This is a genomic window from Vitiosangium sp. GDMCC 1.1324, assembly GCF_003044305.1.
GTDB lineage: Bacteria > Myxococcota > Myxococcia > Myxococcales > Myxococcaceae > Archangium.
Window position 1 is genome coordinate 57,672 of the sequence record NZ_PZOX01000005.1, and the last position, 112,503, is coordinate 170,174.

Here is a 112,503-nt window from a genome sequence, read left to right on the forward strand (position 1 = left end):
CAGCCGCTCGATGGCCTCCCCCACCCGCTTCAGGCACTTGTGCGCCGCGCGGCGGATCTCCAGCGCCTTGCCCTCGAAGGCCCCGTCGTGCGTGGCCCCGGCCACCCCGTGGTGCTGGACGGCCAGCGTCCACACCCGCTTCAGGAAGCGGAACGCGCCCTCCACCTGGTCGTCGGACCAGTCGAAGTCACGCTCGGGCGGGCCGGCGAACAGCACGTACGTGCGCGCGGTGTCCGCGCCGTATTTGGACACGATGGAGGACGGCGCCACCACGTTGCCCCAGCGCTTGGACATCTTCCGCCCGTCCGGGCCGTTGACGATGCCCTGCGTCACCAGACGCGTGACGGGCTCGTCCACCGGGCTCAGGCCCAGCAGCTTCATCACCCGCGTCCAGAACCGGAAGTACAGCAGGTGCATCACCGCGTGCTCGGGACCGCCCACGTACACGTCCACCGGCAACCAGCGCTGCGCCTCCTTCGCATCGAAGGGCGCCAGGTCGTAGTGCGGCGACAGGTAGCGCGCGAAGTACCAGCAGGAGTCGACGAAGGTGTCCATCGTCTCCGTCTCGCGCCGCGCGGGGCCACCGCACTTGGGACACGTGGTGTTGACCCACTCGGGCACCTTGGCCAGCGGCGGCTCGCCCTTGCCCGTCAGCACCGCCTGGGTGTCGATCTCCGGCAGGCGCACCGGCAGCTGCGCCAATGGCACCGGCTGACCCTTGCGCTCGGGATCGCACTTCTCGCAGTACACGATGGGGATGGGCGTGCCCCAGTAGCGCTGGCGGCTGAAGCCCCAGTCCTTCTGGCGGTACGTCACCTTGGGCTCACCGCGGCCCTCGGCCTTCAGCTTCTCGCCCATCTTCTTGCGCGCCTCGGCCGAGGGCAGGCCGGAGTACTCGCCCGAGTCCACCAGCACGCCATCCTCGGTGTGCGCCAACTCCAGCGTGTCACCCGCGGGCAGCTTGTCGCCCGAGGCCGGCTGCACCACCACCTTGATGGGCAGGGCGTACTTGCGCGCGAACTCGAAGTCGCGCTCGTCGTGCGCCGGCACGCTCATCACCGCGCCCGTGCCGTAGTCGGACAGCACGAAGTTGGCGACCCAGATGGGGACCGGCTGGCCGCTGAACGGGTTGATGGCGTAGGCGCCCGTGAAGACACCCTCCTTCGTCGCGCCCTCGGCCGTGCGATCCGTCTTCGAGATGGCCGCCATCTTCTTCGCGAAGGCCTCCACCTCGGCGCGCTGCGCGGGCGTGGTGATCTGCGACACCAGCTTGTGGTCCGGCGCCAGCACCACGTAGGTGCAGCCGTAGATCGTGTCGATGCGCGTGGTGAAGACGCGCAGGCGCGCGTCACTGCCCTGGATGTTGAAGTCCGCCTCCACGCCCTCGGAGCGGCCGATCCAGTTGCGCTGCATCGAGGTGATGCGCTCGGGCCACTCCTTCAGTTCGTCCAGGCCGTCCAGCAGCGCCTGCGAATACTTCGTGATGCGGAACGCCCACTCGGGCATCTCCTTGTCCACCACCGGCGACTCGCACCGCTCGCACACGCCATCCTTCACCTGCTCGTTGGCGATGACCGTCAGACAGCCCGTACACCAGTTCACCTTGCTGAAGCGGCGATAGACCAGCCCACGCTCCAGCATCTGGATGAAGAACCACTGGTTCCAGCGGTAGTACTCGGGCTCGCTGGTGTTCACCTCGCGGGTCCAGTCGTAGCTGTAGCCCAGCGAGCGGATCTCCTTCTTGAAGGAGTCGATGTTCTCCCGGGTGCGCACCGCCGGGTGCACGCCGTCCTTGATGGCCGCGTTCTCCGCCGGCAGGCCGAAGGCGTCCCACCCCATGGGGTGGAGCACGTCGTAGCCCCTCATCTGGAAGAAGCGCGCGTAGACATCACCGATGAGGTAGTTGCGCACGTGCCCCATGTGCATCTTCCCGCTGGGGTACGGCAACATCTCGAGGATGTACTTCTTGGGTGCCCCCGGGCGCTTGCCTGCCCGGAACACCTGCGCCTCTTCCCAACGGGTCTGCCACTTCTTCTCGATTGCCTGCGGCTCGTAACGCTCGTTCATGGCCATGACGGGGTGCGTCTTAGTGGGACGCAAGTCCCCAAGCAACAACTGACCCTCCGGTCCCTGTCCCTCTGACGCCTGGAGCCCAGGAGAGGGGGTGCGGAGGTCGGCTCGAAGACAGGCGCCCGCCCGGCCGACAGCCCTACTCGAGCCGCAGCAGGCTCTTCACCGTGTCCTGCACCACCTTGGACTGGACGGGCTTGACCAGGTAGGCGCTCGCCCCGAGCGCCATGGCGCGCTCGCGATCCTCGACGGCGGACTCGGTGGTGATGACCACGATGGGGACGGTGCGGTACGCGTCCGTCTGCCGGACGTGACGGATGAGCTTCAGTCCGTCCATCAACGGCATGTTGATGTCGGTGAGGATGAGATCGTAGCGGCCGAGGGTGAGCTTCTTGAGGCCCTCGGCACCGTCGTGCGCCTCGTCGGTGTGGAGCCACGAGCCCAACCGCTGCAGCGCGTACATGAGACTGCGCCGCATGGCCTGCGAGTCATCCACCACCAGCGCCCGGATCTGCTGCGTCATGGCGTCGACAATAGCACCCCCCGACATGGGACCGGGGAGTGGACTTCAGGCCTCCCTCCCCCCGCCGCGCCCCTGGCGCCCCCCGGCCGGGCAGGCGTGCTCAGAGGATCCGGTCCTCGCAACCCGAGGCGGAGGCATCGCCACAGCCATACGCGTGGCCCTCCACACGCTGGAACCGGCTCGCGAGCGACGCCTCTCCCCCCTCGAGCAGGGTGCACTCGGGATCGGACTTCTGGAGCCTCCACCGCGGCCAGGTGGCCACCAGGCCGAACGAGGGCACGTCGGCCACGGGCCGGTACACGTAGCGGACCGCCACCGGCATGGGCGTGGACCCCGACGAGCAGTTGCGCCCCTTGCACGGGGCCAGGTAGTTCATGGGCGACTGGCTTTCGGGCACCGACGCCATCACCGCGCGCGACATCCGCCGTTCGAGCGTCAAGACGGGCTGGACGTGGGTCCGGCACTCCAGCAACTGTCCGTCCTTCCTCGCCGCGAACACGATGTTCACGTCACTCACATACCGCGCTCCGGCGGCCTCGGCCCGCTCCAGGAATCTCAGCACCGATTCGTCCAGCGGCCCGCCGAGCGGCATCGCGAGCGCCCACTCCGGCAACCCGGTCTTCATGGCCTCGTCCGTCTTGACGACGCGCAAGTCCCCCGACTTCCCCGGTGACCGGTAGCCGTCAGGCCCGTGGGCACAGGCCATCAGGGCCGAGACAGCCGCCGATACCGCAAGCAGACAACCCTTCCTCAATGTCATGAGCGTCTCCCTGTCACTGCAACTGACAGTCAAACGCTCCTCGGGCTTTCAACATATCGGCCGGACAGCCTGGCCTTCCGCGTGACGAGACAGGTCGCCCCCCTCCGCGTTACCTCCGAGGAATACCTGAAGGGAGCAGATCGCTGGCCGGGGGTTGTTCTTCCGCGCGAGCTGAGCCTCACCCCGGATGGGAGAGCTGGCGGAACAGCTCCGCGTGCTCGGGATGGCGGGCCGCCAGCTCCCCGCCTCGAGGCATCTCCCAGTCCGCGAAGTCGAAGCCGGGAGCCATGGTGCAGCCACACAGCGTGTAGTCACCTCTCGGCAGCGCCGCCTGCAGCACCCCGGCCGGCACGAGCACCTGTGGCCGCTCGCCCCTCGTGACATCGCGGCCCAGCGTCACCGTCTCCAGCCGGCCCTGGCGCTCGTCCAGCAGGTACATCGTCAGCGCGTGCCCGTCGTAGAAGTGCCACAGCTCGTCCGAGAGCACCCGGTGCCAGGCCGAGAACGTGCCTCGCGGCAGCAGGTAGTAGATGGCCGTCCCCGCCGAGCGCGTTCCTCGCGGCGTCTCCACCGCCACCGCCGAGCGCCATGTCTCCCGGTAGAAGCCCCCCTCCGGGTGGGGCAGCAGTCCCAATGTCCTCACCAGCTCGTCAACCATGCGGCCAGTGTAGGACGCCCATGGCATCCAGGTGCATGGGTTCTCAGCGGACTCGTGCACTTGAGCAGGTGCTCACCATGACAGTCCCCCAGACACGGCATTGTCCCCGGTGGACGGACAGGCGATCCTTCCGTGGCACCGCGTCCTCCCCCTCCCTCCCGCGTGCCCACGAAGGAGCCGCCACCGATGTCCCTGCGAACGTTCGCGATGAAGGCCCTGCCCTGGCTCGCGTTCGCCCTGGCGCTCACCTCCCTCGCCTATACGTGGAACTGGGCCCTCGCGAAGGCGTCCGAACGCCACCGGCTCCACCAGGCGTTCACCACCGGCACCACGAAGTACATCTTCGGTCTCTGCCCGGATACCCCGCTCGTGAACGCTGTGCCTCAATGGGCCAACGACATGCGCGGGTTCTGCCGGGCGCTCCACCCCTCCTGGGGCAACGGGGAGCAGGGCTCGACCCGCTCCGAGCTCGACATCGAGAACGGCTCGACGTGGCAAGCGCTCCAGCTCCTCTCCAGGCTCGTGCTGGAGGTCTCCCCGGCCAAGGTGCTGTCGCTCCTGCCCCTGGTGGTCATCTCGCTCGCGGGTCTGCTGGGCCTGCAGCACCGAGGATGGCTCAGCCGCCAGGGCATCAACCCCCGCCTGCGAGTCACTCGCGGCGCCGCACTGACCATGCTCGTCGTCGTCACGCTCGCGCTGAGCGCCTCGCTCGTGCTGCTCAACGAGCAGGAGACGGCGACGATGTGCCAGGTGACGGGCAGCACCTACGCCAACCTACTCTCCATCGACGCGCGCTGCTCGCAGCAGACGATGCTGTTGCGCGATACCCAAGCACTGCTCGAGCAGAAGAAGGGCGAGCTGGACGCCCGCGCCCGGGAGCTGGAGGACCTCAAGCATGAGATCGCCTCGCTGGGCGCGATGCGGGACGCGCTGGGCACGTTCAAAACCGAGCTGAAGAGTCAGAGCGAAAGCACCCAGCAGCTCATCATGGCCGTCACCGGCGCCACACTCGACGGCATCAACAAGGCGATGGATCCGCTCCACAAGGATGTGAAGGGGCTGGATCAATCGCTCAAGACGGACTTCAAGAACGACCTGCGCGGCGAGTTGCAGGGGGACATGAAGGCCCTGGTACGGAACGAGCTGAAGGCGGCGCTCCAGAGCGAGGAGCTCAAGGACGTGGTCCGTCAGGAGGTGCGGGCTGCCGTGCAGGAGGACGTCCGCGCCGTGGTGCGCGGGGAGCTGCGGGAGTCGATGAAGACGGTCCTGGAGGCGAGCCACGTGCCCGCCTCGGCACCTGCGCTCGCGGAGTCCTCGCCCACGCTCGCGAAGGCGTCAGCCCCTTCCGCTGCGCCGGTCCCAGCGAAGGGGTCCGCTCCAGCCCCGGCGAAGGGCGTGCCGTCTGCGCCCCCAGCCACCCGGAAGCCCACGCCCGCGAATCCGCAGGGAAAGCCCGCGACTCCCAGCAAGCAGCCCACCGCGCAGACTCAGGGCAAGCACTGAATCAGGTGGGGGACGGGCCGGGGGGAACCACCGTCGCTGGCGGCTCGATGGCCGTGCCCCGGCGGCGCTCCCTGGGCGCGTCCAGGAACGTGCCCAACAGCACCCAGCGCCGCGCGTCCTCCTCCGCACCCGGCTTCGCCATCAGCGGCGTCGTGTAGTGCCAGAAGGGCAACCGGTACACCGTGATGCCTCCCACGGTGTTCACGCTCTGCATCTCCGTGAAGTGCCCGCCCTTCGCGTACACCAGCCACTGGTGCGCCACCGCTGGCGTCGCGAACGTGAGGTGCATGTCCACGTAGCCATCGAAGGCCTCGGCGTCCTCGGGGTGGTGATCGTTGTGCGGACCCGTGTAGTCCCCCGGCCCGTAGCACAGCGCTTGAATCCCCCACTTGCGCCTCAGCGCCCTCCCGCTCACCGCCGCCGCGAACGCCGCGAAGCTCTCCGAATGGAGCATCTCCACCAGCCCCACCGCCTCGGCCGCCTTCCACGAGCGCGAGCGCCGGCTCTCTAGCAGCGCCGTCCTCACCCTCACCGTCTTGGGCAGCTGCTCCGCGTAGTTCTCCGTCATCCCCCAGATGCTCTCCGGCGGAATCGGGTCCTCCATCACCGTCAGCGTGTCCCGCAGCGCCTTCTCCAGCGAATCCCGGCACTCCGCCGCCTTGCGCGCGTCCAGCACTCCGCCGAGCGCCACGAAGCGCACTCCCGGCCGCAGCAGCGCGCCGCACGCGTCCCGGTCGCGGCCCTCCAGGATGCGCCGGCCCTTCGGCGTGAGCAGTTCCGCGAACTCGGAGGGGAAGGTCTTCATGTCACTTTCTCTTGCGCGCCATCTCCACCAGCGATGGGCCGATCTCTCCCAACGGCAATACCCGGGTCACCGCCCCCGTGGCCACTGCTTCCTGCGGCATTCCGTAGATGACCGCCGTCTCCTCCGACTCCGCCCAGACCTCGCCGCCCGCCTTCTGGATGGCCTTCGCCCCCAGCGCCCCGTCCGAGCCCATTCCCGTCAGCACCACGCCGATCGCCTTCGAGCCGAACACCTCGGCCAGGCTCATGAAGAGCCGGTCCACCGAGGGCGCGTGCTTGTCCTGCATCGTCGGCGGCGGCGTGCCCAGCAGGTACTGCCCGTTCTGCCTGTACACCACCAGCTGCCGCCCGCCGGGCGCGATGAAGACATGGCCCGGTGCCAGGAGATCTCCCTCCTGCGCCTCGCGCACGGAGAAGGGGCCCAGCCTGTCCAACCGCTCCGCGAAGGCCCGGGTGAACTGCTTGGGCATGTGCTGGCACACCAGCAGGCTCATGGACGGCTCGGGCGAGAGCGCCTCCAACAGCCGCTGCACCGCCGGCGGTCCTCCCGTGGACGCTCCGACTCCCACCACGAACGAGGGATCCAGCTGCAGCATCTTCGGCCGGCGCACCGGCTTCGTCTCCGGACGCACCAGCCGCGCCGCGAGCACCTTCTCCTGCAGCTCCCTGCGCAGCTTCTCCAGCACCTCCGTCGTGGGCTTCGCCGGCTTGGCGATGAAGTCGAAGGCCCCCAGCTCCAGCGCCTTGAAGACGTCCGTCTTGTGCGCGTAGCTGGAGATGACGATGACCGGCGTGGGCGCCGTGCTCTTGAGCAGCCGCAGGAAGGAATAGCCACCCAGCCGCGGCATCTCCAGGTCCAGCGTCACCACGTCCGGATGCAGCGCCATCACCTGACGCAGCCCCTCGTTGCCGTCGGCCGCCGTGCCCACCACCTTCACGTCCGGCAGGGACTCCAACAGCTCCGTCAGCAGCCGCCGGTTGTGCGCCGAGTCATCCACCACCAGCACCTTCACGGGCTCCCGGGACGTGTTCACGGGCCACCCTCCGGCTTGCGGTAGACGAGGTCGCTGCGCAGGTGCACCAGCTCGAAGTCCGCGCTCAGGTTGATGAGGTTCTCCGAGTGCCCCAACAGCAGGTAACCGCCGGGCACCAGCTTGTCGTAGATGAGGCGGAGCACCCGCTGCCGCGCGGGTGTGTCGAAGTAGATCATCACGTTGCGGCAGAAGACGACGTCCAGCCGGGACACGAGCAGCGTCGACTCCGGCTCCTGCAGGTTGTGGTGCCCGAAGGTCACCCAGGCGCGGATGTCGTCGCGCACACGCACCCGGTTGGGCCCCACGTGGACGAAGTAGCGGGCGATCTTGTCCGGCGGCGTGGCCCGGAGCGCGGACGGCCCGTACTCGCCCTGCCGGGCCGCGGCCAGCACCCGGCGCGAGATGTCCGTGCCGTGCACCTCCACGTCCCAGCCCTCGAAGCGCCCGCTGTCCTTCAGGAGCATGGCCACCGTGTAGGCCTCCTCCCCGGACGAGCACCCCGCCGACCAGATGCGCAGCCGCTTCGTGCGCGCGTTGCGGCGCTCCAACTGCGGCAGCACGTCCTCGGTGAAGGCCCGCAGCTGGCGCGGCTCGCGGAAGAAGTACGTCTCGTGCGTGGTGAGCGCCTCGATGGCCGTCTCGAGCTCGGCACGACGCTGGGCGTCGAAGCGCAGGTAGCGGTAGTAGGCGCTGAAGTCCGTCAGCCCCAGCGCCTCCAGCCGTGGCCACAGCCGCCGCTGCATGACGTACTTCATGTCGTCACGCACCAGGATGCCGCAATGGCCGTACACGAAGTCCCGCAGCAGGCGGAACTCCTCAGCGGTCATTTCCGGCTTGCCCGTATCGAAAGGCATCACCCCCGAAGCCTCCGCGACTCAGCGTCCCGACAATCGCTCCACTGCATCCACCAACGCGCGGCGGGCCAGTGCATCCGTCTCGGCCGCCAGCGCGGCCCGTGTCGCCGGCAGGCACTCGCGCCCACCGGAGTCTCCCAGCACCCGAGCCGCCGCCGCCCTCACGTCCCAACTCGCATGGCCGAGCAACCCCACCGCCAGCGACACGCACACGGCCGAGGCAGCGCCCGCCAGCAGCGCAGCCTTCACCACCTCGTGGTCTTCATGGGCCACCGCGCTCCGGAGCGCCTCGTCCCCCAGGGCCCCCAGCCGCGCCAGGGACTGCACCGCCCGGAAGGCGACGGCCCCGTCCGGGTGCCGCACCAGCGCCTCCAGGTCCGCCACCCGCTCCACGGCCCCACTCTCCCCCACCGCCTCCAGGGCGGCCAGCCGCACCTCCAGGGCCTCATCCGCCAGGGCGCGTTGCAGCAGCCCCGTCAGTGGCGCGTCCCCCAACTGCCCCATCACCCGCACCGCCGCGGCGCGCACCCGCGGGGACTCGTCCTTCAGCGCCACGAGCGCCAGCTCCAGGCCTCCCACAGGGTCCACCGCGGCCAGCACCTCCACGGCGGTGGCGCGCAGCGGCACGGAGCCCTCGCGTGCGATCCGCCGCACCCGGGGCAACATCACCATCCCGCCCACCCGCATCAGCGCGTTCAGCACCACCGGCTCCGCCCCGCGATCCAGCGCCGACTCCAGCACCTGGGCCACCTGTTGAGGGAAGCTGCCCGCCAGCGTCACCAGCGCGCGCACCGCCGGCCCCGCCAGCTCCGGGTGGGACAGCAGCTGCGCCAGTGGCTCCACCGCCTCCAGCGAGCGCGTGCGCCCGAGCGCCTGCACCGCCACCGACTTCAAGTCCACCTCGCCCCAGTCGAGCATCTGGACGAGCTCGGGCACGTACGTGGCGTCCACCCGCTCCACCAGCACGTGCCCCGCCGCCTCGCGCGCCGGGAAGGACAGCCTGTCCATGCTCGCCAGCAGCTCGCGCCCCGTCTCCGGGCCGAAGTGCGACAGCGTGCGCATCACCTCCGGCACCAGCCGCTCCTCTTGCGCCACCTCCGCCACCAGCGGGGCCAGCTGTGGCTCGCGCAGGGCCGCCGCCGCGACGAGCGCTCCGGCGCGCAGCTCGAGATCATCGGACTCCAGCGCGCTGGCCACCCACCCCACCGCCTCCGGCAACCGCTTCAGCGCCAGGCGCACCGCCGCCACCATCTCCGGCCGCAGGGAGGGCTCGGCGAGGCCCGCCTGGGTGCCCAGCGCGATGAGCGCCGCCTCCCGGGTGGAGCGCGACTCCGCGCCCAGTCCGCGGCACACCAGCTCCGTGGCCGCCACCTGGGGAATGAGGCCCAGCACCCGGTACGCACTGCGCTTGAGCGTCGGGTTGCTCAACAACCGCACCAGCTCCGGCAGCGGCGGCGGGTGGCGCAGCGCCGCGAGCGACTCCAGCGCGCTCAACTGCAGCAGCGGCTCGGGGTCGTGCAGGGTGCGCTCCAGCGCACGGGCCGCGATCTTGGCTCCCACCTTCCCCAGCGCCTCCGCCGAGGCCACCCGGACGTTGAGATCCGTGTCCTCCAGCATCGCCTTCACCAGGGCGTCCTCGGCCTCGCGCTGCCCGAGCTGGCCCAGGATGTCCGCGGCGAACTTGCGCTGATCCGGATCCACGTGCCCGAGCAGCCGCACCAGGGGCGCCACCGCCGCCGGACCCATGCCCGCCAGCGCCTCCGCCGCCGCGTTGCGCGCGCCCGTCTCGTCCCGCTCGCCCAGCACGGCGATGAGCCGCTCCACCACCGCCTCGCGCTCCGGAAACCGGGAGAAGCCGTCCGCCGCCGCGCGGCGCACCCGCCAGCTCTCGTCGTGGAGCCCAGCCACGAGCGCCTCACACGCTCCCACCGAGGACACATCCAGCTCCAGGAGGGCCCGGTAACGCGCCTCCTCTGCGTTCCGCCCCTCCTCGCTCATCCGTTCATCCTCCGGCCGGTGTCGCGCACCAGCTCCGCCATCAGCAGTGCCTTCACGTCCAGCAGCAGCTTGAGCCGCTCCGGCTCCAGACTCTCCGCGCGCTTCTCCTGCTCGCGCTTCTCCGACCCGCGCCGCTCCAGCTCGCGCCGCTCCGGCTCGCCGTACACCCCCACCACGAAGGGGGCTGGCCCCACCGCGCCAATGGCCGGCGCGGGCTTGATCTCACTGCGCCGCAGCCGCACCACCTCGGAGACGCGGTCCACGGTGAAGGCCACGCGCTTGCGGCCCAGCCAGCACACCAGCAGCCGCGTCTTGGGAGTGTCCACCGGGGACTCGATGCCGATCAGCCGCTTGCGCAGGTCCACCACGGGGATGATGGAGCCGCGCAGGCGGATGACGCCCTCGATGAAGGACGGTGCCCCCCGGATGGGCGTGAGGCGCTGGGGCAGGAGGATCTCCTCCACCCGCATGATGTCCACCGCATATTCCTCGGGGCCCACGAAGAAGGCGCACAGCTGGACGAGCGGATCCCTCTCCGCGGCGGCGGACTCGTCGTCCCGGGACTGAGAGAGCTGCGTCAGGACATTGAAACGCTGTCTCATGCGAGGGCCTGCCAGATGTCGAGCAGGATGAAGAGCTGCTGTTTGCGCCGCCCGAGCCCCACCACACAGTCCCGCTCGCCGCCGCCCACGCCCGGAGGAGCCAGCTCCAACATCGAGGGCCGCAGCCGGACCACCTCGGAGACCACGTCCACCCAGATGCCCGCCAGCCCGTCCGCCGTCTGCACCACGATGATGCGCGAGCTCCGGGGAGGCTCGGGCGCGTCCGGCCCCGCCACCACCTGCGCCTTGTCCGCCAGCCGCAGCTTCACCTTGATGTCGTAGACGGGCAAGACCTCGCCCCGCAGATACATGATGCCGAGCAGGTTGGTCGCGGCACGAGGCACTTCCGTGAGCGGCGGAACCTTGACGATCTCCCTCACCCCGTGGATGGGCACCGCGTAGTGCTCGCCTTCCAGTTGGAAGGCCAGGTACTCCTCGGGGATCTCCTCGGGAACGGGCTCGACGGACTCATCGGTCCCGGCCACCACCTCCTGGATGAGGCCGACGTCCTCATCCGGACGGTAGAAGAAGCTGTCGAGCAGCACGGACAGGGAAGGCACGGGATGAAGGATAGCAGCCCCACGGCCGGAGGCATCACGCGCGGCGCCGTTCCAGGCTCATCCCCTCCTCAAGCAAGGCACCCACGTCCAGCACCAGCACGGTGCGCCGGTTGGCCAGGTCCGCGGCCCCCGAGATTCCTCGCACGCCCTGCAGGCGGCCACCCAGCGACTTGACGACGATGTCCTGCTGGCCCTGGAGCTCGTCCACGGCGATGCCCAGCCGCTCCTGTGCCAGCCCCGCCACCACCACGAAGTGGCGGTCATTGTTGCGCTCGGGGTGGTTGAACACCCGCGCCAGGCGCATGAGCGGCAGCGTGGTGCCGCGCACGTCCAGCACCTCGCGCCGCTCCACCGTGCGGATCTCCGAGGGCTTCACGGACAGGATTTCCAGCACGCTGTTGAGCGGCACCGCGTAGGTGCGCCCACTCACGCCCACCACCAGGGCGCGGATGATGGCCAGGGTGACGGGCAGCGTGATGTGGAAGGCGGTGCCCTGGCCGCGCTCGCTCCACACGTCGATGATGCCGGACAGGTTGCCGATGTTGTTCTTCACCACGTCCAGGCCCACACCCCGGCCGGACAGCTCGGACACGCTGCGAGCCGTGGAGAAGCCCGGCAGGAAGATGAGGTTGAGCAGCTCGCGCCGGCTCATCTCCCGCGCCTGGGTCTCGGAGATGAGCCCCTTGCGCAGCGCCGCCTCGCGCACGCCCAGCTCGTCGATGCCCGCTCCGTCGTCGCTCACTTCGATGACGACGTGGTTGCCCTTCTGCTCCGCGCGCAGCGACACCCTCGCGCGCCGGGACTTGCCCACCGCCTGCCGCGCCTCCGGCGACTCCGCGCCGTGGTCGATGGCGTTGCGGATGATGTGCATCAGCGGATCACTCAGCTCCTCGACGATGAGCTTGTCCAGCTCCACGTCGCCGCCGCCGATGACGAAGTCGATCTCCTTGCCCGCCTCGCGCGCGATGCGCCGCACCAGCCGGGCGAGCCTGTCGAACACCTGGCCCACCGGCACCATGCGCGCCTCGAGCAGGCCCTGCTGGAGCGCGTCCAGCTTGCGCTCCAACTGCCGCGTCTCGCGCGACAGCTCCTGCCCCCACAGCTTGGAGTGCGCCACCACGCCCTCCTGCTGACGCGCGGACTCCGCCATGCGCTGCAGGTTGGCCTTGATGAGCAGCAGCTCGCCCACGGTGTTCATCAGCGCGTCCAGCCGGCTGATGTCCACCCGCACCGTCTGGGTGAGCGAGCGCGCCGACTCGTCCGTCCGGGGGCCCCGCGAGGCCACCGGATCCTCCGTCAGCGTGCGCACCGGAGGCCCGGACACCTCGGAGGACCGCGCGGGCTCGCCCTGAAGCGACAGCAGTTCCTGCGTGGGCTCCGGAGCGCTGACCGGCTCCACCGCGCGCAACCCCGGGGCCTTGCTGGGAGGAGCAACGTCCCGCTCCAGCTCGCTCGTGGGAGGAGTCTCCGCGCCCGCCTTGGGCGTCCGGGGCTTCCTTTTCCTCTTCGGGGCGGCAGGAGGCGCCTCGGCCTCGGTGGGAGTGGAGGCCCGGATGGCCTGCGCCACGGACTGGGCAGCGGCGGCGGGCGCCGGAGCGGACTGGGCCGCGGATGCCCCGGGTCGCACCTTCAGGGAGAAGAGCTGCGCGGGGGTGCCCTGGAGCTTCGCCGCGAGCTCCGACTCCGGCACCTTGGCGCCGAAGATGAGATCGAACGCGATGCCCGAGGCCCCACCCGGCTCCGATGAGGGCAGCGTGCTGACGACCTCGCCCAGCGGCTTGAGGCGCGAGTTCAGCTCGGCGAGCCCCGTGTCGAAGTCGGACAGGTCGAACGCGGCGCGGACGCGGTAGAGAGCCACGCCCCGGCGCACGTTCTCGCGCAGGCGGTGCTCCTCGTACTCGGTGAAGACGGCGCGCACCTGCGCATCCAGCTCCAACCGGTCGAGCGGATCCTCATCCACCGCGGCCGACGCGACGCCCAGGTTCGCCAGCCTCGAGCCCAGTTGCAGCACGCGCTCGCTCAGGCCCACCGAGGACTCCTCCCGGGAGGCCTCCGCCAACAACGCCTGGAGCGCGTCCAACGACTCGATGAGGGCATCCAGGACCTGATCGTCCAGCGACAACTTGCCCAGCCGCAGCCTGTCGAGCAGGTCCTCGGACTGGTGGGCCAGCTTCGCGATGCGCTCCTGTCCGAAGAGCGCCGACAGGCCCTTGAGCGAGTGTGCCGCCCGGAAGATGCCGTTGATGAGATCCGGGTCCGGATCCGCCCCGCGCTGTTGATCCAGCACGAGCAGATCCCTGCCCAGGGCCTCGAGGATCTCCGTCCCCTCGGCAACGAACTCCGCCAGTGCTTTTCCCGCCTGGTTCACGCGAGCTTGAGGTAGCGCCGCACGAGCCCTTCCAGGCTCTCCGGCGAGAAGGGCTTGACGAGGTACTCGGCCGCGCCTAGCGCCAGCCCGCGGTCGCGATCCTTCTCACGGCCCTCGGTGGTGACGATGAACAGCGGCGTGTCGCGGTAGTTCGGGTTCTTCTTGACGAAGTTGATGAGCTCCAGCCCGTTGATGTCGGGCATGTTGATGTCGGTGATGATGAGATCGAACCGGTGGCGAGGCAGGAGCTTGAGGGCCTCGAAGCCGCTGCTGGTAGCAAAGGCCTCCAGACCGGAGATGGACTCCACCGTCGCGGCAATCAACTCCCGCGAGGCCTTGGAATCCTCCACGATCAGGATCTTGAACTTCATTCGTTCGAACCGGACCCCATCGTAGCAGAACGACGGGCCCCGGCGAGCTTCAGCTCTTTTTCCCCGGCAAGCGGCGGGCCAGTTCCTTGTCCGCCAGGACGGCGACCGCCCTACCCTTGAAGTTGGGAAGGAACTTCTCCGTCAGAGCGGAAGCCCGGACGCCCTCGTCCAGGGAGCCCACCCCGGGGATCTCCAGGGCGACGGCCTCGACCCGGGCCTTGGCGAGCACCCGGCCGGCGTTGGCCAGCGCCTCCCCCAGCGAGGAGGCATCCAGGCCCCGGCGCTGCCCGAGCCCGATGATGAAGACGCGGGGCACGGAGAAGCGGCCGTCGGTGGGCATCAGGAGGGAGTCCTCGAGGGCGCCCACAAAGAAACCGGACTGGAGGATGCGCGACAGGGAGCCGCACATCCGCCAATCCACATAGCCGGCCGAGCCCGGCAGGGGACGGTCATCCTCGCCCACGAACAGACAGAGGGCGTCCACCCCCTGCAACGCGTCCAGGCCCTCGAGGCCGATATCGTAGGCGGTGACGTTCACTGCTTCCCCAGGGCCGCGGCCACGCGGTCCAACAGTCCGTTGACGAAGGCGCTGGACTCCTCGGTGCCGAAGTTCTTGCCCAGCTCCACGGCCTCGTTGATGGACACCTTCTTGGGGATGTCCGGGCGGTACTTCAGCTCGAAGACACCCAGGCGCAGCACGTTGCGGTCGATGCGCGACATCCGGTCCAGCCGCCAGTTGTGGCTGTGCTGCTCGATGAGCCGGTCGATCTCCGCGCGGTGGGACTGGACGCCCTCGACGAGTTCCCGGGCGAACTTCACCGCCTCGGGCTCCTTGTGGGCCTCCTCGGTGGCGGCCCACGCGGCCTCCAGGGCGTCGGGGATGGAGCCCGGCGTCATCTCCAACTGGTAGAGCGCCTGCAAGGCGCGCTCTCGAGCCGTTCTGCGTGCACCCATGGCTAGCCCTTCTTTCCGTCCGTCAGGGTGGCCAGTCTGGCGTGGAGATTGACCATCTCGATGCAGGCGACGGCGGCCTCCGCGCCCTTGTTGCCGGCCTTCACACCGGCCCGGTCGATGGCCTGCTCCACCGTGTCGCACGTCAGTACGCCAAAGGTGACGGCCGCCTGGGAGGTGAAGGCCACCTGGCCAATTCCCTTGGCGCACTCGCCCGCCACGTAGTCGAAGTGCGGGGTGCCCCCGCGGATGACGGCACCCAGGGTGATGATGCCCGCATAGGAGCGCGTCTCCGACACGCGCCGAGTCAGCGCCGGCAGCTCATAGGTGCCGGGGCAGCGGAAGACGTCGATGTCGCCGTCGGCCACTCCGTGGCGTACCAGCGTGTCCACCGCGCCCTTCACCAGCTCCTCGGTGATGAATGCGTTGAAGCGGGCCACGCAGATGGCAAAGCGGCCCTTGGGGGGAAGAAAGTCACCTTCGATGTAGCGAGGCATGTGCGGCCCCTCTCTACACCAGCCATGGGGCTGGCGTCCCTACGGAGTTTTCCAGGCTGCTACCTTCAGGACGCCTTCCGGCGCCGGGGAGGGCGGCGCGCGGCCAGCCGCCGTGCCGGCTCCGCGGACAGGGTGAGCGGAATCTGCTCCACCACTTCCAGCGAGTAGCTCTCCAACCCCACGATCTTCTTGGGATTATTGGTGAGCAGACGCAGCCGGGACAGCCCCAGGTCCTTGAGGATCTGGGCTCCCACGCCGAACTCGCGCAGGCGTGTCTGGTCGTTGTTGCCCGGGATGGACTCCTCGTTGGAGACGTGGGTGCAGCGCAGCCGGTTCTTCGCGGGCACGTCGCGCTGGAGGAAGACGACCACGCCGCGGCCCTCCTCCTGGATGCGCTGGAGGGCCTGCTCGAGCTGGCTGCCGCAGTCGCACCCGGCGCTCCCCAGCAGGTCCCCCACCAGGCAGGCCCGGTGGACGCGGGTGAGCACGGGCTCGCGGCCGGAGATGTCCCCCTTCACCAGGGCCACGTGCACCGCGCTGTCCACGTCGCTGCCGTAGGTGTAGGCATGGAAGGTGCCCTGCCCCCGGCGCTCCAGCTTCGCCTCGCCGATGCGCTTGACCAGCCGCTCGCGATCCAGGCGGTAGCGGATGATGTCGGCCACGGACAGCAGCACCATCTTGTGCTTCCGGGCGAACTTCACCAGGTCCGGCCGGCGGGCCATGGTCCCGTCGGGGTTCATGATCTCGCAGATGACGCCGGCGGGCTCCAGGCCGGCCAGGCGCGCCAGGTCCACGCTGCCCTCGGTCTGACCGGTGCGCACCAGCACCCCGCCATCGCGAGCGCGCAGGGGGAAGACGTGGCCGGGACGCGCCAGGTCGCTCGGCTTCGCGTTGGAGGCCACCGCGACCTTGATGGTGTGGGCCCGGTCCGCGGCGGAGATGCCGGTGGAGACGCCGTGGGACGCCTCGATGGAGACGGTGAAGGCCGTCTGGAAGGACGAGGTGTTGTCCTGCACCATCAGCGGCAGGTTGAGCCGGCGGAGGCGCTGGTCGGTAAGTGACAGGCAGATGAGCCCGCGGCCGTGGGTGGCCATGAAGTTGATGGCGTCCGGGGTCACCTTCTCCGCCGCCATGACGAGGTCTCCCTCGTTCTCACGGTCTTCGTCGTCGGTGAGGATGACCATCCGGCCCTTGCGGATCTCCGCGAGCGCCCGCTCCACCAGGGTGATGCTGTCCGTCTCGTGCTGCCTGCCGCGCGCCATCGCCATAGGTGCTCCTGGCCTTTCCTTCACAATCAACCGCCGAAACCAGCCGCCTTGATGACTGCCTCGGTGAGCCCACCGCCCGGGCCCTGGCGCAGTGACACCAGCCGCGCCACGTATTTGCCAATCATGTCCCCTTCCAGGTTCACCCGCGCGCCTACCGCCTTGGCCTGCAGCGTGGTGCGCTCCTGCGTCTCGGGGATGAGCTGCACGCTGAAGCGGTCCACCCCCACCGAGTTCACGGTGAGGCTGATGCCGTCGATGGCCACCGAGCCCTTCTCGATGAAGAACGGGGCCAGCTCCTCGGGAAGCCGGAAGACCATCACCCACGAGCCACCCTCGGGCCGGGTCTCCAGCACCTCGCTGACGGCGTCCACGTGGCCGCTCACGAGGTGGCCGCCCAACCGGTCGCCCAGGGCCAGTGCCCGCTCGAGGTTGACGCGCGAGCCGGGCTGCAAGCCCCCCAGGGTGGTGCGCCGGAGCGTCTCCGGAGCCGCCTGGACGCGGAACGAGTCCCCTGCGCGCTCCACCACGGTGAGGCAGGCGCCATCCACCGCGATGGACTCGCCGAGCGCGAAGTCCTTGGCGCCCAGCGCCGTGCGAATCCATACGTCCATCATCCCGCCGGGGATGAGACGCTCGACCACGCCGATGTCCTGGATGAGTCCCGTGAACATTTCGGGCTGGCTTATAACGGATTCAGGCCCGGCGATCCGCTGCCAAGCCCTCCGCCCTCCCCTACCCGGCAGGCGGGCTCACGGGAGCCATCATGGCCCCCTATCGCCCAAGTCCGCGAAAACGCGGCCCGAAACGGGGCCGGAGACGAGGAAACCTCATGTGTTCTTCTTCGGGTTCGCCGTCACCTCCCGGGCGGTATCCATGAAGGCCCGGAAGGCGGGCGAGACCTGGGCCCGGCTCGGAAAATAGAGGAAGAACCCGGGCACCAACGCCGCATAGGGCTCGAGCACCAGGCGCAAGCTGCCGTGCTTCAGCTGAGGGAGCACACTCGGCTCGAAGGCATAGGTGAGCCCGAGGCCCGCCTCGGCCATCGCGACCATGATCGTCTCGGTGTTGGCCGCGATGCTCCCACTCACCGGGACGCGCCAGCTCTTCTTTCCCCGCTCGAACTCCCAGGGATACAGGGCCCCCGTCGTGGGCGAGCGGTAGCAGATGCAGTCATGCGCGAGCAGATCCTTGGGCTTCTCGGGCGTGCCCCTGCGTTCGAGGTAGGACGGCGCGCCCACCACGACGAACCGGAACGCCTCCGTCAGCCGCACGTGCACCATGTCCCGCTCGAGAAACTCCTCGAGACGGATGCCCGCATCGAAGCCCTCCGCCACGATGTCCGCCCGACGGTTCTCGACCTGGATGTCCACCTCCACTCTCGGGTAGCGCGCGTGGAATCGGGGCAGTACGGGCGTGATGACGAGCGGCACGGCGATCTCCGGCACGGTGAGACGGACCTTGCCCGTCACCTCTCCCGTCCGGGCCGCCGCGGCCTTCATCGCCTCGAGGGCCTGGTTGACCGCCGGGCCCGCCTGCTCGAACAGGAGCCGGCCCGCCTCGGTGAGCGCCACGCTCCTCGTGGTGCGCGAGAGCAGGGGCACGCCGAGCCGCGCCTCAAGCTGGCGAACGGACTGGCTCAGGGCCGACGGGGAGATGCGCAACTCCGACGCGGCGGCGGCGAAGCTGCGGCGCCGGGCCACCGCGAGGAAGGCGTTCAGGGCGTTGAGCGGGGTGAAGGCCATTCTGAAGATTTACTACATGGCGCGTTCGCATTCTGCCTGTTTCACACGCCGGACTCCGGATGCATAAAGACGTTCGAGGTCGGCGCGAGAAGCATCTCAAGCCCACGAAGGCGGAGCACTCGCACCACCGGGCTGGACCCGATTTCACGCAACCCCCGAACGGAGTACCCGATGCTGAAGACTTCCGCCTATGCCGCTCCTTCCGCGACGAAGCAGCTGGCGCCCATCTCCATCGAGCGGCGCGAGCCCGGCCCGCATGACGTGCTCATCGACATCCTTTATTGCGGTGTCTGCCACTCCGACATCCACCAGGTCCGCGACGAGTGGGGCGGCGCGATCTTTCCCATGGTGCCGGGTCACGAGATCGTCGGCCGTGTGAAGCAGGTCGGCCAGCACGTCACCAAACTCAAGGTCGGTGACATCGCGGGCGTCGGATGCATGGTCGACTCCTGCCGCGACTGCGCTTCGTGCAAGGGCCACATCGAGCAGTTCTGCGAGAAGGGCGTCGCCTTCTCCTACAACAGCACGGAGATGGACCGGAAGACGCCGACCTACGGCGGCTACTCGTCGCAGATCGTCGTCGACGAGCACTTCACGCTGAAGGTCCCGGCCGGGCTCGATCCCGCCGCCGCGGCCCCGCTCCTGTGCGCGGGCATCACGACGTACTCGCCGCTGCGCCAGTGGAACTGCAAGAAGGGCGACCGCGTGGGCGTGGTGGGCCTGGGCGGGCTCGGCCACATGGCCGTCAAGTTCGCCGTGTCGATGGGCGCCGAGGTGACGATGCTCAGCACCTCGCGCTCCAAGGAGGCCGACGCGCGCCGACTGGGGGCACACGCCTTCGAGAGCACGAAGGACGAGGCCACCTTCCAGAAGCTGGCCGGCCGCTTCGACCTCATCATCAACACCATCTCGGCCCCGCACGACTACAACAAGTACCTGGGCATGCTGCGCCCCCAGGGCGCGATGGTCATCGTCGGCGTCCCTCCGGAGCCGACGCCCGTCGCCGCGTTCTCCCTCATCGGGGGGAACAAGCGGCTCGCCGGCTCGATGATCGGAGGCATCGCCGAGACGCAGGAGATGCTCGACTACTGCGCCAAACACAACATCGTGTCGGACATCGAGATCATCCCCATCCAGAAGATCAACGAGGCCTATGAGCGGATGATGCGGGGCGATGTGCGCTACCGCTTCGTCATCGACATCGCCTCGCTGAAGGAGCCCGCTCGCACCTGAGCCGGCTGCGGGGCTCACTTGTTCACCCGGGCGCGGCTCAGGCCCGCTCGCGGGCTACCGGCGGGACTTCTTCGCGCGCACGCCACGCTCCCACTCGGGCGGCGTCCCGAAGCGCTCGGCGAGGAAGTCGACGAAGCTGCGGACCTTGGCCGAGAGATGGCGGCCTTGTGGATAGACGGCGTAGATCGCGGCCTCCGCCGGCACATGACCGGGCAGGAGGGGCACCAGACGGCGCGCGGCGAGGTCCTCCCCCACGATGAAGGTCGGCGCGAGGGTGATTCCCAGCCCGCGAAGCGCGGCCACCCGCAGCAGCTCGCCGTTGCTCGCCGTCAGACGTCCGCTGACGCTCACCGACTCCTCGTCGCCCCCAGGCCCGATGAACCGCCACTCTCCCGGCGTGGCTCGGTAGGTGTATTCGAGGCACTGGTGGTGCACGAGGTCCGCCGGGGCCGACGGTGCTCCGAAGCGCTTGACATAGGACGGTGCGGCACAGAGTACGGAACGGCTCGGCGCGAGGCGCCGCGCGACAAGGCTCGAGTCCGCGAGCGTCCCGATGCGGATGGCGACATCGAAGCCCTCCTCGATGAGGTCGACCTTGCGGTCATTGAGCGTGATGTCGATGGCCATCTCCGGATAGGCCACGAGATAGTCGGAGATCGCGGGTGACAGATGCCGGATGCCGAAGGTGATCGGCGCGTTGACCCGGAGGCGTCCTCGCGGTGTCACCTGCAGGGCGGCGGCAGCGGACCTCGCCTCCTCCACCTCCTCGAGGATCCGGACACAGCGCGCGTGGAAGCCCGCGCCCACCTCCGTCAATCCGAGCCGCCGCGTCGTGCGCTCGAGCAACCGGGAGCCCAGCCAGTCCTCCAGCGCTCGGATGTGATGGCTGACACCCGCCGGAGACATCCCGAGCTCACGCCCCGCCTTCGACAGGCTGCCGCTGGCGACCACCCTGACGAACACCGCCATGCTCTGGAACCGGTCCATTCACTCCCCATCTTTCAACAGGACTTAAAGGTCCTTCGAAATCCGGGGTGATTATCAAGCGCTTCGAGACAGTGCATCTGTTGCTCATCAACCGGGGGGCACGTCGGAGCCGACGGCCCCTCTTCCTGATGGAGCAGGAGATGAGCCGACTTTCAGGACGTGTGGCATTGGTGACGGGCGCATCGCGTGGCATCGGCCGGGCGATCGCGGAACGGCTGGCGCGTGACGGCGCGTCCGTCGCGGTCAATTACGTGAAGAACCAGGACAAGGCCGAGGCGCTCGTCGCGGCCATCACGAAGGCGGGAGGCAAGGCCATCGCCATCCAGGCCGACGTCACCCGCCACGAGGACGTGAAGCGGCTCTTCGACGAGACCGAGCGCCGTCTGGATCGCCCGAGCATCATCGTGGCCAACGCTGGCGCCCTTTTCGTACGACCGTTCGCCGAAATGACCGATGCCGATTTCGACACCGGCTTCGCGGTCAACGTCCGCGGAACCTTCCTCACCTTCATCGAGGCCGCGCGGCGGGTTCCAGAGGGCGGACGCGTCATCGGCTTCTCGACCAACCTGACGCTCCGGGGACGGCCGGAGCTGGGCCTGTACCAGGCGGGAAAAGCCGCGATCGAACAGTTCGTGAAGACCATGGCCAAGGAGCTCGGGCCCCGGAGGATCACCGTGAACGCGGTGGCGCCGGGCCCCACGGATACCGAGATGTTGCTGCCCAAGGCCCGCGAGGAGCCGCCCCGGGTGACCCCGCTCGGCCGGATCGGACAGCCGGAGGAGATCGCGGATGTGGTCGCGTTTCTCGCCTCGGACGACGCGCGCTGGGTCACCGGACAGGTCATCGGCGCCAACGGCGGCATCGTCTGAGCGAAAGCGCCAGCCGCGAGGGACACCCACTCCGCAGGTGACCTTCACCCCACCTACCCGACCCACCGAAACTTGACGCGAGGCGTCGTAAATTCTCCGAATCCGTGATATTCTCGACACTGGAGGTAGCCACGCGATGCGGAGACTCCTCGTTCCTGGACTTTTCGAGGGTTATGGGACCCCACCCGGAACCTTCGATGAGCTGATCGGCCCCGGTGGAATACCCCGGCCGGATTTCCTCCGCCTGATGGAGCAGCTGGGCGGGCGGACCGCTGAGGACTTCGCCCGCCTGCAGGGGCTCGCCGAACGGGCCCTGCTCAACCAGGGCGTCACTTTCTCCGTGTACTCGGACCGGCGCGGGACGGAGCGCATCTTCCCCTTCTGCCTCATCCCTCGCGTCATCTCGGCGGCGGACTGGGCGCACCTGGAGCGGGGCCTCGAGCAGCGCGTGCGTGCGCTCGGCGCGTTCCTGGATGACGTCTATGGCGAGCAACGCCTGCTGACCGAGCGGCCCGAGATGCGGGACATCGTCCTCGACACCCCGCTCTACCTGCCCCGGCTGCGCGGGGTGCGCCCCGCCGGCGGCGTGCGCATCCACATCGGGGGCATCGATCTGGTGCGGGATGGCCGGGGCACGTACCGGGTGCTCGAGGACAACCTGCGCACCCCCTCGGGCGTGTCGTATCTGATGGAGAGCCGCATCCTCTCCAAGCGCGTGCTCCCCGAGGTGCTGGAGCAGGCGCGGGTGCGCCGGGTGGACCACTATCCGGCTCGGTTGGCGGAGACACTGCGAGCCGTCTCTCCGGAGGATCCGGAGCGCTCCACCATCGTCGTGCTCACCCCGGGCCCGTACAACTCCGCCTACTTCGAGCACAGCTTCCTGGCACGCACCATGGGCGTGGAGCTGGTGCACGGCGCGGACCTGTTCGTGGAGGACGAGCGGGTCTTCGTGCGCACCACCCGAGGGCCCCGCCGCGTGCACGTCATCTACCGGCGCATCGACGATGCCTTCCTGGATCCGGAGGCCTTCCGCCCGGACAGCCTGCTGGGAGTCCCCGGGTTGATGAGGGCCTGGGCGGCGGGCAACGTGGCCCTGGCCAACGCCCCGGGCAATGGCGTGGCGGATGACAAGGCGGCGTATGCCTTCGTGCCGGAGTTCATCCGCTACTACCTGGGCGAAGAGCCCATCCTGGAGCAGGTGCCCACGTACCTGTGCGCTCGCGAGGAGGATCGCCGCTACGTGCTCGAGCACCTGGAGGAGCTGGTGGTGAAGACGGTGGACGAGGCCGGCGGCTACGGCATGTTGATGGGGCCGCAGTCCACCCGAGAGGAGCGCGAGGACTTCCGCCGGCGCATTCTCGCCACGCCCCGGAAGTACATCGCGCAGCCACGAGTCGAGCTGTCCACCTGCCCCACCTGGGACGCGGCCTCGCGCCAGGTCGTCCCCCGCCGCGTGGATTTGCGGCCCTATGTTCTCACTGGCCCTCAGGGGCCCTGGGTGCTCCCCGGAGGGCTGAGCCGAGTGGCCCTGCGTGCCGGCTCGTACGTCGTCAACTCCAGCCAGGGTGGTGGCTCCAAGGACACCTGGGTCCAGAAGGAGACGGAATGATTGCCCGCATCGCCGAGCACTGCTTCTGGCTGGGGCGCTACCTGGAGCGCGCCGAGAGCACCGCGCGGGTGTTGCAGATGACGGGCCAGCTCGCCCTGGACGCGGAGATTCCGCCGGAGCAGTGCTGGATGCCGGCGCTGGCCATCTTCGGCGAGCGCGACACCTTCGCCGCCCGGCACGGCGCCCGAGCCGAGGCGGACGGAGAGGACGTGCAGCAATTCCTCACATGGGACGAGGACAACGCCTCCAGCCTGGTGAGCACTCTGCTGGCCGCGAGGAACAACGCCCGCACCATCCGCGAGGTGGTGAGCCGCGAGTGCTGGGAGGTGACGAACGAGCTGTACCTGTGGCTGGTGGGCGAGGCGGGCCGGGCCGAGTACACGCACTCGCGCTTCGGCTTCTACCAGCACATCCGCCGGATGGTGCAGCTGTGCCTGGGGCTGTTCCGCAGCACCATGCTGCACGACACACCCCTGGACTTCATCTGGCTGGGAGTGCTGCTGGAGCGGGTGGGGCAGACGGCGCGGTTGCTGGACGTGCACCACCACGTCTTCTCGCGAGTGGGGCCCGGACACCGGGTGGTGGAGACGGCGCTGTGGCTGTCCCTGCTGAGGGCCTGCTCCGGCTTCGAGCCCTTCATGAAGAGTTACTCGGGGAAGGTGACGGGTGACGCGGTGGCGGCGTTCCTGCTGTTCGAAGCCCGCTTTCCGCGCTCGGTGCGCTACTGCCTGGAGTCCTCGCACCGCTACCTGCGCCAGCTCTGTCCGCCCGGGACCCAGGGCCAGCCAGGACAGGAGAGCCTGGCCCGCATCGCGCCCCTGCTGGAGCGGCTGCGCCCCGAGGAACTGGCGGCGCCGGGCGCAACAGTGCACGCGCTGCTGACGCACGTGGTGGAGGAGACGGCGGCCCTGTGCGAGCTCATCTCCCGGGAGTACTTCGGCACGCCCATGACGCCAGTCACCCAGGCAATGGCCCGGTAGAGTCGCGGTCCCGGCGCGAGGGCGAGGCCCCGCGCGACCTCGGCACTGCCCCGTCAGTAGACGATGCAGTCGAACTTCTCGATGACGGCCCGGAGTTCTTCCTCTGTGGTCTCCATACGTCTGGCTATCGAAGGAGCGTGATAGGTCAACGACCTGGTAGGAGCCGGTTGGGTGTGAAGCTCCTCCACGGTAATACGTCCAAAGCGGCCCGGCCACTTGACGCCGCGTAGCTCGGGAGCCCGGCGAATCGGATCAAGGAAGGTGAAGCAGGGCCACTTGGGAAAGCGAATGGTGGCAGGATCAGAGCCCATGATGCGGCAGCCATCCAGGCGGGCCTCGGTGAAGTCGCAATCCTCGATGGAGCCGTGCCCCGCCCTCTCCGAATAGCTGGGCCAGTGCCCAAAATCGCAGCCCGTCAGCCGCCCCTTGAACCGACAGCCCTTCAGGGAGGCGAACACCCAATCCTGGTGGTTCTTCAACTCCTGCTTCACCTCGAAGGTGCAGTCGATGAACCTCGTTCCCTGATCGAAGATCAGGTTCCTGCCGGAGACCTTCAGGACGAGGGTGCAATTCCTGAATGTCACGTTGGAGCCAAGAAAATAGAGCGAGCCTTTGTCGGTCAGCTCCAGCCGCTCGTTTTCGATCTCCCGGTCCTCGTAGAAGACCTTGTTGTAGAGCATCTGCAGCCCTCTCAGAAGGTGAGCATCCGGAAGAACTCGCCCGCCATGCGCCTGCCATGCCGCGCCAGATTCGACTCCGTGCCAGAGAGAATCTCGTACTTGTAGCCTCCAGGGACTTCCACATCGACTCCCTTGTTCCGGCTGAAGTTGTAGAGATGCTTGAACTGGCGGGACACCTCGTTTTCTACAAAGCGCCCCCGGGCCTCGCGCTCCAGCAGCCGCGCCAGCCAATACTCGCCGCTGTCCCTAGCACTTTTGATGGCCTCTTTCTCCGCGTCCGAAAGCCTGTGGGGCCCCCACTTCTCCGCGGCTTTGGTGACAGCCTCCTGCAGCATGTCGCCCACCTTGTCGTCGGCGGGAATATCCGCGGCTGACTTGCCACGTGGCAGGTGCCAGCGCTGGCCGTCGCTGAGTTCTACCTGCCGGTTGCCGCCCCGGTGACGGATGACGGTCTCGGCGGAGCGGCCCCCAGGGGCCATTTCCCCTCCACCCACCCGCCCCTTCTTGAGCATCACCACGGCCATGGGGCCCTGCGGAGAGGTGGCCACCGTCTCCGCTGCCGCCACAGCCTTGGCCAGGGCCCCCTCCGATGCGAGCGCGGCCTCCGTGACTTCCAGGCTCCCCATGACAGCGGCACCGCCCTGCGCTTCGAACTGCGCTCCCGCGAGGTTGAATCGCGGAAGCGACTTCACCCGCGCCACCACCTGCCCCAGCGTGTGTCCGGCGAGTGTGGACACCGCGAGAATCATGGCCCGAGCCGCGTCCTCGCCCAGCACCTTGCTGAACTCCGCGCCCGCCGCGCGCAGCTCCTCGAAGGTGGTGGCGTGGTACGCCGTGTCGGCCATCCGAGCCCAGCCGTCCATCAGCTCGTACACCGTCTTGAGGCCCAGGTAGCCCATCAGGATGAGAGTCATGCCGGCGGCCAGGGCCTTGGTCGTCGGCTCGGGCACCACCCACATCATGCAGTAGAGGGCGACCGTCCAGACGACCATGGAGACGAGCGCTCGCACGTCCAGCAGCTCGCGTCCCAGCGCTGCACGCGTCTCGTCGAGCACGTTGCCGAAGGCAAGGGCCAGGGCCAGCGTGCGCCGGTCGTCCGTGCGCAGGTACGGGTCATCGTCCAGCAGGCCCAGGCAGTCGCCGCCTCCCCGGGGTTCACACCACTTGAGGTACTTCTCCTTGAGGGCTTGTTCGGCCTGGGGAGTGAGAACAACGAGGCCCTCCTGGCGCTCGAGTATCCAGGTGACGCCCTCGCCGCGGTGCTGCTCCAGCTTCCAGTAGCCCGTCGCTGCCACCTTGGAGTCGTCGGGTGTCGTCCCCAAGAGGCTCAGCAACTCATGGGCGGCCTGCCGTGGCGTCTTGTGCTTCAACTGCACGTCGCGGGAGAGGCGCAGGACGGCCTGCTGGAACTCGGCCCTGGGAATGGGCACCGGCCGGGTGGCGACGGCGCCGGGTTCCATGAAGTCCACGACGTACTCCGTGGCGGACTCGAGGCCGGGCTCCGAACGGTAGTCCACGAAGCTGCCCCGTGGGGTGCTCGTGGCACACGCGAACTGGAAGAGGACGATGAGGGCCCAGGCGCCAAAGCAGGGGCCCAGACGCGCGCCTGTAAGGCGAGCGCCAAGAAGACGGGTGGACACGGCGCACCTCCCGGAAGCGACGCGGCCTGAACGCCGTCGCTCTGGAATCACACGGAAATGAGAGTGCGTCCGTCAAGCCATGTCCAGTCACGATGGAGGACCGTTAAAAGGAGGTGCCCTCCGTGGTGGCGACGACCTTCTACGCACCCGCCGAGGCGAAGCGCTCCGGGACGACCGAGGAAGCGCTCCAGGCGGCACTCGAGAGGTTCGACTTCATCGTCCACGGAGAGGAAGAACGGGCTAGAGTCACGCACCATGCTCAACCTGCTCGCGCTGTCCTTCGAGGGAGAGCTCGCCCCCAGCCTGGATCTGCAGTGTCTGTCTCCCGGACGCAAACCGCCGGATGGCTGGGGTGTGGGCTACTACCCGGGAAGCGAGCCCGCGGCCACCGTGCTCAAGGAGGCTGCGCCCCAGCCGGGAGGCATCCGCAGCGAGCTGGTCCGGACGTGGGAGACACTCGAGTCCTCCATCTTCCTGCTCCACCTGCGCTCGGCCACCTGGGGCCCCATCACCGAGGCCAACACCCAGCCCTTCTGCCGCAGTGCCTGGGGACGCGACTGGCTCATGGCCCACAGTGGCAGCCTGGAACAGCGTCTGCCCTCGCTCCCCGGCGCGCACTTCGAGCCCGTGGGTTCCACCGACTCGGAGGCCCTCTTCTGCCGCCTGCTGGACTGGATGCAGCAGCAGGGCTGGCGCAGCCTCGGCGACGTGGATGCGCCCCGGCTCCGTGACTGGCTCGACGAGATGAACGGCCTGGGGCCCCTCACCCTCGTCCTCTCGGACGGGAGGGACCTGTGCCTCTACGCGGACCGGACCGGCGCCACCCACTGCTGGCTGTGGCAGGTGTCCCCGCCCTATGAGCGGCTCATCCTGGGCGACTCGGACCTGACCCTGGACCTGACGCGGCGCGGAGCCAAGAGCCGCAAGGGCGTCATCGTCAGCACCCAGCCCCTGGAGTCGCGCACGGAAGTGCCGGCGAACTGGACGCAGGTCCCCCCGAGCACCCTGGTGATGGTGCGCCAGGGCGCCATCCGCGCCGAAGTGCTGCCACCCAGCACCCAGGCAAAGGAGGCACCCAAGCCCGCGCTCGCCGCCGAGTTCGAGGCCCGCCGCCGCCTGCGCCGCCCTCCAGAGGCTCCCATCCGGGTGATGGACGTGCGCCATCGCACCGTCTACCGCTACGCGCGGCCGGTGGAGCGCAGCGCGCATCTGCTGCGGCTCACGCCCATGCATGATCGGCTGCAGACCCTGCTCTCACACGAGGTGACGCTGTCCGCGGGGACGACGCGCGCCGAGTACGACGACGTCTTCGGCAACCGGGTGCGCCGCGTGCTCGTGGAGACGCCCTATACGGAGCTGGTGCTCGAGGCGCACTCGCGCGTGGAATTGCTGGACACGGATCCCCTGGGCTACCACCCGCTCCGGATGCGCTCCACCCTGCCCCTGGTGTGGATGCCGTGGCAGAGCAACATGCTCCAGCCCTACCTGCTGCCGCCCGAGCTTCCCGACACCCAGTTGGAGGAGCTGCTCGAGTACGCGATGAGCTTCGCGCGCCGCAACGACTTCGATCTGCTGGACACGCTGCTGGACATGAACTTCAGCATCTACAAGGAGTACCGCTACGAGCAGGGGACGACGACGCTGAACACCACCCCCTTCGACGTGTACTCGTCGCGCCGGGGCGTGTGCCAGGACTTCGCCAACGTCTTCATCTGCCTGGCCCGCCTGCTCGGGGTGCCCGCGCGCTACGTCTGCGGCTACCTCTACACCGGCCCCAAGCATGCCAACACCGCGCAGGCCGAGGCCTCGCACGCCTGGGTCCAGGTGTATCTCCCCGAGGTCGGCTGGAAGGGCTTCGATCCGACCAACGGCATCCTCACCCAGACGCACCACGTGCGCGTCGCGGTGGGACGGCAGTACTCGGACGCCACGCCCAACACGGGCACCATCTATCTGGGCGGCGGCTCCGAGAAGCTCGAGGTCTCCGTGCGCTGCGAGCCGGTGACGCCTGGTTCGGAATGACGAACCAGGCGCGGCCCGCCCCGTGAAACCGGTCAGAGCCCCGGAGCGTTCACCAGGGTGACGGAGAGCCTGCTCCGGCCGAAGTCATAGGTGAACGAGCCCGACGTGGCGCCCACCGAGTAATACGACTCCGGGGACATGAGCCACTCATCCCCGCTGCCCGAGTCCCAGTCCATCACCCGGATGCGGAACGTGGGGGCCTGGGTCTTGATCGTATAGAAGCGGTTGCGCGGCATCCTCCCGGCCAGGCTGTGCCACGTATTCATGGCGGGGTTCTGCCACACCCACGACACCTGGGCGCCGCTGTCCCCGTCGACGATGCCATCCCCGTAACCGTCATGGGTGTCCGAGCCCCTGCCATCGCTGAAGAAGAGATTGAAGTACGGATCCGACAGGTCGCCGCTGCCGTCCTGATTCGACGCGATGTAGAGCGAGTTCAGGGTGATCTCCACCGCGTAGGGATTGCACTCGAAGTCGCGCGAGAAGCTGGTGCTGGTCTTGAAATAGCGGCTGATCAGATGGGCGGGATCGAACGCCAGCTCACCGGCGAAGACGGGCCCGTCATCCTTGTCATCCCAGCCCCAGGGAGCGTTGGCCGAGTTGCTGGAGCACGTCTTCCCGCTCGAGCCGCAGCCGCCACCGGTGTCACCCCGGAAGGAGCCAAAGTTGGCGAAGGTGTTGGAATCGAAGCGGTGGTCCCAGAGCCCGCCGGACTCGAAGATGTCGATGAGCTGGTAATAGGCGGTCGGCTGCGAATTGCCGCTGGAGGGCGTCGCGGGAGCGGTGGCCGTCTCGTACCCGAGATAGGGTTTGGACGGGTAGTACCAGAGGCCATCGCCATCCTGCACGTGGCTGCCGCCATAGGCATACAGGCCGTGGCCCTTCGCCTCCTGATACGTCATGGGGTGGCCGCTCGAGAGCAGGAGCGAGCCATCGATGTCCTCGTTGTTGGCGGAGAAGTGGGTGCCGCCCGGCGCATAGCTGTAGTGGTCGGAATGCGCGACGGTGACGGCGCCCTCCAGTTGCCCGTACTGGGTGCCATCCCGGTAGACGGCCACGAGCAGTCCTTCCAGGTCGTTCTCGTGCTCCTGGTCGAGCACCGTGTCTGTCCAATCCTGCGGATGGTAGAAGGCATACAGGATGTACCAGTGCGTCGGCGTGCTCGTGACGCTGTAGTACACGTAGGGGAGCGGATTGCTGGTCAGCGCCTCCGCCGCCTCCCAGTTGTCGTTGCTGATCCAGTCCCCATCGAAGTCGATCCGCGACAGCATGTCCGAGCGGTACTTCGAGGAGTCGGCGTCCTGGTGGTGGACGGGGGCATAGCGCCACGCCAGGTCGCGGTTGGACGTGGCATTACAGGCCGCCGCCTCGGACTCCAGAGGGACGGCGGCCACGGCGAACAACAGGGGAAGAACCAGACGGATTCGTATGAGCATGAACCTCAACCTAACTCCAACCCGGATTCCGGGTGAAGCCACGAATCCGTGATTTTGTCATTCCGGACGGAGACGGACCTCGAGTGACTCGATGCGTCGGATGACGGGGTGCGGCCCGAACGAGACCGGCTTCACGAGCTTCATCTCCGGGAAGCGCTGCAGGAGCGCGCCCACGGCGAGCTGGACCTCGAGCCGCGCCAGGTTCGCGCCGATGCAGTAGTGGGCCCCGTGGCCGAACGCGATGCTCGCGTTCGTGTTGCGCCGGACGTCGAAGACCTCGGCCTTGTCGAACGCGGCCTCGTCGCGCAACGAGCTGCCCAGCATGATCAGGGCCATCTGCCCCTTTTTGATCGTCACCCCACTGAGCTCCACGTCCTCGAGGGCGTAGCGCGCGATCCCCATCTTCCCGAAGTTGTCGTAGCGAAGCACCTCCTCGATCAGGTTCTTGACGAGCTCGGGCTCGGCCTTCACCTGCGCGAGCACCTCGGGCCGGCTCAGGAGGTGATAGACCGTGAAGCCGATCAGGTGGATGGTGGTCTCGAAGCCCCCCACGATGAGGCTGGACACCAGCGAGAGCAGCTCGGCCGTGTTGAGCCTGTCGCCCTGCTCCTCGGTCTGGATGAGGGTGGTGAGGATGTCGTTCTCCAGGGGATTGCGGCGCCGATCCTCGATCGTCTCGCGGACCAGGGCGACTCCCTCGCGGATGTCCGCGCGCAGGGTCTCCACCTCCGGCCCCTGGAGCAGACCGGGGATGAAGGTCTTGACCGCGGCCTCCGTGAACCGCTGGAACAGTGCCTCACGTCCCTTCGGCATCTTCAGCATGGAGCCGATCACGCGCGCCGGAATGAGATCCGCGATGTCCGTGATCACATTGACCGTCCCCTTCGCCTCGGCGACCGAGAGGAGCTCGTCGACGATGCTCTGGATCTCCGGCCGCAGCCGCTCGATGGCGCGCGGGGTGAGCGCCGGGCTGACGAGCTTGCGCACCCGCACATGATCCTGATTGGCCAGCGAGAGCAACGAGTGCTTGTTCAACTCCGCGAGCTCCGGGACGAGCGCGGCAGTGCCCATCACCGACGCGAGCTCCCACTCGTTCCGGTCGCTGGTGAACCGCTTGCTGTCGCGGAGTATGGCGACAGCGTCCTCGTAGCGGCTGATCAGCCAGCCACGGCCCTGTTCCCAATAGCCGATGGGCGTCTGCGTCCGCAGCTTCTCGAACGCGGGATAGGGATTCGCGTCGAAACCGGGCGCGTACGGGTTGAAGTCAGCGGTGGGCCGGGCCTGATGATGGTTGTCGGGATGCAACATCGACCTGCTCCTGGGGTGAGGGGAAAACTGCGGGGGGGTTTGACTGCGGAGACTCGAAGTCAGTCGTCGGAGAGCGAGAGGGCGTAGCGGGGACAGTCGCGCACGGCCTTCTCCACCTTGGCGCGCAGCTCGGGTGTCACGTTCTCGTTGAGCACGTGCAGCGTGTCCTTCTCATCCAGGTGGAAGAACTCCGGTGCCGCGCGCACGCAGACGCCATTGGCCTCACAACGATCCCAATCCACCACGATCTTCATTGCGTACCTCCAGGTGTTGTCGTCATGCCTTCAAGAGCCGGAGCACGAGCTCGATGGGAGGCAGGGCGCCGTTCGGGTTCATGACCCGATCGATCGCCAGCCCCTTGACCAGCGCCATCAACGCGCGAGCGAGCTCCTCGGGAGGGCCCCGAGCCACCGCTCCGCCGAGTTGCGCCTCCTGGATGAGCGCCACGACGGATTCGTCGATCTGCCGGGTGTACCGCGCCAGCACGTCGCGCAACGCCAGGGGCGCGGCGTCCGAGGTGTACGCATGCACGATGACCAGCAGGTACTCGGGCTCGTCATAGGAGCCCTGGATCATCTGCGAGCACAGGTAGACGAGCCGCTCCCAGGGAGTGCCCGGCTGCTGCCGCGCCTGAGCAACGAGCGCCTCCCACCCCTCGACCGCCGCCTCGATGACGGCGGCGAAGAGGGCCTCCTTGCCCGGAAAATAGTGGTGGACGAGCCCGTGGCTGATCCCCGCCTCGGCCGCGATGTCGACGATCTTCGCCGCCGCGAACCCCTTGCGCGCGAACACGCCGCGGGCCGCCCGCAGCACCTCCCGCCGCCTCTCCCCTTTGAGCTGCTCGACCTGCGCTGCCTGGCGAGGACTCATGGCCGCTCCCCGATGGTTGGTTGACTGTCCTATCAACCAAACAGCAGGGAAATCAAGTGTTCCCGCATCAGTCCTTCAACCCTGGGTAGGCGTAAGTGCCCGTGTGCCCGACTCGAGGCGGCCCCGGCCCGCGGTTCGCGCGCGAGCTGGGGGCCCCGGTCTCACACCTTGAAGCTCACTGGCCGCCGTGGGCACGGAACCAGGCCGGCTCCGCGCGCACCGCTGTGTTGGCCGTGAACATGCCCTGTGCGAACACCGGATCGTGGAAGAACACGTACGGGTGGACGAGCTCGGGGCGGCTCGCGGCCTCCAGCCGGGCGGAGAGCGCCGACGGCAGCGTGAAGTCGAGCGCGCGCAGGTTGCTCTCGAGCTGCTCCAGCTTGCTCGCGCCGATGATGGTGGAGGCCACGGCGGGACGCGTCGCCACCCAGTTGAGCGCCACCTGCGCGGGCGAGCGCTCCACCTCCTTCGCCACGGCGACGAGCTGCTCGACGATGGCCCAGGGGCGGTCCTTCACGAACTTGTCGGCGATGGGGAGGCCGGTGGCCAGGAGGGCGTGGGCGCGCCCCTCCCCCTTCAGCTTCGAGCCCTCGCGCGAGTACTTGCCCGTGAGGAGCCCACCGGCCAGCGGGCTCCAGGGCGTGATGGCCGCGCCCAGCTCGAGCGCCGCGGGGATGTGCTCGCGCTCGATGTTGCGCTCGGCGAGCGAGTACTCCAGTTGCAACGCCGAGACCCGCTCCCAGCCATTGCGCTCGGCCAGCGTCTGGGCGCGAGCGAAGTACCAGGCCGGCACGTCGGAGAGGCCGATGTACCGGACCTTGCCCTCGCGCACGAGGTCGGTCAGCGTCCGCATCACCTCCTCCACGGGCGTCAGGCCGTCCCAGGCGTGGAGCCAGTACAGGTCCACGTAGTCCGTCTTGAGGCGGCGCAGCGAGCCTTCGAGCGCGCGGTAGATGTTCTTGCGCCCGTTGCCACCGGAGTTGGGGTCCCCCGGCGAGGTCCCCATGGTGAACTTGGTGGCGATGACGGCCTGGTCGCGGCCGCCGTGCTTCGCGAAGAAGTCGCCGATGATGCGCTCGCTCGAGCCGGCGGTGTACGCATCCGCGGTGTCGATGAAGTTGCCGCCTGCCTCCAGGTAGCGCGCCAGGATTTGATGAGCGGTGCTCTCGGGATTGCCCCAGCCGAAGTCGGTCCCGAAGGTCATGGTGCCCAGCGCCAGCGGGCTCACCCGGAGCCCCGAGCGGCCGAGCAGGTGGTACTTCGTCAGGGTTTCAATGTGATGGGTCGTCAAGGCGGCTCTCTCAATCATTGGCGGGAGCCATCTCCCGCGCGTTGTCGACAAGCCCTCCCAGGGGCTCGTCTCGCCGCTACAAATAGGGGGGAGCCCACCGGGGAGCGACCCGCTTCTTGCGCTGAATTCCGCGACGCCCTGACACGGTCATCGGGGGTGAATCGCGCGGATGCTGGCCGCCAGTCTTCTCACCCCTTCGTCGATCAGCGAGACGGGAATGGCTCCATAGCCAAGCACCAGGCCCTGCCTGGAAGTGGGGCTCGAAGAGAAGCGAGACAGGGCAGCCACCGCCACCCCCACGCGTTGCGCCGCACGCACCACCTCCGTGGCGTCGATCCGGTCGTCGCGAAAGAGTGCGCCGATATGCAGCCCCGCCACGGAGGGAATGGGCTCGAGCCACGCGGCGAGATGGCGGCGGAGAGCCTGCTCCAACTGTTCGTGACGCACCTGGTACTCACGCCTCGCCTTCCGGATGTGCCGGGCCAGCAGGCCCTCCTCGATGAACTGTGCCAACGCGGCCTGGAGGAACGGCGGGCTGTGCCAATCCGTGAGGAACCGGGCGGTGCGCAGCGCGGGCCGGAGCGAAGCCGGAGCCACGAGATATCCAAGCCGCAGCCCCGGGAGCAGGACCTTGGAGAAGGATCCCACGTAGAGCACGTGGCCCGCCCGGTCCAGACTTTGGAGTGGCTCCAGTGGTCTCCCCCCGAACCGGAACTCGCTGTCGTAGTCGTCCTCGACCACCGCTGCCTGGTGACGCTCGGCCCAGGCCAGCAATGCCATACGCCGGGCGAGTGTCATCGGCATCCCGAGCGGAAACTGGTGCGAGGGAGTGACGTACACCAGGCGCGCGGCATCGGGAATGGCGTCTACGTTCAGACCCTCGGCATCCACGGAGACGGGAGTGATTCGCGCCCCCTGGGACTCGAATGCCAGACGAGCCAGGGGATAGCCTGGATCCTCGACAGCGACACAGGTGCCTGGCTCGATGAGGATGCGGCCGATCAGATCGAGCGCCTGTTGCGTGCCACCCGTCACGATCACGTCCTCGGCGTCGGCGCGGATGGAGCGTGAAACACGGATGTGGCGCGCGATCGCCGCTCTCAGCCGGCTGTGTCCGGCGGGATCGCCATAGGCCGCTGTCGGACCTGCCGGGGAACGGAGCTGCCGCGCAATGAGACGGCGCCACTCCGCATAGGGGAACAGCCCCAGGTCCGGAGTCCCCACGCGGAAGTCATAGGCCGGCGCGCGCGGGGCTCGCTCCGGCGGTAACTGGATGGAGTCCCAGATGGGAAGTGCACGGAGCCCGGTCTCCGTCTTCGCCCGTCGTGCCGGCGCGGTGGAGCGGGCTTCCTGACGAACGAACGTGCCCGCGCCCACCCGCCCGGAGACGAAGCCCTCGGCGAACAGCCGCTCGTAGGAGCTGGTGACCGTATTGCGCGAGACACCGAGCCTCGCCGCGAGCTCTCGCGTCGGTGGAATGGCTTCACCCGGACGAAGCCGCCCCTCCAGGATGGCCTGTTTGAATTGCTCGTAGATCTGCCTCGCGAGGTCACGCGAGCCCGAGAGCGTCACATGAAATTCCACGGGGACTCATCCTGATTGGACCTGTCGACTTCGTCGGAATTGGCTCTTGTGACGGTCCATTCGTCACCTTACATCACCTGAGGCAAACGCTTCCGGCCTCGAGCCGGAGCAGACCGGAGGACGGCGCATGACACCCTCGACAGCAGTGCGCACGACGGAAGTCGCTGATGGCATCTACCAGCTTCGCATCGACGTCGACGTGGGCCCATCGGGCTTCTCGTTCAACCAGTACCTCGTGGTCGACGACGCTCCCCTGCTGTTCCACACGGGACCGCGGCGAATGTTCCCACTCGTCCAGGGAGCGGTGGAGAAGATCATTCCCGTGCGCGAGCTGCGTTACATCGGCTTCTCTCACTGCGAGTCGGATGAGTGTGGGTCGATGAATGAGTTCCTCGCCATCGCTCCGGGGGCCTCGCCCGTCTGCGGGCGCACCGCCGCGCGAATCGATGGTGATCTCTTCGACCGCTCGCCACGCGCACTCGCGGATGGAGAGGTGCTCGTGCTCGGAAAGCGCCGTGTGCGATGGCTCGATGCTCCGCACCTCCCGCACAACTGGGAGTGCGGATTTCTCTTCGAGGAGCAGTCCGCGACGCTCTTCTGTGGAGACCTGTTCACGCAGCCGGGCCGTGGTCTTCCGGCCGTCACGCGAGGCGACATCCTCGGCCCGAGTGAAGCACTACGTCGAGGGGGGCTCGACTACTTCGCACACGCACAAGCGGCTCCTGTCCTGCTCGAGAAGCTCGCGGCCACATCGCCCCGGCTGCTCGCATGCATGCACGGGCAGGCCTACGAGGGGGATGGTGGGGCGCTGATTCGCGAGCTCGCGCGAGTGCTCGGCGCCAGTCGCGGCTCAGCTCCCGGCCAGCTCGAGCAATCGCCGGGCGCATGACGCGAGCGCGTCGCGCAATCCCGTCGGCCGTCTGATCTCGAAGGAGAAAGGCAGACGCGCCAGCTCACGCGCGAACCACGTGAGGTCCTCGGTCTGGCCACGCAGCAGCACGCCCTCGGCCACTCTCTCGAGCGTGCCGAATGAAGGGAACACCGCACGCCGAGCGGTCGCGAGGTCCGTCTCGAGCAACACCTCGACGGCATACGCGCGGGGCAGCGTCGCGACCGAGACCGTCAGGTGTTCCAGCGCGTTGAATCCCTCCGGGCGGGAGAAGCTCACGTCCAGCGGCTGCACGGAATGCACCCGGTCCAGCCGGAACGAGCGCAGTCCGTTGCGCAGGTGGCAGTGACCGACGGCGTACCAGCGCCCACCGCGCCAGGCGAGGCCATAGGGGTCGAAGTCCCGCTCGGTCTCCTCGTTCTCCGCCGTGCGATAGCGCATGCGCACGCGCCGCTGGGTCTGGGACGCGGCGCTCAGCGCGACCAGGGCCTCGTTGTCACGGGGCGCGGTGGGATGGGAGAGGTCGAGCGTCACCGTCTCATCCACCGCGCGCACGCGCCGTTTCAAGTTGGCCGGCATCACCCGCTCGAGCTTCGCTTGCGCGCTGGCGACCGCGGGCGCCGCCTCCGCGAGCCCGAGCCCCCTCGCCGCGAGCAGTCCCACCGACAGGGCCAGCGCCTCGTCGTCGGTGAACACCATGGGCGGCAGCTTGAACCCGGCCACCAGCATGTACGCGCCGTCGCGTCCGCGCTCGGCGGTGATGGGGATGCCCAGTTCCTCCAGCGCGGTGATGTAGCGGCGCACCGTCCGGCGATCGACCTCGAGCCGCCGTGCCAGCTCCGAGCCGCTCATCCGGCCGTGCGTCTGAAGCAGCTCGAGCACGGTGAGCACGCGCGTCGTGGGTCGGGACATGTGGACCAGTCTAGTCCGAATGAGGGCCGATTCCGCCCTATATGCCTCCTACCGTGCACTTCAGCACCGGGCCTCACGGCCTGGCCCACTTCACCGCGCCCACGTGGCCACGGGCATTTCAACCGATAGGAGTCTTCCTCATGGAGCAGACCGCACATCTGTGGCTCTTCTTCGTCCTGGTATTCGGAGTCGTCATCCTTCCGGGTCTCGACATGGCGTTCGTCCTCGCCAGTTCCCTGGTTGGCGGCCGCAAAGCGGGGCTCTCCGCCGTGGCCGGCATCATCGCGGGCGGCGCCTGTCACGTGGCCGTCGGTGCGACGGGGGTCGCCGTGTTGCTGAAGGTCGTCCCGTCCGCGTTCAACGCGCTGCTGTGGATCGGCGCGCTGTACGTGGCATGGATCGGGGTCTCGCTGTTGCGGAGCGGAGGCGGGTTCTCGGCGGCTCCCCTCTCGGACAAGCAATCGCACCTGGCCACGTTCCGCCGGGGGGCACTGACCAACCTGCTCAATCCGAAGGCCTACCTCTTCATGCTCGCCGTGTTCCCCCAGTTCGTCCGCCCCGAGTACGGACCCATCTGGCTCCAGGGGCTGGTGCTCGGAGCCATCATCGCGCTCACGCAGGGCGCCGTGTATGGCGTGATCGCGCTCGTCGCCGACCGGGCGCGCGGCTGGCTCGAGTCGAATCCCTCCGCCAACATCGCGGTGGCGCGGCTCGTGGGCTGTCTCATGATGCTCGCCGCGGTGGTGACGGTCTTCGAGGGCTGGCGGGGCGCCTGACGCCGGGCGCCAGGTGTCCGGGGGAGCGGGCGTGGGAAGAGACTCGTGGCCCCAGGTGTTTCCCCGGGCTGTCCGGTCGCCCCGCGGCGGCGCATACGCCCGCGGGAGCCCGGAGCTGGGAGAGTCTCGATGGGTCAGGCCCGGAATGGTCGTGCGGAGTGGTTCGAGTTGTCGGAGGAAGGATGGCGGCGTTCCAACCGCGCCCGGCCGCTCGGTCAGCTCGTTCGCGAGGCCCTGCAGAACGCGTTCGACCAGCGCGCGAGCCGGGTGAAGGTGCGCCTGGAGGAGGACGAGGTCCGCATCGAGGACGATGCCCCCGCCGGATTGGCGCGTGACGAGTTCGCCTTCACCGTGTTCCTCGGGGAGAAGGACACGCCTCCCACGTGGCGGGGGCGCAAGGGCCGTGGCTTGAAGGAGATGATTGCCTCGAGCGACCGCGCCGAGGTGGAGACAGTGGGGCGCACGCTCGTCTTCGACGACACCGGGCGCCACGTGAAGCCCAACACGCGCCGGGTGGGCACGTGCTTGAAGCTCTTCCGCCGCACGAGCACCCGTGAGCGCGAGGACGCCCTCCAGTTGCTCCGCCTCACCCTCCCCCCTCCCGGTGTCGAGCTGGTCATCAACGGGCGCGCCGTGCGGCCTCCGCGGCTCAAGGACTCCCTGGAGGACTGTCAGCTGGAGACGGTGGAGCTGCACCGCGGGGTGGAGCGCTACGTCGAGCGGGCCGCGAGGGTGGACCTGTACCACCCGCGCCCCGGGGAGACGCCGCACCTCTTCGAGCTGGGGCTCCCGGTGGAGCCGCACCATCTGCCGTGGCACGTCGACGTGCAGCAGCGCATCCCGCTGGCGGCCGAGCGCGATGCCGCGAGAGATCCCTACAAGCGCACGCTGGCGGCCATCATCCTGGAGTCGCTGGCGCCCGAGCTGAGCCGCCAGGAGCTGTCAGGGGCGTGGGTGACGGAGGTGCTCGCGCACTTCACCCTGGGCCCGGAGGCGCTCGAGGCCTACGTGGCGAAGGTGCTGCCGGCGCGGGCGGTGCTGTCGGTGGGGCCGCGGATGGATGACCGGGCGCGCCAGCTCGGAGCGAAGGTGGTGGACCTGCGGGGGATGCCACTCCCGGCGGTGGAGCAGCTCGAGACGATCGTCGAGTCCGCGAGCACATACGTGGAGCGGATGGAGGGCCCGCCGAAAGACATCCTGGTGAACCCCGGGCCGCGCGCCGAGCGCTTCGTGGGGCTGGTGCGTTGCCTGTCGCGAGAGCTCATCGGGCGGGAGGTGCGCGTGGAGTTCTTCGAGCGCAAGGCTCGCGACCCGAGCGCCCAGGTGGACGCGGAGTACGACCGCGAGCGCCGTGTGCTCCGGGTGAACATGCGGGGACAGGTGTCGCTGGAGGATCCGCTGGAGTCTCGGACGCTCGGCATCGTCCTGCACGAGCTGGCTCACGAAGCGGGAGACGAGCACGACTTCGCCTTCATCGACCGGCTGGAGAGCTTCGCCGGGAGGGCGCTGCGCTGTCTGGTGGACCGGCCCGACCTCCTGGCGCCCTATGCGAGCCTGAAGAGGCGGGCCGGATAGCCGGGCCCTGGCGCGATGGAGCGCGAGGCCCGGCCTCCGGGGGGTGAAGCCTAGAAGGAGAAGCCCACGCCGGCCTTCAGGCCCGTGGCGCCCACCTCTCCGCGCAGCGCGATCGTGCCGTTGATGTCGTAGAGCACGCCCGCGCCGACGTTCGCGTAGAAGCCGCCGTAGGACGCGCCCGCGATGTCATCCACGTTGTTGCTCCAGAAGTTGAAGTACCACCCGACCGACGCCTTACCGTAGGCGGAGAACTTGGGGGTGAAGTGGAACGTCCACCGCCCCTCCACGGGGATGGCCAGGCCGACGTAGCTGTAGTCCCGACCCAGGCCGAAGTTCTGGCCGCCGAACCACACATCGCCGCCGAACTCGAGCTCGACGGAGTCGTTGAGCGGCGGGATGAAGCCGTCCTTCAAGATCGGCAGGGTGTACCGTCCGGCAACGCCGATTCCGGTGCCATACCCCCAGGGCAGCAGGCCGAAGAAGGACAGCATCGGGCTGCGCTCGTGCGTTCCCGCGTCCTTCAGGCCGCCCGGAGAGGACATGGAGTTGGAGTCCCCCTGCGCCCGCGCCTGCTCGGGCATGAGCACCGCCAGGAAGACCACTGCGACCAGACATCCCATCAAACGCTTCATTCGGAGTTCGTCCTCTGTTCAGACGGATTACCCCGGCGACCTTAGGGGACTCGGCAGGCCCTCTGTGAGCAAAAAATCTGCTGGATTCCCCTCGGTCCCGCTAGTGGCAGTCGGCGCGCCGCAGGGAGACACCGTTCTCGGTGCGGTACTGGTAGACGACCCCGCCCTCGTCGAGGACGGTGAAGTCCCGAAAGGTCTCCTCGGGCATGGTATTGAGAGGTAGGTCCGTCTGCCCCAACACCTTGCCATCCACGGGATCCAGGCAGAAGAGGCGTACACCGGCCTCGGAGGCCGGGCTGGCCTTGCCCGTGGGCAGCTCGCCGGCCACGCCCAGGTAAATGACCCCCGAGCGATCCGAGTCGAGCAGCGTGATGAACAGCAGCGGGAACTGCAGCCGGTACTCGCGGGTGTAGCGGTGCTGGCCCGACTGCCGGTCGACGGCGTTGACGAAGAGGCGGCCGCCTGGGGCATCGATGATGCGGGCGAGGATATAGGCGCGGCCATCGCGCGTGGGGCGGCCGGGAATCTCCGGGCGTGTGGTGTCGACCTTGCCCGAGAGGTCACCGATGCGGATCAGCGCGCCGTGCTCACGCTCGACGTACACCGAGTCCCCTTCCACGAAGGTGCCGGTGATGCCTCCGGTGTTGGGGATGCCCTCGCCCTGGAGCGGCAGCTCGCCTCGGAGCGACCCCGTATAGGGGTCGATGATGGCCACGGACTTGTCCTTCAAGCGGTCGAGCACCAGCAGCGAGCCATCCTTCGCCACGGTGACATCCTGGGGAGTCTGCTGGGTGAGCGGCGTGGTCCCGAGCACCTTGCCCTCCCCATCGAGACGCACGAGCCGTCCGTTGACCTGATCCAGCACCACGACGTCACCGAGCGGAGTCACCGCGAGGGACATGGGCGCCTCGGGGTTGCCCTCCTGGAGACGCTCGCGCCCGAGCTGGGAAGGTCCGCTGCCCCAGCCCAGCTCGGCGATCACCTCCCGGGGCTTGGAGGAATCGCCCTTCCGGGGAGTCCCGGCCTGCGGGCCGCCTCCCGGGTTGCCGGAGGGGGTCCTCGCCGGAGCGCCACCTGACGGGGTCGCCGCGGCCTGGGCCGCCGGCTCATCCGTCCGCGAGTCCGAACCCGCGCCCCCCCGAGTACCCGAGCGCGCCGTCACGAGCGCGACACCGAGCGCGAGGACGATGAGAACCAGGACGACGACTCCTTGCTTGCTCCCCTTCATGGCCCTTCCCCTGCTGGTGCGAGCTGATCCACCCGCTTCTTCAACTCCGGGTCATCCTTCACGTCCGGCCCGAGCAGGAGGAACGAGAGGAGCTGGGTCCGTGAGGCCGGGTCTGGAGGCCGCTCACCCAGGTCCACCAACTGCTGCCGCCGCGACGTCAAACCGGCCAGCGACTCCTCGAGCGCCCGCCGGGCCGCATCGTCCTTGGCCGCCGCCAGCCGCTCGCGGGCCCGCTGGATGTTCTCATCCAGGAGCTTCAGCCCCTCCCGGGCGCGAGCCATCTCGGAGAGGTCGACGAACGGACCCGAGCCCTCGAGGGAGAGCTCCAGACGTCCCACCTGCCTGCCGCGCTCGCCCGAGGGCAGGAGGGTGGCATGACCCTGGCGCTGCGCCACCCCGGGGATGCGGCCCTCGTGCGACTGCACGATGAAGTCCACCGCGTCCCCCACGTCCCGCGCGAGCGCCTGGGCGGCCGGCCACGGCAGCGCGGCCAGCACCACCACCACGTCCACCCGCTCCTTCTCACGCAGGCGGCGGGCCTCGGCGACGGCCGCGGGCACGGGAGGCCGCCCCACCACCCCCGGCGCCACCTCTCCCTCGGGAGACAGTCCCACCACGCCGAACCGCAACCCCTCCACCGCCACCACCGTGGAGGCGCCGAAGAGCGGCTGCCCCTTCGCATCCACCAGGTTGGCGGACAGCACCTTCATCTTCGCCTTGCGGGTGGCCTTCTTCAGGAAGTCCGTGCCGAGCACCAGGTCGCGCGCCCCCACGGCCATGGCCGCGGTGCCAAACGCCTCCATCTGCTCGAGCAACAGCTCCGCACGGGCCTGGGCATGCGGCTCGCTTCCCGACTGGGGAGACTTGAAGAGCGCATTGCCCGCGTCCAACACCAGCACCGGCCCGCCCTTCGCGCGCTCCTGGGCGAGCAACGTCTTGCGCCGGGCCAGTCCGCCCGCGGGGTTCTGCCTGCAACCGCAGTCGGCGATCTCCCCTCCATTGTCTCCGGTGAAGAGGAGCACCGCCTTCCGGGGCGCCGCACCCGCCACCAGGGGGTTCAGCAGCAACACCAGCAGGGCGAGCAGGGCCGAGCGCACGCGCATCACCACCTCGAAGACAGACAGACCCGACGAACGACGGCCGGGCCATACCCGCCCGGCCGTGGACCTTCCGAATCGTGGAGGACTCAGAAGTGACGGATGGCGTGGTAGGTGGTGGTGGCGGTGCGGAGGTTGTACACGCAGCCGTACGCGCAGCCCTTGCACTCGTAGGCCCACATGCTGCCCCAGCCGTCACCCGACTCGTAGAGGAAGGTGTGGCCGGCACCATTCACGTTGTACACGAGCGCGTCCGCCTTCAGCAGGGAGTCACGGGAGATGGTGGTCCACTGGCTGGTGTCGGAGTTGAAGTTCACGGTGCTGTACGGGTGCGAGTCCGTCGCCACGTTGCTGTTGGTGCTGGGCACCACCCACGCCTTGGCGAGGAAGCCGGAGCAGTCCGCGCCATACGAGCCACTGTGCGTGCAGCTCGGGCAGTCCCCCGTGCACGAGCCCACGGCCGAGCCCGGATTCCAGCCCCCGTGGCCCCACCAGTAGGAGAAGCCCACCGCTCCCTGGGCCCGGGTGACGGCGGCGTCGCGAGCCGCGGAAGAGCTGGCCGCCACGGTGAGGTAGCTGCCCGAGGCCCAACCGGTGACGCCGCTATAGGTGACCTTGTACCAGCCGCTGGTGGGACAACCCCCGCCCGCCTCCGTGGCGATGGCGCTGCCCGGCATCGTCAGGAGGATGCTGTAGCTCGTCGAGGGCCCGCTGCGCAGGTTCAGGTCCGTGGTCGTCTGGAGCGAGGCGCCAGCGGTGACACAGGCCGTGATCGCGTTGGCGCCGGTGCCGAGGTTCTCGTCCACGCCCTTCAGCTCGACGCTCTCCACCGCCGTCTGACCGCCGCCACAGCCCACCGCCACTACCGCCAGCACTGCCAACCACTTCAAGGGATGACCGCTCGTGCTCCGATTGCTCATGACTGACCTCCGTCGGGGGGGACAACGGGAAAGGCAGCTGCATCGAACAGCCCTTCACCTCCGACACAGCATGGGGAGACCCGGGAGCAAGGGCGGCTCGTGGCGGGGACTTAAACCGCTTTTCCTTGAAAAATGGAAGTGTCATTGTTCTCGTAATAATCCGCTCCAAGACATCCGGCGTCCGCGACCGCCCGTGAAGCCATCAGCTCGCGCGAGGGCGGCGGGCCAGGCCCCGGGGTGGCCCGATTCGGATTCATCCAGGGAGTCGCGCTAGAATGAGGCTCCATGGACTTTTCGGCCTGGCTGACGAGCTTCCGAGAGCTGCACGAACGGGCTCGCCGGAAGCTGCACACGAGTGAGGAGCACGCGCTCTACCTGGAGGCGCGCGAGCAGCTCGCACGGACGCTGCTGGCGGCCCAGGGCCAGAGCCCGCAGCCGGGTGGCATCGCCCGGCGCAACTTCCGCGTCCCCAAGGGAATGCCCGTGGACGTCAGCTTCCGCTCGGGCCCCGTGCGCAGCCGCACGCTGGACATCTCCTCCGGCGGCTTCTCCTGCATGCTCGGCGGCGAGCTCCACGAGGACGAGCCTTGCGCCTTCGTGCTGTGGCTGCCGGGACAGGAGGACGCCCCGGTGGTGGGCCGGGGGCGCACCGTGGCGCTCGCGCCCTCCGAGCAGGGCTCGCGGCGCGTCTCCTTCACCTTCACCGACGTGAACGAGGACGATCGCGAGCGGCTGGAGATGATGATCTTCGACCTCGCGCTCGGCTACATCCGCGCCTGAGCCAGTCCGGCGGCCCTTCCCGGACGCTCCCACCTCATTTCCACGAGGATTGACGCATGCACGCGTTGCTGCTCTCCCTCCTGCTGGCTCAAGCAGCAACCGAGCCCGCGGAGAAGTTCCCTTTCGACCCGAAGCTGGAGTCCGTCTACGAGCGGGCCTTCGACCAGGTCCAGGAGGGCCAGTTCGAGCAGGCCCGGCCCGGTGTGGAGCAGCTGGTACGCGAGGCACCCGACAACCCACGCGCCTGGCGCCTGCTCGGATTCCTCGAGAGCAAGGAGAAGCCCCAGAAGGCGGAGGAGGCCTTCCAGCGCGCGCTCGAGCTGGGCATCGACGGCAAGCGCCGCGCGGATGTGCTGAGATCCCTGGCGACCCAGGCCATGGATACGCCCGCCCGGCGGCCCCAGGCGCGGAAGTGGATCGACGAGGCGCTGCGGTTGAATCCGGAAGAGCCGGGCGCCCTGTACTTCAGCGCGGTGTTCCTCACCGAGGATGGGAACTTCGCGTTGGCGCGGGAGCGCGTGGAGCGGCTGCTGGAGCTCCACCCGGACATGGCCGGAGCCCACGCACTGCATGCCGCCATCCTCGCCAACCAGGGAGAGGACGAGGCAGCCGCGGAGGAGGTGGCCGTCGCGAGGGCTGGTGGGGCGGAGGCGGCCTTCTTCCAGGAAGTCGAGAGCCGGGGCGATCACGCGCGGATGTTCCGCCTGGCGTGGCAGATCCCCCTGGGCATGGTGCTGTTCCTGGGTAGCTCGCTGGGGCTGCTCTACCTGGCGGGCACGCTGCTGTCGCGAGTCCAGGTCAAGCGCCTGGCCGCGGTGGACGCACGCCTGCTGCGGGACGAGCAGACACCGCAGGAGCGGCGGATCGACCAGCTCTACAACGCGGTGCTCTGGGCCGGCAGCCTGCTCTTCTACGTGTCGGTGCCGATGACGCTGGTGCTGACGCTCGTCACCGGAGGCGCGCTGATATACGGGCTGTTCCTGCTGCCACGCATCCCGGTGAAGCTGATCCTCATCGCGCTGGTGGTGGGGCTCGGAGGGCTGTGGGCCATCATCCGAGGGCTCTTCGTCTCCGGCCCGAAGGACAATGGGGGCCGGGTCCTCACCGAGGAGGAGGCGCCCCGGCTGTTCGCCGCGCTCACGGAGGTGGCGGAGGTAGCGCGCGCCAGGAAGGTGGACAAGGTCTACCTGGACGCGGACGCGGGGATCGGCGTGCGCGAGGCGGGAGGCACCTGGCGGGTGCTGCTGGGCGGGGGCGAGCGCATCCTCCACCTCGGCTACGCGGCGCTGCGCGGCCTGTCGATCACCGAGCTCAAGGCGATCCTCGCGCACGAATATGGCCACTTCTCGCATGGGGAGACTCGGCTCAATCCCGTCATCAGCCGCATCCAGACGTCGGTGATCCACACGCTCCAGGGCATGGCGGAGCTGGGACAGTCCACCTACGTGAACCCGGTGTACTGGTTCCTCCGGGCGTACTTCTTCGTGTACCTCGGGGTGACGATGGGGCACTCGCGGCGGCGCGAGCTGCTCGCGGACCGGGCGGCCGCGCTGGCCTACGGAGGGGACGCGTTCGGCGCGGCACTCACCCGGGCCATCCGCAACGGCGAGCTGTTCGAGCGCTCGGCCATCGCCACACTGGTGATGATGCGGCGGACGGGGCGCCCCTGCCAGAACCTCTACCGCTGCCTGGATGCTGCGGACACGTTGACGCCGGGCAGCCTGCGCGAGCTGCGCGCCAAGGAGTTGGTGGAACGGGAACAAGGCAAGTACGACAGCCACCCGCCTCCGCACGAGCGCATCGCGCGAGTCGCGGGAATCCCCGCCCACCGCCCGGTGGAGGACGCGACGGCCCTCAGCCTGTTCGAGGCACCGGAGAAGCTCGCCGAGGAGCTCACCGGAGAGCTGGCGGGCAAGGTCGAGGACTACCTGACGCACCAGGGCGACGAGCTGCCTCCCGTCCGAGGCGAAGTGGTGCCCGCGCTCCAGGAGCAGTTCGCGAGTGCCGTCGCGTTCCACCGGGACGCGCTGGATCTGCGCGAGCGCAAGCACGCGGAGGCGGACGGCGCGCTGGTGGACTCGGCGCGCAAGCTGGAGGAGACGGTGGGCTCGGGGGATCCGTTCATCGTGCCCGTGCTCCAGGAGATGGCACAGGCGCAGCACCGGATGGGTGACACGCCCGCCGCCCAGGCCTCGCTCCAGCGCGCCATCGGCATCCTCGAGGCCCTGCCGTTACGGGACCAGGGCGAGATCGACGCGCTCAAGCAGCAACTGGAAAACGTGAGCAGCAAGGCAGCTTAATGCGTCGACTCCTCGCCTTCCTCCGCTACCACGAGGCACGCGTCGTCCTGGCCTGGGTGCTCCTCACCCTCGGCCTCGGCGTCGAGGGACTTCCCAGCTACCTCCAAGAGAGTGGCTACACCTTCTTGGACCTCCTCTACCAGGCGGTGCAGCTGTTCGTGATGCAGTTGCAGGTCCTGCCGGGCAGGACACCGTGGACCCTGGAGCTCGCGCGCTGGTCGGCCGCGACCGTCTCCTTCTACGCGGTGCTCCGAGCCGGCTCCGTGCTCTTCGCGGGAGAGCTCGAGCGGCTGAGGCTGCGGCACCTCTCCGGACACGTGGTGGTGTGCGGACTCGGCCGCAAGGGGCTCCAGCTCACCCAGGACTTCCTCGCCCGGGGAGACAAGGTCGTCATCATCGAGAAGGACGAGGAGAACGATCACCTGCTCGCAGCGCGGGAGGCCGGAGCGCTCGTGGTGCTGAACGCGGCGGCCGATGACGCCATCCTCCGGCAGGCACGCGTGGCCCATGCGGCGGTGCTGCTCGCGGTCACGGGAGATGACGGGGCGAACATCGAGACGGCAGTGGCGGCTCGCCGGCTGGTGCGCGCCGAGGCCCCGGGACGGACCATGCCCCTGCGAGTCCATGCGCATGTGGGTGACCTCCGGCTGTGTGGACTGCTCCGGGCGTCGAAGGCGTTCGCTGGCGAGGAGTCGGTGGAGACCGCGCCCTTCAACATCCACGAGGCGGCGGCCCGGGTACTGCTGCGAGACAACCCGCTGGACCGGGAGCGGCTCCTCCCGGGCGATACGCGCTTCGTACACCTGTGCGTGGTGGAGTTCGGCCAGATGGGCGAGAGCGTGGCGTTGCAGGCCGCGCGGATGGTGCACCTGGCCAACGGCTCGAGGCTGCGGGTGACGCTCATCGACCGGGACGCCGAGGAGCGGCGGAAGCGTTTCCTCGGCAGGTGCCCGGGTTTCACCGCCGTGGCGGACCTCGACGTGCTCGAGGGGGATGTGGAGTACGCGGACATCCTCGCGCAGCTCGAGGAGTGGGGGCGGGATCCCGGTCGGCTGCTCGACATCGTGGTGTGCTTCGACGACGACCGCCGCAGCCTGACGTGCGCCCTGGCCCTGGTCGAGCGGCTGCGCGAGCGCCGGGTGCCGGTGTGGGTCCGGATGTCTCAGGGGGCGGGACTGTCGACCCTGGCGCGCGCCTCGGGGACGGGGAGCTGGACCGGGCGGATCAGCGTCTTCGGACTGCTCGACCGGCTGTGCACCCGAGAGAGCGTCCTGGGCGAATCGTTGGACCAGCTCGCGCGCAAGGCCCACGAGGACTACCTGCGGCGCAAGCTCGCGCAGGGAGAGGCGATGGGCTCGCGTCCGTCGCTGAGACCCTGGCACGAGCTCGACGAGTTCTTCCGGGAGTCGAACCGTCAGCAGGCGGATCACATCCCGGTCAAGCTGCGCGCCATCGGCTGCCGGACGGAGCCGAGCTCTCCGGAAGCAGGAACGGGAGGCTTCACCTTCACACCCGACGAAGTGGAGATGCTCGCGCGAATGGAGCACGACCGCTGGTGCGCGCGGCACCTGCTGGATGGATGGCGGCGGGGCGACACGCGTGACGAGGTGGCGAGAACCCACCCCTGCATCATCCCGTGGGAGAAGCTCTCGGAGAGCTACCGGGACAATGATCGGGCCGCGGTCCGGCAGATCCCCGAGCTGCTCGCGCTCGCCGGACAGCGGATCATCCGGGAGGCCACGCCCGAGCGGCAGGGCGAGGCGGGAGCGCCTCCGCTGGCGCGCGCGGGGTGAGGACCCGTCCGCTCAGCGCGATTCAGAGAGCCGGGCGCGGATGAGCAGATCATCACCCACCTGCTCGAAGGAGAGCTTGCCCACGGTGAGCGCCCGGGCCATCTGCTTCACGCCCAGCGAGCCCGTCCACGACAGGCCCTCGCTGCCGATCAGCTTGGGGGCGACGAAGAGCAGCAGCTCGTCCGCCAGCTCCGCGCGCAGGAACGAGCCGTACATCTCCGCCCCACCCTCCACCAGCACGTGGTTGAGGCCCTCCTTCGCCAGGCGGCGCATCAACGGCTCGAGGGACACACGCCCATTCTTCTCGGGCATCCGCCAGACCTCGGCGCCCGCCGCGAGGAAGCGCTTCGCCTTGCGGCCAGCAGGGTCCTCCAGCGTGGCCACCACGGTCCGAGCCGGAGAGCGCTGGGTGAAGATCGTCAGCTTCGAAGACAGGCTCAGGTGGGAGTCCACCACCACCCGCACCGGATCCTTCCCATCGCCCTCGGGCAGCCGCGTGGTGAGCTGGGGGTTGTCCTTGCGCACGGTGTTGGCGCCCACGAGGATGACGTCCACCTGGTCGCGCAGCCGGTGCACCCGCTCGCGGGCCTGCTCACCCGTCACCCAGCGCGAGTCCCCCGTGGCGGTGGCCAGCTTGCCATCGAGCGTCACCGCCGCCTTGAGCGTGACGTAGGGCAGGCGGGTGCTCATCGCCTTGAAGAAGGGCCGGTTGAGCCGGTCGGCCTCGTCCTTCAACACGCCGGTGAGCACCTCCACCCCGGCGCGCCGCAGCCGCGCGACGCCCTTGCCATTCACCTTCGGGTTGGGATCCGACGAGCCGACGATGACCCGGCGCACGCCGGCATCGAGGATGGCCTGGCTGCACGGCGGGGTGCGCCCGTAGTGGTCGCACGGCTCCAGCGTCGTGTAGAGGTCCGCCCCGCGCGCCTTGGTGCCCGCGGCCTCCAGCGCCACCACTTCGGCGTGGGCCGTGCCCGCCCGCCGGTGGTAGCCCCGCGCGATGACGCGGCCGCTCTTCACGAGCACCGCGCCCACCACCGGGTTGGGGCTGGTGCGGCCGAGTCCCTTGGCCGCCTCCTCCAGCGCCATGCGCATGAAGAACTCCGCCACCGCCTGGTCGAAGTCCGCCGCGCGCTTCGCCCGAGGGGCGCGCCCTGCCTGCATCCGCGCTCGCGTCAAGAGCCGCATCGCCCGTCAACCGTCCTTGCCCGGCAGACGCGGCGGCTTGTGCTCCCGCGTCCGATCCGACAGCAGATCCTTCAGTTCCTCCATGAACTCGGAGATGTCGCGGAAGCTCCGGTACACCGAGGCGAAGCGGACGTAGGCCACCTCGTCCAGCGCGTGCAGCCGGCGCATCACCTCCTCGCCGATGACCGACGAGGGCACCTCCTTCTCCCCCATGCCCTGCAGCAGCCGCTCGATGGAGACCACCGTCTCCTCGAGCTGGTCCACCGACACGGGGCGCTTCTCACAGGCCTTCTTCAGCCCCGCGAGCAGCTTGTCCCGGTCGAACGTCTCCCGCCGCCCGTCCTTCTTCACGATGAGCGGGTAGAGCTCCTCCACCCGCTCGTACGTGGTGAAGCGCCGCTTGCACTGCAGACACTCGCGGCGCCGGCGGATGACAGACCCCTCATGCGACTCGCGCGAGTCGATGACCTTGTTCTCGGCGTCCTGGCAGAAGGGGCAACGCATGGGTGTGAAGCCCCCCTCCCTCAGAGGGAGGGAGGAAGGTTACTTCAGCCGCGAGGCGTAGAGCGGGAAGCTCCGGGTGAACTCCTTGATGCGCTCGCGGACGTGGGCCAGCCGGGTGTCGTCCGAGGCATGATCCAGCGCCTCCACCACGAAGGCACCGAGGGTGGCCATGTCCGCCTCCTTCATGCCGCGCGAGGTGACGGCCGGAGTGCCGATCCGGATGCCCGACGTCACCGTGGGCTTCTCCGGGTCGAACGGAATCATGTTCTTGTTCACGGTGATGCCGGCCTTGCCCAGCACCTCCTCGGCCACCTTGCCCACGAGCTTCTTGGGCCGCAGGTCCACCAGCATCAGGTGGTTGTCCGTGCCGCCCGAGGTCAGCCGCAGCCCGCCGCGCTTGAGCGCCTCGGCGAGCGCCTGGGCGTTGGCGACGATCTGCCGCTGGTAGGCCTTGAACTCGGGGGAGAGGGCCTCGCGGAAAGCCACCGCCTTGGCGGCGATGACGTGCATCAGCGGGCCGCCCTGGATGCCCGGGAAGATCTGGCTGTTGAGCGTCTTGGAGTACTGCTCCTTGCTCAGCACGAGGCCACCGCGAGGGCCCCGCAGCGTCTTGTGCGTGGTGGAGGTGACGATGTCCGCCAGCGGTACCGGCGAGGGGTGCACGCCCGCGGCCACCAGGCCGGCGATGTGCGCCATGTCCACCATCATCGCCGCGCCCACGCTGTCGGCGATCTCCCGGAACTTGGCGAAGTCGATGGTGCGCGGGTACGCCGAGGCACCCACCACGACCACGCGGGGCTTGTGCTCCTTGGCGAGCGCCGCGGCCTGCGCGTAGTCGATCGTCTCGGTGTCCCGGGTGAGCCCGTAGTGGACGACCTTGTAGAGCTTGCCGGAGAAGTTGAACGCGGCGCCGTGCGTGAGGTGACCGCCCGAGTTCAAATCCAGCGAGAGGAGGGTGTCCCCGGGCTTCATCAGCGCCATGTAGGCGCCCATGTTGGCCTGGCTGCCCGAGTGCGGCTGGACGTTGACGTAGTCCGAGCCGAACAGCTCCTTGGCGCGGCTGATGGCGAGGTTCTCCGCCACGTCCACCACCTCGCAACCGCCGTAGTAGCGCTTGCCGGGGTAGCCCTCGGCGTACTTGTTCGTCAGCACCGAGCCCATCGCCTCCATCACGGCGGGGCTCACGAAGTTCTCCGAGGCGATGAGCTCCAGGCCCTCTTCCTGGCGCAGCGTCTCCTCGTGAACGACCTTGGCAATCTCCGGATCGACGTCGGCCAGCTTACGGGTGTTCTCCATGGGTACGCTCTCCTTCGGCGGGAAGGCGGGCCTCAGCGTCCGTTGTCGGACTCGGCCTCGCGAATCTTGTCCAGGCGCTTCTGATGCCGGCCACCCTCGAAGGGCGTGGCCAGGAAGACATCCAGGATGCTTCGGGCCAGCCCGACACCGACCACCCGCTGGCCCAGGCACAGCACGTTGGCGTCGTTATGGGCGCGCGCCATGCGGGCCTCGTACTCTGTCGAGCACAGCGCCGCGCGGATGCCCCGGTACTTGTTGGCCGTGATGCTCATGCCAATGCCGGCGCCACACACCAGCACGCCGAGCGTGTAGTCGCCCGCGGCCACGGCCTTGGAGACCTGCCGGGCGAAGTCCGGATAATCCACCGACGCGGAGGTGGTGGGGCCGACGTCGTCGAACTCGACGCGCAGCTCCTTCAGCGCGTTCACCAACTCGCGGCGCAGCTCCAGACCCGCATGATCCGACGCGATGATGACCTTCACGTGAGCCCTCCCTCCTCCACACGGACACGGGGCGGGCAAACGCCCACCCCGGCTCTCTCCCAGAGGGGAGAGGAAGCGGACACGGGCACGATCCTGCGTCCGCCCTACCCTGACCCCGGCCCCCTCCCGGCGGGAGAGGGAGGGGTTGGGCTTCCTACTTGAAGCGCTTGAACAACAGCACCGCGTTGGTGCCGCCGAAGCCGAACGAGTTGCTCATCACCGCGTCCACGCGCTGCTCCCGCGCCTGGTTGGGCACGTAGTCCAGATCGCAGTCCGGATCCGGCGTGGTGTAGTTGATGGTCGGCGGGAGCACGCCGCGCAGCAGCGTCTGCACACTCACCACCGCCTCCGCGCCACCGGCGGCGCCCAGCATGTGGCCCGTCATGGACTTGGTGGAGGACACCGCCAGCTTCCGGGCGTGCTCACCGAAGACCGTCTTGATGGCCTTCGTCTCGTTGGCGTCGTTGAACTGCGTCGAGGTGCCGTGCGCGTTGATGTAGCCCACGTCCGACGGGTTCATCCCCGCCGACTGGAGCGCCAGACGCATGCAGCGCGCCGCGCCCTCGCCCTCGGGGGCCGGCTGCGTCACGTGGTGCGCGTCCGAGTTGGCCCCGTAGCCCACCAGCTCCGCCAGGATGTTGGCGCCACGCTTCTTGGCGTGCTCCAGCTCCTCGAGCACGATGATGCCCGCGCCCTCGCCCATCACGAAGCCGTCGCGATCCTTGTCGAACGGCCGGCTGGCCGTCGCGGGATCTTCGTTGCGGCTGGACAGCGCCTTCATCACCGAGAAGCCACCCATGCCCAGCGGGGTGATGGCCGCCTCGGAGCCGCCAGCGATGGCCGCGTCCGTCTCGCCCAGGCGGATGGACTTCCAGGCCTCACCGATGGCGTGGGCGCTCGTGGCGCAGGCCGACACGGGCGCCCAGTTGGGCCCCTTGCAGCCGTAGCGCATGGAGATGAGGCCCGGCGCCATGTTGATGATCATCTGGATGATGAAGAAGGGAGACAGGCGGTCGAACCCCTTCTCCAGCCCCTTGCGGTGCTGCTCCTCCAGGGAGGAGATGCCGCCAATTCCCGAGCCGACGATGACGCCCACCTTCTCGGGCGTGTAGCCGTGGGGGGCGTCCGGCCCGATGGGCAGGCCGCTCTCCTTGACGGCCATCTCGGCCGCGGCGAGCGCATACTGCGAGAACAGGTCCATCCGGCGCACTTCGCGCTTGTCGATGAACTGCTCCGGCTGGAAGTCCTTCACCTCGCCTGCGAAGCGGGTGTCGATCTTCCCCGTATCGAAGCGGCTGATGGGACCGATGCCAGACTTGCCGGCGAGCATCGCCTGCCAGTTCTTCTCGGTGCCGGTTCCCAGTGCCGTGATGATTCCGGTCCCGGTGACGACGACTCGACGGTTTGACACGTGACTCTCCACTGAATGCGCGCTGCTGCTGCCATGGAACGCTGGGCGGGGGACCAGCGCTCCCGGCCCTACGGGTGATGCCTACTTCTTGTGGGTGTTGATGTAGTTGATGGCGTCGCCGACGGTCTTGATGTTCTCGGCCTCCTCGTCGGGAATCTCGACCTCGAACTCCTCCTCCATCGCCATCACCAACTCCACGATGTCGAGGCTATCGGCGCCCAGATCCTCGATGAAGGAGGACTCAGGCTTGATCTCATCCTCACCCACGCCCAGCTGGTCGGCGATGATGTTCTTGACCTTGGCCTCGATAGTAGAAGTCGACATAGGTATTGAATCCTCCAGAAACCACGTGGCGGCCCGGCATACTCCCCGGACCTTGTAAAGACCGGCGCGGTATAACCCACGCCCGCCGGCAATCCAACCCTTGGCTACATGTACATGCCGCCGTTCACCTTCAGGACCTCTCCGGTGATGTACGTGGCGGCGTCGCTGGCGAGGAAGAGGACGGCATTAGCCACCTCCTCGGGGGAGCCCAGGCGGCCCAGCGGGATGGCGGCCAGCATCTTCTCCCGCGTCTCACCCTCCAGGTGGGACGTCATGTCCGTGCCGATGAAGCCCGGAGACACGGCGTTGACCCGGATATTTCGGCTGGCCAGCTCGCGGGCCACGGACTTGGTCAGTCCAATGAGGCCCGCTTTGGATGCCGAGTAGGCGGCCTGTCCGCCGTTGCCCATCTCCCCCACCACCGAGGTGAGGTTGATGATGGCTCCGCCCTTCTGCTTCATCATCGGGCGGCTGGCCGCACGGATGAGCGCGAAGGCACCCTTGAGGTTGGTGTCCAGCTGCTTGTCCCAGTCCTCGTCCTTCACGCGCATGACCAGGCCGTCCACGGCCACGCCCGCGTTGTTGACAAGCACGTCAATGCGGCCGTGCGTCTTCACCACGTTCTCCACGGTGCTGGCGCAGGCGGCGCTGTCGGCCACGTCGAAGCGCACCGCCTCGCCCTTGGCCCCGGCGGCCTGGAGGAGACCCAGGGTCTCCTGCGCCGCGGCCTCGTTGCCCGCGTAGCTGATGACCACCGTGGCGCCCTGCTTCGCGAAGGCCACCGCGATGGAGCGGCCGATGCCTCGCGAGCCGCCCGTCACCAGCACCACCTTGTCCTTGAACGCGCTCATCTCAGGCTCCCAGTGCGGCGAGCGTCTTCTCCAAGCTCGCGGAATCTTCGACGTTGGACAACTCGAGGTCCTTGGTGATGCGCTTGATGAGCCCGTTGAGCACCTTGCCGGGGCCGAGCTCGACGACGCGCGTCACGCCCGCGGCCTGGAGGGCCTGGATGGTCTCCACCCAGCGCACCGAGGAGCTCACCTGCTCGAGCAGCAGCGGCACCACACGGGCGGCGTCGCTGTTGGGCTTCGCCTCCACGTTCGTCACCACGGGGACGGACGGAGCGGACACCTTCACCTTGCCCAGCACCTCGGCCAGCCGGGGCTTCACCGGCTCCATCAGTGCGCAGTGGAAGGGGGCGGACACCGGCAGCAGCTTCGCCTTGCCTCCCAGCTCCTTCACTTGAGCAATGGCACGCTCCACCGCCTGGACATGGCCGGCGATGACCGTCTGCTCCGGTGAGTTGTAGTTGGCGGGGGACACCACCTGCCCCTCGGCGGCCGCGTCGCACGCCTGCTTCACCTTGGCGGGCTCCAGGCCCATCACCGCGGCCATGGCGCCCACGCCCTCGGGCACGGCGTCCTGCATGAAGGTGCCACGGGCCCGCACCGCCCGGACCGCATCCGCCAGCGACAGCGCGCCCGCCGCCACCAGCGCCGAGTACTCACCCAGCGAGTGTCCCGCCACGAAGGCCGGGGCCGGCCCACGCTTGGAGAAGACGGCGTGCGCCGCCACCGACACCGTGAGGATGGCCGGCTGCGTGTTGGCCGTCAGCTTGAGCGCGGACTCGGGGCCCTCGAACAGCATCTGGGAGAACTTCTCGCCCAGCGCCGCGTCGGCCTCCTCGAAGATGGCCCGGGCCTCGGGGAACTTCTCGTACAGGTCCTTCCCCATGCCGACAGCCTGGCTGCCCTGCCCGGGGAAGACGAATGCGATTTTCGACATGATTCTTTCTCCCTCCCTTTGACCAGCACTACCAGCGACCAGCACTACCAGCGCATCACCGCACTACCCCACGCCATCCCCGCGCCGATGGCCATCATCGCCACCACATCTCCCTGCTTCAGCCGACCCGCCCGGTTGGCCTCGTCGAGCGTCATGGGCAGGGACGCGGAGGACGTATTGCCGTATTCGTGCAGGTTGAGCCAGCACTTCTCGATGGGCAATTCCAGCCGCTGAAGCACGGCTTCGAGGATACGGATGTTGGCCTGATGCGAGATGACGTGGTCCACGTCCCGGGGGTGCAACCCGTTGGCCTTGAGGGCCGTCTGGGTCGCGTCCGCCAGCGCTCGCACCGCGAACTTGAAGACCTCGCGGCCGTTCATGTGCAGCGTGTGCAGCTTCTCCTTCAGCACCTCCTCGCAGGCGGGCTTGCTGGTGCCACCGCCGGGGATGCAGAGGATCTCCGCCAGGGAGCCGTCCGTGTACAGGTGCGTGGAGAGCAGCCCGCGTCCCGGGTCCTCGGTGGGGGCGATCACCATGGCGCCCGCCGCGTCGCCGAAGAGCACGCAGGTGTTGCGGTCTTCCCAGTTGACGGTGCGGCTGAGCATCTCCGCGCCGATGACGAGCGCGCGCTTCACCTGGCCGGTGCGGATGAACTGGTCCGCCACGCTCAGGGCGTAGAGCGAGCCCGAGCACGCCGCCGACACGTCGAAGGCGAAGGCGTTCTTCGCGCCCAGCTTCGCCTGCACCACGGCGGCGCAGGAGGGCATGGGCATGTCCGGCGTGACGGTGCCCACCACGATGAGCCCCAGTTCCTCGGGACGGACTCCGGCCATCTCCAGCGCCCGCCGAGCCGCATGCACGGCCATGTCGCTGGTGGCCTCGCCCGGTGCCGCCACCCGCCGCTTGCGGATGCCCGTGCGCTCGGTGATCCACGCGTCCGTCGTGTCGACGATCTTTTCGAGGTCGGCGTTGGTCAGGACCTTCTCCGGAGCGTAGGAACCGGTTCCGATGATCTGCGTGCGTGCCACGATGCCCCCTGTGGGTGTCTCGGACACGAACGCCTCGCGCGGGCTCTCTAATCGGAAAGGGCCTCCTCTGTCGCCCCCTTTCCCCTTTGGCGGGCGGGGAGCCAGGCGGCGGCTTCGGCGATGCAGCGCGTCAACTCGGTGCGCAACCCCGCCTGGGCCGTCTGCAGCGCGGCCTCCAGGGCCTGTTGGAGCGCCCGGGGCGAGCTGCGGCCATGGGCCACGATGCCCACGCCCTCGATGCCGAGCAGTGGAGCACCCCCATACTCCGCGTAGTCCACCATCTTCTTCAGGCCGGCGAAGGTGGGCTGGAGCAGCAGCGCGCCCAGCTTCTCCGGCAGGCCCCCGCGCCGCTCGATGGCCGAGCGCAACAACCCCGTGACGGCCGCCGCCACGCCCTCGGACGTCTTGAGGACCACGTTGCCCGTGAAGCCGTCGGTGACGACCACCTCCACGTCCCCGGAGAAGATGTCCTTGCCCTCCACGTAGCCCACGAAGTCCAGCTTCGAGGCCCGCAGCAGCTCCGAGGCCTCCCGGGTGAGGGAGGTGCCCTTGGAGGGCTCCTCGCCATTGGAGAGCACCGCCACGCGCGGGCGGGCGACTTCCAGGCGGGCGCGCACGTAGGCCTCCCCCAGCACCGCCCACTGGGCCAGGTGCACGGGCCGGCACTCCACGTTGGCCCCAGCGTCCAAAAGCAGACAACGCCCGCCCCCCTTGAGGGTCGGCAGCAGCGTGGCGATCGCCGGGCGCTCGACGCCGGGGATGCGGCCGAGCACCAGCAGCGCCCCCGCCATCACCGCCCCCGAGTGCCCCGCCGACACCAGGGCCTCCGCCTCGCCCCGGCGCACCAGTTCGAAGCCCACCCGGAGGGAGGAGTCCTTCTTGCGGCGGATGGCGGAGATGGCGTGATCCTCCATCTCCACCACCTCCGAGGCGGGGTGAAGGCGCACGTTGTCCGGGGCGCCCCCGGCCTGGGCCAGGGGTCCACTCAGACGCGCCGGGTCCCCCACGAGCACCACTTCGTGCTCCGGGTGCTCTCGGGCGAACAGGAGGGCCCCCTGCACGGGGGCCGCGGGGGCATGGTCACCCCCCATGGCATCCAGGACGAGCCTCATCGCGGGCGCATCCTTCCATGGACGCCCCGGAGCCGGGAGCACGGAGAGCAGGCGGGTAGACACCTCCGGGCGGCGGAGCGTAAGAATGTGGGCGGCCCGGCTCCGGTTGGACCTGGGCACGGCGAACCCCGCACAGGCGCGTTGACTCACACGCCCCGAGCGGCTAGGGTCCGCCGCCTTCCGAGCTTTTGCCGGCCGGGACCGGTGGGGAAGCCCCGGGGTCCAGGGCCGTGACGATATAGAGGTGAGCCGTGGGTGTTCCCAAGAAGCGTACTTCCAAGATGCGTCGTGACCGCCGCCGCGCGGCCAACAACAACCTGCGCAGCGCCGTGCAGGTGATTCAGTGCGCCAACTGCAAGGAGCCGGTGCTTCCGCACCGCGCCTGCGCAGCGTGCGGCTTCTACAAGGGCCGCGAGACGGTGCAGGGCGCCGAAGCCTGAAGCACTGACTCCCAGCTCCGCTGGAAGGCAAGAAGGCCGTTCCCTCTCCCGAGGGGCGGCCTTTCTGCTTTGGAGCGCCCTCCCCTACCGCCCGGGCCAGAGGTCCCGGCAGGTGCTCCCCGGGATGGGGGGCGGCTCGGGCTCGAGCAGGTGGGGAGGCGCCATCACGCCCTCGTCCCGCATCCGCAGCGCCAGGTCGATGCGCGCCGCGGCGTTGATCAACCCCAGGTGGCTGAAGGCCTGGGGGAAGTTGCCCAGCTGCTCGCGCGCCAGCGGGTGGATCTCCTCGGCGAGCAACCCGAGGTGGTTGGCGGCCTCCGCGTGCACCACGAAGACCTCCTCGGCCTCCTCGAGGCGGTTGGACAGCGCCAGCGCCTCGGCGAGCCAGAAGCCGCACAGGATGAAGGCGCCCTCGGGCCCCGCCACCCCATCGTCCATCCGGTACCGCCGGAGGAAACGGCCCGCCCCCAGCTCGGCGCGCAACCAGTCGATGGTCTTCTGGACGAGCGGCTCGCAGGCCCGGAAGCATCCCGCGATGGGCAGGAGCAACAGCGCGGCATCCGGCTGGTTGCCTCCGTAGTAGCCCACGAAGTGAGACCCCGTGGGGTCCACCCCGTTGCGGAGGATGTCGTTGCGGATGAGCTCCGCCTCGCGAGCGCACGCCTGCTGGAGCATCGGCTCGGCGAAGAGCCGGGCCAGGTGCTGGCCGCGATGGAGCGCCAGCCAGCACATGAGCTTGGAGTGCACGTTGTGACGCATGTCCCGGCGCGGCTCCCAGATGCCATGGTCCGGCTCACGCCAGCGGCGGGCGGTGGTCTGGATGACCCGCTTCAGCAGCGCCCAGGTGCGCAGCGGCAGCCGGCCACCGAATCGCTCGTAGAGGTAGGCCGCGTCGAGCAGCGCGCCCGCGGTGTCGAACTGGAGCTGATCGCGAGCATCGTTGCCGATCCGCACCGGGGCCGAGCCCTGAAACCCGGACAGATGCTCGAGGATCTGCTCCTCGGGCACGGGGCCTCCATCCAGCGAGTACATGATCTGGAGGGGATCTCCGCGCTTGAGCGTGTCGCGCACGAAGTAGAAGAACTCCCGGGCCTCGTTCGTGTAGCCGATGAGATTGGTGGCGCGCACGGCCATCGCGGCGTCACGGACCCAGCTGTAGCGGTAGTCCCAGTTGCGAGGCCCTCCAATCCACTCGGGAAACGAGGTGGTGGGCGCGGCCACCATGGCGCCGGTGGGGGCGTACATCAGCAGCTTCAGCATCAGCGCCGAGCGCAGGACATTGTGCCGCCACGGCCCCTCGTACCGCAGCTGCTGGGACCACTCCCGCCAGGCCTGGCGCGTGGCCCGCAGCAGCTCGAAGGGCCGGTACGCGGCGATGGGCTCCGGCCGCTCCGCGTCCCAGGCCAGCACCATCCAGCGCCGCTCTCCCGTGCCCAGCCGGATGCGCGTCTGCAGGCCCGAGTCACCATGGGGCTCCCAGTTCACCTCCCCGTCGAGCACCGCGACCATCCGCTCGCCGAGCTCTCCGCGCGCCACCAACCCATGCTTCTCGCGCTCCAATCGCGTCTGCGATTCCGCGTACCTGAAGCGCGGATCGAAGACGATGTTCAGCTCGAACGAGCCCTCGACGCACTCGATGCGCCGGTGCACCTCGTGGATCGTTGCTCGCGGATCATTCGTCCACGGCATGTAGTCAATGAGCCGGACGACCCCCTTTCGCTCGACGCGGAAGAGCGTCTCCAGGACGTTGGTGTCCGAGTCGTAGCGCTGCAGGCTCTCGAACGGCCACTCGGCCGGAGTGATGCCGGTGGAGCCGCCCTTCACGTCATCGAGGACGCTCGCGAAGACGCTCGGGCTGTCGAAGCGGGGGAAGCACAGCCAGTCGATGACCCCATCCGGCCTGACCAGGGCACACGTGATGCCATCGCCGATCATCCCCCGGCTGGCCAGGGTGATCTCCCGGTGCGACCCGGGATTCGTGAACCGGAACGGCCGATTCATCCTCTTGGCGGCACTGTAGAGGTCCATGCGCGCTGCCCTCGCTTCCACCAAGGGTAGGAACCCCTGCGCACGGGGTGTAAACCCGGACGGCGACCAGCCGGACGTCCGTGCCGGTCCAGCGTCAGGGCGGGGAATGAAACGCGGGAGCCGGGCCCCGGCGCTGACGTGTCAACCCCGTGGGCTGACGCGCCAGCCGGTGTGTCAACCCCGCCCCCAGGCCCCGAGCGCTGGATTCGAGGAGTGTCCCTCCGTGGGCTTGCGCGAGGGCTCGTGCTGGCCCGGCCCGTGCACACGCCACCGGGGACTGCCGTACCGAAGCCAGGGGCCAGGAGCGGAGAGGATGTCTTGCATTCTGAGGGCATGGAAACCTGGAGATGAAATGCAAGGATTTGCTCCTCTCTTCTCGTGGCGCCGCCGGGCTCTGTAGAGTGGTCGGAGAGAGCCCGGAGCCCGGGCGGATATTTCGGATCCGAACGAAAAACAAACGTCGTCCTCAACGGGAACGCCATGGAAGCCATCATCACTCAATTGAAGTCACTGGCCCTCACGGAGGCCCTGCCCTTCCTGCTCAAGGCAATAGGCGCACTGGTGCTGTGGTTCGTGGGCCGCACGGTCATCAACGGGTTCCGGCGCGTGCTGAACCTCGCCCTGCAGAAGCGCCAGCTCGACGCCACGCTCATCCGCTACATCGAGTCGCTCTTCGCCGGCTCCCTCACCATCCTCCTGCTGCTCGCCATCCTGGGCATGATGGGGGTGGAGACCACGTCGTTCGCCGCGCTGCTGGCGGCGGCGGGCATCGCCATCGGCACGGCCTGGTCCGGCCTGCTCGCCAACTTCGCCGCGGGCATCTTCCTGCTCGTGCTGCGCCCCTTCCGCGTGGGTGATGAGATCTCCGCGGCCGGCGTGTCCGGTGTGGTGCAGGAGATCGGCCTGTTCGCCACCACGCTCGACACCGGCGACAACCTGCGCATCTCCGTCGGCAACAACCGGCTGTTCGGCGACAACATCATCAACTTCAGCCACCACCCCCACCGCAGGGTCGTGGTCAAGCTGCCGCTGCTGCACGGCAGTGACGTGCACACGCTGATGAAGGCCGTGGTGGAGCGCGTGTCGCTGGTGCCCGATGTCCAGCAGCAGCCCGCCCCCAGCGTCGCTGTGGCGGAGTTCACCGCGCTCGGGCCCGTGTTGGCGATCGGCGTGTCCTGCAAGCCCAACCTGGCCGGTGCAACCCAGGCCGCCGTTGCCCTCGCCGTCTCGGAGCTCCTCGTCTCCACGGGTTACGCCGTTCCCACTCAGACAGCCAACCCGATCCTCTCCAAGGCCAGCTGAAGCCGCTGAAGTGAGGACGGCCAGGCGTTGAATACGGAGCACTCGACCCGTCAGGTGGGAGTGCTTCGTACACTAGGTCGCGAAAGGCCGGGCTGAGGTGCTTCACGCACCTGCCCTGCATTCCTACTTTCCCCACTGCGTCATCACAGGGTGCGCGGGCGAGAGGGGAAGCAGGGAATGAACGAGCGGGAAAGCCTGGACGGACGTTTGGCGGCAGTGGGAGCTCCGGCGGTGCTGGTCACGAACCCCGCACCGGAGCGGAATCGGGTCTCCCCGAGGCAGACAGGCCCGAGGCTCGAGGAAGAACTCTTCCCCACCGGACTTTCTCCCGAAGCGCTGGCGCGCTGGGCCTCCGAGTCTGACTTCTTCGACCAGATGGCGGAGAAGCAACGCCCCCAGCCCTTGGATGCGCTCACGCTCGAGCGATACCGCGCTCCCCGGCGTCCGTGGTTCAACAAGGAGTTCCGCTTCCGGCTGATGGGGGAGTTGAGCGGCAGGCGTGTTCTGGACGTGGGCTGCGGCGATGGCAGCAATGCCCTGCTGATGGCCCGGTTCGGCGCCCGGGTGACGGGGATCGACATCTCGCCCCGCTCCATCGAGCTGTGCAAACACAGAGCACGGCTCGATGGCGTGGAGGACTCCACCCACTTCATCTGCTCGCCCCTGGAGACCGCGGATCTGCTCGAGGGTTCCTTCGACGTCATCTGGGGCGATGGCGTGCTGCACCACCTCATCCCGGAGTTGGAGGGGGTGATGCGCAAGCTCGTGAGCTACGCGAAACCCGGAGGGCTCCTCGTCTTCTCCGAGCCGGTCTGCCTCTCGCCCCTGATGCGGAAGCTGCGCAAGCACATTCCCATCCACACCGATGCCACGCCCAACGAGCGGCCGCTCGAGCGGACCGAACTGGACATCATCCAGCGCCATCTGCCCGGGCTGGAGCTGCGGTGGTTCAGCTTCCTGTCCCGGATGGATCGCTTGTTCCTGCGCGACCACAACTTCGAGCGCGCTTCGAAGCCACGCAAGCTCGCCGCGGATGTGCTCGGTTGCACCGACAGGGCGCTCCTCGCGCTTCCCGGGCTCCAACGGCTGGGCGGCATGTGTGTGATGTACGGCCGCCTTCCCGGTCAGGATTGAGCGCCGGCCCGGACGTCCTCGAGCTCCAGCACGGCCTCAGCCCTGGAGCTTGATGTTCTTGAGCGCCGCGAAGCGCGGATCCACGAACTTCGTCTCGCAGCCGCACTGCTTCTCGTTGAGGTTCTGGCCGCACTGCGCGCACAGCCCCCGGCACTCCTCCCGGCACACCGCGTTCATCGGCAGGGCCAGCAGCACCTGCTCGCGGATGATCGGCTCCAAGTCGATCACCTTGCCGTCGAACACCTCCTCGTCCGCGTCGTTCAGCGCGAACGAGCCACCGCTCTCGCCCTGACCGCGGTCCTTCTCCTCCTGCTCGTCCTCGTCCAGCACGTCCTCCCCCCGGACGAGCGACTCGGGAACGAGGTTGATCGTGAAGGACACCGGCAGCTCCAGCTTCGACTCGGTGAGGCAGCGCTTGCACTCCGCCACCACCCGCGAGGTGAACCGGCCCTCGAGCAGCACGCCGCCGCTCACCTTGCGCAGGCTCACCGAGAAGGCCAGCGCCTCGGTGGCCTGGAAGCCGGACCCCTCGAGCGCGGCCCCCAACAGCTCCAGGTTCATCTCCTTCTTGACCTGGAGCCCTTCGTCGCGAATTTCTTCAATCTTTACGAGCATCTACCTGACTTCCTATCCAAAAAGGGGCGCGCATCATGGGGAGGGGCCCTCCCGCAGTCAACGCGTCCGAGCCTCTATAGATGTCACCGGGCCGTCACCGTTGCGCGACTGTCCTCAAGGTAGAGGCATGCCTGGTCGTCTGCTAGGGTGGGTGCCAATGTACGTCCAGCGGTATCGCGTGGTGGCGAGCATCGTGTTGGCGAGCCTGCTGGCGCCTGGCGCCTCGCTTGCCAAGCCCCTGTTTCCGCAGCCCCTCCTCTTCCAGGTGGCCCCGGCCCGCCCGGAGATCGCCCGCGCGCAGCAGCAGATCGCGGATGGCGAGTTCGAGGACGCGGTAAAGACCCTGGAGGCCGGGCTCGACGCGCCGGACGTCACCGACGACCAGCTCGTGGAGCTCTACCGGCTGCTCGGGCTCACCTCGCTATACCTGGGAGACGAGGCGCGCGCACGCGAGGCCTACGAGATGCTCCTCCAGGCCCGACCGGACTACGAGCTGCCGCGCACCGCGCCTCCGAAGATCCGCTCGCTCTACGCGCGCATCAAGGAGGACATCAAGAGCCGCCGCGTCCGGCCCGTCACCCTCCAGGTGGACCCCATCGCCGACACCGCGGGCGGCGAGCCGGTGCGGTCGGAGGCGCGCATCGAGGACATGGCGCTCGGGGCCCGGGCGCGGCTCTTCTACCGGCGCGCGGGGGCCCAGGCCTACAGCTCGGTGGACTTCACGCGCGACCGGACCAACAAGGAGCGCTACTCCGCCACCATCCCCGCCTACGAGCTGCCCGCCACCGCTTCCGCCTACGAAGTGGAGTACTACTTCGAGGTGGCGGACGCGGCGCAACGGCGGCTGGCGGGCCGGGGCGATGCCTTCAACCCGCTCGTCTTCCAGGTGGCCCCCCATCAGGGCGCGGTGGCCTCCGCAAGCGAGCGCCCCTGGTACAAGAGCCCGTGGCTCTGGGTGGCGGTGGGTGCGGTGGCCGTGGCGGGGACCGCCGGCGCCGTCGTCTACGCCACCTCCGAGGAACGGGGCCGCGTCCCCATCACCGTCCGCGTCAACCCATGAGCCCGCGCACTTCCCTCCTCGTCCTGCTGGGCACCGCCCTCGCCGCTGGTTGCGGGGCGGAGTCCTCCTCTTCCGGTACCAGCCTCGGGCTGGACCTCCTCATCGATCGCGCCGTCGCCGATGAGCTGGGCGCCTTCCAGGTGGTGGTCCTGCCCAAGGGCCAGTCGCGCCGCTGCGCCGAGCTGCAGCGCACCTGCCTCAACCAGCAGGTGAATCCGAACGAGGCGCTCGTCATCCAGGGGCCCGACGGCAAGAAGGGGCGCGCCCTGCGCTTCAACGCGGGGCTCTCGGGCGGCGCCCAGGAGCTGGTCGTGGACATCCCCGTGGGCCGCGACTACGTCGTCGTCATCGAGGCGCTCTCGCGCTCCACCCCCACGCACTTCCTGGGCAGCTCCTGCAACTACCTGGAGTCCGTCAGCGCCACCCGCAACGAACCGCTCATCGCCGCCTCCATCACCCTGGCGGCCAGCGAGTGCGATCCCACCATCACCCCCTGAGCACAGGCCGGACGGGCGGACGAGCCGTGTCACAGAGGCGTCACGTGCTCGTCATTCACCCGCCACGGGCAATCTGGTACGCCCTCGGTCAGAAACCGGGGAGCCCCGAGGAACGATGGCACGCATCCTGATCATCGAAGACGAGCAGGACCTGTCCGGACTGGTGGAGTACAACCTGAAGGCGGCGGGATTCGAGGCGGAGGCCGCGGGCACCGGCGCGAGTGGCCTGGTCCGGGCGCGCGCCAACCTGCCGGACCTCATCCTGTTGGATCTGATGTTGCCGGACCTGGCGGGCGGCGAGGTGCTGCGCATGCTCAAGAGCGACTCCGAGCTGCGCAAGGTTCCGGTCATCATCGTGAGCGCCAAGGGCCAGGAGAGTGACCGCATCCAGGGCCTGGAGCTGGGCGCGGACGACTACGTGGTGAAGCCCTTCTCGGTGCGCGAGTTGCTGCTGCGAGTCAAAGCCGTGCTGCGGCGCTCGGACGCGGAGGAGGGGCCGGCGGCGCAGCTGTCCTCTGGGGACATCCAGCTGGACACCTCGCGCCACCAGGTGCGCGTGAAGGGCCAGGAGGTGGTCCTCACCGCGCTGGAGTTCCGCCTGCTGCGCACCCTGCTGGAGCGCAGCGATCGCGTGCAGACGCGCGAGGTGCTGCTGTCGGACGTCTGGGGCATCCAGGCGGAGATCCACACCCGCACGGTGGACACGCACATCAAGCGCCTGCGCGAGAAGCTCGGCCCCGCGGGCGACATCATCGAGACGGTGCGCGGCGTGGGCTACAAGCTCAGCCCTCCGTAAGGGAAGGCCTCCATGCCACTGCCCCTGCGCCTCGTCCTGGTTCCGCTGCTCGGCCCCGCCCTCGCGGCGCTGGTCCTCTTCCTGCTGCTGGGCTGGAAGATGGACGCTGTCTATGTGTCCATCACCACGCTCGCCGGCTCCGCGCTGACGCTGGTGGCGGCCCGAGGCGCACTCAAGCGCCAGCTGCTCAGGCTGGCCCGCCAGGTCCGCACCCGCGCCGAAGGCACACCCGCCACGGGCCCTCGTGAGGACGAGCAGACTCCGATCGAAGAGGTGGCCAACCTCCAGGGCGCCATCGACTCGCTGCACCAGCAACTCTCCGAGCGCAACGCCGGCCTCAACCAGGAGGCGCGCATCCTCACCGCGGTGCTGGATGGCATGGCCGAGGGCCTCTGGGTGACGGACGCCGAGGGCACCGTGGTGCGCCACAACGACGCGCTGCGGGACATGCTGCAAACCGTCACGGATATCATCGGCCAGCGGCCCCTGGCCCTGCTGCGCAACGACGCGCTCAACGAGGCCGTCACCCAGGCCTGCCGCGAGGGGGCCTCCACCCACCTCGAGCTGACACTCGAGGGCCTGTTCCCCCGCACGCTCGCCATCCGGGTGACTCCGCTGGGGAGGGATCTGCCGGGCAGCGCCGCCGTCTTCCACGACGTCACCGAGCTGCGCCGCCTGGAGAAGGTGCGCAAGGACTTCGTCGCCAACGTCTCCCACGAGCTGCGCACCCCCATCACCGCCATCCGCGGCTACGCCGAGACGCTCCAAGGCGGCGCGCTGGGGGACGCCAACGTCGCGCCCAAGATGGTGGACATCATCCACCGCCAGTCCGAGCGTCTCTCGGAGCTCGTCGAGGACCTGCTCGAACTGTCCCGGTTGGAGTCACGGGAAGTGAAGCTGAAGGTGGCGGACGTGCCCCTGGCCGTGTCCGCCTCCCGGGCGGCCGAGGTGGTTCGTCACAAGGCCCAGGGCAAGAAGATTACGGTCGAGCTGAACATCCCCCTGGAGCTGGTGGGCCGAGGGGACGAGCGAGGGCTCGAGCAGGTGCTGCTCAACCTGTTGGACAACGCGGTGAAGTACACCCCCGAGGGAGGCCGGGTGACGGTGACGGGCGGCCTGGAGGACGGGCGGTGCGCGGTGCACGTGAAGGACACCGGGGTGGGCATCGAGCCCAAGCACCTGGCCCGCATCTTCGAGCGCTTCTACCGGGTGGATAAGGGCCGGAGCCGGGACATGGGGGGCACGGGCCTGGGCCTGTCCATCGTCAAGCACCTGATGAGCGCCATGGGGGGCGAGGTCCGGGTCGAGAGCCAACCAAACGAGGGCTCTACCTTCACGATTTTCCTTCCAGCGGCGGTGCCCTCGGCGACGGCGACGGGTTAGGATGGAGCGACCATGCGGGTCGCCATCCTCGCCGACATTCACGGGAACCTCCCCGCCTGCGAGGCCGTCCTCGAGGACATTGCCCGCGTCGCGCCCGACTACGTCGTGGCCGCGGGAGACCTGGCGCTGCGCGGCGCGCACCCGCGCGAGACGGTGGAGTTGCTCTTCGATCGCTGCGATGCGGTCCTCATGGGCAACACGGACTGCTACCTCGCCGGCCACTACCTGGGCGGGGCCTACCGCGAGCGGGACCACTGGAAGACGGAGCTGCTGCAGTGGACGAGGGATCAGCTCGGTGAGCCCTGGCTGAAGCGCCTGGGCGCGATGCCCTTCTCCGTGCGCTACTCGCCGCGCCGGGGGCAGGACCTGTTCGTCTGCCACGCCAACCCGCGCAACCTCGAGGACTCGCTGGACCCCACGCTGGACGAGAACACGGTGCGCCGCTACTTCCAGAACCTGGACGCGGCCGCGTGTGCCTTCGGCCACCTGCACTTTCCCTACCGCCGCCGCGTGGGCCGGTTGCTGATCGCCGACGTGGCCAGCGCCGGCATCCCCCGCGACGGAGACCTGCGCCCGGCCTACGGCGTCTTCACCTTCACGCCCAAGGGCTGGCGCGTGCAGATCCGCCGCGTGCGCTACCCGGTGCGCAAGGCCACCCAGGCACTCACCGCGCGCCGCGTGCCCGGTGGACCCCTCCTCATCCACAAGCTCGTCGAGGCGCGCTACCGCCACCACAAGGCGCTGATGGAGGCCGCGCGCCGTCACTCGGGCCTGCCGCCTCCCGGCCCGGTGCTGCGCCCGCCACCGGGTGCCAACATCCCCCACCGGCCCACGCCGCTCGAGATGCCGGCGGTGGAGCCCCCACTGCTCCTCAAGCAGGCCGTGGGTGATGAGGACCACGCTGCCCCCGCCGAGGACGAGCCGACTCCGCTCTCGACCGTGCAGGACCTGGACGGCTGACGGCCGCGACGCGGGAACGTTGCTTGCGCCCCCGGCCTTCGGGCTTCTAGGGACGGAGCTCGCATGTCACCCACCCAGATGCCCCTGATGCTCGTGCGCCACGCCGTGGCCGAGGACCTCCACCCCCTGGGTGACGAGGCTCGCGCCCTCACCGTCGAGGGCCGCGCCGCCTTCCGCACCCACGCTCGCAAGCTGGCGCGCCTCACGCCCATGGCCGGCATCGTCACCAGCCCCCTGGTGCGCGCGGTGCAGACCGCGGAGATCCTCGCCGAGGCCTTCGGACTGGGCCGCGTGGAGGTGCACTCCGCGCTGCTTCCCCACCCCAACGGCCCCAAGCGCATCCTCCGTCTCGCGCGCGAGCTGGGCGCGGGCTGGATGATGGTCGGCCACAACCCCTCCCTCTCCCGCGCCGGCGCGCTCGCCCTCGACGTGGACGAGCTGCCCGACAAGCTGCGCAAGGGCACCGCGCTCGCGCTCCATCCCGAAGGCAAGCACTTCTCCCTGGCGTGGATAGCAACACCCGGCCGCTCCTTCCTGCGTCCCGACGACCTTCACTCCCGGTAACGGATGTCACACACTTGTCGCAGACACGTCACCGCGACGCAAACGGTGAGGCCCAGAGTGCGCCATCGCCATGGCCCACGTCCTCATCGTTGACGACGAGAGAGATCTCGCCGAGCTCATCGACTTCAATCTCCGCGCCGCCGGGTTCTCTACCCGCGTGGCACCCACTGGCGAGTCGGCGCTCTCCGCCGCCCGCGAGCAGCGCACGGATGTCGTCCTCCTGGATCTGATGTTGCCGGACATGTCCGGCGTGGAGGTCTGCCGCCAGCTGCGCACCGCCGCCAACACCCGTGACGTCCTCATCGTCATGCTCACCGCCAAGGGTGAAGAGGCGGACCGCGTACGCGGCTTCGAGGTGGGCGCCGACGACTACGTCACCAAGCCCTTCAGCGTCCGCGAGCTCGTCCTGCGGCTCAAGGCCATCCTCCGCCGCAGCAGCCCCGGCAAGGGCGATCCGGCTTCGTTCAAGCTCGGTCCCCTCACGCTCGACGTCTCCGCCCACCGCTTCTACGTGGACGGCAAGGAGGTGCCCCTCACCGCGCTCGAGTTCCGCCTGCTGGAGCACCTCCTCTCCCGCGTGGGCCGCGTGCAGACGCGCGAGCAGCTCCTCGAAGAGGTGTGGGGCCTCTCCAGCAACCTGGAGACGCGCACCATCGACACCCACGTCATGCGCCTGCGCGACAAGCTGGGCTCCGCACGCGCCTACCTCGAGACGGTGCGCGGCGTGGGCTACCGCATCGTCGAGCCGAGCGCCGCGTGAGCGTCGTTGCCCATTTGTCACGGACCCTCCGTCAAACAGCCACAGAGGACCCATAGATGGTGCCCGCCGTTGTTCGACAGCAGACGAAACAACACCGGAGCCCCCCAACGTTATGCGTAACCTGATCGCCGCGATGCTGACCTTCGCTTCTGGTGCCGCACTGGCCCAGGAGACCCCTCCTCCCGCCACCGAGGCCGCTCCCACGCAGAGCACCGACGAGCGGGTAACCGAGACCGAGGGCAAGGTCACCTCCATCGAGGAGCAGCTGGCCGAGATCAAGAGCATCCTCTCTCCCCTCTCGAAGCTGAAGTTCTCCGGCTACGTGCAGGGCCGCTACCAGTGGGAGCAGACGCGCGAGAACGGGACCGGCGGCTTCAGCCGCTTCACCGTCCGCCGCAGCCGGCTCAAGGCCACCTATACCGGTGACATCGCCCAGTTCATGCTGCAGATCGACGCCTCGCCCTCCGGCGTGACGCTCAAGGACGCCGAGGCCACGCTCTTCATCCCCGGCACGAAGCAGAACCAGTCGGTGACGCTGGGGCAGATGAAGTGGCCGTTCGGCTACGAGGCCGTGCAGTCCTCCAGCGACCGCGAGTTCCCCGAGCGCACCCGCGTCATCCGGGCCTTCCTCCCCGACGAGCGGGACCGCGGCGTGAAGTACAGCGGCAAGTTCGGTTTCCTCCGCCTCAGCGCGGGCGTCTTCGACGGCAACGGCATCAACTTCCCGAACTCCGCTGGCGTGGACAACGACAAGGAGAAGGACCTCATCGGCCGCGCCGGGTTCGACCTGAAGTGGATCTCCGGCGGCATCTCCGGCTGGTACGGCCACACCATTCCCCTGGTCAAGGCCGTTGAAGATCCCTACCGCCTGGCCTACGAGCGCAGCCGCATCGGCGCGGACCTGCAGGTCTACCTGGACTTCCTCCCCGTGGGCGCCACCGCCCTCAAGGGTGAGTACATCAAGGGCAAGACCTTCGTGAGCAACGGCACCGAGCTGCTCGATCGGCCTGCCAGCGGTTGGTACGCGCTGCTCGTGCAGAACATCGGCGTCACCGACGCGGTGGCCGTGCGCTACGACTACTTCGATCCGTCCAACGGCACGCCGGCCCTCGCGGATTCCAAGAATCCAACGGCGCCCGCGGGCACCAACGCCGTCGGAACGGTGGGACTCACCGCCATCCACTACTTTGGTGAGAACCTGAAGCTTTCGGCCACCTACGAGCACCCCATGACGGCCGTCGTCGCGGACGTCCATGACCCGCACGACGATCAGTTCACCGTCCAGATGCAGGCCCGCTTCTAGGTCCCTACCCTCTTCCCAAGGAGAAAGCCTCGTCATGAAGAACTTCATTGCCTCGATTGCCGCGGTGCTGCTGCTCGCCCTCCCGGTCGCCGCCCAGGCGGGGACCATCACCGTCAAGGGCTCGGACACCATGGTCATCCTCGGCCAGCGCTGGGCCGAGGAGTTCATGAAGAAGAACCCCAGCATCAAGCTGCAGGTGACGGGCGGTGGCTCGGGCGTCGGCCTGTCGGCCCTCATCAACGGCACCACGGACATCGCCATGTCCAGCCGTCCCATCAAGGACGCGGAGACCGAGAAGCTGCGCACCCGCTTCAACACCACCGGCACGGAGATCGCGGTGGCCAAGGACGGCGTGACCTTCTACGTCAACGAGGGCAACCCCGTGGACGCCCTCACCCAGGAGCAGCTCAAGGGCATCTACCTGGGCGACATCACCAACTGGAAGGACGTGGGCGGCCCGGACGCCCCCATCGTCGTCTACTCGCGTGAGAACTCCTCGGGCACCTACGTGTTCGTGAAGGACAACCTCCTCAACGGCGAGGACTACACCTCCAGCGCCCAGACGCTGCCCGGCACCGCCGCGGTGGTGAACGCGGTGGCCAAGGAGAAGAACGGCATCGGCTACGGCGGCGCCGCCTACGCCAAGGGCGTCAAGGAGCTGAAGATCAAGAAGGGCAGCGAGTCGCTCGCCCCCTCGGCGGAGAACATCAAGAGCGGCAAGTACCCGCTCTCGCGCGACCTCTACTTCTACCTGCGCAACAAGCCGAGCGGCGACGCCAAGGCCTTCATCGACTTCGCCCTGTCCCCCGAGGGCCAGGCGCTGGTCACCAAGGTCGGCTACTTCCCAGTGAAGTAGTCCCCCAGGGCCGCGAGCGTCACGAGATTGTCACACGAGCCGAGGGCGCAAGATGGATAGACAGGCAGCCATGCAGGGTCAGGGTCTCGTGGAAACAGTAGCAGTGGCGCCGCGGCTCTCCTCCACCGCGCGACGCAGGCAGATCCGCGAGAAGGCCATCGAGGTGTTCATCACCGCGATGGCCTTCACGGGGATTGCCGCCCTGGTGCTCATCCTCGTCTTCGTGGCGAAGGAGGCGCTGGAGCTCTTCCTGAGTGCCGAGGCCCGCCACGAAGCGAGCCTCTCCAAGATGTTCCTGCCGCAGGTGGTGCGCGCGGGCAAACCGGCGACCTTCGTCTGGCAGCCGGTGTCGTCGGTGCCGAAGGTGAGCATGATTCCGCTCTTCATCGGCACGCTGAAGACGACGCTGGTGTCCATGGCGGTGGCGGTGCCGGTGGGCGTGGCGGGCGCGCTGTTCGCGGCCGAGTTCGCCCCGCGGCGGCTGCGCGAGGTGCTCAAGCCCACCATCGAGCTGCTGGCGGGCATTCCCTCGGTGGTGCTGGGCTTCTTCGCGCTGATGGTGCTCGCCAGCTTCATGCAGGACACCTTCGGCCTGGGCTCGCGGCTCAACGCGTTGGTGGCGGGCCTGGGCCTGTCGCTGGCGATCGTCCCCGTCATCTTCACCGTGGCGGAGGACGCGCTCACGTCGGTGCCGCGCAGCTACCGCGAGGCCTCGCTGGCCCTGGGCGCCACCCCCTGGGAGACGGCCTGGAAGGTAGTCCTTCCGGCGGCGGCCCCGGGAATTCTCGCCGCGTGCGTGCTGGGCTTCGGCCGCGCCATCGGTGAGACGATGATCGTCCTGATGGCCTCGGGCAACGCGGCCATCGTCTCGGCCAGCCTGACGGACTCGGTGCGCTCCATGTCCGCCACCATCGCCGCGGAGATGGGCGAGGTGGTGGTCGGCAGCCCGCACTACTCCCTCTTGTTCTTCATCGGCGTCGAGCTCTTCATCTTCACCTTCGTCCTCAACATGCTGGCGAGCGTGTGGACCAGGAAGGTCCTCAAGCGGTTGTCGGGAGCGGGCGCATGAAGAGGCACACCCTGCGCCGGGCCGTGGGTGGAGCGCTCACGTCCCTCACCGGCCTCGCCGCGCTGCTGATCGTCGCGATCCTGGCCGTCATCCTCTTCGACGCGGTGAAGGGCGGGGCCGGGCACATCACCTGGACCTTCCTCTCCCAGCCGCCCTCCGACGGCATGATGGGTGGAGGCATCTTCCCCGCCCTCTACGGCACGGCGGCGCTCACCCTGCTGATGACGCTGGCGGTGATGCCGGTGGGCGTGCTGACGGCGGTGTACCTGCACGAGTACGCGCCTGCTGGCTCGCTGCTGGCGCGCGCGGTGCGCGTGGCGGTGGCCAATCTGGCGGGTGTGCCGTCGATCGTCTTCGGGCTCTTCGGCCTGGGTTTCTTCATCCACTTCGTGGGCGGGAGCATGGACCGGCTGCTCGGCTACCAGGAGCTGCACTGGGGCCAGCCGGGCATCCTCTGGGCCTCGCTCACCCTGGCGGTGCTGACGCTGCCGGTGGTCATCGTCTCCACCGAGGAGGCGCTGCGCGCGGTGCCCATGGACCACCGCACGGCGAGTCTGGCGCTGGGGGCCACCCGCTCCCAGACGCTGGCGCGGGTGGTGCTACCGGGCGCGCTGCCGGGCATCCTCACCGGCGCCGTGCTGGCGGTGTCCCGCGGCGCGGGAGAGGTGGCGCCCATCCTCTTCACCGGTGCCGCCTACTTCCTGCCCGACCTGCCCAACAAGCTGAACTCCCAGTTCATGCACCTGGGCTACCACACCTACGTGCTGGCCACCCAGTCTCCGGATGTGGAAGCCACGCGGCCCCTGTTGTACGCCACGGTGCTGGTGCTGCTCGCCCTGACCTTCGCCCTCAACCTCGTCGCGGTGCTCATCCGCGCCCGCACCCGCCGCCGCGCCGGCGGCGGCCACTGACACCGAGCCATGTCCTTCTCCTCCGCTGCTCCCTCGCGCATCAAGATGGAAGCGCGCGAGCTCTCCCTGCTCTACGGCCCCAAGGTGGCCGTGAAGTCGGTGAGCCTCGCCCTGCCCGAGCACCAGGTGACGGCGCTCATCGGCCCCTCGGGCTGCGGCAAGTCCACCTTCCTGCGCTCGCTCAACCGGATGAATGATCTCATCCCGGGCTCCAGCCACGAGGGCACCGTGCTGCTGGACGGCACCAGCATCCATGACCGCAACGTGGACGTGGTGGACCTGCGCCGCCGCGTGGGCATGGTCTTCCAGAAGTCCAACCCCTTCCCGAAGACGATCTTCGAGAACGTGGCCTACGGCCTGCGCGTGGGCGGGATGAAGGACAAGGGGGAGATCGCCGCCCGCGTGGAGAAGTCGCTCAAGGGCGCCGCCCTCTGGGACGAGGTGAAGGACCGCCTCAACGACAGCGCCCTGGGCCTATCCGGTGGCCAGCAGCAACGTCTGTGCATCGCACGCGCCCTGGCCGTGGAGCCCGAGGTGCTCCTCATGGACGAGCCCGCCAGCGCCCTGGATCCCATCGCCACGGCGAAGATCGAAGAGCTCATCCACGAGCTGAAGGACCGCTACACCATCGCCATCGTCACCCACAACATGCAGCAGGCGGCCCGGGTCAGCGACCGGACGGCTTTCTTCTACATGGGCGAACTGGTGGAATGCGGCCCCACGGAGCAGATCTTCACCAACCCGCGCGAGAAGCGCACCGAGGACTACGTCACCGGGAAGTTCGGGTAGGAGCGAGGGAGAGAGCGGGTATATGCCGTCGACGCATACGGACAAGGCATTCGAAGCGGACCTGAGGGATCTGCGCGAGAAGCTGCTGGCCATGGGCGCCAAGGTGGAGGCGCACATCGCCGACAGCGTGCGCGCGCTCACCGAGCGGGACTCCGCGCTCGCCGATCGGGTCATCCAGTCGGACAAGGAGGTCAACCGGCTGGAGGTGGAGATCGACGAGACGTGCCGCCGCATCCTCGCCCTGCGCCAGCCGGCCGCGAGTGATCTGCGCCTCATCACCACCGCGCTGAAGATCGTCACCGACCTGGAGCGCATCGGCGACCTGGCGGTGAACATCGCCGAGCGCGTCAAGGACCTGAACGAGGCGCCTCCGCTCAAGCCCTACGTGGACACGCCGCACCTGGCCGAGCTGGCCCAGCAGCAGGTGAAGAAGGCGCTGGATGCCTTCGTGTCCTCGGACGCATCCAAGGCCGAAGAGGTGCGCAAGGAGGACGACCACCTGGATGTCCTCTACCTGAAGATCTTCAACGAGCTCCTCGGCTACATGATGGAGGACTCGAAGAACATCCGCCGCGCCACGGCCCTGATGTTCATCGCCAAGCACCTCGAGCGCATTGGCGACCACGCCACCAATGTGGCGGAGATGGTCATCTACATGGTGCGGGGCACGGACATCCGTCACCCGCGCAGCCGGAATCTGACGACCTCCTCGTGACCCGGGGAGGAGGGTTCACGGTCCCGTCACCGAGAGTTCTCCCGGGCGACGCCAGACCGTCGCCGGGCAGTCGCCGGGCTTTTCTAACGTCGCAGGTAGGACGCGCGATCACCGCGCCCTTCCCGCTTCGGGAGAAAGCCCGCGCTCATGACCCACGCGCTCAGCCTCACCCTCCTCACCGCCGCCCTCCTTGGAGTCGCCGCCCTCGGCTTGCAGTTCTTCTTCGTGCTGCGCTACCTCCGGAGCGCGTCGCGAGCCCGGACGTCCCAGGCCCGGCCATCTCCAGGCAGGCCTCCGGCGGGTATCTCCATCCTCAAGCCCCTGTGCGGCGTGGATGACGACCTGGAAGCCAACCTGGCCTGGTTCGCCACGCTCGACTACCCGGCCTATGAGGTGATTCTCGGGGTGAAGGACACGCGTGATCCGGCCTACGCGGTGGCGCGGGCCGCGGTGGCGCGCTGGCCCCACATCATGAGGTTGGAGCTGCAGCACGGCGAGCCCGGCCTCAACCCCAAGGTGAACCAGCTCATCACCCTGGCGGGCGCGGCGCGCTACGACCTCCTGCTCATCAGCGACTCCAACACCCGCGCAGGGGCGGGTTACCTGGAGGAGATCGCCCGCACCTTCGAGGATCCCACCGTGGGCTGTATCTCGCACCCGGTGAGCGGCATCGGCGAGCGGACGCTGGGCTCGCTGATGGACAACCTCTACCAGGGCGCCACGGCGGGCTCGGGGCAGATCGCCGCCAAGCAGGCCGTGAACCAGGACATCGTGGTGGGCAAGTCCATGGCCCTGCGCCGCGAGGACGTGGAGTCGCTGGGAGGCTTCTACTCGGTGCGCAACGTGCTGGCGGAGGACTACGTCATCGGCCGGTGGGTGACGCGGCGGTTGGGCAAACGGGCCGTGGTGGCGCGCTCGCCCGTCTACAACGTGTCGCAGAAGAAGAGCGTCCAGGCCTTCTTCAAGCGCTATGCGCGCTGGAGCATCATCCACCACACCTGCGTCCCCACGCCGGTGTACCTGGCGCAGTCGCTGCTCAACCCGCTGCCGTGGGCCCTGCTCGGCGCGCTGCTGTCACCCTCCGCCCTGGCGCTGGGCGTGGTGGGCGGTGTCGCGCTGGCGAAGCTCGTTCACGATGTGACGCTCTTCCATTTGATGAGGCCCGGACAGAGCACGCCGTGGATGACGGCGCCGGCGGTGCTGCTCAAGGATCTGCTGCTCTTCGCGGCGTGGGCGAATGGACTCTTTGCTCGCACGGTGGACTGGCGCGGCAACAAGCTGCGCGTCATGCCCGGCTCGAAGCTGGTACCGCCTACGCCCGAACTGACAGGTCGACTGTCCACGACCGAGCCCGAGCGCACCGGAGAGCTGATCGCTGGCTGACGTTCACCGACATGTCACCGGACTCTTTCGCAGGAATTGCCCGGAGGCCATGGCCGTGTTTCCACGAGTGCGTACTTCAAGAGCAACCATGCTCATTCGAAAGCTGGCGCACCTGTCGGACCTGCATCTGGACCTCACCCGCGAGAGCGACGCGACTGCCACTGCTCTCGTGGAGACACTCCTCGCCGAGCGCGTGGATCATGTGGTGGTGACGGGAGACCTGACCCACCAGGGCAGCCGGAGCGAGTACCAGCGGTTCCGGGAGCTCTTCGCGCCGCTGCTGGATGCGGGGCGGCTCACCTTCATCCCCGGCAACCACGACCGCACCGGCGAGGACGCCGGCAGTCAGTGGATGAACGGGCAGAAGGTGCGGGTGGAGCGGCACGAGGGCCTCTACCTGGTGTGCGTGGACTCCACCGGCCCCCACAACCGCAACTACTTCGCCTGCCACGGCGAGCTGACCCAGGCGGAGCTGGATGCGGTGGACGCGGCCCTGTGCTCCGCTCCGACGGGCGCGCTCACCGCGGTGCTGGTGCACCACCACGTGCTGCCCCTGCCGGAGGAGAGCTTCCCGGAGCGCTTCGCCACGCACATGGGCTGGCCGCACGCCTCCGAGCTCTCCCTGGGCGCCGAGCTGGTCCGCCGGGTCCAGGGCCGATGCGATCTCATCCTCCACGGACACCGGCATGTGCCGCGCGAGTTCGACCTGGGCCGCTTCCAGGGCCGCGCGCTGCGCATCTACAACTCGGGCAGCTCCATCGAGCTCGGTGGCTTCCGTCTCTTCCAGCACGCCGCTGGCCGCCTGGTGGGCGAGCCGGCCTGGAAGCAGACGGAGCTTCCCCCGGTGCGCAAGGGTTCGGCGCCCAACGTCATGCCCGCCCTCCAGTACCTGGCCAGCCAACTGGCCATGGTGCTCCTCTGAGGGAAGCCGGCTCCCCTGCCCTCCGGCCAGACTTGTTCCAGCCGTGAATGCCGCGTTGCCCCGGGCGGGTTGTCCCCACGTACCAGGAGGACACTTGGGTCGAAGGGCATCCGAAGACGACGGACGCAAGGTGCTGGTCGTCGATGACGACGCGGACTGGCGGGAATTTCTCAAACTATGCCTCGAGGATCTCGGCTACGAGGCCATCGAGGCAGCAAACGGCCAGGAGGCACTGGAGTCGCTGGCGCGGCAACGCTACGGCGTGATGCTCCTGGACCTGTACATGCCCGGAATGAACGGCTTCGAGGTGCTGGAGCGGATGCCTCGCAACGGCACCCCGCCCCGGGTGGTGTTCCTGACCGCCGCGGAGGCTCAGGAGGTGGGAGGCGCGCTCCGCTCAGGGCCGCACTACTACCTGCCCAAGGGCGCCAGCCGCGATCAGCTGTCGCTCCTGCTCCAATCCCTGGACACCTGAACAGCCCCCGCTGCTATGACGAGATGACCGGAGGATAGACGGCCATCACGACAGAACTCGTCATCATCCTGCTGCTGATCCTGGCCAACGGCATCTTCGCCGGGGCCGAGCTCGCCCTGTTGTCCGTGCGCAAGACGCGCCTGCGGGAGCTGCTCGACCAAGGCAGCCGCTCCGCCCGGGCCGTGCAGGCACTCCGGGACTCCCCCGAACGATTCCTGGCCACGGTGCAGATCGGCATCACCGTGGTGGGTGCCACCGCAGCGGCCTTTGGAGGGGCTTCCATCGCTCAGCGGCTCGTGGGCCCGATCTCCCAGCTGGGAGTGGAGACGGCGCTCGCCGAGCAGCTGGCCTTCGCGCTGGTGGTGGGGCTGGTGTCCTATCTCTCGCTCGTGCTGGGCGAGCTGGTGCCCAAGTCCCTGGCCCTGCGCTACTCCGAGGGCTATGCGCTGTTCATCGCCCGCCCGCTCCGCGGCCTCGCGTGGCTGATGCAGCCGCTGGTGTGGTTCCTCACCGCCAGCTCCAACCTCATCCTGCGCTTCTTCGGGGACCGGACGAACTTCACCGAGTCACGCCTGTCTCCGGACGAGTTGCAGCAGCTCGTGGAGGAGGCGGCGAAGGCGGGCACGTTGGACCCGCGCGCCGGGGAGATCGCCTCCCGGGCCTTCGAGATGGGGAACATCCCGCTGTCGGCGGTGATGGTGCCACGCAGCCGCATGGTGGCGCTGCGCCGGCACGCGAGCGCCGAGGAAATCAAACAGGTGCTGCTGGAGCACGGGCACTCGCGGATGCCGGTGTACGAGGGGACGATCGACAACATCGTGGGCTACGTCATCGCGAAGGATCTGCTGGGGGTGGCATGGGAGGGCTCGCTCATCGTGCTGGAGGACGTGATGCGGCCCCCCTGGTTCGCCTTCGAGTCGATGCGGGCCATCGACGCGATGAAGGAGCTGCAGCAGAGACGGATGCAGCTGGGCATCGTGGTGGACGAGCGGGGCGGAGTCGCGGGGCTGGTGACGGTGGAGGATCTGGTCGAGGAGCTGGTGGGAGACATCGCCAGCGAGTTCGAGAAGCCCGAGGAGCTCGTCCGGCGCGAGAGCCCGACCACGGCGGTGGTGCAGGGGACGGCGGCCATCCGGGACGTGAACCGGGAGCTGGAGCTGGAGCTGGAGGAGGGCCAGGGCTGGTCCACGGTGGGAGGACTGTGCGCGGTGGAGGCGGGGTCCATCCCCAGACAGGGCACGAAGCTGGCCCTGGAGGACGGGACGGTACTGGAGGTGCTGGACGCGAGCCCGCGCCGGGTGCGCTCGGTGCGCATCCACCTGCCGCCCCGTGAGGCCACCGAGGGCTGAGCTACACGCCGGGTGCCGGGGGCTGTTCGGACGCCGGACGCGCCATCACGGTCCCCTCGGCGCCTCCCGCCTCCCGCTGGCGCGCAGCCCGTTCAATCCTGCGGCGCATGCCTTTCATCATCTTCCACTGCATGATCAGGTGGGGAAGCAGGATGAGGTTGGAGACGATGGGCCCCGCCTGCTTTGGGCTCGTGCGAACGCGCACGAGCAGGCGGGTCTTCGCTTCGTCGAGTGGCTGCACCACGAAGGCCCACACGAAGTCCTGGTTGCCGAACACGAAGGCACGGCCCGGCTCCACCCGCAGCACGCGCCACTCCCCATCTGGGGTTATCAGCTCGCCGACCTTCGGCTGCTGGTACTCCGGGAGGATTCGCTCGACGCTGCGCACGGGGGCCCCCGCCAGCCTCTCGAGCCAGTCATAGCTGTAGAAGCCCCCTCTCTCCCCCGCCCCTATCTGCGCCAGCCATGGCCAGACATCCTCGGGGCGCGCGCGGAGGGTGAGGCCATGGGTGAGCTCCGAGGTTCCCCGATGGGGAAGCAGCTCATCCCCTGGCAGGGATTGCAGCTCCTCCTGTCGGGTAGCGCCCAATCTCATCATCCTCGCGCGCAGGAAGAGCCGGAAGACCCAGGGGGTCAACGCCCCCACCGCTGCCAGCTTCCAGATGGGCCGTCCACTCCGGCGCCCCTGCTCCCAGGCCGCGGCCGATGCGGCCAGCACGCTCGCGGCCAGCATCCCGTCTAGAACCAGCGAAGGGCCAAGCGAGACGGCTGCGATCCGTATCCTCGGCCCAACCTGCGGACGCGCTCCTTGCTCAGCAGCCATGGTGGCCTCCCTCGTTCGGATTCTTCGCGACAGGCTGTCCATGCGGGGCTGTCGCGACAAGCCGTCCGTTCGTGCCTGTGCTGCCCTGGACCTCGAGAGGGTTCACTCGCCTGACGTGGGGTATTGCCCGGTGGGGAGTGTGAAGAAGAAGGTGCTCCCCATTCCCGGGCTGCTCTCCACCCACAGCTGTCCGCCATGGGCCTCGACGAGCCCCCGGACGATGGCGAGCCCCAGGCCCGCCCCTTCCTTCCTCCCCACACGGGCCTGCCAGAAAGGCTCGAAGAGGTGCGGCAGGTCCTCCGCGGGAATCCCAGGCCCCGAGTCACTCACCGAGAAGCGCACCTGGCCCTCCACTGGCTCGACCCGGAGCGTGATTTGCCCGCCCTCGGGCGTGAACTTGAGCGCGTTACCGAGCAGGTTCGAGAAGATCTGCATCACGCGATCGCGGTCAACGAAGATGGGGGGACAGTCCTCCGGGACGGCGGCCGTGAACTGGATGGACTTCGCCTCCGCGAGCGTACGATGCAGCTCGGCGACCTCCCGGACGAGCGGAACCGTCTCCTCCAGCGCCCGGGTCACCGAGAGATGGCCGGCTTCCATCCGGGCCACGTCCAGCAGCTCCTGGATGAGCCGGTTTGCCCGCTCGACGGCCTTCCGGATGGACTCGAGCGGCTTCGTGGCCGCGGCGTACTCCCCGGGCAGCCGCTTCATGAGCGTCCCCGTGCTCAAGGTGATGACATTCAGAGGCGTGCGGAGATCATGGGCGACGATCCGGAGGACCTCGTCGCGAACGCGTGTCGCCTGTTCGGACTGCGCGTGGAGGCGGGCATTGTCGATGGCAAGTGCGGCGCGATTGGCCAGCTCCTCGGCGAGGGCGAGATCTCGATCACCGTAGAGGCGCCCCGACTCGGAGGTGAAGAGGAAGATGACTCCCAGGGTGCGCCCGCGCGCGAGAAGGGGGACGACGAGGCCCGAACGGAGCCCGAGGAGGCGAAGTTGCTCCAGGTGCCGGACATCCCCCGCCACCGGCTCGAGCAGCGGTCCAAGGACTTCCGGAAGCAGCAGCGGCTGGCTCGTCCGGAGGACCTCGGCGACGACGTGCCCTTGGAGGAACCAGGGATGGGGATGGACGGAGAACAACTCGGGCAGGACTCTTGCCTTCTGCGGGGAAGCCGCCAGGAATTCCTGCACCCAGACCTTCCCGTCGTCACCGAGGACCTGGACCAGGCACACGTCCGCCAGCGCGGGGACAGCCAGCCGCGCCACGGTGGCGAGCGTGGCCTGGGGCTCCAGTGAGCTGGCCAGCCGTGGGCCCGCCTCGGCGAGGAAACGCCATGCTTGCTCCAACTGCTTGCGCTCGGAAATGTCCTGGATCTGCGAGACGAAGTAGCGCGGCGCTCCCTGGGAGTCGCGGACCAGCGAGGCCGTCAGCAGGACGGTCACCACGTGGCCCTGCTTGTGAAAGTAGCGCTTCTCCATTTGATAGGAGCTGAGCTCTCCCTGGAGCAACCGGTGCACGTTCGTCAGGTCCAGCTTCAGGTCATCCGGGTAGGTGATGTCCTGGAACGTCTTGGAGAGGAGCTCCTGCTGCGAGTAGCCGACGATCCCGCACAGCGAGCCGTTCACGTTCAGGAAGCTGCCATCCAGTCCGACCAGGGCCATGCCGATCGAGGCATCCTCGAACGAGGTCCGGAAGCGCGCCTCGCTCTCCCGGAGCAGTTCCTCCGCACGCCTGCGCGCCGAGATGTCGCGCAAGATGACGGTGAAGAGCCTCGTCCCGTCCACCGCCAGCGTCATGATGCTGGCCTCGGCGGGAAACTCCGCGCCGTCCTTGCGCTGGCCGGTGATGGGTTGCCGCTCCGCCATCTGCCGGGTCTCCATCGGGCTGGCCGCGAAATTCCGGATGTGTTGCTCGTGGAGGGCGCGGAACCGCTCGGGGATGAGCATCCCCAAGGAGTGTCCCAGGACATCGCTCGCGGAGTAACCGAAGATGCGTTCCGCCCCCGCGTTGAAGAGAATGATCCGCTGCTCCTCATCGATGGAGATGATGGCGTCGACCGCATTGGAGACGATGCCCGCGAGACGGGCCTCCGAGAAGCGCAGGGACTGCGCCATGCTCCGCTGATGCGCGTCCAGTCGCGAGAGGGCTCTGGCGGTCCACGCGACCATGCCCAGGAAGGCCGCCAGGGTGACGAGGACGAAGAGCGAGGTCCCATAGGTGGCTCCGTAGAGACCCAACCGCGCCCCCAGGAGCATCATCCCGCCCACCAGCAGGGGCGCGAGGATGGCCGCCGGGAAGAGCCGGCGTGCCATGTGGCCTCCCACGTCGTCGCGGATGAGCGTTGCCATCAGCCCGTGCTCAGGGTGGACGGAGAGGATTCCGAGTGACAACAGCAGGAACAGCAACGCCGTGTGGACCGCCATGGGGGTGAAGGCCGGCAGTCGGGAGATGAACCGCTCGGGCCCGAAAAGACCCTCCTCCATGTACACGTAGCCGATGAGCGCCTGACCCGAGAGGAACAGGGTGGCGAGCACCAGGAACCTGGCGGGATACCACCCCCGGCGGGTCCTGGCATGCAGCAGCAGGAGGGCCAACCCGGTGACGCAGAAGCACAGTGCGGTCAGGGGCGAGGGCCGTCCCGGGAGCATCGGGGTCATGCGCTTGACGGTCTCGCTGAAGAAGACACCGTCGATTCCGAGGTCGGCCCCGAAGCTGTACTCGGCGAAGGTCAAGCCCCCCAGGAGGACGACCCCGAGCGCCAGTGCACGCCCAGCCACACGCCGCCGCGAGTCTGCTGGCTCCTCGCGGAGGAGCCAAAGCGCGAGGCCACTGCCCAGAAGACCGATGGCGGTATTCGGCATCATGATGCCCGCGCCCTGCAGGGGAACGACTCGGACGAGGAACCTGCTGGCCAGGCCCCAGCCGATCAGATCGAGCGACGCCACCAGGAGAGTGAGTGCAATCGCGGCCGGCGTCAGCCACTCGAGCACCTGCGCGAGCCGATGGAGGGAATCGCTGGGAGGTGACGTCGTCATGGGGATGGTCCAACAGCCGGGCGCCGTGCCGCCCGGTGGGACCCATCAACCGCCATCCCTCACCGTGCAGTGCCCCCAGCATGGCCTCAAGTCCCGCGACTCGCCAGCCTATGCACCGGCCACGCGCGCTCGCGAGCAAGGCCTGACCCGGCCCGTCATCCGGCGAACGCTCGCGGCTCGCGGGAAGCCGGGCGACAGAGGGGCTGACACGTTGCAAGGTTCAGGTGCCAATACCCTCGGGAGACACGGCTCCGTCTCCGGGTGGACGCGGTGCTCCTCCCGTCGGACAGAGGCAATGGCTCCCGGCGTGCGCACGGTTGCGCTGTGCCGGGGAGCAAGGTCCCGGCACGACGGAGGGGGATACACCATGAGACACGGAAGCTGGAGCACGGGTGTGCTGCCGCTGCTATGGGCGGTGGGGCTCGCGGCGTGCGGAAGTCCGACGCTCGAGGAGTCCGAGCCGCTCGCGCAAACGGAACAGGCGCACAAACAGGGGGGGCTCACCGGCGCCATCCGGTGGGCCTGGCACATCACCGGAGAGTCCCCCTCGGAGAAGTTCGGGACACTCGTCAAGGATGGGGAGGCTCACCTCCTGGCGCTGTACAGCTTTACCGGGAACATCGACCTGGGCGAGCGAGTCGTCAGGGCACCGGGCGGTCCGACCAGCACCGCGATCGCGCTCGCGCGCTATGACCAGAAGAAGGGACACCTGGAGTGGGTGAAGGTCTTCGGCCCTGGCCCCGGCGTGGATGGGGGTGTCTCCGGCCGCAACATCGCCGTGGACTCGAAGCGCAACATCCTCATCGTGGCCGGTGCCCTGGAGGTGGATTTCGGAGATGGCCCCGTCACGGAGGGAGAGTACCTGTTGAAGTTCGACTGTCACGGGCGGCTGCTGTGGAAGCACTCGTTCGAGGCCAACCCCGGGAACCTCTCCGTGTTCGATCTCCTGACGGACAGCCACGACAACATCATCATGGCCGGCAGGTTGACCGGAGTGGTGGACTTCGGAAGCGGGAGCATCTCCTCGAAGCCGGACCCGGCTGAAGGCTTCTTTGGTCCGAGTCCCTTCGTCGCCCGGTTCAGCCCCGCAGGAGCGAGCCAGTGGGCCTATGCCCACTCGACGGACTTTGGCGAGGGACTGGGCGCCGCCGTGGACAGCCAGGACCACATCCTGCTGTGCGGGAGCATCAGCCCCGACGGAGTGGGCAGCCTCCCCTTCGTCTTTCAGCTCTCGCCGGACGGCCACCTGCGCTGGGAGCGCTCCCTGCAAGTCTCCGGAGGCGGTCTGGCGCACGACGTCGCGGTACACGGCAACCGGATCGTCCTGACCGGCACGTTCTCGGGCACTTTCACCTTCGGGGGACAGACCGTCACCTCGGACACGCACAGACCGATCCCGGATGATGCCTTCCTGGTGGCCTACACCCGCGAGGGCGAGGAGCGCTGGGCGAGGAACTTCGGCCTCTCTGGGGAGCGCGTCGCCATGGACCAGAGAGACGGCGTGGTCGTCACGGGTACCTACCAGGAGGGGGACGATCTCGGCCTGGGTTCGCTTCCGGGCAAGGGCGAGGGCAGCAGCAACCTGTTCGTCGCCAAATACGACCGCATCACCGGCAAGCCCCTCTGGACACGAGGCTTCCCCGCGAGCCTCGCCGAGCCCACCTCCCTCGTGGCGACGAAGGACGGCCGTTCCGCCGTCCTCGGCAGCTTCAGGTCGGGCTCGTTGATCGTCGGGGATGAGGAGTGGCCCCTGGAGGGTCTCAATGATCTCTTCCTGATAGGCCTCGACGATTGAGGAAGAAGTCCGTGGCGGTGCGCCGACTCTCGCTCACCCGAGCCGCTCGGACTCGGCGATGAGCTCCCGCATCAACTCTCCCGCCGGGCGGCCTCGCGACAGCGCGGCGCCCTGGCCCGCCCAGAGCGCGATGAAGCGCGAATCGCCCCGGGCCGACGCGGCACTTCGCAGGGGCGTCGTCGCCGCGTGCTGGAGCGGGAACGGGAGGATGTCCTCGGAGTCCCCGATGGCCTCCGTGAAGGCGTTGGCGAGCCCCCGCGCCGGACGGCCGGAGAAGGCCCGCGTCACCACCGTCGAGTCGTCGTGCGCCTCGCGGAGCGCGGCCTTGTAGAAGGCGGCGATACCCGACTCGGGGCAGCTCAGGAATGCCGTGCCGAGCTGCGCGCCACTCGCCCCGAGCACCCGCGCGGCGGCGATTCCCCGTCCATCCATGATGCCTCCACTCGCCACCACGGGGAGCTTCACGGCGTCCACCATCTGGGGCACCAGCGCCATCGTGCCTACCAGTGCCGCCTGGAAGGGCCCCGCGAAGGTGCCCCTGTGGCCACCGGCCTCGGCCCCCTGCGCCACCACCACGTCCACGCCCGCCGCCTCCAGCAGCTTCGCCTCGCGCACCGTCGTCGCCGTCCCCGCGAGCAACATTCCTCGCGCCCTCAGCCGCTCGAGCACCGGGGCGGACGGAATCCCGAAGGTGAAGCTGAAGACGCGCGCCCCGCTCTCCGCCACGGCGTCCACCTGCTCGTCGAAAGGCGGCAGGGGCGACTTCGGCGGCTGCGGCGGCGCGAGCCCGAGCTCCTCATGGTAGCGCGCCAGCGCCGCGAGCATGCGGCCCGGGGCCACCTCGCCCGGCGCGGGCAGGGGCGCGAAGAGATTGATGGCGAAGGGCTTGTCCGTCAGCTCGCGCACCCGCCGCGAGTGCTTCACGATGTCCTCGGGCTCCATGAGCGCGGCGCCCGTCGAGCCCAGCCCTCCCGCGTTCGACGCGGCGGCGACCAACTCTGGAGTCGTGGCGCCCCCCGCCATCGGAGCCTGGATGATGGGATGCTCGATTCCGAGTAACGACGCGAGACGGCTCCAGGCGTTGAATCGGGTCATGCATTCCCTCCTGTGAGACTCCGCCTCTACATTGTGCCTCGGGAGGCATCCTCGTCCATTCCTGAGCGACCACGTGGCGCGAGCTCCGCTGCAGCGCGGTTGACCGACGGCTCCGACGCTCGGTCAACTGCCCAGGTTCGCAAGCCAGCGCAACGCGGACAAGCGCAACGCCTGCGTGGGCGGTTGGTTGGGCGAATGCGCTACCCGCAGCGGGGTGGGCGCCCGCAGAGCCGAGCCCCCCATCGAAACTCGTGTCCGGCCGCACTCTCCGATGAGCAAGATCAACGAGGCCTTCGTCGGCTTGAATCTGGCAAGGCCCGTTGCCGCATCGTGCTGGACGCGGCTTTCTGATCCATTCGAGAGGACCTCTCAAGGTAAACAACCATGAGCAGCCAACCGAGAACAGCCATCGTGACGGGAGCCTCGCAGGGAATCGGCGCGGGCGTCGTGAAAGCATTCGTCGCACGGGGCTTCAACGTCGTCGCCAATTCCCGGAAGGCAACCCAATCCACCGAGGTCGCGGCTTCCAGCCAGGTCGCCCTGGTGGACGGCGACATCGGCGAGCCGGCAACCGCCGCCAGGATCGTCGAGACGGCGCTGTCGCGCTTCCACTCGATCGACGTGCTCGTCAATAACGCCGGCATCTTCTTCACCAAGCCGTTCACGGCCTACACGTCCGAGGACTTCAAGTCGCTCGTCTCGACGAACCTCGGGGGCTTCCTGTACGTCACCCAACTCGCCATCAAGCAAATGCTCGCGCAGCAGACCGGCGGGAGCATCGTCACGATCACGGCGGCCCTGGCACGCAACCCGATCCGGGGCGTCCCGGCCGCGGTGCCGATGATCACCAAAGGCGGTCTGGAGACGGTCACCCAGCACCTGGCGATGGAGTACGCGAAAGACGGCATCCGCGTAAACGCCGTCGCGCCCGGCGCAGTCGACACGCCGCTCAACCGGGGCACTCCGAAGAACGTGTTGGAGAGCCTATCTCCGATGGGTCGGCTTTCGACGGTCAAGGACATCACGGATGCGGTGATGTACCTGACCGACGCCGCGACCGTCACGGGGGACATCGTGTACGTCGATGGTGGCGCTCATTTCGGCCACTGGTAATTGAAAGGGGGCTCACCCTCGAGGCAACCGAGCCCCCATCATCGAGATGGTTCGTCCTTATCGCGCTGAACGGTCTGGTCCTGGAGCGGATTGAGCCAGCCGCTCAACCCGTATCGGGGATTGCCCAGCAGCGTCCACGCGCGGAAGAGCGCGGATGTATAAAGCACGATGATCGTCACCCCCAGCCACCGGAACGTGTCCCGATCCGCCGGATGGAGGATGAGGAGTAGCCCGAGGACGGCCTCAGTGGCGAAAACCATGCTTGCAACCATGCTCTGGCTCCCGACACGCAAGAAATGCCTCCAGGGCGCGTAGGGCTCAGGTCCGTGGCGATGGATGCGCGCGAACAGCCGGACGAGGCGGGTGGAGACGATGACCCCGACGACTCCCATCACGAGGGCGAACCACCCTACATTGACATCTGGAATCAGCGCGATGCTGGAGATCACAAAGCCGTTGACCAGCGTCAGCAATGTGGCTTCGGCGAGGTGTTGCTGGGGTCCGACGGCGAGGTCCAGCTCACCGAAGGTGCGATGCGGACCAATCGAGATGGCGACGAAGAGCAACCCGACGAAGGCACCGCCGGTTCCGGCACTCGCCAGAAAAAAGTCGGCGAACCCTTCAGGTGCCATGATGCCCCTCCTTGCCACCGACGACGGAGGCCACAGGGCCTCGGCTCGAGGTCTCACGCCCGCGCTCCAGGTCTCGAAGCGACCGTGTCCCACGGTGCGCAGCAGGTACTCGGCCAGGATGCTCCGAGCAGCGTTGCTCATGCTCAGGAAGAGCACGTGGAGGGGGCGGTGAGGGGTCATGATGCCCCTCACGGTGGGGGCGCCGGGCAGGGTCCGCAGGAAGGCCCCCGGGCCTGCTCTTCGGAACGGCTGGCGTTTGGGGGCTCACCCGAGCACTCAGGGGCTGGTGGCCTCGCGGATCACGCTCCGTGCCGCCAGGGAGTCCGCCATGAGGGCGAGCCCTCGGCTGAGCAGGCTCACCCCCACGACGGTGCCCACGGCCCAGATGGTGGAGTTTGGCCACTGGGCCGTGATGAAGGAGCCCAGCGCCATGCTGACGATGCCGTCGACGCAGTCCCAGCCCCAGCGAGGATAGCGGTCCATCAGCGAGGTGATGGTGCGGAACAGGCCGGTGGCGAAGAAGTAGCCGGCCAGCATGAGTGTCAGCGCCGCCAACCCCGCGTCGGGCCGGGTCAGCACCAGCACTCCAACGACGATGGAGAGCACTCCTCCCAACAGGTAGAGGAGGAAGGGTCCGGTCTTCCGGACGCCAAAGGCGTGGACGATCTCCCCAATGCCCATGGCGACCAGCAGCGCCCCATAGAAAAAGGCCGTGGCCAGGCTGGCGATCCCCACGGAGATCAGCGCGAAGAAACCGAGCAGGCTGATCAGCAGGCCCACGATGAAGGGGCCTCCCCAGATACTCGAACCAAGCCGCGTCCCTCGCGGCGAGCTCACGTCAGAACCCGGTGTGCCGATGGCCATGACACTCCTCCTTGAGGATGTTCACTCCTGTATTTCGAAGCTGGGGAGTGTTCGCAGGGGCGACAAGATCGCCGTCTTCGCGCCAGCCCGTCATCTTCAGGGGATCCCGTTGACGAACCTGCCCCCGTCATCGAGGAGCACCAGCGTCATCCCCCCAGCCTTGCAGCTACGGCGCGCGGCTCGACTCACGTCCGCGGCGTGGGCTGCTCCTGCACGCTGCTGGAGCGGATGCGGTCCGCGTGCTCATTCAGCTCCTTCCAGGTGTTTTCGTACTGCTGTCGCAGCTGCCCCCAGTCCTCGTCGCTGGCGCCCACCATGCGCTTGAGCACCTGGCCAGTGGTGTCCAGCGAGCGGCGCAGGAACGTAATCTCCTCGCGCGTGAGCAGACTGCTCTCCGCGTTACTCTGGGAGATAGACGCCTCCCACTGGTCCACCTGCGCCGCGAACGCCCGCTGCTCGGCCTCGCGCTTGCGCTGCCAGGTGCCACGCAGCACCTTGCCCTTCTTGCTCGCCGCCTCCAGGTCATTCGCGTAGGAGTCATGGGCCTCGTCCACGCGGGCGCGCAGTTGTGCGAAGGCCTGGCTGCCCTTCTGGCGCAGCTCGTCCAGCTTGCGGTGGAAGGTGTCGCGCCGCTCCCGGACGCCGGTGAACTCCTCCAACTCGGCGTCGGCCTTCTGGATGTCGGACTGGGCCTCGACCTCGGCGAGCCGGGCGTCCAGGCGCTGCTTCTCCGCCTCCATCTTCTTCACATAGTCGTCGTGCTCACTCATGACTCGCTCCCCGCAGGGCCCTGGACCGTCGAAGGCACAGGGGCGTCCAGCCTTGAAGGCTAGGGATGCGGGTAAGGCCATGCACTGGCCCCGCCGGGCGAGCGCCGGGATTCATGCTCCGCGAGCTACACATGGAGTTGCGCGCATCCGGCTTTCGGCCTCTTGCACGCCTAGGGCGCGCTCATGGGGGCCGCGTAGTGCACTGGCGGCGACTCGCCTGGGTAGGTGGGGATCCGCTCGAGGACCTGCTCGTCCTCGTAGCACCAGGCCCAGTCCTCGCCAGGCTCGAACGACTTGATGACGGGGTGGGAGGTGGCGTGGAAGTGCTTCGTCGCGTGGCGCGACGGCGAGTCGTCGCAGCAGCCCACGTGCCCGCACGTCAAGCACAGTCTGAGGTGGACCCACTCACCTCCGGTCTTCAGACACTCCACACATCCGTGACCGCTGGGGTGGACGGGAGCGGTCCGGTGACGCCCAATCGCTTCCAGATGTGAACATGCCTTCTTCATGGCTCGCGCTCCGTGTTGGGGCATCCGTCCGGAGGCCCCATGGTGTCGAACGTAAGGAGGTGTGGGGCCTGCCGCCACCTGCGTGGCAACCGCTCGGATCCCCGCCGCTCCACGCCCGGGCGCCTGCTGCCTGGGTTCAGGGGTGGCGCAGCCGGAAGCCCTCGCACGGCCAACGGTGGCCGATCCGCGCTCCGCCCCAGGAGGACAGCATGGCCGTTTCCAATCCGTCGGCGAGGGGCCCTCGTCGTGCGCTGGCGCTCTCGGGTGGCCGGGCCCGCGCGAGCGCCTCCAACACACTCAGTGTAGCAGCTGGTGCTGCTGACTCACCTCCCCCAGGAAGGTGTCGAGCAGCGCCTGGACTTCGTCGGGACGCTCCTCGGAGACCCAGTGCCCGGTGTCCTTCAGGATGTGCGACTCGACCCGGGTCGCCACCGCGCGCACCTGCGCGGTGAGAGGCCCACCCAGGGACTTGTCCCCGCCGATGACCATCACCGGCATCGGGAGCTTCTGCCGGGCCAGTTCCCGGAAGTCCTTCTTGTCCTGCTCGAACGCGCGGAAGTAACCCCACGTTGCGTGGATGCGCCCGGGGGCCGAGTAGGCCGCGGTGTACGCCCGACGCTCGGCCTCGCTGACCGCCTCGGGGTTGGCGGACATGTCGGTCCAGAAGTGATCAAGGTAGATCCGCTCCCGTCCCTGCACCAGCTTCTCGGGCGTGGGCCCGTTGAAATAGAAGTGCCACACGTCGCGGCTTCGCATGACCTGATCCGACCAGGGCTCGATTCCAGGCAGGAACGCATCCATGAGGACCAGCCGCTCGACCTCATGGGGGAACTGGGCGGCATAGGCATACGCCACCATCAGCCCGATGTCGTGCCCCACGAGCGACACCCGGTCGAACCCTAGCTTCCTCACCAACTCCCGCACGTCGCGAGCCATCGTTTTCTTGTCATACCCATCCTCGGGTGCGGCCGATTCGCCGGTGCCTCGCAGGTCGGGGAGGATGACCGTGTGGTTCTCGGCCAACACCGGTGCCAGACGCCACCACATGAGGTGTGTCTGCGTGTAGCCGTGCAGCAGCACCACGGGGCTGCCCTGCCCGCCGCGCACGACGTGGAGCCGGGTGCCGTTGACCGCCTCGTCGCTCTCGCGGAACCCCTCTGGGAAGAAGGGGCGACCAGCGGCCGAGGCCGCGCCCGCGTTCGGCGTGGAAACTTCGCTCCCGCCCCCTGCGGAGGAGTGGAGTGTCATGGTGCCTCCTCGAGAAATCCGCCCACACTTGACAGTGTGCATTCCTCCGGTCCGGGAAACATCGGAGTCGGTGGCACAGCGCTCGAGCGCATGAACCCCTGTTCGTGGTCATGGGAAGGCGCCTGCCGCCCGCCGATCTCCTACTGCAACCCCTCGCCCGGATGCACCGTCTCGGACGGCCCGCGCGTGCTGGCGCGCCAGGATTCAGACGCGCACATCCTCCGCGCCCACTGGCCGCTGCGCGGACTGGAGCAGTTCGTCACCAGTTCCTGCCGCAACGACACCCAGGACTTTGACGAGACAGGGGTGGACATCGGCCCCAATTGCCCTGGCACGCTGCGCGGAACGCCGCGCCTGTCACCACCCGCTGTGCCGCCGATATCGGACCCCGGCCCCTGTGGCGCTAGGGTTCATGGGTAGGCGTTCTCCCTCCCACCCGACCAATGGCGGATGGGGCCGCACACGCCATCTTGCTCGCCTCTTCTTCAGTGAGGTGACGCAATGAGCAGGCGTGTAGCATCAAGACCTGGGGCTCTTCTGTTGTTGGGCCTTCTCTGTGCGCTCCTGGCGAGTCCGGCGGACGCCTTCGACGGAGCAGCGGCGGGACGGGTCATCCAGGTTGCCAAGCGGAAGGTGGCACGGACGGCGGCGATGACTCCGGTGGGCCAGTACCCCAAGAGCTCGCAGCCGGATGGGACGTGGCTGCTCGTCCCCGCCAACGACATGATTGGCTGGACACAAGGCTTCTTCCCTGGCGAGAACTGGCTGCTGTACGAGCAGTCGCGCACGTCCGACTGGAGGACACGGGCCGAGGCCTGGACGCGGCCGCTCGAGGTCCAGCAGTGCAACATGCAGACGCACGACCTGGGCTTCAAGTTCATGCCCAGCTACGGGCTCGCGTACCAACTGACGGGAGATCCCTATTACAAACAGGTGCTGCTGACGGCGGCCGGCGCGCTGGCCTCCCGCTACAATCCCCGGGTCGACATCATCAGTTGCTGTGACTGGAACCCGGACTGGCACCTGCCGACGGTCGCCGACACCATGGTGGATCTGGAGTTGCTCCTGTGGGGCGCCCGGAACGGTGGACAGGTGGGCTGGCGCGACATGGCGCTCAACCATGCCCTGCGCGACCTGGCGGACATCGTGCGCCCGGATGGGAGCACCTTCCACGTCGTGGACTACGACCCGAACACCGGCGCCCAGCTCTTCCGAGGCACCTACCAGGGGTATTCCAATACCTCCACCTGGGCCCGCGGGCAGGCCTGGAACGTGTATGGCTTCACGCTGCTCTACCGCTACACGCATGACCCGCGCATGCTGGAGGCCGCCCAGCGGGTCACCGACTACTACCTGAGCCGGCTGCCCTCGGACGCCGTTCCCAACTGGGACTTCGACGCGCCCAGCCTCCACAAGGACTCCTCCGCGGCCGCCATCGTCGCCTCGGCGCTCCTGGAGCTGAGCAACCATGTGCCGGACGCGAGCAAGCAGTTGCTGTACTGGAACACGGCCCTGCGGATACTCGACTCGCTCAGCTCCCCGGTCTACCTGGACGCGACGGACACCACCCCGGGGCTCCTCCTTCATGGCGTGGGCAACCTGCCCGCGGGCCAGGAGGTGGATGTGAATCTCATCTACGGGGACTACTACTTCCTCGAGGCCGTGCGCCGCTTCCAGCGGCAGACCCGTCCTCCCTCCGCGAGCGATTGGTACTCGAAGCTCGACTTCACCGCGGCCACGCACTCGCTGGGCAGCGGAAACACCGGCATCGTCACGGTGGAGTTCGATGTGACGCCCCTGGATGCACCGCTCGACTCCGTCATCGGCTACGCGGACAGCTCCACCACCGTCACCGCCTTCTCGCAGCTCTCCATGCTCATCCGCATGAACTCGAGCGGCTTCTTCGACGTGCGCAACGGAGCCGACTACTCCTTCACCAACCGGGTGCCCTACACAGCCCTCTCCACCTACCACTTCCGCATGGTGGCCAACCTCCCCGACCAGAAGTACAGCGTCTGGGTGACTCCACCGGGTGGCACGGAGGCCCTCCTCGCGGACCGCTTCGCCTTCCGCACGGGCGCTCTTCCAATAGATGACCTCGGAAAGGTCGTCACCAAGAGCGGCTTCGTCGACAATGAGTACCGCGTGTCCGGCCACACCGTCGTGGGCAGCGCGGGCAGCGTCTGGTACTCGCGGCCGGGCTTCTATGCGGGCACGCGCAGCCTGGGTCCCGGGCACACCGGCATCCAGATGATCGACTTCGACGTGACCCCCCGGAGCAATAACATCGATGGCGTCATCGGCTACGCCGACAGCTCCGCCACCGTCGTGTCGCGCTCCGAGCTGGCGATGCACCTGCGCCTGAATCCGGCGGGCTTCATCGACGCGTTCAACGGCACCCGGTACGCCGCCGCCGCCTCCGTGCCCTACACGGCCAACACCACCTACCACATCCGCATCCTGGCCAATCTCCCCGCCCAGAGGTACAGCGTGTGGGTCCGCTCTCCGGGAGGACCCGAGGTGCTGCTCGCGGATCGCTTCGCCTTCCGCCCCGAGGCGCCCGTGATGGATGACATCGGGCAGCTCTCGCTCAAGAGCACGCTCGACAGCGAGTTCTCGGTCGCGGGCCATACGATGGTAACCGTCACGGGCCTCCTCCCGCCGGAGGAAGAACAAACCCCTGCGCCAGTGGAGTAGACGCCATCTTCGTGGGAAGGGAGCCCGTTCCCCAGCCGGTGTGGGGAACACTCGTCATCCGGTGGGAGCCTCGGCAGGCGGCTGGCTCCCTCCGGACCGGTCGCCCACCGAGGCCTACCCGCGGGGCATCAGTCCCCGCGCTCCATCGGAGCGTTCTCCTCGCTCGGCTGCGCGTCGTGCAATCGCGGCCCGGCGGCGTCATCCGGCGGAGCGGGGTCCACCCGCTCCGGCGCGAAGGGCGTGGACCCGAGCCGCTCCAGGACGAAGTCGTCCATGACGGCGAACCCGACCCCGCGCAGCGCCAGCCCCACGCTGATGTGCGTGGCCCCCGGGGGCAACGGCGGTGTTACCCACTCGCCCCGGACATAGATGGTGGGGCTCGTGGGCAGGTCCGGCCCCGCTGCCCATGTGGTGACCCAGGTGCCCGTGGAGATGCGATAGGCGGCGACGAAGGCAACGCGTGAGTCGGTCTTGTACCAGGCAGACACCCGGTAGGAGCGCCCGGGCGTCGCGGCTGGCGCGCACGCACCGGTGTCCTGAGTCACCACCAACCTCCGGTCCCCGCTGGTGTAGCTGCTGATGCGTGGCCGTTGCGCCCAGCTGCCGGTGTGGGCCTCCGTCGTCCTCAACCAACCGCCCGAGTTGGTGCCGAGGTTCTGTCGCTTCCAGCAGTCGGGCACGTTGTCTCCGTCGCTGTCGAGCTCGAGCGAGGGGTTGGGTAGCGGGATGACCACTGGAGTGCCCGCGTCCGTACCTGCATCGGGAACACCCGCATCCGTGCCCGCGTCAGGAACACCGGCATCCCTGCCCGCGTCAGGAACACCGGCATCCCTGCCCGCGTCGGGAACGCCGGCATCCGTGCCCGCGTCGGGGACACCGGCATCGGCTCCGGCGTCCGGCCTGCCCGCGTCCGGCGTGCCCGCGTCGAACGGGAACGTCCCACCATCGCTCCACAAGGGGGGCTTCACCGGCCCGCCGACCACCTCGTGCGTGGTCATCACGAAAGTGCCCCGAGAGGTGCGCGGTGCGAGCCAGGCGAGGAGCTCATCCAGCCGTGTCTCGGGGATGTCATAGGTGTCGGAGCAGGTGGCCGAGCCCGGGCAGACGCCATGCATGGAGATGAGCATCCAGCCTCCGCCCGCGGCCTCGACCTGGAGCACCAGGCTCTGCAGTTCCGCGAGCGTCCAGTCGCTCTTCACGGAGGTGGGGGTGCGGATGAGGAACGGGTCCGCGGGAGGAATCGTCTCCGCCACCGGGCAGCTCGAGCAGCCATCCGGGTTGCGGATTCCGCCCACGGCGCGTGCGTTGTTGAAGTTGCACCCGATGACGAGCTGCCGGGCCGTGAGCGAGTCCGAGCTGAAGGGGTACGCAAACGAGGTGACGGGAAACCCCAGGCTCATCAGGGCGGCACGGTCGTCGCAGATCTCCCGGCGCGCCACGTCGATGGAGACCGTATCCAGATCCGTATGGTTGACGGTGTGGCTGCCAATCTCGTGGCCCGCCGTCGCGAGCGCGCGTATCTGGTCCAACGTGAGATAGCCACTGCGGCCGATGCGGCCACTGCTCATGTAGAAGGTGGCTCGCAGCCCGTATTTGTTGAAGATCTCCCCGACACGGGCCTGGTTGCTGACCGTATCCGCGAAGGAGAAGGTGACGATCGTCGAGCCGGGAGGGATGACGGTCGGGCCAGGCCCCAGGTCGTCCCGGCCCTTCCAGGGGGGAGTGTCCCCCGGTGGGTCTGGGCTCCAGACACAGGCCCCGAAGAGGAGGCCCGCGAGCACGACCACGGACAGGATACGGCCGGACTGACACAGCGCAGACGATGGAAGTGGGTGCATGAGGCACACAATGTCTGCTACCGGCCCAACTCCCGGCCATGACCCGGGGGTCTGGAATCATTGCATTCCATTCACCACTGTCCCTGGTCGCGCCCGCCATCCACGGGCAAAGCATTCCCAGACATTGCCACGGCGGGTTCGGGAGAGATGCGAGCACCGCCCTCACGACAGCGGGCCATCCGATAGTGAGTGGCACCGTGGGGCAGGGCAGCCCGGCTGCCCCCCTCTTATTATGAGGGGCATGAGCCTCCCCGAACGAGGTCCGTGGAGCCGGACATGAGACATCGGAGTCTCGCAACGCGCCCGGAGGAGTCGCCGGCCTGGTGCGGAACACGGGAGGCCCTCCTGTCGCGGCTGACGTGCTCGTCCGAGGGCCTGACGGAAGCGGAGGCCCGGGAGCGGCTCGCGAGCCACGGGCCCAACACCCCCGAGCAGCACCTCCGGCGCCCGGCGTGGAGGGCGCTCCTCGAGCGCTTCGCCAATCCCCTCGTACTGGTGCTGCTGGTGGCCAGCGGGGTGTCGTTGCTCACACACGAGCTGACGAGCTCCGCCATCATCATCGGCATCGTCCTCATGAGCGTGACGCTGGACTTCCTCCAGGAGCGGCGCGCGGACGACGCAGCGGAACGGTTGCGGAGCTCCGTGGCCCTGAAGGCCACCGTGATGCGGGACGGCGCCGAGCGGGAGGTACCGGCCCGGGAGCTCGTCCCGGGGGACGTGGTGCTGCTGTCGGCGGGCAGCCTGGTGCCGGCGGATGCCCGGCTGCTGGAGGCGCGCGACCTGTTCGTCAACCAGTCCCTGCTCACGGGCGAGTCCTACCCGGTGGAGAAGCAACCGGGAGAGGCCCCAGAGGGGACGGAGCCGTCGGAGGCGCGCAACGCCGTCTTCATGGGCTCCTCGGTCGTCAGCGGCACGGGGCGGGCGGTCGTCTTCGCCACGGGCACCCACACCACGGTGGGGGACATCGCCCGCGCCCTCGCCGAGCCCACCCCCTCCACCGCCTTCGAGCGGGCCACGCGCCACTTCGGCCTGATGCTGATGCGGCTGACGGTGCTGCTGGTGCTCTTCGTGCTCCTGGTGGCCGTGTACGCGCGCCGCCCGCTCGTGGAGTCCTTCCTCTTCGCGGTGGCGCTGGCCGTGGGACTGACGCCCGAGCTGCTGCCCATGGTGCTCTCGGTGACGCTCGCGCGCGGGGCGATGCGGATGGCGGCACGGCAGGTCATCGTCAAGCGGCTGAGCGCGGTGCACGACCTGGGCAGCATGGACGTGCTGTGCACGGACAAGACGGGCACCCTCACCGAGGCCCGCATCCGCCTGGAGCGGCACGAGGACGCCCTGGGGCGCGAGAGCGAGCAGGTGCTGCGGTGGGCCTGGCTCAACAGCCACTTCGAGTCCGGGCTGCGCAACCCCATGGACGAGGCCATCCTCGCACACGAGGAGGTGGACGCCCGGGGTTGGCACAAGGTGGACGAGGTGCCCTTCGACTTCGAGCGGCGGCGGGTGTCCGTGCTGCTGGAGCACGAGGGCCGCCGGGTGCTGGTGGTGAAGGGGGCGCCCGAGGACGTGCTGGCCTGCTGCACCCGGTACGCGCTGGACGAGGGGCCGCGCGAGCTGGACGCGGAGGTGCGGGCCCGGGTGCGGGCGCGCTTCGAGGCCCTGGGGGCCGAGGGCTTCCGGGTGCTGGCGGTGGCCTGGCGCGAGGAGGCCCCGGACATGCAGGTGGCCCACCTGGGAGACGAGGCGGAGCTGGTGCTCGCCGGCTTCGCCGCGTTCCTCGATCCCCCGAAGGAGAGCGCGCGGCCCGCGCTGGAGGCCCTCATCCGCGCGGGAGTGAAGGTGAAGGTGGTGACGGGCGACAACGAGCGGGTGGCGCTCCACGTCTGCCGCCAGCTCGGGCTGGAGGTGGAGGGGATACTCACTGGCGCGGAGGTGGGGACGCTGGACGACCCCGCACTGCGCATCCGCGCCGAGCGCACCATGCTCTTCGCCCGCGTCTCCCCGGGACAGAAGAGCCGTGTCATCCGCGCGCTGCGCCAGCGCGGGCACGTGGTGGGCTATCTGGGCGATGGCATCAACGACGCGCCCTCGCTGCACGCCGCGGATGTGGGGATTTCCGTGGACGGCGCCGTGGACGTGGCGCGCGAGGCGGCGGACCTGCTGCTGCTGCGCCACGACCTGGCCGTGCTGTACGACGGCATCCTCGAGGGCCGGCGCACCTTCGGCAACGTGATGAAGTACATCCGCATGGGGACCAGCTCCAACTTCGGCAACATGTTGAGCATGGCCGGAGCGTCGATGCTGCTGCCGTTCCTCCCCCTGCGCCCCATTCAAATCCTGCTCAACAACCTCCTCTATGACGTGTCGGAGCTGGCCATTCCCCTGGACGAGGTGGACGCGGAGCAACTGGAGCGGCCCACCCGGTGGGACCTGCGCTTCGTGCGGCACTTCATGGCGGTGTTCGGCGCGCTCAGCTCGCTGTTCGACGCGGCCACCTTCGGCGTGCTGCTGCTGCTCTTCCACGCGCACGAGCCGCTCTTCCAGACGGGCTGGTTCATGGAGTCGCTCACCACGCAGGTGCTCGTCATCTTCGTCATCCGCACCCGCCGCAATCCCTTGCGCAGCCGCCCCTCGCGGTGGCTGGTGGCCAGCTCGCTCGGCGCGGTGGTGGTGGCCAACGTGCTGCCCTTCACACCACCGGGCGCCTGGTTCGGCTTCGAGCCCCCTCCCCCCGCGCTGCTCGGAGCGCTGGCCATGCTGGTCACGGGCTACCTGCTGCTGGCCGAGCTCCTCAAACGCTGGTTCTTCCGCCGCTATGCCACGGGTTGAGGGGGCGGTCCGCCGCGCCTACCGCAACAGCCTGGGCCACCAGCGCCAGGCGCATTGGTCATTGGCGGGGATGTTCAGCTCTATCTGCTGGATGACCGTCCCATCCAGCGTGATGCCGAGATGCCGATCCGAACAGGTACTCCCGCCAAAGGGGAGGACGAGGTCACCACACGACTCCCCGGTGCTGGTGAAGAGGCGCACGCGTTCCTGGCAGCCCGAGCCCTCGATGAACGTGGGCGGAAGCACGAGGGCGTAGGCACCCTCGTGGCGGATGAGGGTCAGGTCGGAGCCGGGGTTGGCCGCCAGCCAGTCCGGGGCCGGCAGGGCGGTGGGCTCGCCACTGGGGAATTGCCGGACCCACTGGCCACCGAGCTGGAGCACCAGGCCTTCTCCCACCAGCGGCTGGAGCTGCCCCGAGAGGAAATCGGAAGGAGCCGGATCCTCCGCTGCGGCGAAGGGCCGCGTGCGTGCCGACCCATCCTGTCTCAGCCACTGCCCCGTCCAGACGCCGCTCTCACGCGTGCGCCACAGCACGAGCCTGCGCCCCCGCTGGTCGACCCCAATGAGGATGAGAGGGGCCTCGCTGGCGTGGAGCGTTTGCACGAGACGAGGCGCGGTGGCCGGGCTGCCCTTCTCATCGAAGGACTGGACCCACAGGTTCCAGCTCTGGCCATCTCCCCCCGCGCCGCTCCACCATGCGGCCACGGTGCCACCGAAGGGATCCACGGCCGCAGCCGAGACCTCGATGGGCTCCGGAAGAAACGAGGTCCGACGCAGGAACTCGCCCTTGGAGGTGTACGCCTGCAGCTCCGTGGCGGCGGGAAAGTGGTTGATGCGGAGGTCGAACCCCTGGCGCTGGGGAAGGAGCTCGGAACCGAAGTCGCCCCCCAGCAACGTCACTCCGAAAGGCACTCCCTTGGACGAGACGAGCGTCCAGGCCACCACACCGAACGGACCGTCGTTGCGCAGCGCCAGGGAGCCGGAACCATCTCCGGTGCCCGGGCCACAGGCCGCCTCCCGGCTCAGGGCCTGGGTGATGAAGCTCCTGCTCGGGCCGAGCTCCTCCGGCCGGATGTCAGCGCACGAGAGCGGATTCCCGGTGTTCCACTGCGCGGACACAGACTCCTCCTGCTCCGCCGGTTCCGATGCCACCGCCTCCGAGCAGCCTCCCAACGCCCGCGCGAGCATCGTCACCACCACCACCTGCCTCCACTGCTGCAGCACCCGTCCCATGCTTCCACGCCTCATGATGTCTCCCCCTCGTCAAGACAAGGCAAGGGTGCTCATCACCTCTCGCATCCAAAGCCGAACGTTGGGAGGGGCATTCGGTTCAGCCAAGAACCGATACACATTTCCATCCCTCACGACAGTTCATACCAAACACAGACACGGTGCTGTCTCACCCCGCGCAAGCCCATGGAGGCTCCCTTGTTCCGGTGAAACCGAGCCCCCGCCAGGTAGCCCGGGTGGCAAGCAGCGTCACTGAGGCATCGCTCCGGCTTCTTTCTCTCCGGCGCTCAGCAGATGCGCGGGAGCTGCTCTCCAGAGAGCAGGTCCAACAGCCGCTGCCCCCCGAGCCGCGTCCGCAGGGAGACCATGCCCGCGGGCCCCTCGGTGACGCGGCCGATGCGCGCGGCCCCGCCCCCAAGGGGGTGACGTCTCAGCACCTCGATTGCCCGCTCCGCCTGGGGCTCGGGGACGAAGGCCACCATGCGGCCCTCGCAGGCCACGTAGAGCGGCTCCAACCCCAGCAGCTCACAGGCCCCCGCCACGGCCTCGTCCACTGGCACGGCGGGCTCGTCCACGACAATGCCTGCTCCGGCATCGAGCGCGATCTCGTTGAGCGCGGTGGCCAGCCCTCCGCGCGTGGTATCGCGCAGGCAGTGCACCTCCACGCCCGCCTCCAAGAGTGCCGCCACCAGCGGGGCGAGCGAGGCGCAATCACTCACCACGGGTGTCTCGAACGCGAGCCCCTCGCGCACCGAGAGCACCGCGATGCCGTGCCGCCCCACGTCTCCCGAGACGAGCACCGCGTCTCCAGGTCTCACGCGCCGGGGGTGGACGGACACGCCCTCGGAGACACGGCCCACGCCCGAGGTGTTGATGAAGAGCCCGTCCGCCTTGCCCTTGTCCACCACCTTGGTGTCACCCGTGACGATCTCCACACCACACTCCCGCGCGGCCTCGCGCATGGAGGCCACCACCCGGCGCAGCTCGTCCAGCGACAGCCCCTCCTCGAGGATGAAGCCCGCGCTCAGGTACATGGGTTTCGCGCCGGCCATGGCCAGGTCGTTCACCGTGCCGTAGACGGCGAGCTTCCCGATGTCCCCGCCCGGGAAGAAGCGGGGCGTCACCACGTAGGAGTCCGTGGTGAAGGCCAGCCGCTCCCCTCCGAGCGGTACCACGGCGCCGTCATGGCGCTCGGCGAGGGCCGGAGAGCGGAAGGCCTCCAGGAAGAGCTCCTCGAGCAGTTGGCGCATGAGGCGCCCTCCCCCACCGTGAGCGAGTTGCACGGTGGTGTGGCGCTGCAGCGGGACGGGGCAGCTCAGGGCGGGGTCGGCGGGCATGGGAGCTGGAACCTCCGGTAACGGTAGTAGGCGGCGCACGCGCCCTCGGACGACACCATCGTCGCGCCGAGCGGCGTGTCGGGCGTGCAACGAGTGCCGAACGCGGGGCAGTCGGGGGGCTTGAGCTGACCCTGGAGCACGAGGCCGCTCCGGCACCCGGCGTCCTCGCCTCCTCCCACGCAGGCCACGTCGAACTTCCGCTCAGCGTCCCAGTCCGCGAAGGCGGCGCGAAGGCCCAGGCCGCTCGCCGGAATGGGACCGATGCCCCGCCACGTCCTGGGCACCACCTCGAATACCTCGCGCAGCATGGCCCGGGCGCTCTCGTTGCCGGTGTGGCGCACGGCGCGGGCGTACTGGTTCTCCACCTCGGCCCGGCCGGACTCGAGCTGCGCCACGCACATGTGGATGCCCTGTAACAGGTCCAACGGCTCGAAGCCCGTGGCGACGATGGGCACGCGGTACGCGTGGGCCAGGGGCTCATAGGCCTCCATGCCCATGATGGTGCACACGTGGCCCGCGGCCAGGAATCCGTCCACCCGCCGCCCAGGTGCCGCGAGGATGGCTTCCATCGCCGGGGGCACCAGGACGTGGGCCACCAGCAGCGAGAAGTTGCGTAGCCCGCGCCGCCTGGCCTCGTGGGCGGCCATGGCGCAGGCGGGCGCGGTGGTCTCGAAGCCCACGGCGAAGAAGACCACCTCACGCTCCGGCAGCCGCTCGGCCAGGGCCAGCGCATCCATGGGCGAGTAGACGATGCGCACGTCCCCGCCCCCGGCCTTCACCGAGAACAGGTCCCTCCCCGAGCCGGGCACCCGGAGCATGTCGCCGAACGAGCAGAAGACCACGCCAGGGCGCGAGGCGATGGCCAGGGCCTTGTCCAGCAGCTCCACCGGCGTGACGCATACCGGGCACCCGGGGCCGTGCAGGAGCGTGAGCTCCGGCGGCAGCATCTGGTCGATGCCGAAGCGGACGATGGCATGCGTCTGACCGCCACACACCTCCATCAGCGTCCAGGGCCGCGTCACCAGGGACTGGAGCGCCCGCGCATACCGCCGAGCCTCGTCCGCGCCACGGTACTCGTCCACGAACCTCATCGCGGCTCCTCCTCGCGCACCTCGTCCGTCTCTCCGAGCTCCTCCAGGTAGGCGAAGACGCGCCGCGCTCCCTCGGGGTCGACGCGGCTGATGGCGAAGCCGGCATGCACCACGACGAAGTCACCTGGAGCGGCCTCGGGGACATAGGCCAGACACACCTCCTTGATGACCTTGCCGAAGGCCACCCGGCCCATGCGCAGCGGGCCGTCCACCGTGGAGAGCACCTCACCGGGGATGCCGAGACACATCGTGCTCCTCCTCGAACCAGCGAGCCGCGACCGCGACCTGACCCAGGGAGAGCCCCCCATCATTCGGGGGGTACTGCCGCGGCCAGAGCACCTCGATGCCCCGCGTGCGCAGCCGTGCCTGGACGTTCCGCAGCAAGCGAAGGTTCTGGAAGCACCCGCCCGAGAGCACCACGCGCGGCAGGCCCACGCGCACCGCGATGGACTCGGCGAGCACGGCCAGCGCCGCGTGGAACCGGGCGGCCATGAGTGGCGGTGGGACGCCTCGCGTCCGGTCGCTCAAGAGCGCCCGGACGAGCGGCTCCCAGTCCGCCACGGCCGGAACTCCGTCGCCCAGGGGCAGTGGATAGGGATCCTCCTCCCCTTCCCCCGCGGCGAACTCGAGCGCCATGGCGGCCTGCCCCTCGAAGCCCGCCTGCGCGCGGATGCCCGAGAGCGTGGCGACGGCATCGAACAGCCGGCCCATGCTGGTGGTCCTCGGGGACTGGAGGCCCCGATCGAGCATCGCCACGAGCACCTCGCCCTCACGCGCCGCGAAGGCCTCCCGGAGGTGCATGAGAGCCCCGGCCCCATCCACCTCGTGCAACAACCCGAGCGCGGCCCGCCTCGGCTCGCGCAGGGCCCGCTCTCCTCCAGGCAGCGAGAAGGGACGCAGGTGCGCCACGCGGCGAAACCCGGCTCCTTCGACGACAAGGGCCTCGCCGCCCCACAGCGCGCCATCCGTACCGAGCCCGGCCCCATCCCAAGCGAGGCCGAGCACCGGCCCCGAGAGCCCGTGCTCGGCCACGCAGGCCGCGACGTGGGCGTGGTGGTGCTGCACGCGCATGAGGGGCACTCCCCACTCGCCCGAGAGTCGCTCGGCGAGCCGCGAGGAGGCGTAGTCCGGGTGGAGGTCGCACGCGAGCGCCACCGGGCGCGCCTCCAGAAGACGCAGCAGGTCCGCCACCGTCCGCTCCAGGAGCCGCGCGCCCTCGAGGGAACCGAGGTCCCCCAGGTGCTGGCTCACCACCACCTGCTCGCCCACGCACAGGGCTACCGTGCCCTTCAACTGCCCGCCGAGCCCGAGCAGGCACGGAGCCCCCGGAAGTGGCAGCGGAAGGGGAGCGTACCCCCGGGCGCGCCGCAGCACCTGGAGCCCCTCGGGCGTCAGGCGCGCCACGGAGTCATCCACGGGGCGGACGATGGGCCGGTCGTGGATGAGGAACCGGTCGGCCACCCCATGCAGCCGCGCCAGGGCCTCCTCCGAATCGATGCAGAGAGGCTCATCGGAGAGGTTTCCGCTGGTGCACACCAGGGGACGGCCCACCGCCTCGAGCAGCAACCCGTGCAGGGGCGTATACGGCAGCAACGCACCGAGCCATGGGTTGCCAGGGGCCACGGTCTCCGCGACGGACACCGCCGCTCCACCGGACGCGCGCCTGCGCAGCAGGAGGATGGGGGCCGCCGGCGAGGTGAGCACCGCGGCCTCCTCCGGGGATACCTCGCAGCACGAGCGCAGCACTTGGAGCGAAGGGAACATCACCGCGAAGGGCTTCTCCGGTCGGCGCTTGCGCTGGCGCAGGAGCGCCACGGCCTCGGGGCTCGTGGCATCCACCAGGAGGTGGAAACCGCCCAGGCCCCGCAGGGCAAGCACCCTGCCCTCGCGCAGCGTCTCCGCCGCGCCCCGCAGCGCCGCGTCGTCCTCCGCGAGCCGCGAGCCATCCGACGCGAGCATCGACACACGCGGCCCACACGTGGGGCAGGCGATGGGCTGGGCATGGAATCGCCGGTCTCCGGGGTCGCGGTACTCAGCCTCGCAGTCCGCGCAGGGCACGAAGCGTTTCATGGACGTACGTGGCCGGTCATAGGGAAGCGACTCGATGAGCGTCCAACGCGGCCCACAGCGCGTGCAGTTGGTGAAGGGGTAGCGGAAGCGCCGCTCTCCGAACGCAGCCACTTCCTCCAGACACTCCGGGCAGGTGGCCAGGTCCGCCGGCACGGTCGGCTGCGGAGGCGCGTCCGGGTCGCTGTCGAGAATGAGGAAGGCGTGCTCGTGCCGGGGCGGCACCTCGGAGACGTTGACGCGCGTGAGGCAGGCCGCGGGGGGAGCCTCGCACGCGAGGGCCTTCACGAAGTCCTCCACCGCGGGCGCGGGCCCCTCCACCTCGATGCGGACGCCATCGGCGCGGTTGCGGACCCAGCCGGCCAGCCCCCGGGCCGTGGCGGCGGCATGGACGAAGGGCCGGAAGCCCACGCCCTGCACCACCCCGTGCACGGTGATGGCCCGCCTCACCATCCCCTACTCGACCTCGATGGAGGTGATGGCAAGCCCTGTCCGCCCAAGCTGCTCCCCATCGGTGCTCCCGCACCCGGGGCACAGCAGGAGGTGGTGCTCGGGGGCATAGGTGCGGCCACAGGCCCGGCAGCGAGCCTCCACGTGGATGAGTTCCAACAGGAGCCGGGCGCCTTCCGCGCTCGTGCCCCGGGCGTGGGCGGTGAAATGAAACGACAGGCTTTCGGCGGACAGGGACTCGGTCTCCGCCACCCAGCCCCGCACCACGCGCACGCGCGAGGCCCCCTCGGAGACGGAACGCTGGAGGACGGTGTCGAGCACCTGCCGGGCTAGCGTGGACTCATGCATGGCGACGCTCCTGTGTCGGAAGAGGCGGCACGAAGGACCTGCGCGGCGGCGCGCGGGACGGCGGCGGCTACCTCGTGCGAGAGCCCCCGCCGGAAGCGCTCCGGCCGGGAGATGCTCACCCCGACGACGCGGATGGACGGCGACACCGCCGAGGGCGACAGCAACCGCGCCAGCGCCACCGCCTGCGCCACCCCGAGCCCGTGCGTCGACATCGTGGAGAGCCCCCGCTGCTCCAGCTCGTCCGGCTCCAACACGAGCACCTCGCCCGCAGGAGCCGCCAGCACCGCGTCCACCAACACCACCGGGGCCGGCGTCTCCAGCAGGGGCAGGAGCGCGCTCGGCTCCGGCACCAACAGCAACTCCAAACGCTCGGGGGCCCCGAGCGAGCGCAGGTGCTCGATGACGGCGAGCCCCACCTGATCATCACCGGCCGCCGCCTGGCCGAGCCCGATGACACGCACGCGTCCGCTCATGCCCGCTCCACCTTCAGGGTGAGGAAGTGCGTCGCACAGGAGATGCACGGGTCGTGGTTGCGGATGGCCTGCTCGGCGAGCCGGGTGGCCTCGGCATGGGCCCGCGAAGCGAGCTGGGGCGCCAGCTCGCGCAGGTCGTCCTCGATGGAGAGCTGATTCTGGGACGTGGGCGGGACGATACGAGCGTCCAGGATGACGCCCTCCTCGTCGAGCGTGTAGCGGTGGTAGAGCAGCCCTCGCGGGGCCTCGGAGGCACCGTAACCCGTGGCCGCGCGGGGCGGCGTGTCCAAGTGGGGCACGGTGGGCTCCATGTACTCCTCGATGAGGCGGAGGGCCTCGGTGAAGGCCTGGAGCATCTCCACCAACCGCACGAGCAGCGCGCGAAAGGGATTGCGGCACGGCACGGACAGCCCCGCGCGGCGGGCGGCCTCCTGCACCGAGGGGTGCAGCCGATCGAAGTTGAGGTTGAAGCGGGCCAGCGGGCCGCACAGGTAGGCACCCCGCCCCACGCGCCGCGCGTGCAGCGCATGCGTGTACGGCACCTGTTCCTCCACGAAGTGCGAGTCCCACTCGCGCACGTCGATGTCCAGCCCCTCCGAGGACACCACCCGCCCCCCGGCGATCGGGTACTCGCTCGGGTGGCGCAGCGAAACGAACTCATACGCGCGCTCGAGCTCCGGAAAAGGGAAGCGGGCCATCCACTCCAGCGACTCGGCGGTGGCGTCGCGTCCCCAGCGCAGCTCGGGCAGGAGCGACTCCAACTCGGCCCGCGTGGGGGCCCGGTAGAAGCCACCCACGCGCACGTTGATGGGGTGGATGGACCTGCCGCCCAGGAGGGCCAGTAGCGTGTTGCCCGCCCTCTTGATGCGCAGGCCCCGCTGCACCCACTCGCCGTGCTGCTTCGCCATGGAAAGCGCGTCCGGGTAGCCGAGGAAGTCCGGTGCGTGCAGCAGGAAGACATGCAGCCCGTGGCTCTCGATCCACTCGCCGCAATAGAGCAGGCGGCGCAACGCGCGCAGCGGCCCCTCCACCGTCACGCCCAGCGCGTCCTCCATGGCGAGACAGGCGCTCGTCAGGTACGCCACCGGGCAGATGCCGCAGATGCGCGAGGTGATGTCGGGTGCCTCCAGATACGAGCGCCCGCGCAGCAGGGCCTCGAAGAAGCGGGGCGGCTCGAAGATGGCCAGGCGCACGTCCGTGGCCTTGTCACCCTCCAGGCGGACGGTGAGCGAGGCCTCGCCCTCCACGCGAGTGAGGTAGTTCACGTCGATGGTGCGCGTCTCAGTCTTCATGGCGCTCGCTCTCCTCGCGGAAGGCGGGGGCATTGGCGTTGAAGTTGCGGAAGGCGCGGACGAGCTCCGTCTCCGAGCGCCCCGCGGCCTGGAAGGCCCGCGCGAGCGAGGGCGTATTGGGCGCCTCCATGGGCCCGAAGCAGCCGTAGCAGCCGCGGTGGTACGTGGGGCAGAGCGCGCCGCAGCCGGCGTGCGTCACCGGCCCCAGACAGGGAGTGCCCGTCACCATCACGCACACGTTGCCTCGCAACTTGCACTCCACGCACACGCTGTGGGCCGGGATGTTGGGCCGCCGCCCGTTGAGGAAGGCGCTGAGCACCTCCAGCAACTGCCGCTTGTCGATGGGGCAGCCGCGCAGCTCGAAGTCCACCGGCACGTGGTCCGCGATGGCGGTGGAGGTGGCCAGCGTCTCGATGTACTCGGGCTTCGCATAGACGGTGGAGAGGAACTCGCGCACGTCCTTGAAGTTGCGCAGCGCCTGGATGCCGCCCGCCGTGGCACACGCCCCGATGCTCACCATGTACCGGGACACGCGCCGCACCTCGCGGATGCGCTCGGCATCCGAGGGAGTGGTGATGGAGCCATCCACGAGCGACACGTCGTAGGGCCCCTTCAGCGCCGTGCTGGTGGCCTCGGCGAAGTAGGCGATGCGCATGGCGTCCGCCAGCGCGAGCAACTCGTCCTCCAAGTCCAACACGGTGAGCTGGCACCCATCGCACGAGGCGAACTTCCAGACGGCGAGCGAGGGTTTCTTCCGGCGAGCCATCTCACACCTCGCGCAGGTTGATGAAGGGACGGAGCCGGCCGTAGGGGAACACCGGCCCGTCCTTGCACACGAAGAGCGGGATGAGCTGGCAGTGGCCGCAGAAGCCCACGGCGCACTTCATGTTGCGCTCCAGGGAAAGGTGAATGCGCGAGTCGGGCACGCCCTGGCGCTCCAGCTCGCGCACGGTGAAGCGCATCATCACCTCGGGCCCGCACATCAGGACCACGGTGCGCGAGGGGTCCCACTCCACGTCCCGCAGCAGCGCGGGCACCACGCCCACGTGTCCCTTCCACTCGGGGCCTGCCTGGTCCACGGTGACGAGTACCTTCAACCGGGAGTCCTCCTGCCAGCGGGCCAGCTCGCGGCGGTACAGCAGGCCCTCCGGTGAGCGAGCCCCCACCAGCACGGATACCCGGCCATACGCCTCGCGGTGGCGCAGCAGGTGGAGGATGGCGGGGCGCAGCGGAGCCAGTCCAAGTCCTCCGGCCACCACCACCACGTCCAGCCCCCGGGCCTCGTCCACGGGCCACGGCCGGCCATAGGGGCCTCGCACCCCCATCCGTCCGCCCCTCCCCACGCGGCGGAGCGCCTCGGTGACGGAGCCCACGATGCGGACGGTGTGGAGGAGCTCGCCCGGGCGTCCCGGGTCTCCGCTGATGGAGATGGCCACCTCGCCCACCCCGAAGGCGTACAGCATGTTGAACTGGCCCGGCAGGAACGGGAAGCCGCCAGAGCGCTCCGACACATCCAGCGACACCGTGAACGTGTCGGCCGTCTCTCGGCGGAGGCTCCGCACACGAAGGGGCACGGGCGTCATCGGGCCAGTGGTGGAGAGGGCACCGGTGCTCATGTGTCCGCCTTGTAGAGATCCAACCGCTGCATGCGGACACGCTCCAGGCGCTCATAGAGCTGGCGCACCAGGCGCATCGCCAGGGCCGGCTCCAGCACGGGGTGCTCTGGGCTGGGGCCGCGCAGGCACGAGGCATCGAGCGCGAAGGCCTCCACGGGCTCCACCGCCCGCGCGTCCAGGTGCCAGCGGTAGGGAGGAAAGAGCCAGGACAGACCGAGGATGTCGCCGGCCTTCAGCGTCTCGAGCTGCCGGGGCCCCTGCCCGGGGATGTTCAACTCCAGCGACACCCGGCCGCCGCGCAGCAGGAAGAGCGTGTGGGCCTCGTCGCCCTCGCGCAGCAGCAGGGCGCCCGCGGGAAAGGACACCTCTCTCACGCTACAAGCAATCGCCTTCACCTGCTCGGGGGAGAGCCCGCGCAGGAAGGGATGCGCCTCGATGGGGGGAAGCGATGACGCCATGGATGGGCTCCTCTCACGCGCCGGGCCGGGCCCCATCGGTGGCGCGGAGGGCGGCCACCTCCTCGGTGATGTCGATGCCCACCGGGCACCAGGTGATGCAACGCCCACAGCCGATGCATCCCGAGGTGCCGAACTGGTCCCACCAGCTCGCGACCTTGTGCGTGAGCCACTGCCGGTAACGGGAACGGATGGAATGGCGGACACTGCCGCCGTGCAGGTACGAGTGGTCCAGCGTGAAGCACGAGTCCCAGCGCCGCCAGCGCTCGGCCACGCCCCCGAGCAGGTCCGTCGTGTCCTCCACCGTGGAGCAGAAGCACGTGGGACACACCAGGGTGCAGTTGGTGCACCCCAGGCAGCGCTCGGCCACGTTGTCCCAGCGCGGGTGCTCCAGGTTTCGGTAGAGCAGGCCCTTGATGTCCGTGGTGTCCATGGCTCGGCCCATGTTCTGGGCGGTGCGCTCCACCACCGCGTCCGCGGCCTGCGTGTCCTGCTCACGAGCGGGAATGGCTCCCACGCGCGCGAGCAACGCCGCGCCGCGCTCGCTGCCCGGCTCCGCGAGGAAACGGTGTCCGCCTTCGTCGAGCAGCTCGGTGAGGGCCACGTCGAAGCCAAAGGTGGCGCGAGGCCCGGTCCGCATGGACACACAGAAGCAGGTGCCTCCCGCCTGCCCGCAATTCACCGCCACCACGAAGAGCCGCTCGCGGCGCGCCGCGTAGTCGGGGTCCTTGTAGGGCCCCTCCAGGAAGGTACGGTCCTGGACGGCGATGGCGTGCAGGTCGCACGAGCGCGCGCCGATGAGCGCCAACCGGGGCGGCTCGGTAGTCTCCGGCTCCACCTCGAAACCCTTCTCCTGACGGTGCGCGCGCAAGAGCCGCAGCTTCGGCAGGAAGAGGAACTGCTTCCAGGATTTGGGTCCCACCGAATAGCCGAACAACGCCCCGTCCTCGCGCCGAGCCAGCCGGTAGGTGCCCGCATCCTGCACCTCCGTCATGCCCCGGGGCAGGTCCGCCACGCCCCGAATCTCCGCGTGGTCGATGGCGCCATCGCGCACGGTGGGGCCCATCAACCGCCAGCCATCGGCCCGCAGCGCTACCAGCAGGGCATCGAACCCCTCCACGGAGAGGAGGAAGCGTTCCCGCTCGGCTTCGGGTGGGGCGACCTCGGGCATACGGACTCCAGGAACAGAGGGCACGGATATGCGGCTCACCAACCTATGCTCCGACCCCGAGCGCTTTCGAATGAGGCCCAGCCCGGCCCGTCGTCCGGCGAACGCTTGCGGCCGCGCCCTTCACGCATCGGACATCCGCCCCAGCCGCCCTGGGTTCAGCACCCCGCACTCGAATACGGCCCTCGCCCCCCGGCACCGGGCTCACCTCGATGCATCCCCGCCCTCCGAGTACGACCATCATGAAGCCGGCCAGGAGAGAGGGGGAGCCTCTGCCTCCCGTCCTCTGCTTCCCTCGGGCACTGGCGGACTCAGAAGGAGGCCTTCAAGCTCTATTCTCACCTCCAACAGGCGGCCAGGTGGTGGGGAGCCTGCCGCGCCTCTCGGTGAAGCGCTCGGCGGCACGCGTGGCGAGCCTCCCGGAGAGCAGCACCGGAGAGAGGCCCTTCAAGAGCACCCCCTGGCCAGCCAGGAAGAAACCGTCCACCGGCGTGCGCGTGCGGAAGCGGCCCGCCAGTTCGACTACTTCGCCAGGAACAAAGCCATCATCCTCACCACCAAGTGCGTAATTCCACTTCACCTCGGAGGCACCACGCCACGCCCTTCACATTCAGACCTGCGGCGGACTGGCCTCGGCTACTTCGGCGAAGGTGGGCAGTGGTATCTTCCAGCCGCCCGCCGAGCCGCTTGATTCATCGTCGTCCACAGTGATTCCGCAAACGTTGGGGATGTTGGAGGACCGCTGGCGCAGACTGTACCCTGGCCAGTCGTTGGAATTCCGCTTCCCACTCCATCCCTGGGCGTAGGCTTGGAAAAAGTAGCGGGCTACGCTCTTTTCCTTGCACCAGCCGAGTACGTCGTAGCTTCCGTAGACACCGATGGCATACGGGTACTCGGGCTCGCCCTGTTGCCTCTGGTCCATCCGGTAACGGTTGTACCCGTCCTGCACCCCCCTGAAGTAGTCCAAGATGGCGGTTTTATCCGAAGCAACAGCGTCGAAGTCGACCGCGAAATAGACGGGGGTGTTGGAAGGCTGGCTGAAGTTGTTGGCGGCGAGATCGAAGGCGCCGCGTGCGTCGACGTAACCCCGATCATAGGTGAAGTATGTCTTACTGGTCGGGTTGCCATCTTCGAAGATAGACACGATGTATAGCCCCGCCCGGGTAATGATCTGCGCCTCTGGGATGGTCAACTGGCAGCCGTCAAGGTTTCTCAGCCGGAAGTAGCGGCCGACAAAGGACCTGCCCTTGTTCTTCAGGCACGTCGCGACACTCGAGTTGATAGTGTATGCAGTATGGATTCCGTTCACCATGGGCTCCTCCCTTGGTTGGGCCAACCCCGCGGGACCGTTGGACCAAACATCCTCCGCGAGGGGCGCGCTTCGCCCAAAAGCTGGAGAGGGTGGACGCGTTATGTCAGGGGGAGACCGCCACCAGTTCCTTCCTCCCTTGCCCAGCCAGGAGCATGCCGGCCCCTGCCGTACGGCCTCCCTGCACCGGCGAGGTGCACCAGCGCCCCAAACCGCCGGACATGGTTCTTTTCCAGAGTGAATTGGACGAGAGGAAGAGCGGCAGCTCGGGTAGCTCCAGAGGTTCGCGGCGCTCATTCCATGCACCTCACCAGACGGCCTCGGAGTGGACGCTCACCTGCTCTCCGGGCTGGAGCCCCTCGAGGAGCTGGGCCCAGTTCCTCTCCATTCCCGCCACCAGGACCTCCAGGTCCGGGAACCGTTCGGCGTCCGCGCACACCGAGAGGTTCAGCTGACCGGCATAGGACAGGATGGCGAACGTCAGGCCGACGGTTCCCGCGGGGTTGTTCGCGATCGTCACATCGAGGATCCGCGCGCCGAGCACGAAGAGGGGCACCGGCGGCCCCTCCAGGTCGCTCTCGAAGAGGTTCATCATGTGCTGCCGTCGAGCCAGGAAGCGGAGCAGCCCGGACCTCGATACCCACGCGATGATGTGTTCGAAGCTCGTCGCCAGTTCCTTCTTCTTCATCTTCCGGGTCGAAGCGGCGATCGCCTCCAGACATGCCTCGGGGTCGGGCAGGTCCAGGGGGAGTGGAGCGAGCAGCTGAGCGGTCTTGTTGCCAAGGTCTCCGGCGTCCGTCGCGAGCCGCAGGGAGACCGCCACGGAGGCCATGAGGGCTACGCCCTCGACCGGCTCGCCACGATGAAGCAGCAACTCCCTCGAGCCACCCGCGATCAGGGCGAGCATGACGTCGTTGATCCTGACGCCCCGAGCATGGGCGACGTTCCTCGCCTCGGTCAGCCCCATCCGCATCACGGACAGGCGGCGGCCGACTTCGACGGGTGCGTTGAGAGAGGTCCTCGGCGCTCGCTGGTTTTCACGGAGGGTTCGCACCAACGTCCGCCCGGCCGAGGCGGCGGAGCGGGCGAGGGCCACCGGATGGGCCAGCCGCTTCACGGCTCGCGCCAGAGCCGCCCCCTTCACGGCGAGGTTGTCCACGAACAGCTGCCAGTGGCTCGGTGGTGGCCGAGGTGACCACGGCTCCTCCCCCGGATCCGCGGCGTCCGGCGTCAGATCGAACAGCGCGCTGAAGATACGGAGCGCGGCCTTCCCGTCCGCGATGGAGTGGTGCAGCTTCACCAGCACGGCGAGCCGTCCGGACTCCAACCCCGTCAGGAACCAGAGCTCCCAGAGGGGCTTGAAGCGATCCAGGCGCTTGCTCAGGAGCTTCTCGACGAGCCGCAGGAGCTGCGCTTCTCCACCCGGCGCGGGAATCTCCCCGTGGAGGATGTGTCGCTCCACGGAGAAGGCGGCATCGTCCACCCACAGCGGGGGGCCCAGGAGCGGCCCCGGCCGATACAGCACCTTCCGCAGCACGGGAACCCGCCGCAAGCGACGCTCCAGGCGGAGCCGGATCTCCTCCAGCCGCAGGTGCCCGGCGGCGTCCAGGAGCGGCGGTCCCTCCAGCAACAGCAGCGCCCCGATGTGCGTCGGTGTCCGGGCACCCTCGATCGACAGGAGCATCCGGTCCAAGGGACTCAGCCGGTGATACCGGGCGCGCATGATTCGACTCCCGCGAACAGGACCCTCTCGCCTGGAATCAACCTGCTCACGACTCGAGGCGCCCGGCAGGGAGGTCAGACCCGATTCCCCTGGGAATGGAGGTCGATCCGACCTGCAGACCGCCTGACGGGCGGGCCCGCGCCCGGTGCACCAGCAAAGGCAGGCACTTGCGCTGCATTGCCCGGAGGGCGCTAGTCGAGCTTGTGCACGGGGACGACCCACCACTCCCGATTGGTGGCGATATCGTCGGCGAAGAAGAAGACGTTGCGCCCGAGCGCGTGAA

Annotated in this window: 106 protein-coding genes (2 of these 106 running past the window's edge); 37 read left to right on the forward strand and 69 right to left on the reverse strand. The window is 68.7% G+C overall.

Going from position 1 to position 112,503, the window contains the following annotated elements; genetic code table 11:
• The 4 genes from leuS to DAT35_RS16320 all read right to left on the reverse strand — a co-directional run.
• Positions 1–2,073: the 5' portion of a leucine--tRNA ligase gene (gene leuS / locus DAT35_RS16305; protein WP_108067962.1), read on the reverse strand. 426 nt of this gene lie to the left of the window's left edge; the window shows 2,073 of its 2,499 coding nt (coding positions 1–2,073); the start codon lies at positions 2,071–2,073; its stop codon lies off the left edge, out of view.
• A 136-nt stretch (positions 2,074–2,209) separates the two neighbouring features.
• On the reverse strand, positions 2,210–2,593 hold the full coding sequence (locus DAT35_RS16310; RefSeq protein WP_108067963.1) for a response regulator: 384 nt from the start codon (positions 2,591–2,593) through the stop codon (positions 2,210–2,212).
• A gap of 100 nt (positions 2,594–2,693) precedes the next feature.
• The gene (locus tag DAT35_RS16315) at positions 2,694–3,353 is read right to left on the reverse strand and encodes a hypothetical protein (RefSeq protein WP_146209740.1); all 660 of its coding nucleotides are present in this window, start codon (positions 3,351–3,353) and stop codon (positions 2,694–2,696) included.
• A gap of 178 nt (positions 3,354–3,531) precedes the next feature.
• Positions 3,532–4,011: a cupin domain-containing protein gene (locus tag DAT35_RS16320; RefSeq protein ID WP_108068414.1), complete on the reverse strand. Its 480-nt coding sequence runs from the start codon at positions 4,009–4,011 to the stop codon at positions 3,532–3,534.
• A 186-nt stretch (positions 4,012–4,197) separates the two neighbouring features.
• On the opposite strand from DAT35_RS16320, the gene DAT35_RS16325 reads away from it, so the two are divergent.
• The gene (locus DAT35_RS16325; RefSeq protein ID WP_108067965.1) at positions 4,198–5,514 is read left to right on the forward strand and encodes a hypothetical protein; all 1,317 of its coding nucleotides are present in this window, start codon (positions 4,198–4,200) and stop codon (positions 5,512–5,514) included.
• A 1-nt stretch (position 5,515) separates the two neighbouring features.
• On the opposite strand, the gene DAT35_RS16330 is transcribed toward DAT35_RS16325, so the two are convergent.
• The 14 genes from DAT35_RS16330 to DAT35_RS16395 all read right to left on the reverse strand — a co-directional run bounded on the left by DAT35_RS16330 (position 5,516) and on the right by DAT35_RS16395 (position 18,563).
• On the reverse strand, positions 5,516–6,319 hold the full coding sequence (locus DAT35_RS16330) for a hypothetical protein (RefSeq protein ID WP_108067966.1): 804 nt from the start codon (positions 6,317–6,319) through the stop codon (positions 5,516–5,518).
• Position 6,320: 1 nt separating this feature from the next.
• On the reverse strand, positions 6,321–7,352 hold the full coding sequence (locus DAT35_RS16335; protein ID WP_108067967.1) for a chemotaxis response regulator protein-glutamate methylesterase: 1,032 nt from the start codon (positions 7,350–7,352) through the stop codon (positions 6,321–6,323).
• Positions 7,349–8,206: a protein-glutamate O-methyltransferase CheR gene (locus DAT35_RS16340; protein ID WP_233261513.1), complete on the reverse strand. Its 858-nt coding sequence runs from the start codon at positions 8,204–8,206 to the stop codon at positions 7,349–7,351. The genes DAT35_RS16335 and DAT35_RS16340 overlap by 4 nt, the downstream gene beginning before the upstream one ends.
• Before the next feature lie 21 nt (positions 8,207–8,227).
• Positions 8,228–10,204 carry a HEAT repeat domain-containing protein gene (locus DAT35_RS16345; RefSeq protein WP_108067968.1) on the reverse strand — a complete coding sequence of 659 codons (1,977 nt, stop codon included), beginning with the start codon at positions 10,202–10,204 and terminating at the stop codon, positions 8,228–8,230.
• Positions 10,201–10,806, reverse strand: coding sequence for a chemotaxis protein CheW (locus DAT35_RS16350; RefSeq protein ID WP_108067969.1), 606 nt, complete (start codon positions 10,804–10,806; stop codon positions 10,201–10,203). Before DAT35_RS16350 ends, DAT35_RS16345 begins: the two co-directional genes overlap by 4 nt.
• Positions 10,803–11,366 (reverse strand): chemotaxis protein CheW, encoded by a 564-nt coding sequence (locus DAT35_RS16355; protein ID WP_108067970.1) that lies wholly within the window; start codon positions 11,364–11,366, stop codon positions 10,803–10,805. Before DAT35_RS16355 ends, DAT35_RS16350 begins: the two co-directional genes overlap by 4 nt.
• Positions 11,367–11,400: 34 nt before the next feature.
• The gene (locus DAT35_RS16360; RefSeq protein WP_108067971.1) at positions 11,401–13,734 is read right to left on the reverse strand and encodes a chemotaxis protein CheA; all 2,334 of its coding nucleotides are present in this window, start codon (positions 13,732–13,734) and stop codon (positions 11,401–11,403) included.
• Entirely contained in the window at positions 13,731–14,105 is a 375-nt protein-coding gene (locus DAT35_RS16365) for a response regulator (protein ID WP_108067972.1), read from the reverse strand. Before DAT35_RS16365 ends, DAT35_RS16360 begins: the two co-directional genes overlap by 4 nt.
• Positions 14,106–14,154: 49 nt before the next feature.
• On the reverse strand, positions 14,155–14,643 hold the full coding sequence (locus DAT35_RS16370) for a M17 family peptidase N-terminal domain-containing protein (protein ID WP_108067973.1): 489 nt from the start codon (positions 14,641–14,643) through the stop codon (positions 14,155–14,157).
• Positions 14,640–15,059 carry a transcription antitermination factor NusB gene (gene nusB / locus DAT35_RS16375; RefSeq protein ID WP_108067974.1) on the reverse strand — a complete coding sequence of 140 codons (420 nt, stop codon included), beginning with the start codon at positions 15,057–15,059 and terminating at the stop codon, positions 14,640–14,642. The genes DAT35_RS16370 and nusB overlap by 4 nt, the downstream gene beginning before the upstream one ends.
• Before the next feature lie 2 nt (positions 15,060–15,061).
• Complete coding sequence (gene ribE, locus DAT35_RS16380) at positions 15,062–15,553, reverse strand: 6,7-dimethyl-8-ribityllumazine synthase (RefSeq protein WP_108067975.1); 492 nt, start codon at positions 15,551–15,553, stop codon at positions 15,062–15,064.
• Positions 15,554–15,618: 65 nt separating this feature from the next.
• Positions 15,619–16,821 carry a 3,4-dihydroxy-2-butanone-4-phosphate synthase gene (gene ribB / locus DAT35_RS16385; protein ID WP_369945780.1) on the reverse strand — a complete coding sequence of 401 codons (1,203 nt, stop codon included), beginning with the start codon at positions 16,819–16,821 and terminating at the stop codon, positions 15,619–15,621.
• Positions 16,822–16,847: 26 nt separating this feature from the next.
• Positions 16,848–17,492 carry a riboflavin synthase gene (locus DAT35_RS16390; protein ID WP_108067976.1) on the reverse strand — a complete coding sequence of 215 codons (645 nt, stop codon included), beginning with the start codon at positions 17,490–17,492 and terminating at the stop codon, positions 16,848–16,850.
• A gap of 156 nt (positions 17,493–17,648) precedes the next feature.
• A complete protein-coding gene (locus DAT35_RS16395; protein WP_108067977.1) occupies positions 17,649–18,563 on the reverse strand; it encodes a LysR family transcriptional regulator in 915 nt (304 codons plus the stop codon).
• Positions 18,564–18,734: 171 nt separating this feature from the next.
• Here DAT35_RS16395 and DAT35_RS16400 point away from each other — a divergent pair, with 171 nt between their 5' ends.
• On the forward strand, positions 18,735–19,796 hold the full coding sequence (locus DAT35_RS16400; protein WP_108067978.1) for an NAD(P)-dependent alcohol dehydrogenase: 1,062 nt from the start codon (positions 18,735–18,737) through the stop codon (positions 19,794–19,796).
• A 54-nt stretch (positions 19,797–19,850) separates the two neighbouring features.
• Here DAT35_RS16400 and DAT35_RS16405 read toward each other — a convergent pair whose 3' ends face one another.
• Positions 19,851–20,783, reverse strand: coding sequence for a LysR family transcriptional regulator (locus tag DAT35_RS16405; RefSeq protein WP_108067979.1), 933 nt, complete (start codon positions 20,781–20,783; stop codon positions 19,851–19,853).
• Positions 20,784–20,923: 140 nt separating this feature from the next.
• Here DAT35_RS16405 and DAT35_RS16410 point away from each other — a divergent pair, with 140 nt between their 5' ends.
• The 3 genes from DAT35_RS16410 (at position 20,924) to DAT35_RS16420 (ending at position 24,241) form a co-directional block, all read left to right on the forward strand.
• Positions 20,924–21,652 (forward strand): SDR family oxidoreductase, encoded by a 729-nt coding sequence (locus DAT35_RS16410; protein ID WP_108068417.1) that lies wholly within the window; start codon positions 20,924–20,926, stop codon positions 21,650–21,652.
• 136 nt (positions 21,653–21,788) lie between these two features.
• On the forward strand, positions 21,789–23,261 hold the full coding sequence (locus DAT35_RS16415) for a circularly permuted type 2 ATP-grasp protein (RefSeq protein ID WP_108067980.1): 1,473 nt from the start codon (positions 21,789–21,791) through the stop codon (positions 23,259–23,261).
• The gene (locus DAT35_RS16420) at positions 23,258–24,241 is read left to right on the forward strand and encodes an alpha-E domain-containing protein (protein ID WP_108067981.1); all 984 of its coding nucleotides are present in this window, start codon (positions 23,258–23,260) and stop codon (positions 24,239–24,241) included. The genes DAT35_RS16415 and DAT35_RS16420 overlap by 4 nt, the downstream gene beginning before the upstream one ends.
• Before the next feature lie 53 nt (positions 24,242–24,294).
• Here DAT35_RS16420 and DAT35_RS16425 read toward each other — a convergent pair whose 3' ends face one another.
• A complete protein-coding gene (locus DAT35_RS16425) occupies positions 24,295–24,921 on the reverse strand; it encodes a pentapeptide repeat-containing protein (protein WP_108067982.1) in 627 nt (208 codons plus the stop codon).
• Positions 24,922–24,932: 11 nt separating this feature from the next.
• On the reverse strand, positions 24,933–26,561 hold the full coding sequence (locus DAT35_RS16430) for a hypothetical protein (protein WP_108067983.1): 1,629 nt from the start codon (positions 26,559–26,561) through the stop codon (positions 24,933–24,935).
• A 255-nt stretch (positions 26,562–26,816) separates the two neighbouring features.
• Between DAT35_RS16430 and DAT35_RS16435 the strand changes: the two genes are divergently transcribed.
• Positions 26,817–28,583, forward strand: a complete 1,767-nt coding sequence (locus DAT35_RS16435; protein WP_108067984.1) for a class II glutamine amidotransferase — start codon at positions 26,817–26,819, stop codon at positions 28,581–28,583.
• 32 nt (positions 28,584–28,615) lie between these two features.
• On the opposite strand, the gene DAT35_RS16440 is transcribed toward DAT35_RS16435, so the two are convergent.
• From DAT35_RS16440 to DAT35_RS16465, 6 genes are all read right to left on the reverse strand, one after another.
• Complete coding sequence (locus DAT35_RS16440) at positions 28,616–30,019, reverse strand: hypothetical protein (RefSeq protein ID WP_108067985.1); 1,404 nt, start codon at positions 30,017–30,019, stop codon at positions 28,616–28,618.
• Between the two features lie 57 nt (positions 30,020–30,076).
• Positions 30,077–31,327 carry a cytochrome P450 gene (locus DAT35_RS16445; RefSeq protein ID WP_108067986.1) on the reverse strand — a complete coding sequence of 417 codons (1,251 nt, stop codon included), beginning with the start codon at positions 31,325–31,327 and terminating at the stop codon, positions 30,077–30,079.
• 59 nt (positions 31,328–31,386) lie between these two features.
• Positions 31,387–31,581, reverse strand: a complete 195-nt coding sequence (locus DAT35_RS16450; protein WP_108067987.1) for a ferredoxin — start codon at positions 31,579–31,581, stop codon at positions 31,387–31,389.
• Positions 31,582–31,603: 22 nt separating this feature from the next.
• Complete coding sequence (locus tag DAT35_RS16455; RefSeq protein WP_108067988.1) at positions 31,604–32,197, reverse strand: TetR/AcrR family transcriptional regulator; 594 nt, start codon at positions 32,195–32,197, stop codon at positions 31,604–31,606.
• 175 nt (positions 32,198–32,372) lie between these two features.
• A complete protein-coding gene (locus tag DAT35_RS16460; protein ID WP_108068418.1) occupies positions 32,373–33,488 on the reverse strand; it encodes an aldo/keto reductase in 1,116 nt (371 codons plus the stop codon).
• Positions 33,489–33,635: 147 nt separating this feature from the next.
• Entirely contained in the window at positions 33,636–35,072 is a 1,437-nt protein-coding gene (locus tag DAT35_RS16465; protein WP_108067989.1) for a PLP-dependent aminotransferase family protein, read from the reverse strand.
• Positions 35,073–35,199: 127 nt separating this feature from the next.
• Between DAT35_RS16465 and DAT35_RS16470 the strand changes: the two genes are divergently transcribed.
• The gene (locus DAT35_RS16470) at positions 35,200–35,961 is read left to right on the forward strand and encodes an MBL fold metallo-hydrolase (protein ID WP_108067990.1); all 762 of its coding nucleotides are present in this window, start codon (positions 35,200–35,202) and stop codon (positions 35,959–35,961) included.
• Here DAT35_RS16470 and DAT35_RS16475 read toward each other — a convergent pair.
• Positions 35,923–36,873, reverse strand: a complete 951-nt coding sequence (locus DAT35_RS16475; RefSeq protein ID WP_108067991.1) for a YafY family protein — start codon at positions 36,871–36,873, stop codon at positions 35,923–35,925. The genes DAT35_RS16470 and DAT35_RS16475 overlap by 39 nt on opposite strands.
• Before the next feature lie 140 nt (positions 36,874–37,013).
• On the opposite strand from DAT35_RS16475, the gene DAT35_RS16480 reads away from it, so the two are divergent.
• Positions 37,014–37,649: a LysE family translocator gene (locus tag DAT35_RS16480; protein WP_108067992.1), complete on the forward strand. Its 636-nt coding sequence runs from the start codon at positions 37,014–37,016 to the stop codon at positions 37,647–37,649.
• A gap of 129 nt (positions 37,650–37,778) precedes the next feature.
• Positions 37,779–39,224, forward strand: coding sequence for an ATP-binding protein (locus DAT35_RS16485; RefSeq protein ID WP_108067993.1), 1,446 nt, complete (start codon positions 37,779–37,781; stop codon positions 39,222–39,224).
• 50 nt (positions 39,225–39,274) lie between these two features.
• Here the strand turns inward: DAT35_RS16485 and DAT35_RS16490 are convergent, their stop codons facing one another.
• From DAT35_RS16490 to DAT35_RS16505, 4 genes are all read right to left on the reverse strand, one after another.
• On the reverse strand, positions 39,275–39,856 hold the full coding sequence (locus DAT35_RS16490) for an outer membrane beta-barrel protein (protein ID WP_146209741.1): 582 nt from the start codon (positions 39,854–39,856) through the stop codon (positions 39,275–39,277).
• A gap of 100 nt (positions 39,857–39,956) precedes the next feature.
• On the reverse strand, positions 39,957–41,084 hold the full coding sequence (locus DAT35_RS16495) for a hypothetical protein (protein ID WP_108067995.1): 1,128 nt from the start codon (positions 41,082–41,084) through the stop codon (positions 39,957–39,959).
• A complete protein-coding gene (locus DAT35_RS16500; protein ID WP_369945783.1) occupies positions 41,081–42,187 on the reverse strand; it encodes a 5'-nucleotidase in 1,107 nt (368 codons plus the stop codon). The genes DAT35_RS16495 and DAT35_RS16500 overlap by 4 nt, the downstream gene beginning before the upstream one ends.
• Before the next feature lie 83 nt (positions 42,188–42,270).
• Positions 42,271–43,101, reverse strand: coding sequence for an SH3 domain-containing protein (locus tag DAT35_RS16505; RefSeq protein ID WP_108067996.1), 831 nt, complete (start codon positions 43,099–43,101; stop codon positions 42,271–42,273).
• A gap of 285 nt (positions 43,102–43,386) precedes the next feature.
• On the opposite strand from DAT35_RS16505, the gene DAT35_RS16510 reads away from it, so the two are divergent.
• The 3 genes from DAT35_RS16510 to DAT35_RS16520 are packed head-to-tail and all read left to right on the forward strand — an operon-like array spanning position 43,387 to position 47,974.
• The gene (locus DAT35_RS16510) at positions 43,387–43,881 is read left to right on the forward strand and encodes a PilZ domain-containing protein (protein WP_108067997.1); all 495 of its coding nucleotides are present in this window, start codon (positions 43,387–43,389) and stop codon (positions 43,879–43,881) included.
• A gap of 56 nt (positions 43,882–43,937) precedes the next feature.
• Positions 43,938–46,181, forward strand: a complete 2,244-nt coding sequence (locus DAT35_RS16515; RefSeq protein WP_108067998.1) for a tetratricopeptide repeat protein — start codon at positions 43,938–43,940, stop codon at positions 46,179–46,181.
• Positions 46,181–47,974, forward strand: a complete 1,794-nt coding sequence (locus DAT35_RS16520; RefSeq protein WP_108067999.1) for an NAD-binding protein — start codon at positions 46,181–46,183, stop codon at positions 47,972–47,974. Before DAT35_RS16515 ends, DAT35_RS16520 begins: the two co-directional genes overlap by 1 nt.
• 12 nt (positions 47,975–47,986) lie before the next feature.
• On the opposite strand, the gene ribD is transcribed toward DAT35_RS16520, so the two are convergent.
• The 10 genes from ribD to plsX form a co-directional block, all read right to left on the reverse strand.
• Entirely contained in the window at positions 47,987–49,162 is a 1,176-nt protein-coding gene (ribD, locus tag DAT35_RS16525) for a bifunctional diaminohydroxyphosphoribosylaminopyrimidine deaminase/5-amino-6-(5-phosphoribosylamino)uracil reductase RibD (RefSeq protein ID WP_108068000.1), read from the reverse strand.
• Between the two features lie 6 nt (positions 49,163–49,168).
• Positions 49,169–49,666, reverse strand: a complete 498-nt coding sequence (nrdR, locus tag DAT35_RS16530) for a transcriptional regulator NrdR (protein ID WP_108068001.1) — start codon at positions 49,664–49,666, stop codon at positions 49,169–49,171.
• A 39-nt stretch (positions 49,667–49,705) separates the two neighbouring features.
• Positions 49,706–50,962 (reverse strand): serine hydroxymethyltransferase, encoded by a 1,257-nt coding sequence (gene glyA / locus DAT35_RS16535; RefSeq protein ID WP_108068002.1) that lies wholly within the window; start codon positions 50,960–50,962, stop codon positions 49,706–49,708.
• A 32-nt stretch (positions 50,963–50,994) separates the two neighbouring features.
• Positions 50,995–51,444, reverse strand: a complete 450-nt coding sequence (gene rpiB, locus DAT35_RS16540; protein WP_108068003.1) for a ribose 5-phosphate isomerase B — start codon at positions 51,442–51,444, stop codon at positions 50,995–50,997.
• Between the two features lie 154 nt (positions 51,445–51,598).
• Positions 51,599–52,855, reverse strand: coding sequence for a beta-ketoacyl-ACP synthase II (fabF, locus tag DAT35_RS16545; RefSeq protein WP_108068004.1), 1,257 nt, complete (start codon positions 52,853–52,855; stop codon positions 51,599–51,601).
• An 81-nt stretch (positions 52,856–52,936) separates the two neighbouring features.
• Complete coding sequence (acpP, locus tag DAT35_RS16550; protein WP_108068005.1) at positions 52,937–53,179, reverse strand: acyl carrier protein; 243 nt, start codon at positions 53,177–53,179, stop codon at positions 52,937–52,939.
• A gap of 104 nt (positions 53,180–53,283) precedes the next feature.
• Positions 53,284–54,030, reverse strand: coding sequence for a 3-oxoacyl-[acyl-carrier-protein] reductase (fabG, locus tag DAT35_RS16555; protein ID WP_108068006.1), 747 nt, complete (start codon positions 54,028–54,030; stop codon positions 53,284–53,286).
• A gap of 1 nt (position 54,031) precedes the next feature.
• On the reverse strand, positions 54,032–54,964 hold the full coding sequence (gene fabD, locus DAT35_RS16560; RefSeq protein WP_108068007.1) for an ACP S-malonyltransferase: 933 nt from the start codon (positions 54,962–54,964) through the stop codon (positions 54,032–54,034).
• Positions 54,965–55,008: 44 nt separating this feature from the next.
• Positions 55,009–56,019, reverse strand: a complete 1,011-nt coding sequence (locus DAT35_RS16565) for a beta-ketoacyl-ACP synthase III (protein ID WP_304466052.1) — start codon at positions 56,017–56,019, stop codon at positions 55,009–55,011.
• Positions 56,020–56,039: 20 nt separating this feature from the next.
• Positions 56,040–57,104, reverse strand: a complete 1,065-nt coding sequence (gene plsX, locus DAT35_RS16570; RefSeq protein WP_108068008.1) for a phosphate acyltransferase PlsX — start codon at positions 57,102–57,104, stop codon at positions 56,040–56,042.
• A gap of 251 nt (positions 57,105–57,355) precedes the next feature.
• On the opposite strand from plsX, the gene rpmF reads away from it, so the two are divergent.
• Positions 57,356–57,544 carry a 50S ribosomal protein L32 gene (gene rpmF / locus DAT35_RS16575; RefSeq protein ID WP_108068009.1) on the forward strand — a complete coding sequence of 63 codons (189 nt, stop codon included), beginning with the start codon at positions 57,356–57,358 and terminating at the stop codon, positions 57,542–57,544.
• An 84-nt stretch (positions 57,545–57,628) separates the two neighbouring features.
• On the opposite strand, the gene DAT35_RS16580 is transcribed toward rpmF, so the two are convergent.
• The gene (locus tag DAT35_RS16580) at positions 57,629–59,572 is read right to left on the reverse strand and encodes a glycoside hydrolase family 15 protein (RefSeq protein ID WP_108068010.1); all 1,944 of its coding nucleotides are present in this window, start codon (positions 59,570–59,572) and stop codon (positions 57,629–57,631) included.
• Positions 59,573–60,052: 480 nt separating this feature from the next.
• On the opposite strand from DAT35_RS16580, the gene DAT35_RS16585 reads away from it, so the two are divergent.
• Together DAT35_RS16585 and DAT35_RS16590 are read left to right on the forward strand one after the other, a co-directional pair.
• Positions 60,053–60,874, forward strand: coding sequence for a mechanosensitive ion channel family protein (locus tag DAT35_RS16585; protein WP_108068011.1), 822 nt, complete (start codon positions 60,053–60,055; stop codon positions 60,872–60,874).
• Between the two features lie 177 nt (positions 60,875–61,051).
• Positions 61,052–62,008, forward strand: a complete 957-nt coding sequence (locus DAT35_RS16590) for a class I SAM-dependent methyltransferase (RefSeq protein ID WP_108068012.1) — start codon at positions 61,052–61,054, stop codon at positions 62,006–62,008.
• 36 nt (positions 62,009–62,044) lie between these two features.
• Here the strand turns inward: DAT35_RS16590 and DAT35_RS16595 are convergent, their stop codons facing one another.
• Positions 62,045–62,623 (reverse strand): DUF177 domain-containing protein, encoded by a 579-nt coding sequence (locus DAT35_RS16595; protein WP_108068013.1) that lies wholly within the window; start codon positions 62,621–62,623, stop codon positions 62,045–62,047.
• A 157-nt stretch (positions 62,624–62,780) separates the two neighbouring features.
• On the opposite strand from DAT35_RS16595, the gene DAT35_RS16600 reads away from it, so the two are divergent.
• The 17 genes from DAT35_RS16600 to DAT35_RS16680 all read left to right on the forward strand — a co-directional run bounded on the left by DAT35_RS16600 (position 62,781) and on the right by DAT35_RS16680 (position 78,415).
• Positions 62,781–63,683, forward strand: a complete 903-nt coding sequence (locus DAT35_RS16600) for a hypothetical protein (protein ID WP_108068014.1) — start codon at positions 62,781–62,783, stop codon at positions 63,681–63,683.
• Complete coding sequence (locus tag DAT35_RS16605; protein ID WP_108068015.1) at positions 63,680–64,180, forward strand: hypothetical protein; 501 nt, start codon at positions 63,680–63,682, stop codon at positions 64,178–64,180. Before DAT35_RS16600 ends, DAT35_RS16605 begins: the two co-directional genes overlap by 4 nt.
• Before the next feature lie 115 nt (positions 64,181–64,295).
• Positions 64,296–64,976, forward strand: coding sequence for a winged helix-turn-helix domain-containing protein (locus tag DAT35_RS16610; protein WP_108068016.1), 681 nt, complete (start codon positions 64,296–64,298; stop codon positions 64,974–64,976).
• Positions 64,977–64,994: 18 nt separating this feature from the next.
• On the forward strand, positions 64,995–66,359 hold the full coding sequence (locus tag DAT35_RS16615; RefSeq protein WP_108068421.1) for a cell wall metabolism sensor histidine kinase WalK: 1,365 nt from the start codon (positions 64,995–64,997) through the stop codon (positions 66,357–66,359).
• 12 nt (positions 66,360–66,371) lie between these two features.
• Positions 66,372–67,319 carry a metallophosphoesterase gene (locus DAT35_RS16620; protein WP_108068017.1) on the forward strand — a complete coding sequence of 316 codons (948 nt, stop codon included), beginning with the start codon at positions 66,372–66,374 and terminating at the stop codon, positions 67,317–67,319.
• A 63-nt stretch (positions 67,320–67,382) separates the two neighbouring features.
• Positions 67,383–67,883 carry a histidine phosphatase family protein gene (locus DAT35_RS16625; protein ID WP_108068018.1) on the forward strand — a complete coding sequence of 167 codons (501 nt, stop codon included), beginning with the start codon at positions 67,383–67,385 and terminating at the stop codon, positions 67,881–67,883.
• Between the two features lie 70 nt (positions 67,884–67,953).
• Complete coding sequence (locus DAT35_RS16630) at positions 67,954–68,643, forward strand: response regulator (protein WP_108068019.1); 690 nt, start codon at positions 67,954–67,956, stop codon at positions 68,641–68,643.
• Positions 68,644–68,755: 112 nt separating this feature from the next.
• On the forward strand, positions 68,756–69,946 hold the full coding sequence (locus DAT35_RS16635; protein WP_108068020.1) for a porin: 1,191 nt from the start codon (positions 68,756–68,758) through the stop codon (positions 69,944–69,946).
• Between the two features lie 34 nt (positions 69,947–69,980).
• Entirely contained in the window at positions 69,981–70,802 is an 822-nt protein-coding gene (locus DAT35_RS16640) for a phosphate ABC transporter substrate-binding protein (RefSeq protein WP_108068021.1), read from the forward strand.
• A 52-nt stretch (positions 70,803–70,854) separates the two neighbouring features.
• A complete protein-coding gene (pstC, locus tag DAT35_RS16645) occupies positions 70,855–71,871 on the forward strand; it encodes a phosphate ABC transporter permease subunit PstC (protein ID WP_108068022.1) in 1,017 nt (338 codons plus the stop codon).
• Positions 71,868–72,782 (forward strand): phosphate ABC transporter permease PstA, encoded by a 915-nt coding sequence (gene pstA, locus DAT35_RS16650; protein WP_108068023.1) that lies wholly within the window; start codon positions 71,868–71,870, stop codon positions 72,780–72,782. The genes pstC and pstA overlap by 4 nt, the downstream gene beginning before the upstream one ends.
• A gap of 45 nt (positions 72,783–72,827) precedes the next feature.
• On the forward strand, positions 72,828–73,571 hold the full coding sequence (gene pstB, locus DAT35_RS16655; protein ID WP_233261547.1) for a phosphate ABC transporter ATP-binding protein PstB: 744 nt from the start codon (positions 72,828–72,830) through the stop codon (positions 73,569–73,571).
• Positions 73,572–73,593: 22 nt separating this feature from the next.
• Positions 73,594–74,286 (forward strand): phosphate signaling complex protein PhoU, encoded by a 693-nt coding sequence (gene phoU, locus DAT35_RS16660; protein WP_108068025.1) that lies wholly within the window; start codon positions 73,594–73,596, stop codon positions 74,284–74,286.
• Positions 74,287–74,433: 147 nt separating this feature from the next.
• Positions 74,434–75,669 (forward strand): glycosyltransferase, encoded by a 1,236-nt coding sequence (locus DAT35_RS16665; RefSeq protein ID WP_108068026.1) that lies wholly within the window; start codon positions 74,434–74,436, stop codon positions 75,667–75,669.
• A gap of 88 nt (positions 75,670–75,757) precedes the next feature.
• A complete protein-coding gene (locus DAT35_RS16670; RefSeq protein WP_108068027.1) occupies positions 75,758–76,591 on the forward strand; it encodes a metallophosphoesterase in 834 nt (277 codons plus the stop codon).
• A 94-nt stretch (positions 76,592–76,685) separates the two neighbouring features.
• Positions 76,686–77,066, forward strand: coding sequence for a response regulator (locus DAT35_RS16675; protein WP_108068028.1), 381 nt, complete (start codon positions 76,686–76,688; stop codon positions 77,064–77,066).
• A 71-nt stretch (positions 77,067–77,137) separates the two neighbouring features.
• Entirely contained in the window at positions 77,138–78,415 is a 1,278-nt protein-coding gene (locus tag DAT35_RS16680) for a hemolysin family protein (protein WP_108068029.1), read from the forward strand.
• A 1-nt stretch (position 78,416) separates the two neighbouring features.
• Here the strand turns inward: DAT35_RS16680 and DAT35_RS16685 are convergent, their stop codons facing one another.
• The gene (locus DAT35_RS16685) at positions 78,417–79,148 is read right to left on the reverse strand and encodes a hypothetical protein (protein ID WP_146209742.1); all 732 of its coding nucleotides are present in this window, start codon (positions 79,146–79,148) and stop codon (positions 78,417–78,419) included.
• 192 nt (positions 79,149–79,340) lie between these two features.
• Positions 79,341–82,274 carry a PAS domain S-box protein gene (locus DAT35_RS16690; protein WP_108068031.1) on the reverse strand — a complete coding sequence of 978 codons (2,934 nt, stop codon included), beginning with the start codon at positions 82,272–82,274 and terminating at the stop codon, positions 79,341–79,343.
• A 367-nt stretch (positions 82,275–82,641) separates the two neighbouring features.
• Here DAT35_RS16690 and DAT35_RS16695 point away from each other — a divergent pair, with 367 nt between their 5' ends.
• A complete protein-coding gene (locus DAT35_RS16695) occupies positions 82,642–84,069 on the forward strand; it encodes a hypothetical protein (protein ID WP_146209743.1) in 1,428 nt (475 codons plus the stop codon).
• Positions 84,070–84,102: 33 nt separating this feature from the next.
• On the opposite strand, the gene DAT35_RS16700 is transcribed toward DAT35_RS16695, so the two are convergent.
• Complete coding sequence (locus tag DAT35_RS16700; RefSeq protein WP_108068033.1) at positions 84,103–85,164, reverse strand: nitronate monooxygenase family protein; 1,062 nt, start codon at positions 85,162–85,164, stop codon at positions 84,103–84,105.
• Between the two features lie 384 nt (positions 85,165–85,548).
• Here DAT35_RS16700 and DAT35_RS16705 point away from each other — a divergent pair, with 384 nt between their 5' ends.
• A complete protein-coding gene (locus DAT35_RS16705; RefSeq protein WP_108068034.1) occupies positions 85,549–86,277 on the forward strand; it encodes an SDR family NAD(P)-dependent oxidoreductase in 729 nt (242 codons plus the stop codon).
• Positions 86,278–86,315: 38 nt separating this feature from the next.
• Here DAT35_RS16705 and DAT35_RS16710 read toward each other — a convergent pair whose 3' ends face one another.
• From DAT35_RS16710 to DAT35_RS16730, 5 genes are all read right to left on the reverse strand, one after another.
• Positions 86,316–86,909 (reverse strand): hypothetical protein, encoded by a 594-nt coding sequence (locus DAT35_RS16710; RefSeq protein ID WP_146209744.1) that lies wholly within the window; start codon positions 86,907–86,909, stop codon positions 86,316–86,318.
• A gap of 276 nt (positions 86,910–87,185) precedes the next feature.
• Positions 87,186–87,773: an HdeD family acid-resistance protein gene (locus DAT35_RS16715; RefSeq protein ID WP_108068036.1), complete on the reverse strand. Its 588-nt coding sequence runs from the start codon at positions 87,771–87,773 to the stop codon at positions 87,186–87,188.
• Positions 87,774–87,958: 185 nt separating this feature from the next.
• A complete protein-coding gene (locus DAT35_RS16720; RefSeq protein WP_108068037.1) occupies positions 87,959–88,543 on the reverse strand; it encodes a hypothetical protein in 585 nt (194 codons plus the stop codon).
• A gap of 170 nt (positions 88,544–88,713) precedes the next feature.
• A complete protein-coding gene (locus DAT35_RS16725; protein WP_369945791.1) occupies positions 88,714–89,076 on the reverse strand; it encodes a UBP-type zinc finger domain-containing protein in 363 nt (120 codons plus the stop codon).
• Between the two features lie 273 nt (positions 89,077–89,349).
• Positions 89,350–90,300 carry an alpha/beta fold hydrolase gene (locus tag DAT35_RS16730; protein ID WP_108068039.1) on the reverse strand — a complete coding sequence of 317 codons (951 nt, stop codon included), beginning with the start codon at positions 90,298–90,300 and terminating at the stop codon, positions 89,350–89,352.
• A 90-nt stretch (positions 90,301–90,390) separates the two neighbouring features.
• On the opposite strand from DAT35_RS16730, the gene DAT35_RS58175 reads away from it, so the two are divergent.
• Together DAT35_RS58175 and DAT35_RS16735 are read left to right on the forward strand one after the other, a co-directional pair.
• Positions 90,391–90,720, forward strand: coding sequence for a hypothetical protein (locus tag DAT35_RS58175; RefSeq protein ID WP_146209745.1), 330 nt, complete (start codon positions 90,391–90,393; stop codon positions 90,718–90,720).
• Positions 90,721–90,840: 120 nt separating this feature from the next.
• Positions 90,841–92,997, forward strand: a complete 2,157-nt coding sequence (locus DAT35_RS16735) for a glycoside hydrolase family 88 protein (protein WP_233261514.1) — start codon at positions 90,841–90,843, stop codon at positions 92,995–92,997.
• Positions 92,998–93,125: 128 nt separating this feature from the next.
• On the opposite strand, the gene DAT35_RS16740 is transcribed toward DAT35_RS16735, so the two are convergent.
• Positions 93,126–94,835 (reverse strand): polysaccharide deacetylase family protein, encoded by a 1,710-nt coding sequence (locus DAT35_RS16740; protein ID WP_108068041.1) that lies wholly within the window; start codon positions 94,833–94,835, stop codon positions 93,126–93,128.
• 276 nt (positions 94,836–95,111) lie between these two features.
• Here DAT35_RS16740 and mgtA point away from each other — a divergent pair, with 276 nt between their 5' ends.
• Positions 95,112–97,661, forward strand: coding sequence for a magnesium-translocating P-type ATPase (gene mgtA / locus DAT35_RS16745; RefSeq protein ID WP_108068042.1), 2,550 nt, complete (start codon positions 95,112–95,114; stop codon positions 97,659–97,661).
• Between the two features lie 18 nt (positions 97,662–97,679).
• On the opposite strand, the gene DAT35_RS16750 is transcribed toward mgtA, so the two are convergent.
• The 16 genes from DAT35_RS16750 to DAT35_RS16820 all read right to left on the reverse strand — a co-directional run.
• The gene (locus tag DAT35_RS16750) at positions 97,680–98,909 is read right to left on the reverse strand and encodes a hypothetical protein (protein WP_146209746.1); all 1,230 of its coding nucleotides are present in this window, start codon (positions 98,907–98,909) and stop codon (positions 97,680–97,682) included.
• A 269-nt stretch (positions 98,910–99,178) separates the two neighbouring features.
• Positions 99,179–100,228 (reverse strand): hydrogenase expression/formation protein HypE, encoded by a 1,050-nt coding sequence (hypE, locus tag DAT35_RS16755; protein ID WP_108068044.1) that lies wholly within the window; start codon positions 100,226–100,228, stop codon positions 99,179–99,181.
• On the reverse strand, positions 100,207–101,319 hold the full coding sequence (gene hypD, locus DAT35_RS16760) for a hydrogenase formation protein HypD (protein ID WP_108068045.1): 1,113 nt from the start codon (positions 101,317–101,319) through the stop codon (positions 100,207–100,209). The genes hypE and hypD overlap by 22 nt, the downstream gene beginning before the upstream one ends.
• Positions 101,316–101,567 carry a HypC/HybG/HupF family hydrogenase formation chaperone gene (locus tag DAT35_RS16765; protein ID WP_108068046.1) on the reverse strand — a complete coding sequence of 84 codons (252 nt, stop codon included), beginning with the start codon at positions 101,565–101,567 and terminating at the stop codon, positions 101,316–101,318. The genes hypD and DAT35_RS16765 overlap by 4 nt, the downstream gene beginning before the upstream one ends.
• Entirely contained in the window at positions 101,545–103,839 is a 2,295-nt protein-coding gene (hypF, locus tag DAT35_RS16770; RefSeq protein WP_108068047.1) for a carbamoyltransferase HypF, read from the reverse strand. Before hypF ends, DAT35_RS16765 begins: the two co-directional genes overlap by 23 nt.
• A 3-nt stretch (positions 103,840–103,842) precedes the next feature.
• Positions 103,843–104,184, reverse strand: coding sequence for a hydrogenase maturation nickel metallochaperone HypA (locus DAT35_RS16775; protein WP_108068048.1), 342 nt, complete (start codon positions 104,182–104,184; stop codon positions 103,843–103,845).
• Positions 104,166–104,657 (reverse strand): hydrogenase maturation protease, encoded by a 492-nt coding sequence (locus tag DAT35_RS16780; RefSeq protein ID WP_108068049.1) that lies wholly within the window; start codon positions 104,655–104,657, stop codon positions 104,166–104,168. Before DAT35_RS16780 ends, DAT35_RS16775 begins: the two co-directional genes overlap by 19 nt.
• Complete coding sequence (locus tag DAT35_RS16785) at positions 104,654–105,949, reverse strand: Ni/Fe hydrogenase subunit alpha (protein ID WP_108068050.1); 1,296 nt, start codon at positions 105,947–105,949, stop codon at positions 104,654–104,656. The genes DAT35_RS16780 and DAT35_RS16785 overlap by 4 nt, the downstream gene beginning before the upstream one ends.
• Positions 105,939–106,715, reverse strand: coding sequence for an oxidoreductase (locus DAT35_RS16790; protein ID WP_108068051.1), 777 nt, complete (start codon positions 106,713–106,715; stop codon positions 105,939–105,941). Before DAT35_RS16790 ends, DAT35_RS16785 begins: the two co-directional genes overlap by 11 nt.
• Position 106,716: 1 nt before the next feature.
• The gene (locus DAT35_RS16795) at positions 106,717–107,565 is read right to left on the reverse strand and encodes an FAD/NAD(P)-binding protein (RefSeq protein ID WP_108068052.1); all 849 of its coding nucleotides are present in this window, start codon (positions 107,563–107,565) and stop codon (positions 106,717–106,719) included.
• On the reverse strand, positions 107,562–108,023 hold the full coding sequence (locus tag DAT35_RS16800) for a cyclic nucleotide-binding domain-containing protein (protein WP_108068422.1): 462 nt from the start codon (positions 108,021–108,023) through the stop codon (positions 107,562–107,564). Before DAT35_RS16800 ends, DAT35_RS16795 begins: the two co-directional genes overlap by 4 nt.
• A 13-nt stretch (positions 108,024–108,036) precedes the next feature.
• Positions 108,037–109,191: a 4Fe-4S dicluster domain-containing protein gene (locus tag DAT35_RS16805; RefSeq protein WP_108068053.1), complete on the reverse strand. Its 1,155-nt coding sequence runs from the start codon at positions 109,189–109,191 to the stop codon at positions 108,037–108,039.
• A 322-nt stretch (positions 109,192–109,513) separates the two neighbouring features.
• A complete protein-coding gene (locus DAT35_RS58180; protein ID WP_146209747.1) occupies positions 109,514–109,768 on the reverse strand; it encodes a hypothetical protein in 255 nt (84 codons plus the stop codon).
• Positions 109,769–109,798: 30 nt separating this feature from the next.
• Entirely contained in the window at positions 109,799–110,500 is a 702-nt protein-coding gene (locus DAT35_RS16810; RefSeq protein WP_108068054.1) for a DUF1906 domain-containing protein, read from the reverse strand.
• Positions 110,501–110,804: 304 nt separating this feature from the next.
• Positions 110,805–112,220, reverse strand: coding sequence for a wax ester/triacylglycerol synthase family O-acyltransferase (locus DAT35_RS16815; protein ID WP_108068055.1), 1,416 nt, complete (start codon positions 112,218–112,220; stop codon positions 110,805–110,807).
• Positions 112,221–112,266: 46 nt separating this feature from the next.
• Positions 112,267–112,503, reverse strand: the 3' portion of a protein-coding gene (locus DAT35_RS16820; RefSeq protein ID WP_158501732.1) for an ELWxxDGT repeat protein. The gene runs 1,785 nt beyond the window's last position; the window shows 237 of its 2,022 coding nt (coding positions 1,786–2,022); its start codon lies beyond the right edge, outside the window; the stop codon is at positions 112,267–112,269.

Coding starts and splice junctions, on each gene's coding strand:
- DAT35_RS16310 (WP_108067963.1), bottom strand. CDS start 2,593: ATGACGCAGCAGATCCGGGCGCTGGTGGTGGATGACTCGCAGGCCATG.
- DAT35_RS16315 (WP_146209740.1), bottom strand. CDS start 3,353: ATGACATTGAGGAAGGGTTGTCTGCTTGCGGTATCGGCGGCTGTCTCG.
- DAT35_RS16320 (WP_108068414.1), bottom strand. CDS start 4,011: ATGGTTGACGAGCTGGTGAGGACATTGGGACTGCTGCCCCACCCGGAG.
- DAT35_RS16325 (WP_108067965.1), top strand. CDS start 4,198: ATGTCCCTGCGAACGTTCGCGATGAAGGCCCTGCCCTGGCTCGCGTTC.
- DAT35_RS16330 (WP_108067966.1), bottom strand. CDS start 6,319: ATGAAGACCTTCCCCTCCGAGTTCGCGGAACTGCTCACGCCGAAGGGC.
- DAT35_RS16340 (WP_233261513.1), bottom strand. CDS start 8,206: ATGCCTTTCGATACGGGCAAGCCGGAAATGACCGCTGAGGAGTTCCGC.
- DAT35_RS16345 (WP_108067968.1), bottom strand. CDS start 10,204: ATGAGCGAGGAGGGGCGGAACGCAGAGGAGGCGCGTTACCGGGCCCTC.
- DAT35_RS16350 (WP_108067969.1), bottom strand. CDS start 10,806: ATGAGACAGCGTTTCAATGTCCTGACGCAGCTCTCTCAGTCCCGGGAC.
- DAT35_RS16365 (WP_108067972.1), bottom strand. CDS start 14,105: ATGAAGTTCAAGATCCTGATCGTGGAGGATTCCAAGGCCTCGCGGGAG.
- nusB (WP_108067974.1), bottom strand. CDS start 15,059: ATGGGTGCACGCAGAACGGCTCGAGAGCGCGCCTTGCAGGCGCTCTAC.
- ribE (WP_108067975.1), bottom strand. CDS start 15,553: ATGCCTCGCTACATCGAAGGTGACTTTCTTCCCCCCAAGGGCCGCTTT.
- ribB (WP_369945780.1), bottom strand. CDS start 16,821: ATGGCGATGGCGCGCGGCAGGCAGCACGAGACGGACAGCATCACCCTG.
- DAT35_RS16390 (WP_108067976.1), bottom strand. CDS start 17,492: ATGTTCACGGGACTCATCCAGGACATCGGCGTGGTCGAGCGTCTCATC.
- DAT35_RS16395 (WP_108067977.1), bottom strand. CDS start 18,563: ATGGCCTTCACCCCGCTCAACGCCCTGAACGCCTTCCTCGCGGTGGCC.
- DAT35_RS16400 (WP_108067978.1), top strand. CDS start 18,735: ATGCTGAAGACTTCCGCCTATGCCGCTCCTTCCGCGACGAAGCAGCTG.
- DAT35_RS16405 (WP_108067979.1), bottom strand. CDS start 20,783: ATGGACCGGTTCCAGAGCATGGCGGTGTTCGTCAGGGTGGTCGCCAGC.
- DAT35_RS16410 (WP_108068417.1), top strand. CDS start 20,924: ATGAGCCGACTTTCAGGACGTGTGGCATTGGTGACGGGCGCATCGCGT.
- DAT35_RS16415 (WP_108067980.1), top strand. CDS start 21,789: ATGCGGAGACTCCTCGTTCCTGGACTTTTCGAGGGTTATGGGACCCCA.
- DAT35_RS16420 (WP_108067981.1), top strand. CDS start 23,258: ATGATTGCCCGCATCGCCGAGCACTGCTTCTGGCTGGGGCGCTACCTG.
- DAT35_RS16425 (WP_108067982.1), bottom strand. CDS start 24,921: ATGCTCTACAACAAGGTCTTCTACGAGGACCGGGAGATCGAAAACGAG.
- DAT35_RS16435 (WP_108067984.1), top strand. CDS start 26,817: ATGCTCAACCTGCTCGCGCTGTCCTTCGAGGGAGAGCTCGCCCCCAGC.
- DAT35_RS16440 (WP_108067985.1), bottom strand. CDS start 30,019: ATGCTCATACGAATCCGTCTGGTTCTTCCCCTGTTGTTCGCCGTGGCC.
- DAT35_RS16445 (WP_108067986.1), bottom strand. CDS start 31,327: ATGTTGCATCCCGACAACCATCATCAGGCCCGGCCCACCGCTGACTTC.
- DAT35_RS16450 (WP_108067987.1), bottom strand. CDS start 31,581: ATGAAGATCGTGGTGGATTGGGATCGTTGTGAGGCCAATGGCGTCTGC.
- DAT35_RS16455 (WP_108067988.1), bottom strand. CDS start 32,197: ATGAGTCCTCGCCAGGCAGCGCAGGTCGAGCAGCTCAAAGGGGAGAGG.
- DAT35_RS16470 (WP_108067990.1), top strand. CDS start 35,200: ATGACACCCTCGACAGCAGTGCGCACGACGGAAGTCGCTGATGGCATC.
- DAT35_RS16475 (WP_108067991.1), bottom strand. CDS start 36,873: ATGTCCCGACCCACGACGCGCGTGCTCACCGTGCTCGAGCTGCTTCAG.
- DAT35_RS16480 (WP_108067992.1), top strand. CDS start 37,014: ATGGAGCAGACCGCACATCTGTGGCTCTTCTTCGTCCTGGTATTCGGA.
- DAT35_RS16485 (WP_108067993.1), top strand. CDS start 37,779: ATGGGTCAGGCCCGGAATGGTCGTGCGGAGTGGTTCGAGTTGTCGGAG.
- DAT35_RS16490 (WP_146209741.1), bottom strand. CDS start 39,856: ATGAAGCGTTTGATGGGATGTCTGGTCGCAGTGGTCTTCCTGGCGGTG.
- DAT35_RS16495 (WP_108067995.1), bottom strand. CDS start 41,084: ATGAAGGGGAGCAAGCAAGGAGTCGTCGTCCTGGTTCTCATCGTCCTC.
- DAT35_RS16500 (WP_369945783.1), bottom strand. CDS start 42,187: ATGCGCGTGCGCTCGGCCCTGCTCGCCCTGCTGGTGTTGCTGCTGAAC.
- DAT35_RS16505 (WP_108067996.1), bottom strand. CDS start 43,101: ATGAGCAATCGGAGCACGAGCGGTCATCCCTTGAAGTGGTTGGCAGTG.
- DAT35_RS16510 (WP_108067997.1), top strand. CDS start 43,387: ATGGACTTTTCGGCCTGGCTGACGAGCTTCCGAGAGCTGCACGAACGG.
- DAT35_RS16515 (WP_108067998.1), top strand. CDS start 43,938: ATGCACGCGTTGCTGCTCTCCCTCCTGCTGGCTCAAGCAGCAACCGAG.
- DAT35_RS16520 (WP_108067999.1), top strand. CDS start 46,181: ATGCGTCGACTCCTCGCCTTCCTCCGCTACCACGAGGCACGCGTCGTC.
- ribD (WP_108068000.1), bottom strand. CDS start 49,162: ATGCGGCTCTTGACGCGAGCGCGGATGCAGGCAGGGCGCGCCCCTCGG.
- nrdR (WP_108068001.1), bottom strand. CDS start 49,666: ATGCGTTGCCCCTTCTGCCAGGACGCCGAGAACAAGGTCATCGACTCG.
- glyA (WP_108068002.1), bottom strand. CDS start 50,962: ATGGAGAACACCCGTAAGCTGGCCGACGTCGATCCGGAGATTGCCAAG.
- acpP (WP_108068005.1), bottom strand. CDS start 53,179: ATGTCGACTTCTACTATCGAGGCCAAGGTCAAGAACATCATCGCCGAC.
- fabG (WP_108068006.1), bottom strand. CDS start 54,030: ATGAGCGCGTTCAAGGACAAGGTGGTGCTGGTGACGGGCGGCTCGCGA.
- fabD (WP_108068007.1), bottom strand. CDS start 54,964: ATGTCGAAAATCGCATTCGTCTTCCCCGGGCAGGGCAGCCAGGCTGTC.
- plsX (WP_108068008.1), bottom strand. CDS start 57,104: ATGAGGCTCGTCCTGGATGCCATGGGGGGTGACCATGCCCCCGCGGCC.
- DAT35_RS16580 (WP_108068010.1), bottom strand. CDS start 59,572: ATGGACCTCTACAGTGCCGCCAAGAGGATGAATCGGCCGTTCCGGTTC.
- DAT35_RS16585 (WP_108068011.1), top strand. CDS start 60,053: ATGGAAGCCATCATCACTCAATTGAAGTCACTGGCCCTCACGGAGGCC.
- DAT35_RS16590 (WP_108068012.1), top strand. CDS start 61,052: ATGAACGAGCGGGAAAGCCTGGACGGACGTTTGGCGGCAGTGGGAGCT.
- DAT35_RS16595 (WP_108068013.1), bottom strand. CDS start 62,623: ATGCTCGTAAAGATTGAAGAAATTCGCGACGAAGGGCTCCAGGTCAAG.
- DAT35_RS16600 (WP_108068014.1), top strand. CDS start 62,781: ATGTACGTCCAGCGGTATCGCGTGGTGGCGAGCATCGTGTTGGCGAGC.
- DAT35_RS16605 (WP_108068015.1), top strand. CDS start 63,680: ATGAGCCCGCGCACTTCCCTCCTCGTCCTGCTGGGCACCGCCCTCGCC.
- DAT35_RS16610 (WP_108068016.1), top strand. CDS start 64,296: ATGGCACGCATCCTGATCATCGAAGACGAGCAGGACCTGTCCGGACTG.
- DAT35_RS16620 (WP_108068017.1), top strand. CDS start 66,372: ATGCGGGTCGCCATCCTCGCCGACATTCACGGGAACCTCCCCGCCTGC.
- DAT35_RS16625 (WP_108068018.1), top strand. CDS start 67,383: ATGTCACCCACCCAGATGCCCCTGATGCTCGTGCGCCACGCCGTGGCC.
- DAT35_RS16630 (WP_108068019.1), top strand. CDS start 67,954: ATGGCCCACGTCCTCATCGTTGACGACGAGAGAGATCTCGCCGAGCTC.
- DAT35_RS16635 (WP_108068020.1), top strand. CDS start 68,756: ATGCGTAACCTGATCGCCGCGATGCTGACCTTCGCTTCTGGTGCCGCA.
- DAT35_RS16640 (WP_108068021.1), top strand. CDS start 69,981: ATGAAGAACTTCATTGCCTCGATTGCCGCGGTGCTGCTGCTCGCCCTC.
- pstC (WP_108068022.1), top strand. CDS start 70,855: ATGGATAGACAGGCAGCCATGCAGGGTCAGGGTCTCGTGGAAACAGTA.
- pstA (WP_108068023.1), top strand. CDS start 71,868: ATGAAGAGGCACACCCTGCGCCGGGCCGTGGGTGGAGCGCTCACGTCC.
- pstB (WP_233261547.1), top strand. CDS start 72,828: ATGGAAGCGCGCGAGCTCTCCCTGCTCTACGGCCCCAAGGTGGCCGTG.
- phoU (WP_108068025.1), top strand. CDS start 73,594: ATGCCGTCGACGCATACGGACAAGGCATTCGAAGCGGACCTGAGGGAT.
- DAT35_RS16665 (WP_108068026.1), top strand. CDS start 74,434: ATGACCCACGCGCTCAGCCTCACCCTCCTCACCGCCGCCCTCCTTGGA.
- DAT35_RS16670 (WP_108068027.1), top strand. CDS start 75,758: ATGCTCATTCGAAAGCTGGCGCACCTGTCGGACCTGCATCTGGACCTC.
- DAT35_RS16685 (WP_146209742.1), bottom strand. CDS start 79,148: ATGCTGGCCGCGAGCGTGCTGGCCGCATCGGCCGCGGCCTGGGAGCAG.
- DAT35_RS16690 (WP_108068031.1), bottom strand. CDS start 82,274: ATGACGACGTCACCTCCCAGCGATTCCCTCCATCGGCTCGCGCAGGTG.
- DAT35_RS16695 (WP_146209743.1), top strand. CDS start 82,642: ATGAGACACGGAAGCTGGAGCACGGGTGTGCTGCCGCTGCTATGGGCG.
- DAT35_RS16700 (WP_108068033.1), bottom strand. CDS start 85,164: ATGACCCGATTCAACGCCTGGAGCCGTCTCGCGTCGTTACTCGGAATC.
- DAT35_RS16705 (WP_108068034.1), top strand. CDS start 85,549: ATGAGCAGCCAACCGAGAACAGCCATCGTGACGGGAGCCTCGCAGGGA.
- DAT35_RS16710 (WP_146209744.1), bottom strand. CDS start 86,909: ATGGCACCTGAAGGGTTCGCCGACTTTTTTCTGGCGAGTGCCGGAACC.
- DAT35_RS16715 (WP_108068036.1), bottom strand. CDS start 87,773: ATGGCCATCGGCACACCGGGTTCTGACGTGAGCTCGCCGCGAGGGACG.
- DAT35_RS16720 (WP_108068037.1), bottom strand. CDS start 88,543: ATGAGTGAGCACGACGACTATGTGAAGAAGATGGAGGCGGAGAAGCAG.
- DAT35_RS16725 (WP_369945791.1), bottom strand. CDS start 89,076: ATGCCCCAACACGGAGCGCGAGCCATGAAGAAGGCATGTTCACATCTG.
- DAT35_RS16730 (WP_108068039.1), bottom strand. CDS start 90,300: ATGACACTCCACTCCTCCGCAGGGGGCGGGAGCGAAGTTTCCACGCCG.
- DAT35_RS58175 (WP_146209745.1), top strand. CDS start 90,391: ATGAACCCCTGTTCGTGGTCATGGGAAGGCGCCTGCCGCCCGCCGATC.
- DAT35_RS16740 (WP_108068041.1), bottom strand. CDS start 94,835: ATGCACCCACTTCCATCGTCTGCGCTGTGTCAGTCCGGCCGTATCCTG.
- mgtA (WP_108068042.1), top strand. CDS start 95,112: ATGAGACATCGGAGTCTCGCAACGCGCCCGGAGGAGTCGCCGGCCTGG.
- DAT35_RS16750 (WP_146209746.1), bottom strand. CDS start 98,909: ATGAGGCGTGGAAGCATGGGACGGGTGCTGCAGCAGTGGAGGCAGGTG.
- hypE (WP_108068044.1), bottom strand. CDS start 100,228: ATGCCCGCCGACCCCGCCCTGAGCTGCCCCGTCCCGCTGCAGCGCCAC.
- hypD (WP_108068045.1), bottom strand. CDS start 101,319: ATGAGGTTCGTGGACGAGTACCGTGGCGCGGACGAGGCTCGGCGGTAT.
- DAT35_RS16765 (WP_108068046.1), bottom strand. CDS start 101,567: ATGTGTCTCGGCATCCCCGGTGAGGTGCTCTCCACGGTGGACGGCCCG.
- hypF (WP_108068047.1), bottom strand. CDS start 103,839: ATGGTGAGGCGGGCCATCACCGTGCACGGGGTGGTGCAGGGCGTGGGC.
- DAT35_RS16775 (WP_108068048.1), bottom strand. CDS start 104,184: ATGCATGAGTCCACGCTAGCCCGGCAGGTGCTCGACACCGTCCTCCAG.
- DAT35_RS16780 (WP_108068049.1), bottom strand. CDS start 104,657: ATGAGCGGACGCGTGCGTGTCATCGGGCTCGGCCAGGCGGCGGCCGGT.
- DAT35_RS16785 (WP_108068050.1), bottom strand. CDS start 105,949: ATGAAGACTGAGACGCGCACCATCGACGTGAACTACCTCACTCGCGTG.
- DAT35_RS16790 (WP_108068051.1), bottom strand. CDS start 106,715: ATGGCTCGCCGGAAGAAACCCTCGCTCGCCGTCTGGAAGTTCGCCTCG.
- DAT35_RS16795 (WP_108068052.1), bottom strand. CDS start 107,565: ATGAGCACCGGTGCCCTCTCCACCACTGGCCCGATGACGCCCGTGCCC.
- DAT35_RS16800 (WP_108068422.1), bottom strand. CDS start 108,023: ATGGCGTCATCGCTTCCCCCCATCGAGGCGCATCCCTTCCTGCGCGGG.
- DAT35_RS16805 (WP_108068053.1), bottom strand. CDS start 109,191: ATGCCCGAGGTCGCCCCACCCGAAGCCGAGCGGGAACGCTTCCTCCTC.
- DAT35_RS16810 (WP_108068054.1), bottom strand. CDS start 110,500: ATGGTGAACGGAATCCATACTGCATACACTATCAACTCGAGTGTCGCG.
- DAT35_RS16815 (WP_108068055.1), bottom strand. CDS start 112,220: ATGCGCGCCCGGTATCACCGGCTGAGTCCCTTGGACCGGATGCTCCTG.